The organism is Acidovorax sp. SUPP950 (assembly GCF_030158935.1).
Classification (GTDB): domain Bacteria; phylum Pseudomonadota; class Gammaproteobacteria; order Burkholderiales; family Burkholderiaceae_C; genus Paracidovorax.
The window spans coordinates 1-112,745 of sequence record NZ_BQXE01000001.1 but is presented as its reverse complement, the minus strand read 5'-3'; the positions used below and the strand labels follow the sequence as shown (position 1 = coordinate 112,745).

The window sequence follows — 112,745 nt, the reverse complement described above, 5'->3', positions numbered from 1 at the left end:
ACATCGCTGTTCATCAAGAAGCAGTTCTCGAGTTTCTGCGCCAGCCCATGGCAACACGCTTACCGGCGATGAGCCAAAAACAGTTTGCGTTTCTTGACGCGTGGGCTACCGACTCCCGCCCATCGGCTGCCCCTGGAGAGAGCGGCGCTGATGTGGACTCACGAGATCCCGCCGACCAGTCCACCCGCCATTGACCAATCGATTTAGGAGAACCACATGGCAACCGCCCGTCCCACGCCCATTCTTCCGCCCAACTTCGCCCCGGAAGGTCTCGCCGCGCTGTTGAAGCCCACTCTGGTCTTTGAGACTGAGGCGTCTTCCCCATTCGCCGATGGCTACTCGGTTCGGCTGGAAGAGGCCGCACTCGCCGAATACATCGCCGCTGGCGCATCGCCCGATGACCCGATGTTCGATCGCTACGCCGAGTTGGAAGAGCGTCGCGACCGTCTGCAGCAGATGCAGCGTGAGCGCGACGATCACCGCGGTGCCGACGTCATCGCGACACGCGCGGAGGCTCAAGGCATCGACGCCATCGGCGGGCTCGTCGATGGCGGCCTGGATCAGATGATGATCCACACGATCGAGGCCTACCGCATATTCCTGGGACGCAGCAGAGACACCGCGAACCACATCAACCCCATCATCGGCGGCAAGCGTGTTGCCTCATGTCTGCGCAATCTGTGGATGCTCACGGCCAATGACAACCCGTATGCCGAGTGGGCACTGCTCCGCCACGAGCATGGCGTCAACGACGTACACAAACACCTCCAAGACGAGATTGCAAAGGCTGAAGGGATGCTTGACCAGCAGCGCAAGCGCGGCCTGGTGTTGGCCGTCCTTGCGTCGTCTAGTCCGATGACCGTCAACCTTGGATTCCGCAGTCCCTACGGCTATGCCATCTCGATGCTGGTGGTCGACTACGACCACTACGTGCGCCTGCAGAAGACGCTCCAGCGCAAGAACCTGCTCACGGACGAGGAAGTGCGGGCGTCCCTGCGCAAAGCACAGCGCGCGATCCTGAACGTGTTCTATGGAACTGCGCGGTTCGACCGCTGGCTCAGCCGCCCAGAGATCCGCGCGCTGAACCGGGGCGACTGGATCAGCAGCGACGAGGATGCGGCAAAGCGCGTTCAGTTCGCTGTATCAGTGTTCGGACCCGTACCTGCGGCGATCTACAAGGCTGCTGTTTCGCCGTCCCATTCCCGCAGGCACTACTCGCTGACCGATGCAGAGCAGGCGGTCCTGAAGCAGGTGGGCGACCAGTTGGAAGCCGCGGAGCAAGCCGAGGTCGAAGCTGGTTCAACGCCCGTACCGGCCGAGGATGCCGCAGTGGTCTCCTGATGCATTGCGCATGAGCATGAAGCAGCGGTTATGAAAGGGGAGCGAATGAAAGGATCGGTGGAGAAAGGGCGGACGGAGCCCATCGGTTCCGAGCATGCCGTCAACCATGTGCTTTGGGCGAGACAAACCACGGGTGAGCAGGACTGTCAAAACCGAGTTGACGTAAAGGCCCTTACGGGTAGGGGCACCCTTGCCCACCTGCGCCAACAAGTTGCCACCCTCGACGCTGCCGTGCTGGAGATGCGCGAACTCGCCGAGAAATCGAAAAGCGTGATCGGCCTGCGCGCCTACTTGGTGGTCCACCAGCGCTCGCACAGCGGCTACATGTTCCTGCGCTGGCGCGAACGGTCTTCCAGTCGTCATCTCCCCTGGGACGAGGCCGAGAAGCTGGATCACGGCGCGCCGCTGCTCAATGACTGGTGCAGGGCCGCGTCCCGGCTCGCGCAGGAAATCAATGCGCGGCACCTGGCTGCACGAGAGTCGATCAAGCGCATCCGCGACGATGTGGAGCAGTCCGAACCGTTCATGTTTCCGAGGTCGCCGATCTCGGCATAGGTCATCTCGCGGGCCCGGACGTGGTGCAGCCGTCCCCGCGAATCTCAACGCACCGTGGAGCAATGCAATGCAGAACCTTTTCATCGGCAAGGGCAACCTGGCCAACTCCCCCGAACTCCGACAGGTCACTGGCAGGAACGGTGATTTCCAAGTCGCCTCGATGCGTGTGTTCTTCGGTCGCTATGGGCAGACGGACGAAGGCGATGTGGAGCAAGTCGGTGGTTTCTGGCGAGAGGTTGAGATTTACGGCCAGAAGGCGCGCGACGTCGCGCAGCACTTGCGCAAGGGCGCGCGTGTCCTGGTCATCGGCGAGGAGCGGGAATTCACCGCCCGTGGGGAAAGCGGCGAGGTCGAGGTCATCAAGGTCGTGGCGGAGGACGTAGCCCTCCAGCTCACGCGGATCGAGCAGATCGTGTTTAAGCCAGCAGCTCCAAGGCGGGAAGCAGCCGAACCGGGTTGGACCGATCAACTCCCCGCTTAAGGGGCGTTCTGCGGCAACCCACCGAGCCCCAACGCATCAGCGTTGGGCAATCTCATACCCACCGCGAGCAACGAATGGACGAGCAACATTTTCACCTCCGGACTGATGCGTGGCTGCATGAAGCGCTTTTCAGTACCGATCCTCCCCGGGCCGCTGCGGCCTCCGCGAACCTGCGGCGCGCGCTCAGGGGCGAAGCCGGGCGTGATGCGGCGCTGATCGCGATCGGCGAGTACCCCTGTCTCACGCGCACCTTTCTCCCTCGCGTCTGGAGCGCAAGGCAGTCGCTGTTGCAAGAGCGTGCCGCGGCCCGACCGGTCAAATGCTGAGGCATCTCATGAAACTTCAACGAACGCTGTTGCAGGCATTCGGCTGCGTTGCCGCCGCCACGACATGTACCTGGGCCGGGCCGATCGTGGTCACGCCAGGCTCTCTTTCCAGCTATGTCTACTACCCGCCAGCCGCGGTCTCCGGAGGATCCGCTTCCGGCGGCGCGGGGGAGGAGGTTTCGACTCTCCAGCGGTGCCTATGGACGCCTTCCCAGGGCGACCAGACCGTCACCGTCAACCCCGGCTATGACTACCAGAAGGACATCACCGTCTACTACCGGCTCGCCGGTGGCAACGGCGGCTCTGGGTACACCGGCGGCGGTGGCGGCTCATCAGCGATCCTTCAGAACGGTGCCAGAGTCGCAGTCGGCCGCGGCGGTGATGGCAATGCACGCGCCTCCGAGGTGTCGGGAGTGTTCAAAGTGAAGGCCGGCGACACGCTTCGCTTCGTGACGGGCGGCGGGGGCGGCGACGGCCTGGTCGCGAGCGGAGTCGCAGTCGGCGGAGGCGGCGGTGCTGGCTTTGCCGGAGGCGGTGGGGGCGGGTCCCTGAGCTCACGCTCCGCTACGGCCTCGGACTACCCCGGGATTGCAGGGAAGGGCGGCGGAGATAGCCCGGGCGCCGGCGGCTATGCGTCTGGCTCCATGGCCGGGACGGCGGGCATCAATATGCAAGGCGGTGTAGGCACCTATCCAGATGGCAGTTCAGCACCCTACGGCACCCAGGCCGACACCTACAACGGAAGCCTCAATTATTACAGCGACCTCTACAAGTATTTTTCAGGCCTCAAATTCCCAGCGACCGCCACGATGATGGGCGCGCCCATTGGGAGTGCGGAATCGAATTTCACGAATTTTGGTGGGGGAGGCGGAAAGCTTGCGTCTGGAGGTGCGGTGAGTATCCAGTTCAACTTCGCATACTGCCAAAATGCGACTAGTAGTTTCACTACAAGTCGAGATAATGTAAATGTCAGCGACAACGGCCAATGCTATTCAAACTTCAATAGGTATAACTACGTTCTCGCCAAATCCGAGCAATTCCCCCAGGTGACCTCGGATCTTGCGTTGACCAGAAAACCGGCTGAGGTTTCTAACGGAACATACCAGCCGATTAACGTCGCTGGCGGCTCCTTGCCAGGCCAAATCGCCACGATGTACCAAGCGCCGGTCTGCGGAATATTCAAATAGCAGGGAAATGTCCACTGATCCCACTCCCACCCGACTTCCAGCACCCGTCAGCCTGCTGCCGCCCGACCTGGTCGTTAAAGCGTCTTTCGACGGGATGCGTTTCGGCGTGCAGCTCGCCCACGTGCCCGGGCTGAGCAGGCCCCTGGAGCGGTTCGGTGCATGGTGGAGTGCGGCACGGCGCATGTGGCTGGTCCGGGCCACGACCGCTACGTCGGTTGAAGACATGCTGAGGGATGCCTACCACGGGCAGCACGTGTCGTTTGACGGCGTTGCGGCCTTGCTGCGCGCCGCTGTCGCAGTTCCAGATTCCGACTTCTACACCCAGCTGCTCGACGTTCAGATCTTCCCCCTTGCCAAGGGCGACGACGGCCGGGGGAAGTGGGCAGCGAGCTTCACATATGACCCGCTGTGCGTCACTGCAATGCGGGCCATGCGAGGCCTGTTTCACAAGCATGCGGCCGCATGGCAAGTCCATGGCGACCCCGACGAAATCCAGCGGCATCTGGAGCGGCATGCGGGAGTGAAGGCGGAGTTCGTGTTCGTCCACGAACAGGCTGTAGTGCTCGAGGAGCTCGCCACCGCCAGTGCTTCGTCTTCGCCCATCGTCGTCCCAGCGGCACCCCCTCCCCAGCGAGGTGGCGGCGGTGGAGACGACTCTGCGGGCACAGGTTTCTTCTCGACGGACGTGCAGCGATTCGGGAACCTCCCATTCGATGCGTCCGCGGTGGCGTCGCTGGTGGCCGCGGGTGTTCTTCGGGACTACCAGGCGGTCGGCGTCCAGCATATGCTTCGATCCGCCGGCGCCTGCATGGGCGACGACATGGGCCTGGGGAAGAGCCGCCAGACGGTCGTGGCCAGCCGGCTGGCCGCAGGCAAGGGGAGGGTGCTAATCGTGTGCCCGGCATCGCTGCGTCTCAACTGGGAACGTGAGATCCGCATGGTCTACCCGCAGGCCACTGTCGGCATGGTCGGCGAAGATCGCATCGCAACGCTGCAGGCGTGCGATTGGGTGATCGGCAACTACGAGCGCATGGGCGGCCTGGTGCGTGCGACCGAGCTCGCGTTCGAGGTGATGGCCGTGGATGAGGCTCACTACTTGAAGGAGTATCAGAGCGGCCGCACGCGCAATGTGTTCTTGCTGGCCGCGCGGATCCCTCGCTGCTACGTCGTCACCGGAACACCGCTGCTGAACCGGGAAGTAGAGATGCACACGCTGCTGCGCATCACCGGGCATGCCCTGGGAAAGCTGCCGCTCGGCGATTTCCGGAAAGGTTTCGCCGGAACGGCTGAGAAGCGCGCCAAGCTCGCGGAGGCGATCAAGGGTTGGATGATCCGGCGCAGCAAGGCCGTGCTCTCCGAGCTCGGGAAGAAGGAGCGCCAGCTCCGGTATCTCTCGCCCGAAGGGCTTGGCTCCTACCGCGAGATCTACCGCGACATGAGCCTTCAGGCCATGCCGAAGATCGTGCAGCTGCGCAGAACGCTGGAATCGCTGAAGGTGCCATTCCTGCTGGACACCGTGCAGTCGATGGGTGATGACGACAAGATCATCATTTTCTGCGAATACATGTCCACCGTGGACGCCCTCAAGCAGGCGCTCGCCGGGCTCGGGATCGGGTGTGTCTCGCTCGTCGGCGCTGATTCGGCGAAAAAGCGCCAAGCTGCCGTCGACGCTTTCCAGCAGGATCCGGTGAACAAGGTCTTCATCGGCACTACGAGCGCAGCAGGCGTCGGCATCACGCTCACCGCGGCAAACCTGGTCGCCTTCGCCTCGATGCCTTGGACGCCAGCGTTGATGCGCCAAGCCGAGGACCGGGCCTACCGGCTCGGGCAACTGCGCGACGTCCTTGTCATCGTGCCGATCGTTCCTGGAACCATCGATGAGGGTGTGCTGAAGCTTCAGGACACGAAACGAACCACGGAGGTGGAGGTGGTAGAAGCCGCGAAATCGGCCCTACCAGCGGCGCAGCAGCTGGAGCTTGCGGGACTGCCCGACGCGGCGCGAGAAGAGCGCGCGGTGTTGGAGTTCGCGTGATGCCTGCATACAATGGACATGTGACCGCTCTCAAGAGCACCACCACGCGACTGAGCCTTTGAAAGTCGTGGCCCCATGCGAATGAGGTAAGGCATTCTTCCATCCACCCTACGGGACCAACGCAGTCCCGGGAGGGCCGTCGTTGCCCGTTTTACACAGGAGCAACGTCATGTCCCAAACCACCAAGGCCGGTTCCAACGGCCCGTCTTTCGCGAGCGCCCGCCAGGTCGACGCCAAGCATTTGGCGGATTTGCTGGCCAGGCTGCACGACCCCGTCGTCGCAGAGCTCTTCATCGCGTTCGTGGACGACAGTCCCGAATTGCGTCAGGAGTACCTGGGAGCGTGCCTGAAGGCCGCTGAAACCGTACGTCGGCAGGAGATGCGCTTCGAGCGAGCTCGCGCCGCGGGGCGGGCGTATGCCCGGGCCCGCGGGCAAATCTCGTTCGCAGCGCATGCATTCCTGGTGGCAGGGCGGTACATCGCGGCAGCGATTCGCCGTGCCCGCGTCGAGCGCCATCACCCAGCGAGCCCGGCCCATGCCGAGACCGCCAACGTGGTAGCGTTTTCGTCTGTGCGTCGCACTGCTGCAGGAAAGTAGCAGCTGCATCCGCATCGTCCGAACCCATCTCCAGGCTGTGCCCGGAGGTGGGTTTTTTCTTTCTGAGAGAGGAGAGAACCCATGTCCACTCGCTGCGTAGCGCATTCCGGCGATGGTGACCGGTCAATCCGGCACCATAAATACCCACAGCAGGTATCCTCAGTCAGCGGCCGCAAGCGGCCAGGAGCCGACATTCCGAGCATGCGTAGTTGGGAGCCTTAAAGCGGTCATCCAGCCTCATCGCATGCATTGTGGATGCAAGCCGCTATCGTCGCGGAGCTCAATCGGCTGCGAACGGTGGCTGAAACAAAAGAATCGAACGAGAAGATCATCCGGAGCTGCAGAGAGTTGAAGAATATCTGGCCATGACCCTCAAACTTACGGAAGTCTCTTTTACCGCTGTCGTCATCCGGAAACTCGGACTCCCTCTGATCTTTCTAGGAGTTGCTTTCAATAGCGCTGCGCAGGAGCCTTCGGCGGAAGCGCTGGTGTCTCGTATTCAAGGAGCGATTGTTTCAATCCAAGTGACGTCGACACCCGAAGCCGCACAAGCGAGCAAGGTGCAGTCGTCTGAAGAGTTGGTTCCGGCTCGAATTGTGGCCACTGATGGGCGAACTGTTGGATCGGGAACTCTTGTCTCGGCTGATGGACTCATTCTTACCATTGCGTCTCTTTTTGATCCATCTGGAGAGATTTTGGTTACGACGGAAGGAGGTCGAGAGTACATAGGGAAGGTCGTCGCCCAAGACCGGCGCACAGGCTTCGCTCTAGTAAAAATCAATGCACAGGGGATGGCTTACTTGGAGGCAAGTAATGCCAGACGTCTCGCCCCGGCAGAGCGGGCGCTAGGATTGGGGAGGACCACGCTAGGTGGCTTCTCTTCCTTAGTTGTATCTGACGGATTGGTCACCCGTGCCTATGACGAACTGATGGATACACCGCCATTTATCCAGACATCCGTTCCCGTTTTGCCAGGAACAGGTGGCGGGCCCCTGATACGACAGAAAACCGGAGAGTTTGTCGGTGTCATCAGTCAACAGTACGTTCCTCGCGTTGGGACGCCCATTACTTTCGCAACGCCAACGAACGTCTACCTTTCGATTGCGGAAGAACTTCTTGAGAAAGGACGTGTCGACCGAGCGGTAATTCATACGCAAGTGAGCCTCTTGAATTCCGAGCAAGCTCGCCTAGCGGGAGTCCCTGCTGGGACGGGCGTGGTGATACATGCGACTCGTAGTGACGGACCAGCGGACCGGGCGGGACTTCTAGTGGGTGACATAGTTCTAGCGGTAGACGGCACTCCGGCGACTTCGATCAATGCGTACGTCCAAGCAATAAGCAGCAAAAAGCCAGGCGTTCCTATTGATCTGAAAGTATTTCGAAGAGGGGCGATGCTAGACATACGTGTGGTTGGCGATTTCGCGCCGTAGTGCCGGCACTGCCAGAGGTTGCAGACGACAAACAGAAGTCGGTCAAAATTGAGTGGACGACTAGTCAACAGTCGGCTATCAGCAGACATCCACCTGGGTCCTCAAATGTCGCTTCCAGAACTTAAACCCGTTCTCCAAAAGATCGACCATATTCGGGACGTCCCGGGTGCTCGCGACGTTTTCGAGTCGGTGCATGAGTGGGTTGAGGCGGCTCAGACTCCTTCTATGGCTCAAAGCGCCTGCTCACGCATCATCACCATGAGCTATCCCCGAGCCTGGGGAGACTGCGTCATCGACGAGGTCACACTTCCTCAAGGATGGATAGCCTACCTACACGAGTTGGCCGAAGTCGCGAATGCGTGTGCCCAACGCGTATTCGAAGCAAATCATCAACAGTCGAAGCCGTAGGAATCCGATGCGTTACTTGCGAACATTGGTGACAGCAGGCGCCTTGGCATCTGCTTGGAGCGCCATAGCCCAGAGTGCGTCACCCCCCGATGCTGCTGACGTCGTGCTCGCCACGCCTGCGTGGATCGAATTCAGAAACCTCGTCGATAAGCACTACGTGGAGCTGGTATCTGGGCCGTCGTTGGAGGGGCACTGCCGGCAGGCCGCTAAGCAGAACCTGGACGTAACCTCATCCCCTGCCTTGGCGACGACGGTCATCGAGGCCTGCCTGACCGCTGCGGCGGCAAGCTTGCGATACAACACTGAATACCTAAGCATCGCAAACCTACGGGAATTCGACGCCGCGGCAACGCAGAAGTTCGTGGGGATTGGGTTGGAGATTACCCAGGAAGACGGCTGGCCCAAGATCGTGAACCCCATTGCTGGCTCGCCTGCAGATCGAGACGGGCTACAGCGAGGTGACCTGATCGTCAGCTTGGAAGGGTCGGCTACCCGGTACATGCCACTTCAAAAGGTCGTACAGCGGATGCGTGGAGAGGAGGGCTCCATCCTGAACCTGGTGGTGAACCGGCCCGGCATATCAGAATCGCTGCGCTTCGCTGTGGAACGTGCGCCGATCAGGTCGCGCTCCGTCCGCTCTGCGGTGGTCGCCCCCGGCGTTGGGTACCTGAGGATCGTGCAATTTCGGGCCGAGACGCGAGCGCAGGTCATCGAAGAGGTCGCCAAAATTCGCTGGTCGAATCGTGTGGCGGCCGCAGCGGTACCCACGGATCAACTGGTACTTGACTTGCGCAACTGCAGCGGTGGCTTGCTCGATGCCTTGACCGAAGTGTCGGCGCTGTTTGTTGCGCCAGGTACGCCTGTCGTGCATGTGGAGAGTCGCGTGCCGGGGACGATGAACACAAACGGGTCCATTGATGACGCGTCCGCGAAGTCGCCACCAAATGTTCCGCTGCTTGTGGACTGGCCGCTGCGCCGCTGGCGCCTTGTTGTACTAGTCAACGAAGGAACCGCCGCCGGCGCGGAGAGCCTTGCGGTGCTCTTGCGTCAGCGGAGAAGCGCTATGCTGCTAGGGCAGAAGACCTATGGCTTCGGGGTGATTCAGTCGATTAAGCCAATGAGCGCGGGCGGAGCAGTGCGCATCGCGACTGGCATGATGACGGTGCCGGAGGCACCGCCTTGGCACTCTATCGGGGTTCAACCGGATGTAGAGGTGCCCGCAACGGCCGAAAGCTTCGAGCTTGGTGATGTCGCACGGGACACCCAGTTGCACGCCGCAATTGCGGTGCTGGCTGCGCCAGTGCGCTAGTAGTGCACTACCGTTGTCCTACACGCGGATAAGCTGGGCCTGATGGCAGCGTTTGCCATAGGCTGGAAAGCGTTGAACAGTTAATGCGCAAGGCCGTGGAGGCTGCTTCAGGCGCCGGATGGCCTGAGCTAGGATGCTGCCATCGGCCAGAAGCGGTCTTTTGCCAGGGACTGCTTAGAGAATCTGATCCACGTATCTGACTCGTGTACTTTTGGAAATGTCACCGAATGCACATCGTAAAGATCGACAGAGAGCGACCGGACTTCAGAGTCTTCATTGATTTGCTATTCGGCCCGGGATGGGAAGTCGATACGGAAGGAAATGCCCATCCAGTCAACAGCCGTACTTGGACTTCGCTCTATATGGCAGACCGAACGCGCAAAGAGCCTTCGGTGACTATTGAGGCGAGCGAAGACGATCCTGAACTTTTTGAGGTGGAGTCGGCATCGACACGGCTTGAGGAGCTGGCGGCGCTGTACCTTTTCTTGTGTAGCGGCTCTGCAATAGTTGCCCCAGATGGCGCGCTTAGCGACGCTCGACGTGTGTCGCTGCAGGCAAGTTACTCCGCCGAACTTCAGCGAGCGGCGCAGGCTCTGTGGCACCAATCTTCCGATAGCAATCCGTATCCGAACTTGACAGCTTTCCGGCCCCCGACTGGAGCGACCTAAGGTTCGCAATGGGCGCTCGACGGCCTAGGCTACGATTGCAGACATCGGCCAACTGCAGACCTTACTTGCAATGAATCCACTGCGTTGGCTGTTGAACCTTAGTGCCTTGGCCGCAGAACGTCGGGGTGGTAAAGGTGCGGACCTGTGGGGCACGGGCGGGGCGGTAGATGATCCACAAGAGTTTGTGCCAGTGGAAATCGATGGATCGACACTGCTTCTTGAGACAACGAGAGAGATTGAAGTTTGGACGCTGCTGTCGGCCGATAGATGTCGATTCGCTCGTGCAACTCGTTCGAAGGATGGGGCTGTCACCAAACTCACGGTGTTTGAGCGCCGATTGCGAAACGAAGAAAACTCCGAGTGGCAACTGTGGGAAGGTCCGTCTCTTGTGGGTTCGCTGGCTGATGCGCAAACGCTAGGAAGATCGCTCCTGGACCGGTCCGACACGTAGTTTCCATGTCCGGTTTGGGTAGGGGGTGGCTGGCCGCTTCGGGCCCGATAGCGTCCTTCGCCGTGGGGCAGAATTCGGCCACAAGCGGTCTTTACTTACGTGCTTCCAATGAATCAAAAATTTGATGAATACGGCCCAGCCTTAACGGCGTTGGTGGAGGAAGCCATCAGGTGCTCCCCGGAGTCATGGGAAAAGGGAAATCTCACAATTGACTGCGATGGCAGTCGCATCAACTATAGGTTGAAAAACCTCGACTCTAGCGAGAAAGCCCAGATTTCAGCAGAGTTAGCCCGCCTTTGTGAGCGTTACTGGACCTCGTTTGAACAGCATGGCGAGGCTTGGATTGAAGCCAACGTCGAGTTTTTCAAGAAGGACGGAAATTGGGGTTTTCGGTCAAACCAAAAATTCCCCGAAGCTGCTGTAACTGCTCCTACGAAGCCGACCTGGAAGTTCTGGCATTAGCCGTGGCGATGTCTGCTTTGAGCCCATAGCCGTCTACCGCACCTCCCAGAAGCGGCAGTTCAGATTGCGGATGCTGAGTGGTCGCTTTCCGCAACCTTGGATGACTCCAACACGCCCTAAGTATTCAGTCTGCGGAACCGGTTCGACCTAAGAGCACGCTATAGTTTGATGACTTGACTTTCCGGATTTTACGGATGATTTATGTCAGAAAATATAGAAAAACACCTGCTTGCAGCCAAATGCTGCAAGCCACTTCGAAAATAAACCAATGGCTAAAATATCCCAAATAGTCGAAATTATTCCGCAGGTTTTGCGGAATACCTCAGATTATACCGCCAGCAGAGTGTCGTTAACGATAAGACCCATGCGGAGCCTAGTTTTGATATTAGCCACGCAGGTTGTTGTATTTAGCTTGAGTGGCTGCGCAGCCAAGCAGCGCGAGGGCTTGCAGGTTGTTACGGCTGAGAATGCGCACGAGGTGGTGCTGTTCAAGACGGTGCACTTTGCGGGGGTGACTGTAGGTGCCGGCAGCACATCGTGGTATCACGGCCTCGCGCCAGGACGCTACAAGGTAGAGGCGACGGACGACGAAGGTGACTACTACGCAGGCGATGGGAGCCTGCTAATTTTTGGAGCATCGCTGACCGCAGACGGTGAGGTTTTGGAGCCACGCACATTGGGCGGCTTTTGGCTTGCTCGCAGTCCTCTTGCACAGCCAGCATTCAAGCTTTACCGCATAAATCCGAAGAATAGTGACGGTTCCGAAAGGCAGATGAGTTGGCAGCTGGGTCTTATTCCATACGCGATTGATAATCTCACAGGAAACCGCATAGGAATTGGCGTCTGGAGTTGGCAGTTCGTCCCTATGCTTCATCGAGACGACGACGTGGACCGTCTTATAGACGCCGCTCGCCCGTCGAAGTAAGGCTACGAAGCCTAGGGATGCTCCGCACGAATCGCTTTGCCCCGTGATAGTCCGTCTCCAGCGGTACCTAATTTCTCTCATGCATCAAAGCAAAGCAATAACTTACGAGCTTTGAGCAATCTGCAGGCAGTGCAGTTGATGGTTCATGGCAGCTCATTTTTGATTCGTGCAGAGGTTCCCTAGGTACTAACAGCAGTCGCAAATCACTCAAGCCCGGAGCGATGTTGAGAGTACGGCTGTCCGTTCCTCCGTTTGGCGTAGCGAACAGAATTCGGCCAGAAGCGGACGCTGTGATGAGAATTGGACCTCGCTACCTGCACAAGCAACATCCCTTCCCCTCTGGTGATGCAGAGAGGGAGGCCCTCGTTACAGCGTTGAAGAGCGCACCGGGGCTCGTCGCAGTTCTCACCATCGAGCCTCATCGAAAGGGAGGTCACCGTGCCGAGCTTGAGGTAAACGGAGCCTCGCTTGTCGCGTTCATAGGTCATATGGACGCGCATGGGTGGCTCGACGCTCTTTGAGCGATGCGATGGCTTAGGCGCTGCGATGACCGTGTTCGGCCAACACCAGACATTTACTTCCATGCCGAAACACATGCTGCTCGCCTACGTTGATGGCGCAGATCTTCACGAAATTGCTGATTCTTTGGAAGAGCGGCTTGTTGATTTGGCGAAAGAAGGCGGCTGGCGTGTTACTGCTCCCGTCGTGGTCAACCAGCGAGGCTCCGAACATGGGCTTTGTGCCGGGGACCTTCCGTCGTGGGACCTCGGCCTTAACCTTTCGCTTCCGGACGTCGGGCGCGAACCCGAGGGATGGTTCCTGGATGTCGAACGAATCGCGCGCCTCATGGGGCGCCTACACGGCCAGTACAAGCGTGACTTCATCATCAGCATTGCCGACATCGCAACCGGAATTTCAGAGGACCTATTTGCGGTTGAATCAGATGTTCCTGACCTCGCTCTCCTTCGTAAAGTCATCGGGGTTGAACCGCCAGAAGGCAAATGACGGCCAACTCCAGACATTCCAGGCGAGTACCTACTAATGACAGTTCACGGGCAGATTGCTCCGCCACAAGTCGAGAAGGACTTTCGGGCATTTCTCAAAGCACAGGGCCTGTTGCTTAAGTCATTGCGTCTAACTAGCGCATTGACTGCGATGAGTCAGTTCCGGTCCATTGCTACCGCGTACCCAGTGCTCGATACCGACGGCGACGGTCTAGCATTTGATGCGCATCTGGGGACGGAGGATCGTGGCTCCAGATTCGAGATAGCGATCAATCGCCTTTTGCGCTTACACCCTGCCGACGAACAGGCGCATCGATGGCCTGCAATCCGTCTGCGGCTCCGGCTGCAATACAAAATGGACATGGCAGTCGTTCAATACCTGTCGCGCCATAGCACGTACGGAGTAGATCAGTCCTTTGTCACATGGTCAGCGAACGACCAAGATGTGTTCATGCAGCGGGTCGAGGAGAGCGATGCATTCGTGACCTTTAGCGATGTGCCCCCCACCGAAATCCGTCTATCAGCGGACGATTGGGAATACAGTCGCCACAACCCCACTCCAGACCTAGTTGGAAAGCCGTGGTGGGGCATTTTTAGCGTTGCTTGACTGGTGACCTGCGTCTGCTTTCGAGCAAAGAGAGGGGCTGCTATGGGCCCAACTGAGTCGGCCGGGCTTGAGGCAGAATCCGGCCAAAAGCGGACTTTCGAGGGTTTGAATGCAGGCATCAGAATTTGTGTCGAATTGGTATCAGCTCAAAGGTGAACTGGTCGCTGCCTTTACAACAGCCGACGGCACAAGCGAGACCGCAAAGAAAATCACTGCGTTGAACCTGACGCCTACTCAGTTTAAACAAGTCGAATGCATCATTGACAATGTCATACGCGACACGATGTACACGTTGCTGCTGGGGCTGGATGGTGCAGCCAGCATCGGAAACGATCAACGGCACCTCACGATTGCAGACGAGAGCGGCCAACCGATTGGCAATTTGGAAGACGAGGCTTGGAGACGGTTTCACGGTAACCAATAGAGTTGCGGAGACGCTGCTTCAGCGGCGCGATACTGCAACACAGTCAGCCAGCCGTGAGGCCGGACCCGGCCACAAGCGGACGGGCGGCCCCCGTACAGAGTAAGTCGGATAGCGGAGAGGTCCGGCCGCGAAATCCAGGTTGGTGGAGAGGGAAACCAAGTGGATAGGATTGACAATGACCGTTCGTAAAGATGAGGTGACGGTAGACCTACGCGGAGTGGCCACTCCGGAAGAACTGCAGGCGCAGTTGATGAAGTTGCTTGATTTTCCGGGTTGGTATGGCATGAATTGGAATGCCTTTTGGGACGCCATCACGGGGCTTGTCGAAATGCCGCTTAGGCTGCGATTCGTCGGGTGGGCAGACTTTGAGCTACGACAACCATTTAGCGCTAACCAGCTCCGTGAGTGCCTCTCTCAAATGCAGACTGAACTGCCAACCCTTGCGGCGGCCGTTAGCTATGAGTAGGTCGCAGCCATCGGCCAGAAGCGGACATACGTACCTGAGACAGAATCGGTCCCCAAAAGCCCTTTCACCATTTTTCTGAGTTGCAAGCGCATATACCTTCGTCAACGAGAGAGCCTGTCACCCTAGTCCTCCTTCCTGGCTTGGATGGAACAGTCCTGCTTTTCGAGCCTTTCATTAGGGCGTTTGGCGAGCGGTGTAAAGTGACGGTGTTGGGCTATCCGACATCTGGCGATTCGCAGACCTATGCCGCCCTGCAAGTCTTCGCCGACACTAAATTGCCGCCTCATGGCCCGGTGGTATTGCTTGGCGAGTCTTTTTCCGGCCCAGTGGCAATCGCGATGGCCGCCGCCCATCCGTAGCGCGTCGTAGGCGTCGTTCTATGCTGCACGTTTGCTCGCAACCCGCGACCTGGCCTTCGTTGGCTGAATAGCTTGATTTCGATACCAGCGCCTTTACCGCCTTCGCTACTTATCAACGCGTTGCTATTTGGTAAGTTTGCGACACCTCGTTTGCACGCCATGCTGCGAGATGCTCTTGGCAAAGTGCCGCCAGCAGTATTTCGTGCGAGGCTCCGCGGCGTGGTCTCCGTCGATGTGCGCGCCCAGGCGCAAGCTCTTCAGATGCCGGTTCTGTACTTGCAAGCCGAAAACGACCGTCTAGTGCCACCGTCTGCATTGGTTGACGCTGAACGATGTTTTGAGAGCATTAGGGCTCGGATATTCCGTGCTCCGCACTGCTTGCTGCAAGTCGTACCTGCGGAGGCGGCCGAATTGGTGGCTGATTTTATCGAGCAGATTGGAGTGGAGTAATGCTGACTCCGGCCACAACCGGTCATTGACGCTCGACCTCTAATGAAGCAACCCAGATGGAAAAATTGCGCCACGAAGAAATGTTGGTTGCTTTGTCTGCGGTTCTTCAGCCCGCGGGAAAGGGGTTTTCTTCGAGGCAGATTGACGGCTACCTGCTTTCGTTCTGTGCGAGCTGTCCGGACCCAGCTGGTGCCATGGACCTAGTCATACACGCTCCTAGAGGCTCGACTGTAGAGCAGATAATTCGACAAGCGTTGGCTGTACCGGAGTACGCTGTTGAAAGTTGGAGCGAAGACGAGCTTGCATTTGACTGTCCGTTGCATCAGCCAATATTCAGCCGTAGAGGCTAGACAGCCTCCGGCCACAACCAGACAATCTGAAGGGACTAAATGCTGGGGGACATCTTTGTTTCGTCGCGCGGCGATGCGTTTCGCTACAAACGCCTTCTTGGGACCAAATCGATAGCGCCACCTAGATTTGAGCTTCTCGAATGGAAGGGCATCACTGACGTGGATTTTTCTGTACTTTGGGCCACGCTATTGAACGAGCCTTTTGACCCAAAGCGGCACCAACTCATTGATTTAGTTTTCCATTCACATGAAACCACGGTCTTGGGAAAACTGCGAATGAAAGCTGCAGTTCTAGGAGCAATGGCCAGGGAATTGATGGGTGGTGAAAGTGAGCCAACTTTCCTATATGCCTTTCCGCCCAAGCTGGTCGAAGCCCTGACGCATTTGTCTGCCAACGAAGTTCCACGTGTCGTAGAAACTTGGCTGCATGTGCTCGAAAAGCCCGACGACCGAGGACCAGAGTTCATTGATGGTCTGAGCCAAATTCTTAACCTAGCGACCATCGCAAACTCTCGTAGCCGAACCATTTACCTCTGGCTCGGGGTGTAAAGGTTCCATGCTCCATGTCTGCTTGGGTGAAGCCAGAGGACCGCTGTGGGCCCATAGCGGAAGTGGATGTGAGTCAACCCGGCACTACAAAGCAGACTTTGAATCCACAATCAAGCGATGACGCTTCTTGACTTACGCGCACCGATAATTGCCGGACGGTCGGCCGCTGGATTTCGCCTTGGCATGAGCGCACGAGAGCTCGATTCACTCCTAGATGGCGCCGTTAGATCCAGGGACCTCCCCGTCCCGATAAACGCTCAACTAGCCACAGGACGGACTTTTGTCGTCACTAGCGAAATGAATAAGATTCGGACCATTTTTTTCGGCGAAGACGTGCGCCTGAGCTTCAATGAGCAAGAAGAGTTGTACTGTATTGGGTTAGCTGGTCGGTACCAGGGGTTGTACCTCACCCGGTTCGGAATCGGGACATTAGTGAAAGATCTCGATGGAGTTCAGCCACTTGAATTCGACGATAGTGACGAGATGAACTATCCCAAAGGCCAACTTGCAAGCGGCGTCTCCTTCGGAGGAGCCTGTTCGCCACTTGAAGTTGATCCGAACCAGCGAATCTCCTATGTAACGGTGCACAACTGGTCACGCAAGTAGCGCGCGACTCAGACGCCCCAATCGTCATCGACGGCTGCTGGCCGGGTGCCGCATTCCGAATGGCGCTCTTTGCTGTAGCACGACAAGATGGCTCAGAAAGTCGTCAAGCTCATCGTCAGAGTGACCTTTGCCGTCTTCAGCCATAGCTGGACAAGTGGCTCAGCCTATCGGTAGTTGTTAGGGCCCCCATCGAATTGCGTCAGTGCACGCGCAAAGATGCCACGCTTGGTCGCGGCAGCACCCCCGCCAGTCCTGGCCAACAACGCTGTCGCAGCAGAAAGAAGAAAGCCCGCACAAGGCGGGCCGAAGGGGTGGAGTAACCTGAAATCAGTGTTGGCCGGGGAGTTTGGCAGTGCGAACGCCATAGTACCGACCGTTGGTGGAGGTCTGATCGATTGACTCATCTTCACGCAACTTCACACGCCCACGACCAAGCAAGGCTGTAGCTGAGCGGGCCGCTTCAGGGAATTTCGCAGCTTGCATCCGTGCTTGCACTGAGGCGCCCGAGGCGAAGATGCGCGCAGCTTTCTGCGCCATCGCATCAGAGACGTTGACGAATTCGCCAGATGATATTTGCACTCTCTTCATGGTTGCACCTCTACTGCCATGTACTGTACTTCGCCAGAGGCGGGATGTCGAATCGCGCCCAAAGCCTCTTCGTAGTAGGTGACGAGAGCTGGAAAAGGTTCATTCAAGCGAACTTCTGTGATGTCCAGAAGCAAGGCGACAGTCCGCGCAAACTGAAACGCGATCTGAAGCATCCTACCTTGCAAATCAGCGATAGGGGCAGCGCGTTCCAGGTACTCCAAAGACACGTACTTTTCCTTCACCTCGATCTTGCCGTAGCAAAACCCATTTGGTGAGGTGCCATTGATGACCGCGTACATCCACGCATCCTTGTGCCGCACCTTCTTGAAAAAAATCCTTTCCCAATTCCAATCCACATGACGGTCACCAGCAACGGCCTCGAACTGACTGGCAAGATTCCTAACACTCGCTTGGGTGACCAGTTGGATCTGGAATGCTGTCGGCCCCAAGGCCTCCGATGCCAGCCAGTTGTTGGTTTGATCAAGCGCTGCCGCGAGGACTTCATTTTTGTTGGCGATCATCGGTTGCGGATGATATTGGTTCAGCGCGGTGGCAAGCCATTTCTCTGCAATCAACGCTTCCGACCTGGAGCAATCTGGATCGTCTCCACGCCCGTTGCTCGCCGAGGCGAAAGCCAGTGCACCCACAGTTCCCGCATCCAGGCGATCGCGTACAGCACGCACACCACGAAGATGCCCCATTGGCTGGCTTGCCAGGCGGCATAGAACCAGAAGGGCTGGCCCAGCATCCCGAAGAGCAGGCCCACCGCGCTTGCGCTGGATCACGGGACTGCGAGAGCCAGGCTGCCGCAGCGCCCAGAATGGCGATGGCGATCTGGTCCACGGTGGTCAGTCCAGCCGGACCTCGAAGTAGCCGTCCTCGCCTCGCCTTGCAACTCGCCCAGGCCAGCTTGGCGGGCTATCGCTGCCGCCTTCGCCCAGCGGTTGATCGTCGCCAGGGCCCGTGCGCGGGCTTCGGGCGAGGCGTCATCGTCCTCCTGCTCCTGAATGCGCTGCACGGATGCGAGGGTTTCCACGATGCACTCCGGTCCTCCGAGCAGGCGCTCCAGGGAGCGAGCGTAGGCGGCCTCGGCCGCAATGCGCTCGCTCACGGAAAGGCTAGGGCAGTCGCGCAGGGCAACGGTGTATCGGGTCTCGATGGCATTCATGGCGCTCCCCAGGAAGCTGTATGAAACACCAGCATATCGACACCGCCTTTCGGCGGCATCCCATTTCAAGTCTCGACCAGTGCCGGCGCAACAATCTTTCGGTCGAGGGGGCTGCCATGCCGCCACTGCATGCCGATGCCTTCCACCCAGGCATCCAGCAGTTCAGGGGTAACGGGCTGGTCGGCGCGCAATTGCGCGGCCACCTCGGCGATGGCTTGCTGGTAGCCACGTCGGTAACTGCCCTCCGACTGCACGTCCGCGGGACCGATGTCGGCCCCAGGACGCATCGCACCCACAACCAAGCCCGCCAGATCCAGACGATTCAATCTCATAAGAAACTCCCTTTTTTAGTCGATGGAACCCGCACGATCACGAAGATCTGCCGACCTCATCCGCACGGGCGATGGCAAGTATCACATCCCGCGCGATGCGACGTGGTGCAGCGGGCAACTTGAGAAACGCCTCGACTACCTGCCGGTCTTCATAACCCATGGGCCGAGACGGATTGGGCGTTTTCGTCGGCCTGCCTGAAGGGACGGTTGTGCCGTGCATAAGGTCGTGGACAGGCACCCCCAGCCAATCGGATAGCACCTGCAGCTTGGGATAGCTGGGAATGGTCTCTCCCATCAACCAGCGGCGCACGCCATGCAGCGTGATGGGCTTTTCGGCCGGGTGTCGGCTGTTGAACTCGCGCTGTAGCACGGCGGGCTTGGCCGCATAGCCAGCGTTTTCCATCGCCTGTCGCAGTGTTTGAGCGAACTGCTGCTTCATGTCAGGCGATTGTTTCATGGTCTGCATTCATTCCCTTTCTTTCTTGTTTCATCGCATGCGTAGCAGAACCGGGCCGGCCAAGCAAGCGTAAACCCTCCGCCATGTCGCGAACGGTTCTCGCTAGCTCGCCCAACAGATCGTCTCTACAGTGCCTCGCCATCATGGAAGATGCACTGGACTCTGAATTCTCGCCACCCACTCCTCCGCAGCAACCGCGGCTGAGGGCGCAGCACAGCAACCCCGCACCGAACGCGGGATGGCCACATTCTGGCCGCGATGCACTGGACCACGCTCACGCGGTCTATTCGATCGTGCAGCACCTATCCACGCTGGGCCTGGCCAGCTGGACATCGAGGCTGCTGCAATGGCTGGGCCGCTACGATGGGCTGGAGCGCCACCTGGAGGACTGGCAAGCGCCCAACATCTGCGTGCGTGACGTGTTGCTCAGGCATGTCTGCCGCATCCCCGGTGAAGCTGCCGCAACCCTGGATTTTCGGGTGGCCCACGCCCGCCGGCTTGCCATCGTGCAGGATCTGCTAACCCTGGACCTGGTGCGTGTGCGCGCCTGGTGGGGCAACGAGCACCGGCCCGAGGCATCCGCTTGCTTCTGGAGTCCGCTGGAGCAGTGCTGGCTGGACTTCATCGAGATGCCGCATGGGGAGCAGGACTGGCTTTGCGTCGATGACAGCCGGCAGGCATCCAGGCCATGGCTGCAGCAACTGTCCCGCTACCTGCTGGTGCTGCCAGCATGAAGCGATCGCTCGAATGGCTTCGCAGTCGATGGGTCGATGCAGCAGGCCGAATGCTTGCGGGGCAGGGCATGCCTGCTCGTGCCTCCATTCCCGCCACGGCGCCTACCGTTGCCAGGTCGTCCACACCCACCACGCCGCGGCGCATCGCCGTGGAGGGCTCGGAGCAGGGGTGGCTGCGTCTGTTGCCCGCCGACGAGTTGCTGGCGTGCGTGAACGCGGACAAGGCGATGCAGGACATGTGGCGCCAGTCGCGCCTGGCGCAAAGCGTATGGCAGCGCGATCTGCTGCCCGCGATCCACAGCTACGCCGAGATGGTGCAGCTGATGCCGGCGTCCGAGGCCCATCACCACGCGCATGTGGGCGGGCTGCTGGCCCACACCCTGGAAATGCTCCTGGCAGCCATGACCTGGCGCAACGGGCACTTCCTGCCCGAGGGCGCGCCCATCGAGCAGATCGACGCGGAGCGCGACGAGTGGACCTACGTGGTGTTCTTCTCGGCGCTGCTGCACGACATCGCCAAGCCGATGACGGATCTGCGCGTCACGTGGCGCACGCCTGGGGCGACGGAGCGCACCCGGTGGAATCCGATCGGGGGACCGATGACGCGGATTGAGCAGGGCAGGGCGGCGGAATACCTGGTCGAGTTCGCTCCGAAATCCACAAGGGACTATGGCGCGCATTCGCGCCTGGCGGTGACGCTTCTGGGCCAGATCGCGCCGGCCACGGCGGTAACGTTTCTTGCTCGCCGGCCGCAGACGCTGGAGGCGCTGACCCGCTTCCTCTCGGGCACGAAGGATGGGCTGGTAGCGAGCATCGTCGGCCGCGCCGATCAGGCATCGACCCAGCGGGCTTTGCTGCACGGTAGCCGGGCCCGGTTCACCACCAGCAATGCGATCCCGCTCATTGACCTGCTGATGAATGCGGTGAAGGCCATGCTGCGCGCGGGCACCGCGCTGCCGCTGAACCGCTCGGGCGCGGCGGGCTGGGTTCATGACGGCTGTATGTGGTTCGTGGCCAAGCGCCTGGCCGATGGCGTACGCAACTGGATCAAGGACCATGCCCCCGAGGAGGCTGTGCCGGGCGAGGCCAAGAACGACCGACTGTTCGACACCTGGCAGGAGTATGGCTGCATCGAGGTCAATCCGCATAGCGGCCAGGCGATCTGGTACGTGACGGTGCAGTGCCAAGCACAGGATACAGCAGGCCAGCAGGAAGCTGCCGCAACGCATCAGGACACAGCTGCAACAGGCTACAGCCACTCGCTGACCATGCTGAGGTTCCCGCTGGCCAAGCTCTATGACGATCCGAGCCAGTACCCGCAAGCGATGGCTGGCCGCATCGTAGTGCGAGAAAAACGCAAGGATGAAGCAGGCGATGCTGCGCCGGAGGATGGGGCAGGGCATCTATCGGTGCATGCCTGAAGGCCGCTGAAACCGTACGTCGGCAGGAGATGCGCTTCGAGCGAGCTCGCGCCGCGGGGCGGGCGTATGCCCGGGCCCGCGGGCAAATCTCGTTCGCAGCGCATGCATTCCTGGTGGCAGGGCGGTACATCGCGGCAGCGATTCGCCGTGCCCGCGTCGAGCGCCATCACCCAGCGAGCCCGGCCCATGCCGAGACCGCCAACGTGGTAGCGCTTTCGTCTGTGCGTCGCACTGCTGCAGGAAAGTAGCAGCTGCATCCGCATCGTCCGAACCCATCTCCAGGCTGTGCCCGGAGGTGGGTTTTTTCTTTCTGAGAGAGGAAAGAACCCATGTCCACTCGCTGCGCAGCGCATTCCGGCGATGGTGACCGGTCAATCTGGCTCCATAAATACCCACAGCAGGTATCCTCAGTCAGCGGCCGCAAGCGGCCACAACCTGTCATTCATCGTCATTCTTCAAATTCGATGCAATCTGCGATTTCCGTCAACGCTGCGCTTGATGAATTGGCGACTTTGTCAGGCCAGGACATTGCCGTGGTGGGCATTCTGCGTTTCGAGTTCGAGAGGACGGCTCTCGACCATTTCCCAAAGGCTGAACGCCGCACCGAGAACGATGACGGCCCGCTCGAGCCATCAAGTGTGTGGCTGAGTGTTGGGTCAGGCGCATTGCAATTCAACAAAGAGCAGCTTCTGAGATGGCATGGCAAACGAGTCACGGTCCTCGGCACTCTGCTCAGGCCCAACGAGCAGCTTGGAGGCTGCGGCCATTTTTCCGCATGGCCTGCCGAGGTGCTGGCCCGCTCCATAGAGCGGCTCTAGTCGACCATAAGCAGACGCGTGCTCTTCCTCTCCCGTACTTTAAAAACCACTGCTGTATCCCCTCACATGCCTCGTCGCGCTGAATTGCAAGGTGTAGCCAACGACTTCGTGCATTGGTTTTTAAGTCGAAACAACGACGCTGGCGGATACTGGGCGGTCGGAAAATTGCGTCTCCTATGTGAGCAGAACGATTTCAAGAGTTTGAACCTGAAAATCTGGCCGCTCGCCATGCACCCCAGTGCGGAATCTACCTCAAATTGGGCGCAATCATATTCACAGGTTCTGTCGGCTTTTTTGGCTGGGCATAGGTTTCCAAAGACATGGCTGGTATTCGGTTCGTTGGCTCTTGAGTTTGAGCCGATGAGTGGGATGCGTGCAATTGGTAGTTCAGAGGCTGGCACGAGGTTCCAATTAACCCTGGAATTGGTCACCGACGTTGGCAAAAAATACATCGCCTCAGGTGTTGGGAATTGTCTACCTCACAATCCGAACTTAGAGCGCAGAAGCCTTTTCTCCGCATTGAGGCAGCTTCCGACCGAACAGATGGAGCAGCCTGGCTTTCGGCCAACTGCAAACATCCAACCGATGAAAATAGGCCCTCGCTACCTGCACAAAAGTAGGTCCTTCTCTGGTTCCATGGAGGAGACGGCTGCACTCTCGGAATCCTTGGCGAGCGCTCCCGGGTTGCTTTCCATTGAGGCCATCGAAAAACATCACAAAGGGGGCAATCTCGCAACCCTTGAAGTCGACGGCTCTTGCCTGGACGACTTCCTCAAATACATGGACTCTCAGGGTTGGATAGACGCATTCTGAGTGGATGGAACGTCTGCTTTAAGAAAAGTCGGAGGACAGCTGTGGGCGCAAAGCCGCCTTTCAGAAGTGCCGGCTGAAAGTCACCATTGGTTTGCTGTAGCGGCTGCTGGAAATCGTGGTGCCTGCCTACGGCAGGCTAAGGTTTGCTGACTTAACGCGTGCCAGGTTTCATGGAATTTTTATACTTGGACGTTTGCACAGGTCATCGCCTGCAAGGCAATGCTGCAAGCGGACTCCAAGAGGAATCAGTGTCCAGAATATCCCGCAGGGTCCAGTTTATCCCGCAGGTTTTTCGGTCGAAATTGCGTTAGCTCTCACAGGAACCTATGGACGCGAATCTGTACGCCGAAGCTATTGAGTACGAGCTGCTCACGCAAGCCATATATCAAGCCATCCTTGCTGAGGAGGGCAACCGCACCGTATCTGTCCAACACAACGTCTCGATCGCAGGCCGGTCCGGGGTAGAACATCAGGTGGATGTGTATTGGGAATTCAAGCAGGCTGGCGTTACTCATAAGGTCCTGATCGAGTGCAAGAACTACGCTTCGAATCTGACTTTGGAGAAGGCCCGGAACTTCTTTGCGGTCGTGCACGATATTGGCAACTGTGTCGGCATCATGGTCACAAAGACTGGGTACCAATCTGGCGCCGCAGCTTTCGCCAAGCACTATGGATTGGCGTTGAAGCTGTTGCGGAAGCCAACGGCTGCGGACTGGAAGGGCCGAATCAGGAAGGTCCAAATCAACATGGTTCCGCGCGTCCCGGTCTCAACCGAAGAACGCCCCATCACGTGTCACTTGGCCGTGCGACCTGCCTCCGATCAACAGGAGGCGAGGTTGAAGGCGGCAGCAGCGAAGAACCCTGCGCTGGTGAACGCAGACCCATCGATGCAGTTCTTGAACAAGGACGGCGAGCCGGTCACTGAGGAACTTCATTGGTGGATTCCGAGACAGCTCAATGTCATGGACCGCCCGGACGGAGGGCCGTACAAGCAACCAGTCGAACTCAAGGATCACTATGTGCAAGTTGACCTAGGGGAGGGTCAGGAACTTGTACAGGTAATCGGCGTTGTCCTTGAGTTCTACGTCGAGACTCTAGACGCGTCGCAAGTCATCGTGGATGCTGGAGAGACTGTCTGCGCCATTCTCAAAGATTTTGAGAGCGGGGAGTGGCAGCACGTGCGAAGTGAGAGCTAACGCCTGCTTTCACCTGCCACCACCGACCGCTAGTGGCCGAATTCTGCCCTAGAGGAGCGCCTGGACAGTGGGATCGGCAATCTGTCATCGGTGCCGGCATAGTGGTCAGGTCGAAATGGACTCAGTGTTCAGGTGCGTCCGGAATGCGCACTGCGCGGTCACTGGGTACGAGTCGCGACATGGCAGCGCATGTCACACGGTTCCGGCGCCTCGCCACGGGGATCTGCAACATCCAACCAGGACTGCTCGATCTCACGGGCGAGGACAGGACGACTCTGGCCAGAGCGCTGGAAGTGTTGTACCGCGCAGCGAGCGCCTGCGGTAAGGCCGCAAAGCTCAATGCGGTGGGCGAAAAGCAGCATGAGAAGCGCGTGGCCGAGGCACGGGAGATGGTGATTGGCGCCGTTTCGCGAAGTTGAAGGCCGTGGACGACATCGTGGCCTTCATAGCGACGCAGGCGTCCCACCAGGTCACACAGAGCCCTCGCGTCGACAACGTACATGCCGCACGCTACTTCGTGATGGAGCTGTTCAGGTTGTGCCTCATCACAAGCCTCGCTTCCGAGATCGCTCTCCGGCCGGCACCGCTGCAAGTCACGTTGGAGGCGCGCTGGATGGAGTTTGTGCGCGAAGCGCCGAGGCTCAAGCAGGTATATGCCATCACCATCAGCGATTTGCACCGCTACCTCGCGAGCGAGTCCACGCCATCTGTCAACCCTGTTTGACGATACCGATGGCGTAGCGCTAGTCTTGCACCCGTGAACCGCCGAAAGGCACCACGCAGCGGCTGAGCTCTTGAGAGCCGCACACATGAAGCCCTCCCGGGCACCATGCAGAGCACTTGTCTTTCGTAACCCGGATGGGGACACAGCCGCCCCATCCGAGCCTTACGGCCCGGTTGTGTGCGTCTGCGCTCCTCGTCCATTTTTTTGGAACTTTGGAGCAACACCATGCAAACTGCACAACAGCAACCCCGTGAGTTTTTCAACCTGCACACCAGCGGTATCGGTTACCTCAACCGCGTTCGCTGGGTGGAGACGCAAGGTCGTGGACGAAAGGCGGAACCGTTCCTCGCGTGCAGCATCTCTGCATTGCGTGGCTCGGCGGATGCCGTCGACTACACCTACTTCGACCTCCGCGTCAGCGGTGAGGAGGCGATCAATCTGATCGACGGTCTCCAGGATGTGGTGAACGAACGCCGCAAGGTGCTCGTGAGCTTCAAGATCAGTGACATCTATCCTCACCTCTACGACCGAGACGTGCGTGACCAGCAAACCGGACGCCCTACCGGGCATAAGGAAATGGCCACGCTCATCAAGGGAAGACTGATCCTGATCAACTCCATCAAGGTGGACGGCGAGCAGGTGTATGTCCGGCCTTCCAACGAAGATGGGAGCCATGTCGGTGAAGAGTCGCAGGGCGACGATCACCCTATGGATGGCGATGCCTCCGACTCCACGCACTTCGAGCGCTCCGCGCGCGAAGAGATGGATCAGGAAGCGCCTCATCCTCGTCAATCGGCCGCACCGCAGCAGCGGTCGTCCGTGACGCCGATGGCGCAACGTCGCGCTGTATCACCGCAATCGCGGCCTGCAGTGCCGGCGCAGCAGCCTCGGCAGCCTCTGCGCTCCATCGCGAGCGGCAGGCAACCTCGTGCTGAGCACCGCGAACCCGCGGAGGCTTAAGCAGTGAACCACCCCTCGGAACCGCTAGCGGTTCCGAGGGGAAGTTCCGCCAGACAGACAAGAATTCACGCCCTTTTGCGCTATGCTCACGGCTCCAAGTGTTTGCCGGTGTCACACAAGCCGGCGGCCAGTTTTCTGGCGCGGCACGTGAGCCTCTGAGACGCGCACGCCTTCGGGCTGAGGCACATTTGAAGACCAATCCCCTCCCTCGTTGACGCACACCTCGATAGGGACGGTCGGATTTCCGGCGGCTTGGAAAACCTCCGGCGACATCAAACTTACACCCCTTGCGCGGTCACGTGCACGGGGTGTTTTTCATTCATCACCTGCGGGGCCGCGCCCCGTGTGGCGAGTGCCCCCTTCACGAGGAGCACCCCCCCATGATCAAGTTGTCCGGCGTGACCCTGCGGATCAAGAAAATGACCGGCCGCAACGGCGACTTCTGCGTCGCAGACTTGCAATCGGACATCGGCGAATTCAAGGTCAAGGACGCGCTGCTCGATCAGTTCGATGACGGCGAATACACCGGCACCGTGTGGATCAGCGAGATCTACCTGGCCCAGTACATATCGTTCGGGAAAGGCGTGACCGAGATCCGCGCCAGGCTGCACGACCTGCAGCTTGATGGTGCGCGAGAGCGGCCGCACGACCACGAACCCCTTGAGCCGGATCCAGTGGACGAAGTCGCCACGGCGGTTGCACCTGCACCGGCGCCTATCGCAGTGACCGCACCTGCACCTGAAGAGAGCCGTCTCGGCAAGCTCCGTGAGCGCCTCGCGACGGTCGGAAAGAAGCCTGCGCCGCCAGCGCCCGAGCCTGTCGAGAAGCGTGACGATTCCGACGACCGCGAGATGGCCGTCCTGTTCGGGGAACTTTGGCTGTCCATCGAGGCGCGAGAGCCCGTGAAACTCGATCCAACCGTTGAACGTTCCGTGCTTCGTGCCCAGTCCGCCGCGATCCGCCAGCTGGGCTACTCGCTCGATCCGATCAAGCAGATCTTCATGCCGGCCACGGCCTGACGACGAGAAACAGCCCGCCAGCAGCGGGCTGTCCATTGCGCCCACTCGGGTGCACCGGACAGCGCGCAGCGCGCAGCAATGCGCACGGCGGCATGAGAACCAGGGTGGCTGCGACCTGATGCGCAGCGGCTTTGCGATGAGGCGGAAACCGGCGAGAGCGAAGCCAATCCGACCCGCGCGCCTTTCCTTGGCCATCTGAGCTCCTTGCGATGGCTGGCCTGCTCGATGCGGCCTGGAGCACTGTGAAACGGGAACTGATGGGTTCCCAGAGCGACTGCCGGCGACGGCGGTTTCTGTGGGAAACCATCTGACCATTTAGGAATGGTTTCGAGCACATTGAGCCCTGCGAATGTACATAGCGGTCCTCCGCTAGGGCGCGATCTTTTCAACCGTGTACGTCGTGCGGCGCCTTTTGCGCAGCGCGCTTTTGCAACCCTCGGGGACCTCGTCCCCTTGGGACGGTGGCCTCCGCAACCTTGGAGACCACCATGAGCTCACCGCTACCGTCGATGGACTGGGGCAACGAGCAGCGCGCCGGCGTGCATGCTGCATTCAATCGCTGGATCGCCTCGTGCACCGAGGACGACTACCAGAAGCTGATGGCTCTTCGTGAAGCCGTCGCACCGGGAGATGTCTGCTCGATCGTCAAGCTGGTCCGAGCGTGCTACGCACGTCTGGAGCTGCTTGAAGGTCTGCCGGCGAGCCTGGTTCAACTACTGCAAGAGCGGAATTTGCCGCCACCTTCCTCTGCCGCGCAAGCTGGCGAAGGATAGGCAGCGCATCCCGCGCATCGAGCTCTTCGAGGAGATGGACCATGTCCAGATCCTCGTGGGCCGTGCCTTCAATCACCCTGAATGTGTTGCGCTGATCGGTCATCCGAAAAGTGTCGCACGAATCTTCACCAACCCGGATGGGCCGTCTCCCATCCGGGGCGCGCTTGTCCGATTTTTTCACCTATGGAGAAATCTCATGCAAGCACAAGCATTGGCGACCTCGGATCTGGCACAGCAGCAATCCATCTACCTCTGGAACGATCTGATGACGAAATCTCAAGCAATGGAAAAGACCGATGACGCGCAGCAACAGTTCGGCCTGATGGCCGGGCAGTACGGTGAGCGCTTGCCACTGGAGGTGTGCCGCTCGGCAGCGGGCTTTTACCTTGGCACCTATACCGACAGGGGCCCGTTCACGCGGGAGTCTCTCGAGTATTGGCGCAAGAAGGAACAAGCCGAAAACGCTTTGGCCACCGGCGAGTGGACCCAACGCTACGACGTTTAAAACCCCCGCGGCGCTTCGGTGCCGCCCCTCTTCAACAAGCCAGTCCCGAGTTCGCTCGGGCTGGCTTTTCTCTTTCCTGGACCGAACATGGCATTGATGTTCGCGCGCCTGGCGCGCAATTTCGTGAAGAACGGCTACTTCCCGACCGACGAGACAACGATCGAGCGTGTCGCCAACCTCCTGCGCATGCCCGAGGACGCCACTGCTCGCATGCTGGATCCTTGCTGCGGTGAGGGCACCGCTTTGGCCGACCTTCGGCAACTACTGCAAGTCCAACCCGCCGCCGGCGCCGGTGCTATCGAAACGTACGGTATCGAGCTCGACGTCGAGCGAGCTCGGCATGCTCGGAGCGTCCTCGACCGCGTGGTTCAGGCCGATGTGCATGACGTAATCGTCCGCCCCCGCAGCATGGGACTGCTCTTTCTCAATCCACCCTACGGCTACGGAGTGACCGAGGCGGCCGCGCAGCGGCAGCTGCAGGCCGAGCACGAAAAGGCCGAACGCTTGGAACGGACTTTTCTGCGGAAGACCGTACCGTACCTCGCTCATGGAGGGGTGCTGGTCTACATCGTTCCGCATTACGCCCTGGACGATGAGATCCGCGGCTACTTGGCCAGGAACTTCACCAACCTGCGCGTGTTCTCCGCGCCGGAGAGACGTTTCAAACAATGTGTCGTCATCGGGACCCGGTGTCGACCGGGATACGCCAACAAGGCGGCGCTGCAGCCGCTCATCGAAGCGCAGGCCTCGGAGGAGGGCGCGCCCATGCTGCCCGACACCTGGGAGCTCGAACCCTACGCGATCCCGCCGGCGCAGCCGGAGCAGGAACAGATCTTCCACGCTGTGCGCATCGATGAAGAGCAGCTGCAGGAAGAGCTTGCGCGCTACCGGACGAGCCTGCTGTGGGAAGGACTGAACCAGCACTTCACGCAGCGCTGCGGCACATGCCGTCCACCGCTGCGCGACCTGACGCCTTGGCATCTTGCATTGGCCCTCGCGGCCGGCCAGGTCGTCGGGCGCATCGAAGCAGCGGATGGACGTGTCTTCCTGATCAAGGGCGACACGTTCAAGCGCAAGGAACGAACGACGAACGTGGAGTTCGACAGCGAGGGCAACGCATCACAAACCGTGGTGCTGCTCGACCGATTTGTCCCCGTCATAACCGCAATCGAGTTCACACCAGATTCGCGTCTCGGCCAGATCGTGAAGATCGCCTGAGACATCCTTTTTTTTCAACCCCTGTGGGCAGTACGCCCTGGGGGTGGCTGTCCCGCCAACCCTAGGAGATAGCCATGAATCTACAAAGCAACATCGACTTCCTCAACGATCTCATGCAGTTCAGCCCGAAAGGGCCGCTCGTGCAGGTATTCATCATCAATGCCGTTCACACCGCCGCCAAGCAAGTGGCGGAGGAGCCAGACCCCAGAGTGTTCGATTCTGCGGTGTTCGACGGAAAGGTCTGGCAGGACGTAGCCAAAGACATCCTGCGGCGCATGGATGACAAGTTCGGCCGGCTTCAACCCGACGTGGTGTTGCCGGACTGACCTCGCCATACCACGCGTCTTTGCTGCCAGCGAGCAGCCTACGAACCCATCCAGATGGGTTCCCCTGACCGCCTGGCGCACCAGGCCGACAAGGGAAACCATTTGAACCTAGACCAATGGTTTCAGCACGTTGAGCTCTGAAAACGTGCAACCCGGTTCACGCCGGCAAGAGCGCACTTCAACCACTACTTCATCAACCCAGCAGGGCAACTCCCGCTGGGGGGTGGCTCTGCATCCATGACAAGGAACTGCCACCATGAACACAAGGATGACCAAAGACCGCAGCGGCTGGACCGCATTCACGGAGCTCGAGCTCGGGAACGCACAGATGCTGCATCTGCGCACCTGTCGAAACAGCACCTCTGGACGGCTGAACACCTTCGCCACGGTGCACCAAATCACGGGACACCGGACGCTGGTGCATCGGATGGGCCTCGGCACCGGCGGCGGAGACTTTTCTGCCTCAGTGTTCGCATCGAAACCGGCGCGCTGCACCGAGTCGATCGTTCGGATCCAGCACGAGCAGGCGCTGCAGCAACTCGATTCGATCAAGCGCGACGTGTGCGAGCACTACGCGCGGTTGGAGGCCTCGGCCGCCAAGTCGCCTGCGCCGCAGCCAGCAGAGCAGCCGGCTTGACCGACAGGTCGAATGCACGCCATTTACTAACCCTGTGGGGACACGCCCCGCAGGGGGCATGCCCTCCGAACTGGAGCGATCTATGCATCTCATCGAAATAGCGCCGTCCGCCGGCGGCGCAACCGCGGCCCCGGCCCCAACGACCGAGCTCTTCCCCCTTGGCGAACTCACGGTGACACAGGGCGCCGCGCCGTACCTGTTCAGTGGAGTCATCAGCGCATTCGGAATCCTCGGTCGACACCAACGTGGCGACTGGGGTGATCTGTGCGAGCACGACAAGCGCTGCAACGATCACGCGGTGCGCTCGGGCGCGCGGATTCTGTCGGCATATCGCGTCGATGCCGCTACCCGTCTCTGGGTCATCACGGAAAGCGATAGGAGCGTCACCACAATCCTGTTGCCGAGCGAATACTGAAAAAGCACCTGGCGCAGCTCTGCGCCTCATCTCCATCCGGGAGGGCCGCCGCGTGCGGCCCATCCTGGCCAACCTCACGCAGAACTATGAAACCTACGCCATATGAACCGTCACCGAACGCGCCCATGGCTCCCGAGGTCGGCGATCGGTACGTCAATGTCATCCCGGAAGTGGATCTCGATCATTCCAGTCAGGAGCGGCTCACCGCGCCGGGTCATGAATGGCGCGTCACGGACATCCAGAGCGACTACGTGACCATCGTTTGCGACGCCACCGGCGCGGCGATCAATCCAACCTATGCCGAGCTCTCCGCCAGCGTCGAGTTCGTGAAGCTGCAGCCGCCTGCGGAAATCCTGGTCATTGAACCGCGGGACTTGCCGCGCTGGCAAATGGTGGATTCCTACATCGCTCAGATGTCGATCTCGCCGCAGGACGTGAGCGTGGATTTCACCTCCGCCAACTTTCAGGCTGATGGTCTGCACGTCAACGGCCTGGTCGATTTCTTCGTTCCGGCGCACGTGTATCGCTGACAGCGATTCCTCCGCGCCATGCGCGAGCTCTTCAAACCGGCGTCAGCCGGTTTTCCATAGCGACGGCTACCCCGCTATGGAAAACCGCTTGAACCCATCTCCAAGGCGGTTTTGGAGCGCACTGAAGCCAAGCAAGTGCGCAGACCCATCCAGGTCCTGGCTTTTCACCTTCACCCACCCCTGCGGGCACGTCCCGTTGGGGGCATGTCTCGCGCCCATCTTCACAAGGAGCGAACCATGACGAACGACACCATCTACTTTCCGGCCGAAGACGGCCCACGCGCGCTCACGATCGTCCAGCTGGATGATTCGATAGAGGTGCATCTCTCTACCTGCAGGCAATCCCGCGGCTGCCTGGCCACGCGTGCCCTGACGTATCGGAAGCACGGCATGACGCTCGTGCATTCCTCCAGCCATGACAGTGGCTGCGGCGACTTCCGAGAGACGATCGCGGCCGTTCCGGTCTCCGACGTCACCGAGGCGGACGTGAGGGAATTCCACGAGCGGGCGCTGATCCAGCTTCCGCTCGTGCGGATCGCCATCGATCTTCACTATGCAAAGCAGCGTTCCATCGATCTCGCTTTGGCGGGTGAGGAGCGCGGCCATGGATGACTTGGAACACTACGCCCGCGCCGTCATCGGCAACTGGGAGTTTGGCAACCTCTCCGGTGCGTTGAACGATCTGGATCAGTGCCTTCGGCACCTGGACCAGGACCGCAAGTGCGCTGCGCCGGAAATCGCCCGGGCCCACGAGCTCTACGAATCCGAAACCTGCGCGATCAGCGATGCGCCCCTGGTGAGCCGTGCTGAGGACGACACCTGGATTTCGGTATGGGTGTTCGTGTCCCCCGGGGACTGACACTCATCTCTCTCAAACCCTCTGCGGGGCGCCCCCCGGGGGGGCGGCTCCGCAGCTTCACGGAGCCATCCATGATCGACACCACCCTGTACCGCATCGAAGGCTTCGCCGACCTCTGGGTCGACGCCTGCCTGCGTGACGACGGAGGGGAACTGATGTTTCTCTCGTTCTACGGCCGCGACGCGTCTGCGATGCAGTTCGTCGCGGCTGTGGAGCTGGGAAGCAAAGCAGAGGCGGGAATCACCCAGTTCAGCCTCACGAACGCGCTCGGCCAACGCCAGAACGTTGGCATCGGTGCCACGGAGCGCCTGGCCAAGCACAGCGGAAGACTTCCGCGGCAAAACCTGTTCGGGCCACTGTCGCAGACCTGGATCTACGACAAGCGGATGCGGGAGGTCGACAAGGCCAACCGCATCGGCTGGATCGTGAGCCAGGCCGACCAGGCCGTCGATGCTTCGGCCTGGGCGCTGCTCAAGGAGCTGTCGCCGATCGCGCTGCTCGATACCTGGCAGGTGCCCCTGATGGCGTGGTGCCGGGACAAGGGCGCCATGGCGGCGCTCGGAACCGAGCTCTACCCGCCCGTTGGGCGAATCGCGGCCACGCGCGTCAGCGTGTCCGACCACTTCGTACGGCACGTCAGTGTCAGCGTGCGGTCGGGTCTGCTTTCCGCCTGACCTTCAAACCAGATGGCGCTGCATCCGCAGGGCCAAAGTTTCTTTCAACCACATGAGCGATCACCCGGTCTCGGGCGATCGCTCTTTTCATTTCTGGAGCAACACATGAACGCTACTCTCTTCGACATCCCTGAGACAAACTCTGCGCCGGCAGACGCTCCCATCACCGCGCCCGCAGCAGCTGCGCCTTCTGACATCGGGTCCGCCGGCGTGGCCACGGATCCGCGGGAAGATGGCGCGGCCGACGTCTTCGATGAAACCATCGCCCTGGGGGACTTCATTCGCAGCTTCGGCCAGGGCTTGCTGCAGCAGGTCCGGGCTCAGCATCCTCCCGTGTACGTGCCCGATCGTGACCAGGTCACCGAGGCCTGGCAGCGCCGAAAGCAGATCCTCGGATTGCTCAAACGCAAACCGTTTGAGCCGCAGGCGGATGCTGTCCAGGCCATCGTCAAGCTGCTGGTCGACCAGGACGCGCCTGCGGCCGTGTTGAACGCGGAAATGGGCACCGGCAAGACCATGATGGCGATCTGCGCGTCAGCGCTCATGCAAGAAAGCCATCCGCGCACCCTGGTGATCTCTCCGCCCCACCTGGTGTACAAGTGGCGACGGGAGATCTTGGAAACTGTACCGAACGCGCGGGTGTGGGTGCTCAATGGTCCCGACACGCTGCGCAAGCTGCTGGCGCTGCGCGCCCGTCTCGGTCTGAAGAGCTCGCAACCGGAGTACTTTGTGCTGGGCCGGGTACGCATGCGCATGGGATTTCACTGGCGCCCCTCGCTCATCGAGCGGCGCATCGTGGTGGACGGCGATCGCCTGGCGGTGGCCTGCTGCCCCGACTGCATGCGTCCGGTCGAGTCGAAGGCGGGTGATGGCGAGCACATGCCCATGTCCATGGAACTCGCGAAGGCGGTGTTCGGGGATCGACGCATGCGCTGCGAACACTGCGGCTCCACGCTCTGGACGTTGGTCCGGGCGGGCCGGCCCATCGAATCGATGCACGACGTGGTTCACGGCGCGCTCCAGCAGTTGCCCACGATCGGTCCGGCTTCGGCGACCAAACTCCTTAAGATCTTCGGCGACCAGACTCTGGCGGCGATGCTGGAAGACAACGTGTATGAGTTCGTCAACCTGATGGACGAAAACGGGGATCTCGTGTTCAGCGACCGCCAGGCCAAGCGCATGGAACGCTCGCTTGCGAACTTCGAGTTCTCGATCGGGCAGGGAGGCTACCAGCCGACCGAGTTCATCAAACGCTATTTGCCGCGGGACTACTTCGGCCTTCTGGTCGTCGATGAGGGCCACGAGTACAAGAATGAAGGGTCGGCCCAGGGCCAAGCCATGGGCGTTCTGGCCAGCCAGTGCAGCAAGGTGCTGCTGCTGACCGGCACGCTGATGGGAGGTTACGCGGATGACCTGTTTCACTTGCTGTGGCGAGTGAACCCACGAGCCCTGATTGAGGACGGTTTCCGGCCTTCCAAGGCGGGATCCATGGCATCGGCGACGATGGGCTTTATGCGGGCGCATGGCGTGCTCAAGGACGTCTACAAGGAGTCGTCGGCATCGTCGCACCGAACGGCGAAGGCGAGGAGCCTCACCGTGCGCACCAGCAAGGCGCCAGGCTTCGGCCCGGTCGGCCTGATGCGCTATGTGCTGCCGATGACCGTTTTTCTGAAGTTGCGCGACATCGGCCAGAAGGTGCTTCCGGCCTACACCGAGAGCTTCATCGACGTCGAGATGGCGCCGGCGCAGGCCGAGGCATATACCAAGTTGTCGGTGACTCTTGTCGGCATCCTCAAGATGGCCCTGGCCATCGGTGACAGCACCCTGCTGGGCGTGGTGATGAACGTGCTGTTGGCTTGGCCAGAATGCTGCTTCCGCTCTGAAACTGTCCGCCACCCTCGCACAAAGGCCGTGCTGGCGATTCAGCCGGCCGTCTTCGAGGAGACGGAGTGCATGCCCAAGGAAGCGAAGCTGCTCGATCTGTGCGCAGGGGAGAAGGCCCGCGGGCGTAAGGTCCTCGTCTACTCGATCTACTCGGGAACACGGGACACCACGGCCAGGATCAGGATGCTGCTCGAAGCCCGGGGATTCAAGGTAGGCGTCCTGCGCGCGAGCGTAGATGCGTCCAAACGCGAAGACTGGGTCGCCGACCAAGTCGATCGCGGGATCGACGTGCTCGTGACGAACCCCGAGCTCGTCAAGACCGGCCTGGATCTTCTCGACTTCCCGACGATCGTCTTTATGCAATCGGGCTTCAACGTCTATACGGTGCAGCAGGCCGCGCGCAGATCCTGGCGGATCGGGCAGCAGCACGACGTTCGCGTCGCGTTCCTCGGCTACGCCGGCACCAGCCAGATGGACTGCCTGCGCTTGATGGGCAAGAAGATTGCCGTGTCCCAGTCCACATCCGGCGAGATGCCGGAAAGCGGGCTTGACGTACTCAACGAATCGGAAGGCGAGAGCATCGAAGTGGCCCTGGCCAGGGAACTGCTCTCCGCCTGACGATCGCAGGACGTTCGTCCGCAACATCCGCCGCGCTGCCGGCGGTCTCCAACACATCCACCCTGTTTCATGACATCCCCTCCGCTTCGGCGGAGGGGAGGGTGGAGTGCGCTATTTCCCCGACTCTGTTTCAGGAAGATCACGATGAACGAAACCGAAGCATTCGAGGCCAGGTACCGATATCTGGTGCAACTGAATAGTGCGCGAAGCGTTGGCGAGCTCGCCGCAGCGCGGGCAGCGGAGCTCGCTCTCCAGGCACTTCGTCCGGAGCTTGCAGGGCTCGACCTATGCAGTTGCTCTGGGTGGATGGCCGGGGCCAAGGCATTGCTGTGCGGACTGCCGCCAGGCAGTGCGCTGGTCGATGCCGCATGCGACGGCCTGGTCGTCCTCATCGAGGGCGAAGTGGTGGGATTGCCGCAGCTCATGAATGCCGCCTCTGCTTATCACACGGAAAACGGATACCCGGTACTTGGACGCGATGCTGGCGAGCATCACTGGGATGGCGAGAAAAAATGCTGGGAGGCTCATCGCCCGGCGCATGCGCGGGACGTACTGCTGCTCCCAAGCTGGACCACAGTTCAGTTCGTAGAGGTCGTTTGACGTCTGACCCAGGGCATCGCAAGGTGACCCTGGGCAGTTTTCTCACTCAACTGGACAACGCGCTAATCTCCGGGAAAAAAAAGGTCGATTGTTGTTGTAATGCGCAATACAATACATACAACAAACAACAATGTGACGGAGACCGTTGATGTCTAGTGAAGCAACCATTACTGAAAAATTGATCCTGCAGGCTTGCGACGATCTCGCAAAAGAGGGAGTTCGTGTCACGAATGAATCGGTCCGAACGCGCCTTGCGTTGATGACCAGCACTAAGGGGGGAAGCTACGCGACGATTGGGCCCGTCGTTCGCGCGTGGAACGAACGCCGCAAGACTGCAGCAGCGGCCAGCGGCGCACGCGAACCGGCGCCGCAAATCGTGCTGGACAAACTGCACGCATGGTCCTCCGATCTGTGGGCTGCTGCGCTCAAGCTGGCAGATGATCGGCTCGCGGCCGAACGCGATGCACTTGATCGTGCCAGAGCCGAACTGGAGGGCGAAGCGGCGGAAGCCCTGGACTTGGCTGAACGACGCGAGGCCGAGCGCGATGAGGCGCGCCGGGCTGCGGCCGCCGAATCGGACCAGCTACGCGCGTCATTGCGGGCAGCACAGGCCGAAGCGGGCGATCAAGCCGCCAGGGCGGCAGCGGCCGAGGCCAGGGCCACGGAGATCGCGGTTCGCGTGGAGGATCTGCAAGCTCGTCTCCAAAGAGAGGAGTCGAGCCACAAGTCGGTGAGCGATGAGCTCACGATGACGCGATCGGTCATTGCCCGGCTTGAGCAGCAGTCCGAAGATCAGTCGCGCCAGTTGGCAGCGGCGGTTGACGACCTCAACAAGGCGCGCAGCGCGCTCGAATCCGAACGAGATCGTGCGAGGGAGGAACTTGCGGGGGAGCGCCGGCGCATGGAGTCGGCCGTGGACGAATTGAAGCGCGATTTGGCTTCGGCGCGCCAGGAAACGCTGGAATCGACGACCCAGCTTGCGCGCGCTGGCGGTCGCGTCGAAGTACTCGAAGCACAGCTGGTCAGGTTGCAATCGGCCGAGCCGAAGGCGCCCACGAAGCAAAAATAGCATGGAGGCCATATGAAAGTTGAACAAACCAAAAGAACAACGACCGCGGAGAAGGACGCGGCGGTCATTGCCGTCCTTCGCGCCGCCGAGGCGCCGCTGACTACGTCGGAGATTGCACGGCACATCGGCGCTGTTTGGTGCTATCCCGACCTGATACCAAACACTTCCGCCGTGAGCCTTTCGCTGGCCCGCATCGGCGCAGTACGGGACGAGCTTCGACGCTATCGACTGCCTGCTGAGCCAGCATCGCCGAGATCTGCTCGACCTCCGGCAATGAAGCGGTTGTTCAGCCGGAATCCCCTCATTTTTCGTGCGCCTACCAATGCGCGGTGGCTCGCCCGGGTGTTGGCGGGCGCAGGGGATGGGGGGACGGCGCTGTGAGTCCAAGCGAAGCGGTAGAGAAGGCGGAACAGGACGCGTTGACCATTGAGGCGCTCGAGCTTCTGCGCAGGGCCGCGAGCTACTTCGATCGCCTCCCTGCGGTGCCAACCACCCGCCAGTTGGCGAAGGAACTCGCCGAATTCGTCGAGTCCCCGAAGGCACGGGCAACCCAACGGGCAGTCATGGCGCGACAGGAAGCTACAACTGCGAAGTACGCGCACGTTTCTGCTGTCACTGGATTAACACTGTTTCAGGCAGTGGTCGCGGGAGATTCGCTGTACCTCAAAGCACCTCCGTACGGCGGCTACATCGATGACTTGGGTCGTATGCGACAACTGCATCGCGGTGTACGTTTCGAACTGAAGGCGCCACCAAGTGACTTCGCTCCGTGGCATCTTGATCTGGTCTAGTGTTTCGCGCGCTTTCGGCGGCGCAAGCCTAGAGTGCGCATTCTGGCCATGGTGATCGGTCAGTCAAGCACCATAAACACCCACAGCAGGTATCCTCAGTCAGCGGCCGCAAGCGGCCATGAGCAGACCTTAGCGGAGGCCGCAATTTCTGCTCCTAAGTAGTCATTCGAAAATGAAATTCAGCTACTCCTTTAATCGTGAGGGCGAGGTGTGCAATCTGGTGGCAGTCCGGCTGGCCGATCTGTCGCAGCTGCTCGCACGGCTGGGCACCGAAAGCCGGGATTTCAAATGAGGAAGAAGCGATGATGCAGGCGCATCTGTTTGGCGAAGCTCCCGTCGAGTCCTCCATTGAAGGGTTTTGGTCTTCCAGAAGCAGTTCCTGAACGAAGAGGAAGAGCAGGCACTGATCGCCACCATTCGATCGCTGCCGCTGTATGCGACGCGATACAAGCAGTATTTGGCACGGCGCCGGGTGGCTAGTTTTGGAGGCTCGTATGACTTCGATGCCAACCGGTTGTTGCTGGGTGCGGACCTTGACCCCCGGCTTCATCCAGTGCGGGACCAAGTCGCGCAGTGGGTGGTCGTCGCACCGCAGGATCTGGTGCACGCGCTGGTTGCCGATTATGCACCCGGCACGCCGCTGGGCTGGTACCGCGATGTGCCGGACTTCGAGATCATCGTCGGAGTGTCACTTGGCGGACACGCGTTGTTGCGGTTCAGGCCGTATCCCGACGATCCTGCGACGCACAAGGTCGTGCAACTGGAAGTGGCGCCGCGCTCGATCTACAAGATTGCTGCCAAGGCACGGTGGGCTTGGCAGCACAGCGTGGCACCGACGACAGAGCTCCGGTGGTCGATCACGTTTCGCACGAGGATGAATCGAAGCCGCAATGGCGTTTGAGCCATGCATTTCCTTCCCCGCGCCACTGTGTGAAAGCACGTGTAAAAACCCATGCATTCAGCCTTCGGACGTCGTCAACAAAGCCGCCGAATGCTCCAATCAGCAGTCCCATTTTTTGCAGCCTGATTGAAGTGATTTTGAAATTTTTTTGGTCGCACCGAGTGCGTGTTTCTTATGTGCTGGTCCTGTCACTTGCCGGCGCCTTCTCCGGCGTTTCATCCGCCCGCCCGCCGCAATTCGATAGCGCGGCGCTACTCACCCCGCAGCCCACCAGCTTTGCGCAGTGTCCGCAATTTTTTGCGGGCGGTAAGCCACCTGCGATCAAGTCACGACGGGAGCTGCGTGAGCTTTGCTACGAGGCGTTTGCAGTGCTGCACAGCGGCGTGACGCGGACACCCGTCTACGTGGCCCAGCGCCTCAATCGCCAGAGCATCGAGGATGCCGATGAAAAGCGTGCCAAGCGGTTTTTTGCGGATGCCCGTTTGCCCCGCGGAGAGCGCGCGGAACTGGAGGACTACAAGAACTCAGGGTACAGCCGTGGACACATGGCGCCCGCAGGAGATATGCCGACGCCCACCGCCATGGCGCAAAGCTTCAGTCTCGCCAACATGGTTCCCCAGAATTCACAGCACAACGGGGGTGCATGGAACAAGATCGAGCAGGACACTCGCCGCTATGTGCTGCGAGCCAAAGGGGATGTGTTCGTGATCACTGGGCCAGTGTTCACGGACAGCGGCCCTGCGATTGGTGCGAATCAGGTGAAAGTACCTACTTACCTGTACAAGCTCGTGTATGACGCGACCACGCAGCGGGCTTGGGCGCATTGGCAAGAGAACAGGGCAGGAGAGTCGGTCGGACACCCCATCAGCTATCAGGAGTTGGTCAAGCGAACTGGGATGGAGTTTCTGTCGAACATGGCCATACAGCAGCACTGACCGGAGGACGTAGCCTAAGAGAGTGCTTTGCAGCGATTGCTGCCATTCGCATCTCGGTTACGAATGGGTACTATCGGCCACAAAGAGTCGTTCAGTATCGCAACGCAATGCAGTCACTCGGTTTCCGCCGACAGCATGAGCTGGGCTACTAGCTACAGGACTGATGGTTCCAACCATCGGCTTCACCTCCCGACAGCAATAGCCCTGAACCGCGAGATCTCGCCGAAGGCCAAAACGCAGGGGTTCTGTGTTGCGACAGGATAGCGGCTCACTACGAAGTGCTTGATTGCCGTCAGGCCCAACGCACCCAAGAGCGTTTGCTGGCGCGCGCGCTCCTTCTCTAGAGCCCTCTGGTAGGCCAGGTCAAGGGTGCGGTTGTAGCGAACAAACGTTCGTACGTCGGCGTTGATCCGATCCAAGTCGACGAGATTGTTCTTGCACTGAACGTTGTAGATCACGCCGTCAAGCGTTGCAACAACGTCGAACTCCGCGCGGCCCACTCTCTTGGTTTCCGTAATGTTGAATCCCTGCGCACGCAGCGCTGCTTTAACCGACTTCTCGAAGATAAATCCAGAGCGGATCTGGTATCGACGAACACGGTTCAGACAGACATTCTTCCATTGGTTCGCAAATCGACTAAGCAGCGTGACCGAAGTGACCAGCTCGCCGCCGACGCGCGTGAACGGCGAGTAGGTGCTGGTGTTGTCGACGTAGTCAGCGCCTTCAACAACAAGCGCCTTTCTGAGGGTGTCGGGTAGTTTCTGCTCGGAACACAACTCGTCGAAGCGCTTGACTGTCAGCCGGACGAAATACTCGTCAACAACAAGCGGGAGCAAGCTGCGGATGAACTCGGCCAACCGACCATAAGACGTATCGTAGAGGTTAAATTCCGCGTACGCTGCACCGATGAACGCGAGATCGTTCTCCAACGCGGCCTTGGAAAAAATCAATCGGCGGTTCACTGGAACACGCTTCACACCGCTGAGATCGACATCGGCCATTTCGGTGATGGCTGTTCTCTCGGGCTCTAGAAACAACAAGTCCAGTCCGTTGAAGCTGTGGCTTGCCAATATCCCCGCCTTGTCGACGTCTAAGGCGAAGTCCGGGTATACCCGAGCTAGCATTAGGTTGTTGTGCATCGACGTTGTACCCACGCCGGCAGTCTCGATGAGGTAGAGAAATTGATTGAGGCTGTCCAGTTCCTGCAGCCGCTGAGTTCCCCGGCAGACCCCAGGAATCGTGTGAAGGAGGGCCAGCAGGTGACGTCGGCGGGACTGCAAGTAGCCGACGGCCGTACCGACGGTTGCCATTTCCCGTGCTGCAGGTAACTGATGTGTCGCAAACGACGTGGCGATTGCACACAGCTGAATAATAGTTTGAACCAGCCGCCTTACTACCAAACGGGAGAAACGGGATTCCAGCCCTGTTTTGATAGACGGCAACGCCCGAATCATGCCTTCCATGTCCAAAAGGAACAGCCTCTCAATCTCCTCTAAGAGCGGAGCGCCATGCAGTTCACCCGGTAGGTTAATCAGCTCTTCGATGCCGCGGTAGGTCGCGAACCAGACCTCGAATGTGCCTCTTGGCTCGAAGGGCGCCAGAGCCGATTCGATACTCGCACGTGAATGGGCTAGCACCCGCATGGCCTCAGTCTGCGCGGCAGCGCCCGTCAATCGTTGTCCTGCCATCCGTTGGCTACCTGGGTAAGGCGCTGAGTCGTTGCCTCGCGCGGTTTTGATTTGGGAGTTGCCGGATATGGAGCCGTATCGGGAAAGTGGCCTTAGATCCCACCGGTCTGGTGTCCGTCGATGTGGTGCTGGGTGGCGAACCTCAAAATGAATTGTGAGCGCGTTTATCCGTTAACAGCGTACATCATAGGTGTAGCGTCTCGGAAGGAAGATAAGCTGCCACTGGCGAATGCCATCGCGAGGCCTGAAACCAAGTCTTCATACCCATATGACGCATACCCAGACGCTTGATCCAGCCCAAGAGATCCGCATTGAGGCAGTTCACCGGGGGTTGCTCTATCAGCATCTCTATGCTGCCGCATGTCTTCTAGCTTCAGGGCAGACCGGCGCGATGTCCGTGGTGGTCGAACGGGACGAGGATATCGAGCTCGTCACACCAGAGGGGCGCTGCTACATACAGGTCAAGACGCGCAGCCAACCGATCATGCCGGCCGACATCAGGTCGGCGATGGATAGATTCGATGCCCTGCGGCAAGAGCACCAGTTGGGCCGTAGGTTGGGCCACGCAACGTTCGTGGTGGTAGTGAACCGAGCTTTGGGTCCGTCATTGGCGGAACAAGTTGAGACAGGAAATCTAGAGGGTGACGTTGAGATCCTGTGGCCAGGCCGCGCGTGTTCTGGTCGGCTGGGTCAACTTCCACCGGCTTGGGTGGGCATCGATCAGGCTGTCGCATGGTGCGTCGACCGAGTCACTACCGTCCCGTTTGCCATGTCGGCGCCCGACTCCTTGGTCTGGAAACTGACTGGCCGTGTCCAGGCTGCGGCCGCTGGGGAAGCCCCTCATGCGGATCACACCTTCTTAGTCGCGGATTTGCCGACACTGCTAGACCAGATACTGATTCAACTGCAGGACTTCCCGGCGCCGCCCGAACAGTACCGCCCACAGGAGAACGAACCTCAAATCGACTCCAGCGCCCGAGTCCGGATCGTTTCCGGCTTCTCGGGCGCGGGGAAGACCGCCTGGGCTTCACAGTCGGCCACCGTAAGCAGGCACAACTGCGCGTACTTCGACTGCGCCGAGACGCCGGGGGAGGCCCTCGCCACCTCGCTGGTGCGTGAGTTAGCCGCTAAGCTGGCCGGCGCCAAACCAGATGCGGTGCGCAAGATCTTGCTGCCGGGCGCCACTGGCGTCGAGTCACTTCGCCAGATGGACATTCATCTCCAGCGCGAGGGGCTCTCGCCGATCGCTGTACTGGACAACGTGCATCGTGTTTCGTCAGAGAGCCTCAAGCGCATAATTGATGTCACGTCGGCGCTGAAGTTCGTACTCCTGGCGCAGCCGCTTGGGACGTTGCCCGAGATCGAAGCCCTTCTGGGGTTGACGCGAGAGCCGCTGAAGGGCTGGGGTGTCGACGATGTCGCGGCTGCGGCTGTCGGGTGGGGATGTCGGGGGGATGCGGCCACCATGGGGCGCCTGAGGGCGCTGACGGCGGGCATGCCTCTATTCGTCAGGAGTGCCGCAACAATTGCTCGCGAAGAGTACTCAGGGCGCATCGACCAGATGTGCGACGCCGTCGACTCATTGACCAACTTGACGCACACCGCCCAAGAGGTCATCTTGGCGAAGGTCTTCGACGCGTTTCCCCTCGCCGCACAACAGACGATCGCAGTGCTGAGCCTGTCCGATGTTGGCCTGCTACCAGCCGAGATCAACAAGCTGCTGCACGCGGCACTTGAGATGAATGAGCGAGCGGTTGCGGGCGTGATCCGGGCATTGCGAGCCGCCGGGGTGGTGGAGATCTATGGAAACAAGGAGATCCGACTGCATGACGCCATCCGTGTTGTCGGGAGTCAGCGCCTTTTAGGCATGCCCGCAGAAGTCGCGTCACGGGCTTGCGTTGCCCTCAAGGAGCTGTTGGTCGAGGCATTCGAACGTGATCGCAACACGGCGCGATTCTCGCTCTACACGCGGCTGCTGCTGGCCACAGGGGACGTCAAGACGCTGGTAGAGCTCATTGGCGAAGAGATGTTCCACGAGATGGGGGTTGCCGTGGAGGTCTGGCACGGCCTGGAGGCGCTGGTCACTAAGGATGAATCAGACCCAGCGCAACGGTATTGGGCTCTCGATGGACTTGTCTTCTCGGACATGAAGCTCGGACACATGGATCGTCTGGCACCTAGGTTGGCTGCGATGGAGCAATTGATCGACAGCGGCGCGCTCGGTGAGGACGAAGTTCTATCGTTCCTGATGAAGCGTATGCTCCATTTCTCGAATCAAGGTGACGAGGAGGAAGTTCGGCGCGCGATTCGCGAGCTGGACAGCCGATTGCCGTACAAGCCCGTCCACCGACGCGTCTTCCTCTACAACGCGGCAGTAGCGCTGTTTCGCCTTGAGCACTCCGAAAGCGCGATGAGAGCGGTCGAACAGGTGATCGACGAGACGTTCGCGGTTCTCGGCATTCGGCCCGAGCAGGTTTTTGGTGCGAAGCCAGCCGTGCTCTGGGCGCTCATCAACAAACCGGGACTTGATCATGCGGACATCAAGCGACTCGCGGATGCGCTCGAACTCAAGGCCATGGTGGCCGGAAAGTTGGGAGTTCTCGCGCCTCTCGCGCGAATCCATGCCATGAAGTTCTACGCCATCGCTGGCGCCATCGACTCGCTCATACGTGTCGGGCAAGACCTCGCTGATGAGTTCGTCGCACGACATAATTTTGTGGGCGCGCGTGAGGTTCTTGAGCAGCACGTCATGCCAGTGGTCGTGGACAACCAACTGCTGAATCGGCACCTGGATGTCCGTGCGCAGTATGCCGTGGTTCTGGCCTACTGCGGCTTGTACGTGGAGGCTGAGAGAGAGATGGAACGGCTTCAGGTCTACGAGGCCGCCCTGCCGCCCCAGGCCCGGATGACCCTCGCGAACCAACGCCAGTTGATCGCGCAGATCAAAGCCAATCCGCTTCCGCAGTGGCGCCCCGGAGCACGTCCTCTGCCCCTCAGACAAGGCACGTCGACTTCCACTGGGGGAAAGATCGGTCGTAATGAGCCCTGTCCATGTGGTTCGGGCAAGAAGTTCAAGAAGTGCGGCTGCGGTCTTGCCGGATAACCCTGGCGTATCCGCTGGGACAACGAAAAGCGGATCAAGATCTGCCTTGGCTCTCTCAGCCCCATCGAGTACCGGGTGATCCTTGACTTGCGGCATAAAACCAGTCTAAGTTTCTTCCGCCCCCCGTTCTGCGGGATACATTACGTCGGACCACTTAGGGAGCGTATGTCGATGGATTGGGAGCCCGTAAATGTATGGACCAACACGCTGTACACGTTGATCCATTCTCTGCATTTGGCTAAAGAAGTTAATTTTGGAGATCTGACGACGCTGGATCAGCGAGCCAGGGAGACCAGTCTGTGGGTTACGCCTGATTGTTCCTACGCTTCAGTGCTACTTGCGCATCCGGGCGGAAAAGACAAGATTACCTTTCGCCGTGATCCAAACAAGCACTTTCCAGATGTTTCTCGCCAACTGATCAAGATGCTTGTTCAAGATTTGACTGTGATTCTGGATTCGATGATGGACGAAGCGCTCCAGCAGAGGCGAGAAAAAGCAGGAAACTTCCCTCAATCAAAGGTTGAGAAACTGCGGAAGGCACTAGATCCGCGCCATCAGTGGGCTGCCAACGGATGTCTGGAACTAATTGCGGTACGAAACGTACTGACGCACAACCAAGGACTATGGAATGTCAAGTCGATTGAAATCATCAAAGGATTCGTAGTTCCATTGCCCGCCGTCGGAGATAGTGTTGTCGTTGGATTCAGTATGCTGTTTCGCTTCCGCAAGGCCATGCGCACAATGCTCAACGAAGTGGCGTAGCCGTTCGCTCAACCCGACGCCCCTTGACAAGTCTCTGCTCACGGCACAGCGTCAACCTTACACCTCACAAACCATTGGGCACCACTTTTACCGTCTCAAACGAATAGGGAATTCGCTTGCTACTCGAAAACATAGCTCAGATAAATGCAAAGTACATGCAGTAGCTGTACGACGAAACCTTCTGCTTATTCCGGGCACATCTGAACACTGATTCCATTTCAATCTGACCACTCAGCCGGCATCGATAGCAGGTCGCCGACATGCACCCCTGCGCTCCTGTAGGGCAGAATTCGGCCGCTACCGGTCGGTTGCTTGCGGCGGCTATCGGGTAGGCTGATCGGAAAGAGGGGACAAAACAATGGCACAAGACGCACTACGGCTCGCTGCACTCATCGATGCGGACAACGCCAGTGCAGCGGTCATAAAAGAACTGCTTGAGGAGGTCGCGAAGTACGGGGTCGCGACTGTGAAGCGCGCCTACGGTGACTGGACTACGCAAAACCTGGTGGGTTGGAAGGATCACCTCCACCGTCACGCGATCCAACCGATGCAGCAGTTCGCCTACACCAAGGGCAAAAACAGCACGGATAGCGCCTGCATCATCGACGCCATGGACTTGTTGTACGGCGGCAATGTCGATGGCTTCTGTCTGGTCAGCAGCGACAGCGATTTCACTCGACTGGCCACTCGCCTGCGGGAGGCCGGCAAGGTCGTTTATGGATTCGGGGAACGCAAGACTCCAGACGCTTTCATCGCAGCTTGCGACAAGTTCGTCTTCGTTGAGGTGCTGAAACAACCTGCCACCGGCGCAGCCCCTGAGGTACCCGTACAGGTGCAAAACGTTCCCGCCCTTCACGGTCTGCTGTCGCACGCCGTGAAAGAGACGCAGCGCGACACAGGCTGGTCGTCGCTGTCAGCCGTAGGCTCCTTCATCAGCAAAAACCACGCCTCATTCGACCCGCGGAACTACGGCTTTGGCAAACTCAGTGACCTCGTGCGCAAGCAACAGCACTACCTCGAAGTCAAGGAGACCACGGATGCCGCAGGCTTCACTCACTTGCACATCAAGCTGAAGTAGCCCCAAATTCACAGGAACTACGCATGGCATTCTCAGACGACGCTGGTGGCTTTGCCTTCTCGTGCGATGACGCGAAGCTATCGATTGTTGCGAGCACCTGGAACACGAAGCTGTCCCAGCTAGCGCGCATGCCGGGCCCGCTGCTGATAATGACTCGGCTCTTGCCGAACCTGGACTACATAGGTCGTATTGTGTGCAAGCGGCCCCGCGACATCTATATCCTGGCCAGTACCGACGCTGAAGCTAATGCCCGCAAGTTGAAAGCCCAGTTCCCTGCGATCCGCATTGCGCTGCACAGTGAAATCAATGCAAAGGCGGTGTTTCTCGGGCCTGAGACGGTGTGGATCGGCAGCGCGGATTTCGGCGAGTCGAAGATGATCGAGTCCGCCATCGGCCTTCACTCAGAGACCGTGTTCAATACGGCCGTAACCTCACTCTTCAACCCGACTTGGGCAGCCTCCCGCGAGATTTAGGCCTCTATCCCCAACTAGGTCGTAGGCAAGGGATCCTAGCCGAGGTGCGACGAGCAGGGCCTACGCCCTGGTGCACAAACCGGCCACTTGTGCCGCTTCGCGCGGGGATGTAGATGACTAAGCCGCATCATGCGCCAGCGACTGCTTCCGGAAGGTCAAATCACGCAACACGCGGGCGGCATTGGGCCCGAAGCTGCCAGCGGAAAAATCCGGAAGGGGTATTTCAATTGTGTTTGGGGACACTGAGCACTTGGCCGCGCCGACACAGAAAATCTGACGCAGCGGCAGCAAGCGCGTCATCTTCAATGATGCGTGCCATAAGCTGACCGCGCTCGTTCACATAGCCAACAAGGTGTGAACCCAATGCGGCCCAACGATCCGAGGAGATACCGTCGCTCGTCAGCGACTCAACAACGTCATCGTCGGTAATCTTCATCAAGTTCTCGATGGCTGGTTCTGGCCGAATTTTGCCTTAGAAGAGCGTCTGGACAGTGAGATTGGCGATCTGTCATCGGTGCCGGCTAGTGGTCAGGTCGAAATAGACTCAGCGTTCAGGTGCGTCCAGGACACGCACTAAAGATAGCTCGGTCCTTCCTACTTCTTTGAGCTCGCTGTCACTGCCTCGTTCAGACGCTGCATGCTCGCTGCGTCGGTGAGCAGTGAAAGCGCAGCCTTTGAATCGACCTGGCCTTTACGTATGAGTGAGACGACGCTCTGGATGAACGGACTGTTCCCCATGCCGCTGGAAGAGCTGAGGAAATCCGCCTCGAACTGGCGTAGCTCGGTGCCGTCGCTCTTGGCCGAGAGCATCTTCTCCACGGTCTCGGCCAGCGCCGTGGTGCCGCTGCGCTTGGTTGTGAAATCCATTACCTCGAAGGCCAGCGCCTTACCCGTTCCGGTCTTCGCCGGCAGGAGAGCCTGAGCGATCACGCCAACCACATTGGTTGCGAACGAGAGCTTCTCGCCAGGGGAGTCAAGGTAACCAAGCGCCTTGCGGATGGCTCCAGTCGTATTCGCGGCGTGGAGGGTGCCGAACACCAGATGGCCCGACTCTGCGGCCCGCACCGCAGCCCGCATAGTCTCGGCATCTCGGATCTCGCCGATGCTGATGACGTCCGGCACGTAACGCAGCACCTGCTCGACGCCGTTGGCGTACGTGTCGACGTCGACGCCCACCTCGCGATAGGTGAACCTGGCTTTGTCCGGGCGGTGGATGAACTCGATCGGCTCTTCGATCACCACGATGTTCGACGACGTGCTCCGGTTGATCTGGTGGATGAGAGCCGCAGTCGTGGTGCTCTTTCCCGCGCCGGTGCGGCCAGTGACCAGCACGAGGCCGTGCCCGGCCTGACACAGCGCGTGCATGGTGCTCGGGAGCCCGAGCTCCTCCAGCGACTCGGGCACAGGCCGCAGGCACCGCAGCATCAATCCGTAGCCGCCCATGTCCTGGCGCTGCAGGGTGAACCGCACACGAAACGGTATATCCCCACCGGCAGAAGGCACCGTGAGGGTGATCATTGGATGCAAGCAGCCGTTGGCCTGCGCGACCAGGTCCTGCCACTTGCGTGCAGGTTCGCCGCCGCGGTGAGTGAGCTTCATGAACAGGTTGGCCATCAGCGCGTCGAAGTCCTCGGCGCTGAAGACGAGGTGCCGCTTTTCATTGTGTTCGCCCACGGTGTATTCGAGGTTGACCCAGCGATGGCTTCCCAGGCGCACACGCACCGGCTGGCCAGGCTGAATGTAGGCGTCTGTGTACAGCTTCCCTTCGCCCTCGTGGAAGGTCTGGATCACGAATCTGCCGAACGTTTCGTTGTCGATGATGCTTTTCATGGTGATGGGGCCGCTGTCTAGTTGCTGAGCCGGGCCGCGAACTGGGCGAGTTCGTCGGAGGTGAGGAAATTCCTGAGATCGACGCGCCAGCCTGCGCCGCACGCCTCGAAGCGGTTCGCACTTGCGGAAGCAACGCACGTCGAGCGGTCTTTGTCGGCGACGACACCCCCATTGCCTTCCAGGAACCCCGCGGCGGTTGCCGCACGGTCGTAGGGATAGGGCGCGGCGGTCATGGGCGAGGTTCCACCTACGGCGGCCGAGGTGATCCACGTCTCGACGCCGCCGGTGGGCTGCGGCGGGCTGGCGTTGTCGTACACCAGTCGGAAGACAGCAACCCAGCTTTCGCCGTAAGCATTCGTCGCGCCGGCCGTCGCCGGCAGCGCAGCCCGCTGCTGGAGGAAACTCGCATCGAGGGCGCACCGGTGCAGGGGTGCCGAGAAGGTGGAGACGCCAGCGCCGCTGGTTCGATCCACTCGCACCAGGCAGAGTGTGTCGGCCCCCGTGCCGTCCTTCATGGCCGCAATGAAGGCTGCGCGGTTCGCCTCGAAGTACGCCCGCGCTGCGGCTGCGAATTGGGTGTGGTCGGTGGAAACCGCCTTGGCCGCCACCGCGTCCTGCTGGCGCGTAATCCAGGGCATCGCGCCGATGTACACCAGCGACAGCACGATGAGCGCCAGCGCGATCTCGAGGAGTGACGCGCCCAGATGCTGACGCTTCATGGAGCACCCCGCTCGCACAGCGACGTGGCCGTCGCTGCTGCCGCCTGGTCGCCGAGCGCGAGCAGGGCGGTCGGGGAGGGAGCCCGCGGGCCGCCTGTGCCCGGGAACAGGCTGGTGACCTTACGGGCGGCTTCCTCGCGCAGCTGGGTGCATGCGGCCCAGGATCCGTCTACGTCGCGCACGGCGTACCAATCGTCTCGCATCGTCGCCGCACTCATTGCTGCAGGTGCCGAAGCCTTGAGCATGGTCCAGGTGTAGCGGGTTGAGGCTGCAGGCGCCGGATGGCTCCGGAAGTACATGTCCGCCGCGGCGATGAACGTCTTGTAGTGCATGAGCTCGTCGTTCGCCCGCGTGCGGATCTCGGCCGCGCCGGCGTCCCCCCGCGCGCCAATGAATGCGGTCAGCAGGCAGGTCATGAAGATGGCTGGTAAGAGGATCCACATGGTCAGTGCGCGGCGTACTTGGACGAACTGCTGAGGAACATGCGCTCGTTGGCCTGGCGCTGCGCCTCGCCTTCGAGGGTCGCGTACTTCGCCGCGGAGATGGCCTGCTGCACCGGCAACGTCGATTCCAGCAGCTTGGCCGTGAGCAACTTGCCGTCGAGCTTCTGGAACACGACGCCGCGCAGCAGCAGGGAGAACATCTCCTGTTGGCTCTCGTCCAGGCACTTCGCGAACGAACTGACGGCTGACACAGTGTCTGTGGCGAAGGACGTGCAGATGACCAGGAAGCCGTTGCCCGCAGCCTGCAGCGCGACCCGAGCGGCCTCGGCCTCGCGGATCTCGCCCACGAACAGCATCGTTGGCGTGCCGGCGGACTGGGAACGGAGCACACCGGTGAGCGCCGCGGCCCATGGACTCTCGCCCTCGATCTTGACCCAGGCCTGGGAGCAGTACCCCTTGCGATGCGGGCCTTGATGCCAGCCGTTGAGCGGCTGCTCCGGTGGCTGTTCGACCGTCGTCGCGAAGCCGCCGAGCTCCATGAGGCGCGAGATGACGGTGGCCGATGCGGTGGTGGTCTTCCCGGCGCCGGTGGGGCCCGCGACCAGGAGCAGGCCTCCTTCACTGTGTGCAGGCTTCAAAAGCCATTCACGGATCGCCGCGGGTAGCGGCGAGGGCAGGGTGTCGAGAGTGGGCGGCCGCTCGGGCATTTTGCGGAAACTGACCCACGGACCGTCCACCACGCTCCGATCCAGATGGCCGCGCCACACCAGGCCGTCGTGGTGCAGCGTGGCGTCCACGGACTGGAGTACCTGGAAATGCTCGAGCAGGCCGTCGACGTACGGCTGGATCTCCGGCTGCAGGAGCACCGGCCCGGGAAACTGAAGGCTCCTGCCTGGCTCGTTGATGCAGGCGCGCACGTCGGTGATGGCGTCGAGGATGGTTTTGACGGTGCTGTCCATGGCAGGCCCGGTGGTTGCGTCGTGCGCCGCCCGAGCGGGCGGAGCGGTGGGAGGGGTCACCGGAACTGCGCGGCGATTTTCGGAGACGGCTCGCTGCAGCCGGTCGTGAGGCCGGTCTGGGTGATGTCGCCACCGCTCTTGTAGACGTTGCCGCCGCTGATGACGCCGGCGGAAGCCGCAGCGCTGGTGCCGATGCGGATCGCCACGGCGATCGGCTCGATGCGCGACACAAGCGTCGCGCAATCGTCCTTGTTCAGCGGGAAGCTGCTGCCCCCGACGGTGAGCGCGAATGAGATGCGGGAGCCGTTGAGGTCCATCGTGTTGCCGGCGCCGTCGTAGAGCGATCCGCTGTCGTAGCGCAGCGGGCTCTTGATGAGCGAGAGCTTGTTGACCTCGGTCGGCGAAACCGTCGAGTAGTCGTTGGCCCGCGACCAATTCTTCGTGATCTCGCTGGTGAGCAGGATGATCTTCTCGCCAGCGGCGCCGGCGTTATAGCCGCCCTTCACGCCGTTGAAGTAGCCGAGGACCGTGGCCACGACCACGCCGAGGATCACACTCCAGACGGCGACCTCGATCATGCTCACGCCGCGCTGGCGATGGGGGTTGGAATGGTGGGGGTAGTAGGCTTTCATGCTTGGCTCCTTGCTGGGGGGTTACCGGATGGCTCCCTGCATCGAATACAGGGTGCTGGAGATCCACATCACCAGTGCGGCAACGCACATGATTCCGAGGACGTTGATGATTTCGGTGGTCTTTTTTGCGCTTTTGAGCAGGTGGTCGATGTAGCCTTCGGCGATGTGCTCCAGGGATGCGCCGAAGTCCGCGGTCCGGCCGTACAGGTTGATGATCCAGGCGCTTTCCGCGGGGAACAGCCCGCAGGACAGGAGCGCGACATAGTCCGGCCTTCCCAGCTTGATGTCGTGGCGAACGAGTTGGAACTTTTGGCGCATGTACCGACTGGCCGAGCTCGCCAGGCTGTCGATCGCCGTCTGGAACGGCACGCCTGTCTTGACGAAGCCGCTCAGGCCGCTCAGGACGGCAAAGCAGTGCAGACGGCGGCTCATGGTGAACGGCCAGACGTATTCGTCCAGGAAGCTGCGCGTCGCGCCGGTCAGGTTCGCGTTGAGCGCGATGAAGAGCCGCCAGACCAGGGCCAGCAGCCCGAACAGCCCGGCGCTGAAGGCGACGATGTGGTCGGCGACGTAGGCGAACGTCTGCGCGTTCCCGGGCCACTTCGCGCGCGGTATCGCGCGCTCGAGCTCGGGGATGATTTCCGCCGAATAGAAGTAGTAGATACCGACCATGACCACGGCGTAGAGCGACACGAGGAACAAGCCCGCGCGGATGATGGACTGGACCTCGGACTGGCTGGTGGCGATCACCGCGGCCTGCATCAAGCCCGCCGATACGTCGCCCCGCTCTTCGCCGGCCTTGATCATCATGGCCTCGGCGGCAGGCACTAACGTCAGGAGGGCATCGCCCAGCTTGAGCGAGCTTCTGCCGCCATGTCGGTCGGACGAATCCATGGGCCGGCGTCCCCCGTGCATCCGGCGTACCACTTCCTGTAGCAGCGGCCGCAGCAGGTGCTTCTGCTTGCGCAGTTCCGACTCCATTTCCATCAGCGCGGTGCCGAGCGGGATGCGGCCAGCCGAACCCGTGAGCGAGGCCAGCACGGAATAGAAGTCTGCGCGCACGGCCGATGTGAGCCGCAATCGGTAGAGGGCCTTGAAACGCATCATGGTCAATGGCTGCCTTCGTCGCGCAGCACCCCGAGTTCCGTCTCGACATCGCGTGGATCCACCAGCCCTTCGCGCATCTTGAGGATGGCATGGCTCATCGCGGTGACGCCCAGTCCGTAGGCAACCTTCTTTCCGAGCACGCGCAGCCAGTGCTCCCGTGCCGCGGCGAAGTCATCGTTCTTGACGTGACTAAGGAACGTGGAGTCGGGGATCAACACCTCGGCCGCCGGTGTCCGGTCGACGATTCCGGAGAATTTGCAGTGGGCACAGCCCTTGTCATTCACGAACCGGACGCGGTGCTCCTGCAGGTCGCAGACGGAGGTCAGTCGATCAAGCAACGCCCTCGACACCAGGCCGGCGTTCATCGCCGCGTCGAAGCCGTGGCCACAATGGGGACAGACCGTGGGAATCAGGCGCTGGTAAACCACTCCGGAGATGAACCCGGGCATCGTCAGCAGATCCTTCTCGACGCCCAGTTGCATGAGTCGCGCAAAGGCCGCTGGGGCGGAGTAGGCGTGCAGGGTGGCCGGGATCTTGTGCCCGGCCAGCACCAGATCCTTTACCGTGAGCGCGGCCAGGTTCTCGCGGATTTCCCCGACCATCACGATGTCCGGGTCCTGCCTCAGGGAGGCTTCCAGGTATGCCTGGAAATTGTCCTTGCTTGCCGAGATCTGGCACGCGCCGAGCAGCTCGTTCTCGACGGGAGACTCGATCGTCGTCACCTTGATGTGCCGACCGCGTGTGCGGAACAGGTGCTCGATGAAACTGTGCAGCGAGGACGACTTTCCCGAGTTCGTGGGCCCGACCATCAGCACCAGGCCCGAGCCGCCCACCAGCATTTCCTCGATCTGCGCGAGTTGGTCCGGGGTGTAGCCGATGTCGGACAGCGGCCGGGCGCCCCCCGTCCTTGCCGCAGGCCGAAGCAACCGCATGACGATCTGGAAGTTGCCCTCAGGATGGATGGGCGTCGAGTGGAAGCGCACACGCATGATGCGCTTGGTACGCTCCACCGTGTCCTCCCAAACGTCGAACGAGGTGTCCTTCACTTCCTTCGGATTCCAGGAGCCTTTGCGCGCCCCATCGGCCGACTCGAAATTGAACAGCAGGTGGGCGATCGCCTCGGCCGTCGCACGGGAAATGTCGGCCATTCGCTGGCGACGTCCGTGAATCCGGAACTGCACCTCGGCAGCATCGCCGCGAGTCTCAATGTGCAGATCCGATGACCGGAGCTCGTCGGCCTGGAGCAGGAGTGCGCGCGCCGTGTCCTGGATGGTCGTTTGGATGACGTTGCCGCTGTCGACGCCGCGGCTGGCGCGATGGTGCACGGCCTGGATCAGCTCCGTCGTGGTGAGCAGCGGCAGGATGTTGGCGTGCCCGTCCTCCTCCAGCCGCTGGGCGACGTCCATCATCGCCCGGGCTGAGAGGTAGGCCGCCGGCGGCATGAGCAGGTAGGTGGTGAACTTGCGCGAGCCGGATGCCTTGGGTTTGTCGAGGTATTGGCCTGGAGGCATCAGCTTCTGGTCGACCATCAGCTCACTGCGGACCGCGGCGAATGTGGCTCGGTGCAGTTCCGACACAGGACGCTTGAGGGAGAACAGGTTGATGTAATCGCCTTCGGGCAGCTGCTTGGCTTCCTTGAACGCGATTTCGTGATATTGGCGCTGCCGCTCCTGGCTTACGCTCAACCGGGCCGCGCCATCTGTATCGGCCCGCGCCGTGTCGCCGGCTCCGGCGCGGGTAGGCGCCGCCGGCGATGCGCCGCGCGACGGTAATCTGAAAGAGATGCCCAGTTCCATATGACCTGTCCTTACTGGCGGATGAAGAGAGTGGAAGTGCCCGCGAACTGCGCCCCGGGCGCGGTGGGCGATGACCACACCATCCTTTGAAACGTGATGGGAAACGTGCTGAGAAACCGCATGGCCTCATCGAGCATGAGCACGTCGCGGCTGGTGGTAGCCGCGACGTCAATGGCTTGTTTGAAGCCAAGCGCGACGCTCTGGACGCCGTCCAGGCCTGCGATCTCTGGGGGCGGGTTCACTGTCACCACCTCCTCCACGCCCTGACGCATGCCGCCCCTCAGGTAGGCTTGGCCCCAGTCCGCGATCGCCATCCGCGCGGGCTTGAGTTCGATGTGACGGCTCGCCGCCGCCGTGGGGTCCAGCGGCGACATCACGAAGGTGGAGACGATGCGGGCACCGATGTCGAGCGGATCCAGAATGCCTGGCAGACGGGCCCGGTCGGCGACCCGGGTCTGGAGGTTCACGGCTTGCCACTCGACAGTGGCCATGGAGGCCCCGAAGTCGCAAGTCAACTTGACCGGGCGGTACCCCCAGTCGGAGAAGGGCAGGCGGCGGCGCAGCGTCTCGCATTGTTGCCACTGCTGCAGCACGACGCTCCTCGTGAGAAACAGCGCTCGCTGGCGCGCCACCGTCTGCTCGAAGGCGTGCTTTGCGCTCGCCACACGGGCGGCCTCTGCCTCGCGCTCCTGCTGGCTCTGCAGCAGCGCGCGCAACATGTCCTGCCGCTTGCGCTCGCTCTGTAGCTTGTCCCGGTGCTCAATCGTGACCACGGCCGCTGCCCCGAGTGCCGCGGCAAGTGCGGCCAGGGTCAGCACGGTACGCAGACGGATGCCGTTCTTTCTGAGGCGCAGCGCTTCGAGCTCCTTGCGAGGGAGCGACCGAGCCTTGGCCAGCACTTCGTCCAGCGTGTGCGACGCCGGCGCGGTGTCGCCGATCATGCGCGTGTCGGCAGCGGCCATCGAGGTCGCGTTCGTGTAGAGCTGCGCCGCCTCGACGGCCGGAACGACCTGGTCGTAGCCCGCGTACGGCATGCCGTCGCGAATCAGGCAGATCCAGAAGCGACCGTCCGGCAGGGGGTGGTAGACGAAGGCATTCGGCACCACGTGTCCGACGACCGCTCCCCCCGCGAGCAGGCCGATGACATCTCGGCCGCCGGCGGCCGCGATGATTTCGCCTCCCACATCTTTGACCAGGTAGGCGTTGTTCTTCCCCGCGAACCGCCTTCCGTCCGTGGTGCTCTCAGCGCCGGTCCATGTCAGCGCGATCGCCAGCCGCAAGCCTTCGATCTCGACGATCTCCCCCGCCGGGGTGGAGCGTGCATCGGAACTTGCTCCCGGCGCTTGCGGGTCTCCTGCAGCGCGGTCACGCGAGTTGTTGAGCCACTTCATACTGTCAGGGCGATGTGGCGGGCGCGCCCGGCGCCGGCTGAGCGGACTCCGCGCGCGGCGCGGTCATCGGCTGCTCGGCGGTCGGTCGTGAGATGGGCAGCGCGGGCGGAGCCTGGATCAGTCCCGGCGGAATCGCGAGAGGCGCTGCGGGCATGCCTGGAACCTGCATCGCCCCCATCGCGCCAGTCATGCCCGGCATACCAGGCAGACCACCCGGCACACCAGCCACGCCCGGGCTGCGCGTGGCGTGAAACTGGAGGGGCAGGGACACCGGCGCCCGGCTCTTGGCGTTCGGCAGCGGCTGGATCATGACCCGCACCATGCGCAACGCCACGCTGCGCAGGTGCATGCGGTCGGCGATCTCGTCACCTTCCTCGAAAGTCTGGACCACGCCGTTGGGCATCGCCAGCCGGGCGGTACGCTTGCCCTGCAGCACGACGACCGAAACCACGGTGGGCAGCTGCCGGAGAATCGGATCGGTCGCCAGCATGTCCTGGATTTGCCGGTCCTTCTGCATCAGCTCCAGGGTGACGTCGGCCTCGGCAGAGCGGTCGGCGAGGGTCTTGGGCTGGGCGTGCGCCGAACCGGCGGCCGCCGCGGCCACGACCGCCAGCATGGCCCAGGCGGCGAGTCGTCGGTCAGCCATTCTTCTGTCCTCCGAACACCTGCATCACGATCACCGACATGGTTCGGTCGCCGCGGCCGCGCTTGCTTCCGCCCGAGAGCGATACCTGGCCGGCGGCCTCGTCGCCGCCGCTGTCGTACCCGAAGAGCACGATCGCGTCTCCGTCCTTCAGGAACGCCTGCTGCTGGAAGCTCTGGCGGGAGCGCTTGGGCGAGTACGTCAGGATGCCGTTGACGACGGCAGGGTTCATGTTGCTGACCGCGCTGATCTCCATCTGGTACTGCAGCAGGATCCGGTTGTCGCCCAGAATCAGCGGGAGCACGTTGCCCGTCAGGCCTGTGGTGAGCACGGCCTTCTGGGTGGCCAACTGCGTGCCCACGTTGGCGGTCTGCGTGGCGGACACCGAGGTGTTGTATTCCTCGTCGTCCACGACCTGGAACGGACTGGGCTGGCCGTTCACGGCCATGAACTGCCCCTTTTTGTAGAGAGCCACGTTGCCTACGGACTGCAGGGCTTCCGCGACCATGCTGGAGCCCGCCAGGCGGGAGGCGGGATCGGAGAAGCTCAGGGTGATGCGCCCGGGCTGTCCGTTGGCCGGCTGGAGCGGCGCGGCGCCGGCCACACCGACGCCGTTTCCGTTGAGGCGCCGGTAGACCAGGTCCATTGAGACGCCGGCAGTCTCCTCTTTAGTCATCGAGACGTTGTAGATCGTCACGTCGATCAAGAGGTTGCGCGCGAAGCGCTGGTTGATCGAGTGCAGCAGGGCGGCGATGCGCGCCTGGCTGTGCGGCCTGGCCGTGACCGTGACGATCCCGAGCTCGGGCGCAGCGGTCGCGAAGCCGTCCGAGCCGGTTGCGGAGAGCTTGTTCGCCGAAGTCGGCGCTGCGCCGCCTGCGGCCGCCGTCATTGCGGGCATGGCCCGGCTTGTGGCCGTTGTGTCCTGGCTGACTCCGAGGATGGCTTGCACCGACGCCATGATTGACGTCCAGGGGTCGATGACCTGGGATTGCGTCACCGAGACGTTGCCGCCGCCACCGGCGCCCCCGGATGAGCCACCCGTTCCGCTCGTGCTCCCGGCCGAGCCGCCGCCGCTGCTCAAGCTCGTGGACGACAGGCTGATCGCGGCCTGCAGCGATTTGGCGCCGGATGGTAAATGCATCGGGTAGGTGCGCGTCTCGAAGCGGTAGAACTGCACCGAGTTCGACGACTTGACGTACCTCCAGCTGGCGCCGGCGCGCTGCGCCAGGTCATCGAAGAGGCTGCGGACCTTGCCGCTGAACTCGACCTGGACGTACCCGGTGATGGGCTGCTCGGAGGCCTGGATCGCCTGCTGGGCTTGCCCGCTGCGCGACGGGGATGCGATTTCCGTGGCCGAGATCGCCAGCCCGGAGCGCGATCCGAGCTCTTCGAGCACTTCGGCCAAGCGCTGTGTCCCATGGCTCGCATAGCCGATCTCGGCGTCGAAGATGTCGGGCAGCGCCTCCTTCTTGACGAGCTTGATCTCCCGGCCAGCGATGCGGGGGCCCGCCAGCCGGGTCACGCCAGCGGGAGCGCCCTGAGCCGTGCGCTCGTCCAGGATGCGGCGCGTCTGCTCCCGCGCCTTTTTGGCGTTCGACTCCGTCTCCTGGATCGTCGAGCAGCCTTGCAGGGCCAGGGTGGAGGCCAGGAGCCCGCAGGCGATGCGCCGTAGGCGTCGATCATTCTTCATCGCTGTCGCTCCGATCGGTGATGTCCATGGACGTGACCTCCATCAGCCGGTTCGCGGATGCCACCGACAGGGCGATCTGCTTGCCCTCGCTGCGCAGGACCTTCACGACCGCCTCGACGGCCTCGGACACGTCGAGGTCGTTGCTGTATGCGGAAGCCGAAATCACTTCCCACGAGACCTGGGGGTACCAGATCAACTTCCAGCCTGCGGCCTCGGCCCACCGCTGGAGTTCGGCATGCACCGGCTCGCCGGCGCGGAGCACGTACTTCGGCGCCGGCGCGGTGGCTGGCGTACCCGCTCCCGGGCCTGGACTCGGAAGCAGGACCGACACCACTGTCCTGCTGCGCGCATCCAGCGCCTGGAGCGCTGCCGGGTCGCATCCAGCCTCTTCGCTGCGCACGGGCTGCAGTGCCTGCGGTGTGGCGCGCGCGAGTTCCACGCGGGGACCTTGGGCGGTCGGCGTGATCGTGAGCGACTGCGCCGGCTGCAGTTGCGTGTTGACCGTGCGCAGCGCGTCGGAAACGGTGGCTGCGCCGGACTGCTCCAGCATCACGACCTTGCCGGGCTCCGGCGGGCAAAGCCGCTGGTAGGGCACGCCCAGACGGGCGGCGAGCAGCTGGCCGAGCTCGTCGACGGGCGCGTTCCAGGTGATCGCGATGGTCGATGCGAGCAACGCGCTGCGGGTCTGCGAGGTCTCTGTGGGTTCGGCGGCCGTCGCGGCGCACGAGAGCGCGATCGATGCGGCCGCCAAGGCGCTGGCACGCAGATTCATAGGGAGGACTTTCCTTGAGGCATTCATCGGGACGCGGACAGTGCTTCAGCGAGGGCGAACTCGCGGTACAGCGCCAGCACCTTCGGCACGTAGTCCTGCGTTTCGCGGTACGGGGGGATGCCGCCGTGTTTGCGCACCGCGCCCGGCCCGGCGTTGTAGGCCGCGAGGGCGAGATCCCACGCGCGGAACTCGAACCACATCTGACGCAGGTAGGCGGCGCCGGCCGCGAGAGCGAGCTCCGGGCGGTACAGGTTCTGTTCGGGCTGTTGCAGGCCCACGCCGGCGGCGGTGGAGGGCAGTACTTGGGTGAGGCCGCGTGCGTCCGCAGGCGACCGCGCCGCGGCGTTGTAGCCGCTCTCGACCGCGACCAACGCCTTGAGGAGCGCGGGCTCCAGGCCGTAGTGCCGGGCGATCGCGGTGATGGCGGGCTCGTGGCGCCAGTAGTCCTGCAGCATCCGCTGGCACGCCGCGGAGCGGCTGTGGCCGCGCAGACAGATTTCCGGGCCGGCGCTGGCGGCAGAGGCGCAGGCGCCGAGCAGGAGCGCCACCGCGGCGCGCAGAAGGAATGTGGCGGTCATAGGATGGTGAGCGCCACGAGTACGAGCGTCAGCGTGAGGCCCGCGACCACGGTGTGGCGCTTGAGGTCCACCACGGAAATCTGGCCGGCGCTGAAGCGCTGGAGCAAGCCCATCACGACGTAGGCCTCCACCAGCACGGATGCAACCACGCCCAGGGAGAGGAAGATGCCTCTGACGTTCGCCATCTGCTGTCCGGAGCCGCGCTCGAATCCGCGCTGGATGGATTCAGCCACCGGCACGCACACGCCGCCCGCATCCCGTACGCACGAACCGAAGGCCGGTTGCCAGCCCGATCCGCTGCCCGAACCGTTTCCGCTGCCGGTCCCGCCACCAGGTGCGGTCGGCGTGCTGCCATTGCGGCCGTTTGCGATGCGGTCGGCCATACCGCAGATGGTGGTGCCGTTGCTGTCAGCGAAGCCGGAGCAGCGGCCCGAGCGGAGCATCGTGCGGCAGTTCCCGATACCCAGTTGCACGCAGGCGAGCACCAGGTTGCCGTCGACCGGGCGGCCATCGAAGGCGCCCTGGGCCAGGAGGTCCTGCACCACGCGCGCTTGCAGCGCGTCCGTCGTCAGGGCCGACCACGCGTCGACCTGCTGCTGCAGCGTCTGGCGGCGGTACTCCTCGGGCGTCACGCCGGCGTAGCGGGCGATGTTGCCCTGGTTCATCTGCAGGACGCCGTAGCAGCACGAGCCGTTGAAGGCGGTCGTCTCGCCGTTGCTCTCCACGTTGATCGCAAGGTTCGCCACGGCAGTGGCGTTCTGCCGCAGCCACGGACTGGCGTTCGGCGAGCGCTCGATCGAGGCGATGATCTCTGCCGCGGTGGCGATGACGGCCAGCGCGACGATCGGCGCTAACGCCAAGGTGAGGGCCATGGCCCGGGAGATGCGTGGCATGGTCACCCAGTCAGCCGAGGCGCAGAGAGCGGCTGCAGGCCGGCACGACCTTGCCGAACTGGATCGCACGCAGGCGCAAGAGACTGTCGGTCGCATCGAAAGCGTATTCGATGCGGCTCTTGTCCCGCTGGGTGCCGAAAATCATGCAGTAGCCAGGGAGGTCGGCGACTTGGCGTCCTTGCATCGGCCAGGGCGTCACACGCAGACTGCACACCGAGTAGATGTCCGTTACCTGTGCGCCGTTCTCCGGATCCTCGCAGCGATCGGTTCCCGCCTTGCTGAACATCGAGAACACGACCCGGCGCCCCCCGCGCTGCACGTCGCCCACGAGGGCGAAAGCGGGAAGAGCCTGCCCGGAGGCGGACTTGCGCGTCGAGGTCAATTCCCTGCCCCAGATGCTCTGGAGCATCTGCCGGTCCGCTTCCGTGCCCGAGGATGGGAAGTTGCTGCTGTGGAACACCACTTCGCGCATCGGCGACCAGTTCACCTCGGTGATCTCCTGTGCACGAGCTTGGCCTGCAGCGAGCACCGCGGCCATGGCCGCGATGCAACTGGCGGAAAGGGCTGTCCAGGGCGTCATCGCTGGGCTCCGCTGGTCGTGGCCCGACCGCCTTTGTCGAGCTCGGCGAGGAATTGCTCTGGCGGAGTGGCCCCGACCAGGCGCTTGCCGTTGGCAAGCACGACGGTCGGCGTGTTGTTGATCTGGAAGCGCTCTCCGGTCCGGAGGATGTCCACCAGGCCGGCGGTGTCGCACGCTTCGGGAAGGCGCGGTCGGGCGCCTTCCATCATTGACTTCCAGGTTCGGGGGCGATCGCCCGAGCACCAAGCCATGCGCGCCAGGCTCTGGCTTTGCGGGCTGATGACCGGGAAAATGAAGCGGTAGACCGTCACGTTGTCGATCTGGTCGATGAACTTCGTGAATACGCGGCAGATGGGGCAGTTCGGATCCTCGAACACCGCGAACACCTGGCTTCCATCTCCGCGCACCTCTTTGATGGCGTGCTTCAGTGGCAGTTGCTCGAAGGGGATGGTCATGCGGCGATCGAGCTTTTCCGCAGTGAGGTCCCGCCGCTCGACGGTGTCGATGAGCGAACTTCCCACGAAACTGTAGCGACCAGTCTCATCGGTGTAGAAGAGCTCGTTGTCCGAGATCACCTCGTAGACGCCCTTGATCGGCGTGGAGTTGATTTGATCCACCCGCACTGTGCCGCCGGTATTGGCGGAGATGGCTGCCCTGAGTCGGGCGGCGATCTTTTCAGAGACCTCTGCAGCAGCGTTTTGCGCGGCCAGTACCACGATCGCGGCGACCGCAGCGCGGAGGAGTGACTTGGGCATGGGCATGGGCATGCGCCGGACTGTAGAAATTCGTCGCTTCTGTCGCTACCGGAAAACGTCGGTTGCAGAGAACACGGTTTCCGCTTGACGGCGGTTTTTTTGTTTGATCTACATTTAGAGGGTCGAGGGGTGCGTCTCGCCGGCGCCGTGGCCATGCTGCGGCGCGGGCCTGCCGCAGAGGTATTTATGAATGGTGGAATGCGCGAGCCGGGCGTCGAGACCCAAGGCCGCGGTGAAGGGTGGGACCCTCGATTCGATGACCTGATCATGCAGGCCGCAGCCGAGGAGGGTCTGGCGGACGACTCGCTGCGCTCCCTGCAGACCCAGTTGCGCTGCTTCAATGCATGGATGTTGGCCAGAGAAGGGCGTTCGTGGGATCGCGCGTCGGTAGATGACCTGAAGGCGTATTTCCAAGAGGCTCGCGAGCTTCGATCCGCGGCCACGGTGCGGGTAAAGCGTTGGGTCGTCCAGAGGCTCTATTGTTGGGCTCGGAACGAGGGGGTCGCGGACGTGTCTTTCGAGGCGGCATTGGTAGCAGCGCGCTCTACCCCGCCGATGCGCCTGACCACCGTGCCTTCTGTAGATCAAATGCGCCGCATCTTGGCATTGCCGGATACGGACACGCCAGACGGGGTGCGTGATCGCGCGGCGTTGGAGTTGTTATACGGCGCTGGGCTTCGCTCCGCCGAGCTCCTTGATCTTCACGTGGGACAGGTGCCCGATGCGCCGGGTATGCGCCTGATGGGAAAAGGCGCCAAGGAACGGCTGGTGGTCCTTGGGGAACATGCTCGACATTGGATTGCGCAATACAAAGGTGTACGTCGAACTCTCCTGAGTGCAGGGGGCCATCGTTCGACGTCTACCGATCGGCTTTTTGTCAGCACCGGAATTTACCCGGCCTATCAATACTCCCAATTGCGCAGAATGGTAGGGTGTTATGCCGCCAAGATTGGACTGCATCTCACCCCGCATTCACTGCGACACGCATTCGCAACGCATTTATATCAGCACAAGGCTCCTTTAAAAACCATTCAGTTGCTGCTAGGCCACGAACACTTATCTACCACTACGGTGTATGTATCCCGGAAATTTGAGGATGATCATCTTTTGCTCGATCTCCATCATCCGCGCAGCAAGAATCATCAAAAGTTCGCAAGGCGATAAAAAAAGATGATTTATAGGTCGACTCCAGGTTTCTAGCGAGCAGGCGGCTTATTCTTGTGTATCCAATCCCGCGCAACTCTTTCTGCATTTTCGATCGCGTCAAGCTCAGTTGCCGCATTGCCTAAATCACCGCCTAGCTTGCATATCGAAGAATCATCCATAAAACCGCTGGGCTTTGACGAAAAAACGCGAGCTTCACCGAACCAGCCGAATTGGTGCTGTCGCGCTCTTGCCGCGATGTAGCGTCCTTCCACCGGACCCGTGATCCGTTCCTTGGAGGCGACTTCATCCTGGAGAAGCACTATTTTTAAGTCGCTGACTACCAAATCGGAAATATCCTCCATCTTTGAGGTCTGCAGGATGTTTTGAGCATCTAGTATTGTTGGCCCCTCGTGGATATAAACCGCCTTTATTTTATTCTCAGCTGATAAATTGAGCTTGCCCTTGGCTTTTTTAATTATCTCTACAAACTGAAGATTTGCTCCGCCTGCACCATTTGCTGCCAGCGTTACGACAAATCCACCAATGTAATCTTTTGATTTCTTCAGATCCCTCATCAATAGGGGGGAGTAAAAAAAATCCCCATTGAATTGCACGCCACCTTGGATAAATTCTCCGAGCTCGGTCTCAAAAGTAAACGCTTGCGTTTCTCCAGGCGCATAGGTGAAATTAGTCGAATTCACAACTGTCTCCCTTGATTAATATAGGCGAACGAAAAGAAGTCAAAGAAGCTGTAAAATAACACTTCCATCAAAATTTCGCAACTTGGGGATAATCTCCAAAATTTTATTTAGTCATTTGAAATCCCTGCTCCTGATGTTTAGTGTGCTCAGCAAAGAACTGTGATCCACCAGACGACGAGCGATCAGGTTGCACACATCGCCTTGGCGTTGCCAGATGCCATAAACACCCAGCAGCTTCGCGTTCATCAGCACTTCACGCTGCGTGTCGCGTATGTGCGGCCACACAATGACTTGGACAGTACCTGTCTCGTCCTCGATCGACACGAAGATCGTGCCTTTCGCCGTACCAGGCTGCTGTCGAAGCGTAACCAGGCCACAGGCTGCAAGGCGAAACCCATCGCGCACGTTCGCCAGCTGCGCAGCCGTGTGGTAGCGCCCCAGCTGCGGCCGCAGCAGTGCCACAGGATGGCTTCTAAGGGTGAGGCCCAGGGCCGAGTAGTCATGCACCACCGCCTCGCCTTCCGGCGCTTCAGGCAACTCCAGGACGGCCTCGCCGATAGGTGCCTCGCGCAGCAGCGCCGGCGCGGCGTGCTGAGCGGCCGCGTCCCAGACTTGCTGGCGCCGATGCCCGGCCAGGCTGGCCAGGGCGTCGCCGCCCGCGAGGATGCGCAGGTTGGGCTGGTCCAGGTCCGCGCGCAGCGCGAGATCTTCGACATCGTGAAACGGCCGCTCCGCCCGTGCCACCTCGATGCGCTCCGCTGCAGCTTGGCCAAGTCCTTTAACCAGGCGGAGCCCGAGGCGTACGGCCGGCGCGTGCGGTAGATCCTCCAGGGTGCAGTCCCATCCGCTGTGCAGCACATCCGGGGCCCTCACGGTGACGCCGTGCCGGCGCGCATCCTGCACCAGCTGAGAGGGCGAATAGAACCCCATGGGTTGCGAGTTGAGGAGCGCGGCGAGGAATGCGGCCGGGTGGTGCCGCTTGATCCAGCTGCTCGCATAGACCAGCAGCGCGAAGCTGGCGGCGTGGCTCTCGGGGAAGCCGTATTCGCTGAACCCATGGACTTGCAGAAACACCCTCTCGGCGTACTCACGTTCATACCCTCGCGCCAACATGCCGTCCACGAGCTTCGCGTGGTACTTCTGCAGGCCGCCTTTCTTTTTCCAAGCTGCCATGGCGCGCCGCAGGCCATCCGCCTCGCCCGCAGAAAAGCCCGCGGCGACGATCGCCAACTGCATTACCTGCTCCTGAAACACTGGCACGCCGAGCGTGCGTCCCAGCACCTCGCGCAGCGCGTCGCTCGGATATGTCACCGGCACCAGGCCTTGCCGCCGGTCCAGGTACGGGTGCACCATGCCGCCCTGGATCGGGCCCGGGCGGACGATCGCGACCTGCACGACCAGGTCGTAGAAGCACTTGGGCCGCAGTCGCGGCAGCATGCTCATCTGCGCTCGGCTCTCGACCTGGAACACGCCGATGCTGTCGGCGCGACATAGCATCTCGTAGGTCGCGGGATCCTCTGCCGGGATGTCCTGCAGGTCCAGCGCATCGTCCAGGCCTCGGATCTGGCCGATCATCGCCAATGCCTTCCGGATCGCGGTCAGCATGCCGAGCGCGAGCACGTCGACCTTGAGCAGGCCGGCGGCGTCGAGGTCGTCCTTGTCCCACTGGATGACCGTGCGGTCCTCCATCGCCGCATTTTCGATCGGCACCATGCGGCACAGCGGCCCCTGCGTAAGTACGAAGCCACCCGGGTGCTGGCTCAGGTGTCGAGGGAAGCCGAGCAGCTGCTCGGTGAGCTCCAGCAACTGCCTCACGCGCAGATCTTGGGCATCCAGCTCTAGCGCCTGCAGCTGCTCGTCGCGCACCGACTCGTCCTCCCACCACTGATGATCCTTCGCCAAGGCTGAGACAGTGGCTTCATCGAAGCCCAAGGCCTTGCCGACGTCGCGCAGCGCCGACCGCGGGCGGTAGCTCGTGACCACAGCGGTCAGGGCCGCGCGCTCGCGACCGTACCTGCCATAAAGGTACTGGATCACTTCCTCGCGCCGGGCGTTCTCGAAGTCGATGTCGATGTCGGGCGGCTCGTTCCGTTCGCGCGAGAGAAACCGCTCGAAGAGCACGCTCATGCGCGCGGGATCCACCTCCGTGACATGCAGGCAGTAGCACACCGCGGAGTTCGCGGCCGACCCGCGCCCCTGGCACAGGATGCCGCGGCTGCGGGCGAAATCGACGATGTCGGCAACGGTCAGGAAGTAGTGCTCGTAGCGGAGGTCCTCGATGAGAGCGAGTTCGTGCTCAATGATCTCCTGCACCTTGGGTGGAATGCCGGCCGGCCAGCGCCGGGCAGCGCCTTCGTAGGTCAGGCAGCGCAGGTGCGATGCCGGCGTCTCACCCGGCGGCACGACCTCGGCGGGGTAGTTGTACCGGAGCTCGTCCAAGCTGAACTCGCAGCGCGCGGCGACCCGCAACGTCTCTTCGAGCAGCGCAGCTGGATAGGTTTGTGCCAGCCGCAACCGGGTCCGCAAATGTCGCTCCGCATTCGGCTGCAGATCCAGGCCGCAGTCGGCCAGAGGGCGTCCCAGCCGTACGGCGGTCATGGTGTCCTGGAGCGGCTTGCGGGAACGCACGTGGAAGTGCACGTCGCCGGTGGCCACCAGCGGCAACGCCGAGGCCTCGCCTGTGGCGCGTAGCCGTGCCAGCCATGCTTCGTCATCGATCTGGCGCAGCATTTCCACGCCGATCCAGCATCGCCCCATGAAGTGCCTGAGCAGCCATTGCGCGAGCGCCTGCAGCTGGCGCTCCTCGCTCATGCGCTCCGGAGAGCAGATGACGACGCAGCGCGCGAGGTCCTCGCCGGCGAGATCCCGTGCCGCGAGTTGGTAGGTGCCCTTCGGTGCGGCACGGCGCAAACGAGTGATGAAGGCGCACAGATTGCCGTAGCCCTCCAGGTCGCATGCGAGCACGGTCAGCGTGCAGGCCGGCATGCTGTGATCCGGCTCGACCTTGAACTGGGCTCCCATCAGCAGCTGCAGGCCGCATTGCTTCGCGGCCACGTGCGCGCGGACGATACCAGCCAGGCTGCATTCGTCGGTAAGCGCGAGGGCGGTGTAGCCCAGCTGGGCGGCGCGCTCGACGAGCTCGTGCGGGTGGCTCGCGCCCACCAGGAAGGAAAAGCTGCTCGCGCAACGCAGTTCCGCATAGGCGGGCACGCCGGCCGATCTGGTCGGGGTCTCGTCGTCGCTCATGCGAAATGACCGTGCAAAAACCAGTGGCCTGCCTCACCGGCGAGCCGTGTCTGAAACACCCAGAGCGCTGCACCGCGCTCCGTGAGCGCGATCCAGTAGTCCCGCGTCGTTACCCCAGGCTGGCCTCCGCCCGGGGAATCGCCGGGCAAGCCGCCAGTCCACCAGCCACCCTCGATCCGGTGGGGACCGGCCAAGAGGAGCAGCGGCCCCTGGTAGAGCGGCTGGCCAGTGCGCAGGGCCAGCCGAAGCGGCTCAGGCAACAGGAAAGTGGGTTGGGGCAGGGACGTGCATCTCGGCCGGGCCCGCGGGCCCAGTTCGCTGGCCGGGGCCCACCGCGACATTCGCTCAGGCCGATGGTCTTCCACGATTCGAGCCCGCAAAACGCTGGTCGGCCCCAGGCGCGCGGCAATGCGCTCCAGCGCCAGGCCGAGGCTCTTCGCAGAGACTCTGGTATCGGGCAACAAGGCGAGGCTCTCGATCGGCAGCGACACGATGTCGGCCTCGCCGACGGCAAGCTGCAGGTCGCCCACGGGGGCGGCCAGCGTCACGCGGGCCAGATGCTCGCCGAGCAGTCGCAACAAATGCTCGACCGAGCGTGTGGGCAGCGCGGTGCTGACCGTGAGGGCGCCGCCGGCGCCGGCATCTTTGCTGCGCATGGCGTCGTGGGCCCAGCCCAATGTGATGGCCGTGGCCCCGCATTGCCGCGCAGAAAGCCAGGCCGAGAGTTGGATGAGCAACCGTCGGGCGCCGAAGAGCATGGCGGGAGCCTGCTCGACCCGCTGCGGAAGCTCCAGCCGTGCGTCGAACCGCTCCGGAATCGTCAACCAGGTGTGTGATGCCGGGCGCAGTCCGTAGGCAATGTCCAGAGCATCCAGAAGCGGCGCACCGAACCGCCGCGCCACGCCGCCGCGGGGCAGGGCCCGCAGCGCTCCGAGGGAGCGACAGCCCAGGCTTTCGAGGGTTTGGGCGTGCGGCAGCGTGGCACCCAGCGTGTTCAGCTGCAGCGGGTCGAGGATCGCTCCCAACGGACGACCGAACCCGTTGCGCAGGCCCGCCCGAGCGAGCGCGAGGGCGCCAAGGCTGGTCGGCGCCCAGGCCGCATTCTCCACGCCGAGCGCACGCGCTTCATCACGAAGGCGCCGCACCAGCTGGCGCTTGCCACCGAAGAGGCGCGCGCTGCTTTCGATTTCGAAGACCACTGCCGGCCTGGCTGAAGCCGGTTCCGCTATGGCGACCCTTGGCGTGAACTGCAGGCACCACAGCCCGAGGCCAGCGAGAGTGCTAGACGCCGGCGCGGAGGGGAGCAGTGCGATCCACAGCATGGGAGGGTGTCCGACCGTTGGCCGGCAGCTGCGCGGTTCTGCGCGAGGCGATGAGAGCGGCCGGCCGGCGACTGCGCGCAGTCAAGATCGGCTCGATGGCAGGAGGCACCGTAGGTATGGTGAGGCGACCACCGACGCTACCGCGGCACTTGATCAGCTGCAGCTGGATCTCCCAGTCGAGCGCAGGCTCCAGCAATACCCGTAGCGGAGCCGCCGAGGGCTCGCGAGCCACCTCGGCAGGCCTCACCAGGAACACGGGCCCGTCGCAGCCCTGAGCACACACTTGGAGGCGACGAATCTGATCCGCCCGGGCTCGGGGCAACCAAGCCACGATCGCACCGGCGCTGCCGGCCCGGACCAACTGCTCCACGGTCCACAGCCTGTCGAGCGGTGTGTCCGCTGCGATCCAGGTGAGCCGGCATGCGTCGATGCCCAACTGCTGAATGCCCGCAGGGTGGGGTGGCATCGGAGGCCCTACCAACACCAGGTCCTCGCCCGTCGCGGCGACCGCAGCCAAGGCAGGACTGAGAAGGCGGAGCTCTGCCACCCCAGGCTGTGGTTGCAGCACTTCGATGACCTCTCGAAGAGGCCATCCACCACCCGGCAGGGCCGCGTCCAACACCGTGTGTCCTGTGGGAAGGGTTGCACCTTGAGCATCCGGCAGTTCCGTGGCTCGCCATACGCCGCGTGGGAGAAAGTCGAGTGTCAAGGTGTGCCTCTGCATGCGCTGAATACTGATAATTTATACAGTAGACCAGATTTACCGGATCTCGTGCCTCTGAAATGTGGAATCCTCCGACATCAGCCCATACGGAAGAGTTGCGTATTCATATTAATTACTACAACATACAACAACAAACAACATAAGGTCTGGCGGTGGGATGTCACTCAGAGTCGGTATTCGTGCAGCTACCATCAGAAGAAACGGCAGGAGGGAGAGCATGGGCGGGCAGACGAACACCCACGGGGCATCGATTACCGACGGAGGCTTTGCAAAATTGCTGGCCGTCGTGGAGGTCGAGAAGGAGCAGCGGGTCCGCTGCCTGCAGCCTGGTTGCAACCACACGGTGTACAAAGCAATCCACGTAGTGGACGAGCAGGGCGCTTTGCTGGTGCTAGGCTCCACCTGCTTTGCGAAGCGGTATGGGTCTCCCACGAAACTTGGCGATCCAGCGTATGGAACTGGCGGGGGGCGGGTGCTTACGAGCGAAGAGCGACAGATGCTGCAAGACAGCACTCGCTCGTTCATCGAGCGCTTCGAGCGGGAATACCTGGAGCAGAAGGCGGCTGCGCAGGCCAAGCTGCAATCGATGCGCTCCAGGCCATCGCCGGCCTACGCCAACTTTGCCTCCTGGCCTCACCCGCTGACGCGCCAGAAGCCGTTACCGGAGCCGGCCATGGCACCCGCCAGATCAGGGCCCTGGCCATGGATGAAACCCAGGACGTCGATGGCCTATTTCAAGCTCAAGGATGGCTCAGCATGGGTGCGCGTCGAACGCCACGATGGACAGCAGATGCTGGCACCGCTCCCGGCGTTTGAAGGGTGGGATGAGGCACTGCCGGCGTTGTTCGGGCCCGCGGACCTGGCGCACTCTGCCTATGTGGTGCCGGACATCAAGCGCGCAATCGAGTACCTTCGGGAGCGCGCCGACGTCACGCTGATCACAGGCGTCTGGAGAGACATTGCAGCGGAGTCTGCCAAGACCTTTTGATGCCGCCTCCGCGGGCAATGCTTGAGTGGCAGCGCTCCACTGCTGCCACGACGATCCGTTATCAAGATCTGTAGCAACCACTGCACATTCCCATTCGTGAATATGGTCCACCAAAGCCCTGCGCTGCGCGCCAAGATTGCCAAGACCCGAGCTGGCGCAAGTTCGGATTTACCGCTCATCCGCAGTGCTGCCCGGGTCGTGCAGGCGTGGGTTGCAGATGACGGCAGCCTCGCCTCGGCATTGGCCGAGATGAAGGCGACGCATGGCTCAAATTGGTCTCTCACGACGGCGCTGCAGGTTTTGTCCGGACGACGCGGCCAGTTCGCTGCGGAGTGCGGCCTGCCAGACGAGCGAGCGGAGCTATTTCTCGCCCACCTTGTAGCGAAATCGACCTGCAGTGGAGCGGGCTTGGGTGCCGTCTCGCAGCCCACGCAGGAAGAGTTCGCGCAACTGAAAAAACTGGTGGCCAGCCGTTTCCTGTAAGCGGGCGTCGAGGTGGCGATGAGAACCAGCGCGACGCCCTTGAGTGGGCGCCAGTTCATGCGGACGCTCCCAGAGATCGAGATCTGGCCGAATTGTTAGGCAGCCCACAGTGGCAGCTCTTTTGCATAAATTGGCATGAGCTCAAGCGGGCTCCAATCTCAACCTTAGTTAACACATCGGCACACGCAACCTGAAATGGATCCTATGAAATCAAAACCACTCATCCCCCTGCTGGACTACCTGCGCATCCACAGCGTCATCAGGTCTGTGCTCGACAGTGTCGATGCACATACACCCCATGCGTGCATTTTCTTCAGCGTCGCCGGTGCCGCCATCCTTCAGGAGTTCTACAAGAAGGATGCCAGGCCAGTCGCCGGAGCTGCGTTCCTGCTTCTCGACGAACAACAGCGCAATGCCATGTCGTTCGCGACCCTGGCACATGGACAGGTTCAGAGCACGGACACATCATTCCACGCGCTGGTGCTTTGCGATGGCTATGCCATTGACTTCATGGCACCGCTCTTCCCGGAAACCTGTAAAGCCGCCGGGCACCCGTTCATTGCGCAGCGGCGTATGTTCCAGAAACGATGGGCCGATATGGCTCCGAGTCATGAGCACTTGGACCGCGCAGGTGACTTCCACTTCGTCCCCAATCCTGAGTTGACCGCTGACCTGCTGCAGTCATTCTTCAAGAAGCCCGCCAGTGGGGATCTCGTCAACGTCTGCCTGCACTGGTTCAGCAAGCCACCGAAATCAATTCTTCCTGAGTTGAATATGCAGAACGACTTGGGAGAAATCACCCGGATCCGCCTGCAGAACAGCGTGGTATCCGGCGTATGGTGATCTGGCCCCTGTGAGTAGGATCCTGCCGCCAGCACAGAGGCTGTGCGTCGCCGAGGCGGTCTGTTTGATTGGATGCAGCTTTCTGGCACAGTGCCGTACCTACGCTGCCGGTCAACGTAGGCAAAGATCGCTCATGCTCTACGCCTGTTGCCCGAACGAGACTTAGGCTATGAGATCCAGCATTTTCACGCCCGACCTGGGCAAACTCGCTAAGCTTGGAACGCTTGACGCCACAAGGCTTTTCAGGGACTTGCTTTGGTGCGAATCCGCCAGGCTCGGCCTTAGAACCATCTTCGTGTCCGAGGAGACATCTACCTCGGACGGTGGCATCGACGCTAAGGCGGAGTTGCCCATCGACGCGATGAACGGGGTCAAAAGCTCTTTTCACTTCCAAATCAAATCCGGCAAGACATTTAGGCCTTGGCAGCCGAGGGCCGTCGCCAACGAACTCTTCGGTGCATTGACCGCCAAGCCGAAAAAGGCGTCGCTGGGCGGGGCAGTGCGGCACTGCATGGACACCGGAGGCGTCTACGTGGTAGTCGTTCCAGGCCACGACCTCTTGCCGATGCAGCACACCGAGGCGATCAAGCTTTTTACCGACGCGTTCAAAGCGTGCGGCTATCGCGCGCCGAACGTCGAAGTCTGGGGAGTGAGCCAGCTCGCCCAGATGATGCAACCGCATCCGTCGCTATGCCTGGACTTCAATGGGCTCGCCGACGTACGTTTGCAAACCGTCGATTCGTGGGCGACCAACAGCGACATGGCGCCAGAGTTGGTCGTCGGAGCGGCGCAGAAGACTTTCATGTCCGATCTAGCAGGGCTGCTGCGTAATGAGGAGATACGTCACGTCCGGGTCGTGGGCGAGCCAGGCGTCGGCAAGACGCGCATGGTCTTGGAGGCCCTGCGCTCGGACCGCTCGCTTTCACCGCAGACGATCTACGTGCCTCAGTCCAGGGGGTTCTTAAATAGTCGCCTCTTGTTCGAGCTACTAAAACACGATCGCGAATACTGGGCCGTCCTAGTGATCGACGAGTGTGACCAATTAGACCGCTCTCAAATCTTCAGACTTCTCAAGTCTCGGCCTCGCGTCAAACTTTTGACCATCGATCATGGCGAGGAGCAGAGCGACGACGACGCCATGAAGACGCTGGCCTATCCACCATTGGACGACGCCGCGATCGGAACAATCCTCGCGGGATACATCGGCAAGGCTGAGGTCGGGCGCTGGGTCGAGTGGTGTGAAGGCTCCGCGCGCGTGGCGCACGCCGTCGGCGACAATTTGAAGCGCAATCCCGGTGACATCTTGGCGCCGCCCGCGTCCGTTCCCATCTGGGAGCGCTTCATTCTAGGCTACAAGGAATCGGGGACGGCTTCGTCGGATCGCCTGCTCGCGGTCGCCACGCACATCGCACTGTTCAGGCGCTTCGGGTTTCGCAAGCCCGTCGACGCAGAAGGAAAATTCATCGCGGCGCTGGCGGCGAAGGCAGATCCGAAGATCACGTCGTCGCGATTTAATCAAGACGTGTCCAAGTTCCGAGCCCGCCGCGTCCTGCAAGGCGGGCACACCTTGCGCTTCGTCCCCAAGGCGCTGCATGTGCACCTTTGGCGCGAATGGTGGCAGATCCACGGCGTCGACGCCGACTTGGCCAGGATGCTCGAATCGCTGCCGCCTACCCTTCACCGGTGGTTCGTCGACATGCTCGACTACGCCAATGGATCGCCGGACGCGCGTGAGGCGATCGAAGCCGCGCTGGTTAAACCCGACGGCCCCTTCTCCAAAAAGAGTTTCATCCGGTCTGAAACGGGCGGGCGCTTCTTGGCGACCCTTGCAGCCTCGTCTCCTGCCTCCACACTCGCGCTGTTGGAGCGCACGGTCGGGCTGTGGCGGCCCGAGGAGTTGAAAGAGTGGATCGAAGGCCGAGGTGACGTATGCAGGGCCCTTTCCACGCTGGGGTTCTGGCATGACCACTTCGATTCGGCCGCCACGCTGCTGACGAGACTGGCGAAGCATGCCCAAAAGGGTACGACCAACGACGCTCGGCGGTGCCTCGAGGAGATGTTCCACCTTGGCGGCGGCCGGACCCAAGCGCCTCCTGAGGAACGACTGGCGTTCATAGCGCAACTGCTGGGCAGCAAGTCTTCGTGGAAGCATGACCTCGGCCTCGACCTTCTCGCCGCGACGCTGAAAAGCGTTGGAGCATGGAACGGCGATCGATTGACTCGGGGCATGCTTCCAAGCGTCTCAAACTGGCGCGCCAAGTCCGACGGAGAGCTGTTCGCCGCGTGGCGCGCGGGCATGGTGCTGCTGCGTGGTAGTGAGCGCCCCAATGACGCGGCTTGGCAATCTCGGATCTCCGGCTTGCTCATCGATCTCGCTCTCGGGTGGATTCACATGGAGGCGCTGGTTGACGACTGTTTGGAGATTTTGGAAGCGATTCCCTCTATGCCCCATCACAACGCCGGGAAGCTAGCTTCGAAACTCGTCTCGCATTTGAAGTATCGGTTGAAGAAGGGGCCTGTTTCCACGGTCACAAGGCTCCACGCAGTTCTCGAATCCTTAGGCCAGGGCCCGTTCGCAAAGCGGTTCGCACGGTACGTCGAGTTCGAGACTAGCGACGAGGACTGGGAGTCGATCGGCGAGGAAATCGTCGATGTCACTCTGCCAGAAAGGCGCGTCTCGGACTTGGTGGACGAGTTTCTAGTCGACGAGAAGCTGCGCGACGCTCATCTCGAAGAAGTCTTTGCATCCAACGGCCGCCGAATCTCTATCTTCGCCAGGCTTCTCGCCTCGAAGGCAACGCCCGATCAGCGCCGGGAATTTTTCGATCGATGCGTCGAACTCGGCAAAAAGGCCGGCCCTTGCTTCCTGTCGAGCTTTCTTCTGGCGACAAAAACCATCGACACGGCCGAGTGGGAGTCGTTCGCCACGCGTTTGCTTGCGGGTGCAAGGCCTGCTGCATGGCGCGTCGACGCCGTTATGTCTTCTGGCTTCTCCGCGCCTGTGGTCGACGTACTCGAGCGCTTCGCAAGCGAGTTCGACGAAGACCTTCACGTCTTCAAGCAGCTCGGCTACGGCTTCGCTCAACAGCAGCTTTCGGCGGGCGAGATCGAGCGCATTCTTTACGCGTTGATGCGCAATCCTTCGAAGGCGGCGGCGGTCGTCGCAATGGAGATCGCGTCGTATTGGTTCGGCGGCGAGAACAAGCACGTTCTGCCCGAGCGGTTGCATTTCAAGCTGCTCTTCAACAAGCGGATGCTGCGCACGAAGGACTGGGACACCATGGAGTCTCACCACTGGGGCAAACTCGCCAAGTCGTTCCGTCGCAACTACCCTGCGAGAGATTTGGAAGTCGTTCGTGAGGCAATGGGCTTTAGGAGATCTATCGGCCGTGTAGACACTCGGACGAGCCTTTTCAAGCTGGTGGGCGAAGTGTGCGCGGCGCACCCTAAGCAGGCTTGGCCGATCGTGAGCGAGGCCCTTGACGACGAGCGTAGCTTGGACGGCGTCAGCTACTGGCTAGGTGGCGACGGCGAGCTTGGCACGTGGGCGAACAATATTGACGGCGTCTCGCCGCCCATCGCAACATTCAATCCCGCGGACGTATTTGCCTGGATTGACATGGATGTTAAGAAGCGCGCGCCCATCATCGCCGACTGCTTGCCGCGAACCTTTGATGGCCGAGCGGGCGAGCTAACTTTCGGCTTCGCCAGCCGCTACACCGCCAAGGACGAGGTGGCAGACAGGTTGACCTCTCGCTTCTTCATGGGGGCGCGATCAGGGAGGGCTACCGAGTGGCTTTCGGCGCAGCGCGAGGAAGCTCTCGCAGCAGCGTCGAAGACGGACTCGGAAGCAGTTCGCAAGTGGATACGGAAGTATGTTGCGACCATTTCAAGCGAGATCGAGCGCAACCACATTAATGAAGAGCGCCGGATGTGACGCTCGACCGACGCACCTCGTCCGTCGACGCCCCTTTAGTAGCGGCAGGTGTATTCAGGGCGTAGTAACACGCGCGGGCGATGTTGTTGGCAGATGGGCGCTTGTCCGAGTCCCGGAACACCTCTGGGAGTACGACGCGTGCTGGGTCACCAAAGCGCTGAGGCCAGGAGACTCTGGGGGGCTTTGGAACAACGAGCACGGCGCGGCAGTCGGCCTGCTGATCGGTGTCTCCAGAATCGTCTACAGGAATCCGAATACCGGGGCCGTTTCATCGAAGATCAGCTTTTTTGCGGCGCATGAGAGGGAAGTCATGGACGCACTGGGGGCTGGCCTACCGTGAAGGGCCGACTGGGATCACTGGCTGGAACGGGCCTGCGGGTACGCGTCTCACTTAGTCAGGCAACGTCTCAATAATTTGAGAATCCGACAAGAAGCACTGCGCACAGGCCGCACAACGCCCGCGAGCGCAGGAGCGGTTTCCATCGGCGGCCTGGAGCCGGCCAGGCCAGAGAGATGGGACGCAGCGGCCACTTGCTGACCGAAGCGCACGTGGTCCTCAGCTGGAAAGCGGTCGTACCAGCTCAGCTGAAAACTGGAGGTCAGCAACTCGCTGCAGACCTCTAGAAACCGGCCACCCGCCAGGGCGTAATCGGCCATCATGTCGCCCGTGCGCTTCCCGCCTGGCTGGCCAGTCGAGGAGGGCATGAGGCCCACGTCCTCCATCTTGGCGGCCCACTCCTCGTTGTGGTACCGCCCGCGGCCCGGCGTTCGAAAGTGGTGCTGCCACAAATGGCACATCTCATGGACCATCGTCTGCATGGTCTCGATGAGCGGCACGGCAGCAAAGTACGTCGGGTTCATCGCGATCTCATCGGTCGTGCCCCCGTCGAGCGGGGCGAACCGAGCGGCCGAGAAATACCCGCAGGTGCGTTTTTCCCGCTGCAGGGTGATCAGGCACCCAGGCAGCTGACCACCGAAAAGCCGCGCATTGAAGTGGTCATAGGCCTGTTGGAGCTCCGAATAGGTGACCCGGGTCGGCGCAGCGCACACCGCGGCAAAGAAGGTCGGCTTGAGGACGGCGTTCATATGCGAGGCTCAAGGACGGGAAGCAATGGACCATGGCAACAGCGTGCGAATACCTGAGTTTCCATAAGAAAGACCCGCAGGAAAAGCTTGGAAAAATCGATTTCGCAGGAGCATTTACTCTGAAATAAACCCAATGGCAAGAGAGTCAGGTACATATCCTCCTAGATCGCGTGGCACGCGATTTGTCCTGTCTACGGCATTTAAAACAGCCTCATCCCAATTTTTGTTATTGCTTGACTTAGTTAAGCGCTTATCTAAAATTTGACCGTCTGCGGCGAGGAGCAGTTCAATTACGGTGATTAGCCCGCTTGGAGACGTATTGTAGTATATGAAACGAGATTTTATTTTTGCTAGTACCCTAGCCTCATAGCTCTGCACTGTTTCATCTTCTCTAAAGCCGGAAATGGCAACGGCGTAAACTTTATTCTTTTCGATGTATACAAACGCTTTTCGTGGAATCTGACCATATGAATTCGCGGGAAGACGGATACCATTCAGAGCGCGAGCAATAGCTCTGTCCCAACTACCGTTTCCGCTAGACCGCGTCATATAATTGTCGCCAATAACGCCATCAGGAAGTATTTCAATATAAAACGCACCAAGAGTAGACAATGCTTGCTCAGCAACTCCCTTCTCTATTAGATGGGACTTTATCACTTGAGAAGAGTTAATTGCCCATTCGCTCGGCTTCTCAATCAAGCTATCCAGCGAAAAATTAACTGGCACTGTAAACCAAATGTCTTTATCCTGATCGTTAATTGCAGACGATTTAAAATTCCAACCCTTTATCGCCTCAACTGCTGAATTATCTAGTCGATCAAATCCGCTGGATTTTCCAACTCTGGCGTCTAATACATTGCCGCGGCTAGTGGCTAGCACCATCACTTCCACTCGACCTTGCTCCGCCAACTTCTTCGAAAATGAAGGATACTGCGGAGGGGTATTTCTCGCAGCAGTTACTACATCTCCTTCGCTCGATTTGATATCGCTTGTTGAAGCGAGCTCAGCCGAAGCACATGAAATTATCAAAAAGTAAAATGATAGAAGTTGGAGGTGTCGGCAGATCAAGCGCATAAATTTTTCTGCGAGGTAGAGAGATCGTTTGTGATCCAGCACGACGCACGAACTAGCGAACGGTCGCAAGCGGCAGGAACAGGGTGAGAGGCGCGTCGACCAGCGCGATGAAACCGTGATGCGCGTAGAACGCTGCAGCCTGGTCGTCCTTGGCGTCCACCACCAGGACCGCTGCGGGAATCTCGGCGCCGGCGGCACGGCGCAGTGCGTCGATCAACAACGCGCCGCCCAGGCCCTTACCCTTGAACTCGACGTCGACCGCGAGCCGGCCCATGCGAACCGCGGGAACTGAGGCATAGCGCGGCAACTTCCGCCTCACGTCGTCGGACAGCCTATCCAGCGGTATGCCCGCGGCCGCGAGCGTGTAGTAGCCAACGATGCGCCGTGCATCGTCCACCGCGACGAAGCATGCGGCGACACGCCGGCGGATGTCCTGGGACACCTGCTCGCGCAAATAGCGATCGAGAGCCGGGACGCCCGAAGAGAACTGGCTCCGGTCGTGGGCTGCGCCATCGAGCAACGCCACATGGAATGGAGCCCGGCTCATTCCGGGCGCAGCAGCTTGCCGTGGCGCGCCATAGCGCGCTTGAGCGCCGGAGCAGGCTTCGGCGGGTCGAGCAGCGCATCGGCGAAGCGCTGCTGATCCTCGAGGGACAGGCGGATGACTTCCGACTCCTCGATGGCGCGCTGTGCTGCGGCTTGGAGCGACGTGATCATGAAGTCGGTCAGGGACCGGCCCTGGAGTTCTGCCGCACGCTTGATCAGCTCTTGCAGGGCAGGGGAGACCCGGGCTTCCAGCCGGGCGGATGGAGCGATGGCCATAGTGTGTACCTCCTGCGAAAATTGTACGGCAATCTGCCGGAAGGCGGGCTGCGTGAGTGGTCTCGGGGTCGGGCCGAGCTTTACACCCAGCGGGGCACTCGCTACGATCTGTCAACCGGCATCTCGCAGACGTGATGTCCGGCTTGGACGACCAGGTGCCATGATCTACCTGGCAAACGCGGTGCCAACCGCGTGGTGCGTTTCGGTTTGGGCTGTTTTTTCGGCAGCCGCCCGATCGCGCATGTGATCGGACGATCTGTGGGAGGATCAACATGCTCGAATTTCTTTTTCGCCTGGTCGTAGAGACCATCAAGTTTGCTTTCCGGATTCTGATGATCTTGGGGGGTGCGCTTGTGCCGGCGCTTGGTAGCGCAGCACATGCATTCGCACGAACCGAAGAAGACGGCAGCGAAGGTATGGTTTTCACTGCGAACGATGCTGATCGAGCCTTTTTTAGCGGCGAAATTGACGCTTTCGAGCGCCGAGCCTACCGAGACAGACTCGGGGACTGATCACTTCCGACCCCTGGGGATTGACTTTGATGCGCTGCCCGCCGAGACAGCCATCTTTCCTGATTGCGACAGCAATTCACCGTCCATTCCGATCCGATATCCCATCCAGCCCAGGATCGCAGACCACATCAGCGGCAATCCAACAAACATCAGCATCAGCAGGGTGTTCAACAACATCCGCTTGTAGATCTGCGGCTGGCCAGAACTGAAGCTCTGCGTGATCTCCTGCATCATTGCTGAGCCGCTGAACCCGGGGTACATCGCATCGATGAGGTGGGCATCGATCCAGCGCGCGACGAACCAGAGCACCGACCAGAACTTCACCGTGAAGATTGCGAGGGTGCCGTAGAAGGCCACCTTGAGGTCGTAGCCGCTCAGGAAGATGATCATCGGCAGGAACATGTAGAGGGCCATGAGCACCAGGGCCTGGACCATGGGCAGCGCATTCAAAAGCGGGACCATGGCGAGCGAGGCGTCCAGCGCTTTGTTGGCGACGCCCCATGTGCTGATCGCTCCGGTCACGGTCCGCCATGTGTTGGTGCCCACACCATACTCGTCACCCATGATCCGCTCCGGGCTCACGAACACCGGATTGGCCTTCTCGAAGCCGAGCCGGGCCACGCTGTCCTTGGCCTCATCCGCCGACTTGAACGAGAGCGTGTTCTGGACCTTCTGCGAGAGGCCTCGCCAGGCCGAGGTGTTGGAGATGAGCTTCTCGCGCAGGCCCATCGTGCCCGATTCCCACCACTCCTTGCAGGTGGGGCGGCCCCAGTCCGGATTCTGGTATCCCGCCTCGGGCGTGCCTTCCGGCGCCGGCGTCTGGATGTAGTCCGTGTCCCGGGCGAAATCGATCGGCCAGCCCGGCACCGGGTTGTAGGAGCGGATGGTGCCGTAGAAGCCCTTCTCGGTGCGGAAGAACTGGCTCCCTACCCAATCGACGTCAGTGGGCCCGTAGCTGCTCCCCTCGGCGAGGATGGCCTTGCCGGCCGTGGAGATCGTCGCCTTGTCCATGGCCAGGTACTGGCTGCGCGCGGGGATGAAGCACTCCGAGTAGAAGCGCTGCAGATCGTGCAGCAGGCCCGGGTCCTCGATCGTCGCCATGCGGGCCATGTCTTCGATGACGCGGATGTCTCGCGAGGAACTGCTCAAGCCGGCGCGGAACGCGCTGTTGATGCCCGACGAGATCCCCATGACCGCGTACCACCAGGCCGGAACGTAGGAGAGATTGCCCGCCTTGCTGAACGCTCCCGAGACCGCATCGGCCATCGCGACGTCGTAGCTCGAGCGCGTGCCGCTCTTGAGCGACACCGGCTGCGGCTCGCTGTTGTCGAGCGATCGCGTGGGGGTGTAGCTCAGGTTGACGTTGTGCAGCGAGGTGATAGGCGTGGTGGCGAAGCAGACGGTCATCACGAAGAGCGCGGTGTACAGGCGCGTCTGCACCGACTCCAGCAGCCCGAGCACGCCATGGAAGCCTTGACCTTGCTCCTTGGCTTCACGCCAGGCGTTGAAGACGATGAGGGCGAAGGGCAGGGCGGCCAGACCCGTGCCGGTAACGATCTCGCCCATGATGTTGGCGAATGCCCACCCGTACATGGTGGTGAAGAGCTCCAGATAGCTGTCGAGCTGCATGATGGATTCCGATCAGGACTGCGGGACCGCCAGGACCATGGCCACGGCCTGAAGCAGGCGTGAAGGCCCGATGGGCACGGCAACCAGGTAGAGCGCCAGAAACAGCGCGGTGTGCCAACGCAGGGCCAGCACGCGGCGAAGCTCCCGCTTCGAAACGACCCCGCGGCGGCGGCCGATGAGCACCAGAAACCGCCACTGGATCACGATCCAGGCGCACACGGCGACCTGTACCAGCACGCCCACGTGAGCGGCGCCACGCAGCGCCCGCTGCAGGCGGATGAACACTTCCGGCGGCATGGAGAGCAGGGCCGCCATCACCAGCGCACCGAGCCCGAGGAGCACGAGGCCGTAGAGGGCCCATACCAGCCACCGCCGGGCGCGGCCGCGGGCGGGTGACCGGGCGTCGTCGGACGCCCCGCCGGACACCTCGGGGTCTGCAGGGCGCGGTAGCTGGTCGGCGCTCATTGCTTGGGCGCCTCGACGCGGCCGTCAAAGACGGGCGCCAGATCCGCCCGCGAGCCGCCCGTCACCGCGTTGGAGGAGGCGCCGGCCGCCAGCTGGTTCTGCATGATCGCGAGAGCCGTCTCACCGGTCATTTCCTTGCGGATCCGGAACTCGTACATCAGGTCATTGATGTACTGGGTCAGCCGGTCGATCTTGGTCTGGACCTCGCTGTTGACCTGGCCATTGGCGGTCGCCTGGGGCAGGCTCAGGCCGGAAATCAGTGCGTTGCGCGCTACGAGGGCCTTGTCGATCACCTTGTGCATGGCGATCTCCTGCGAGAGCCGGTTCACGGCAACAGACCGCACGTCGGGAGGCAGCTTGCGCATCGCATCCATGAGCTGCGGGCTCAAGGCCATCCCTGGGGCACTGATCTTGACCAGGTCGGCCTGGCTGAAGGTGTTCGCCGTTGAGAGCGTGCGCATCGTCGGCAGCAAGGTGTCGAGCTCCTGCTCGAACTTCGGCCCCAGGCCGGTGGCCGTCACCGTTGCCGTGGCGGTCGGGCAGCTGGCGTCCTGCGTACACAGATAGATCTTCTGATCGCCCAGGACCTCGGTGCTCCACCTCGCCAGGTCGTCCGGCGTCTTGAATGCCTGGACCAGGCGCGTGGACGCGAGGGAGGAACTGCCGTAGTTGGCGGTGGAGAGCGTGCTAGCCGTCTTGTTGATGGTCAGGTTGTAGCCGGCCACGGCCAGGTCACGCACCGGCTGGATCGGCGCGGTACCGGCGCCGCCGGCCCGGGTGCCGAACACCCAGGGCAAACCCGCGCGCTGCGCGACCTCGTTCTTGTTGATGTTGATCTTGGCGTCAACGACATTGCCACCAGTTGAGGCGGCGATCTTCCAGGCATCCCCCTTGGCCAGCGCCACATAGTCCTCGTACGGATCCTTGCCGGCCTTGATGAGCGCCTCCATGTCCTCGCATGACTTGAGCGAGGACGCGACCAGCAGATCGGCTTTCTGCGAGAAATTCTGGAACAGCTGGTACAGCCCGGGCTGGGCCCGCTGCAGGAAGTAGAGCGGCAGTGCTGCGATGCCCGCCTGGATCGCTCCGGAGATGGTGGCGCCCAGATTGGAAATGCCGTTCATGAGCGATGACCACGACGCACCGATGTCGAACCGGCCGCACGAGTAGTTGGCCCGAACTCCCGCGCTGAACTGGTTCGCCATCATGCCGCGGTTGGACGCGGCGCCGCCGGGAGATCCGCCACCCATGCGGTAGTAGAGGCTGGACGAAGAGACGGGCTGCGCGGCCGCTGGTACCGCGACGGCGAGCAGCGCGGCGGCGGTGCATGCTGCGACGAGCACCGGGCGCGGGCGAAGCCGCCGCAGGAAGAGAGGTGACATGTCGAGCTCCTTACGGTACGGAAAACAGGAAAGCGCCACGGCGCTGGCAGCACACGTAGTGCTTCCACAGGTTCCAGGAATAGCCATCGGCGGAATCGGTCTGGCCGTCGCCCCAGGAGGTAAGGGAAAGCGAGTCGTTCGCGCCGAACTGCTGGCAGCTGGTCCACGTGTTGGGATGCAGCATCTGCCACTGCGCCTTGTCCTCGTTGAAGTAGACGTAGTCCTTCGTGCCCTGCAGTTCCACCTTGGCGTAGATGTGCGGCTGCGCGGAGCGGTAGATGATCGACTTGACGCGCTCGGCCAGCACGGCCGAAGCCTTGACCGGGTGCGCCTGGATGATCTCGCCGGTGCGAGGGAAGGTCGGACCCCAGGTCTGCGTGTAGCCGCTACCGATTTCGCCGAGCCCGGGAACCCAGGAGTCGGGGTAGAGCATCTCGACGGGAATGACCCCGCGCCAGAAGGGAGCATCGAGCTCGGACTGGAAGTGCAGGCCGAACAGGGTGGCGCTGCCTGGGCACAGCAGCATGGTGCCGCCCGTGGAGCCGGTGATCATGCTGCCGATCTGCTGGAAGGTGTTGGCCGCGCCGTAGACCAGGTTCACGGTGTCCGCGATCTCCATGACCTGGCGCACGCCCTGCACGCCACGCATGATCGTCTGCAGGCTGCCGAGCAGTTGGCCGGGGGCGTCGAGCATCCTGCGGGCGTCCGATGCGACGGTGCCGGCAATCGAGGCAGGCACGTTCGCCCAACTGGAAGCGATGCTGGATAGCTGGCCGGGGAACTGCGAGAGCTCGAAGGGCCCAGGAATGACGAGCGCGGTGGGTATCGTCACCTGACCGCCGTTCGCGATGATGCCGGCCAGCATTCCGGCCGGGTTACCGATCGCATCAGCCCCTTTGAAATTCGCCATCGCGGATGCTGAGTTGAGCCCGCCGGCGGACGAGTCGAACAGTTGGCTGAACACCGTGGAGCTCGCGCCGTTCATGGTCGTGGCCACGACCCGCCCGATGTCGGTCCACGGGTGCTGCAGCGGCTCGTTGTAGGTGCTCACCACCACGTCGGGCACATAGTGGCTGATCTTGATGGATGTCTCGATCCAGCAAAACGTCAGCTTGCAACGCAGGAAGAAGCACACGCCTTCGACGCGGTAGGACAGGCACGAGGCGAGGCCGGCCGCGGTGCCAGTGATGACGCCTGGCGTGGTGATGGCCTGCGCTGGCATGGGCATGCCGAGCGTCAGCACCGAGCTCGCAGCCGCGAGTGCGATCACCTTGCGCGAGGCGGTGGCGATGCGGGTGAGTGTCATCGGGCGCCCCTCGCTTTGGACTGCTGGTACAGGCCGACCGCGTGCTGCACGTCGGCCACTCCGTAGATCACGGCCTCACGGTTGACCACCACGGCCGGCAGGCGCGTGAGCCGGTAGTGCATGGCCAGTGACATGCCGTTGGCCGCCTGCGTGATCTGGTCCTTGTAGCGGGCGCGGATCTGCGCTTCCTGCTGCTGCATGTAGGCGCGTGCCTGGGCCTCGTTCGCCGGCAGCCTGGCGCTGAACTGGCGGCCCAGCTGGGCGAGCGCGTCGACGCGATACACCTGAAGCAGGTAGTGAGGTTGGGATGGCGTGGAGAGGTTGGTGGCGCTGTTGGCGAACACCTCCACCGTGGTGACCGATGGAGCACCCTGGGCCCACGCGGCGCTGGCGGAGCACACCGCCGCGGCGATCAAGATCCTGCGCTTCATGCCCGAGCCTCCGCCAGTTTCTCGGCCACCATGTAGGCCGCCTCGAGCTCGGTACAGCCATGGGCATCCATGAGGCGCCGACGGTGGGCTTTCTCATGCCCTTCGGTCATCGCGAGAGCGATGGGAACAGCGGGCGGCACGTTCCGGAACAGCCACTGGCCCGTCGCGCTGATGAGCACGCCCTCGGTGTACTTGGGTGGCTCCTTCACGGCCGACTCCATCATGGCCCGCTGCTCGGGCGTGAGATTGCGAAAGCGCGCCACCTCCTCGATCTCCGACTTGTCCATCGTGAGCAGCATCCAGAATTCGCACATCGACAGCACGCGCTCCATGCTGTCGGGGAAGTCCTTCAAGTTCTGCGTCGCCAGCCAGAACCAGATGTTCAGCTTGCGCCACATCTTGGTGGCCTTGGCCACCTTCGGGCCCAGCAGGTCGTTGGTGGTGATCAGGTGGCCCTCGTCAGTCAGCATGATGAGCGGGCGGCCCTGGTCCTGGAACTGCTCCCCGCGTGACTGGACCGAGTCGATCAGGCTGGTGTAGGCGACCGCCAGTGCGTCGCCGTAGCCGTCCTTCACGAGCGTGCCCATTTCGACCAGGGTGACGTCGGCATCCGGCCAGTCGCCGCCGTAGCGGTTGAAGAGCTTGCCGCGAAGGCCCTGGGTGAACGTCATCATCGACTGCCCCATTTCTTCCGCCCGGGCCTGCCGGTGCGTCGAGAGGGTGGGGTCGTTGTGCATCGCCATGAGGGCGATGGCGACGTCTTGCGTCAGCGGATGCTTGTGGCCGTCCTTCGATGCCGCCAGCGCCGCCTTGATGATGGCCCGGGTCACCAGGTAGCGGTCGGCGCGGCTCATTCGCGCCACCTCGGCCGACTCACCGCCGGTAATCATCATGATCGCGGCAATCAGCATCTCGCCAAGCAGATCGCGCTTCTCGTCAACGTCGTCGTCCGCATCTGATGCTGCGGCGTCGATCACGGTGTCAACCGTCTCCATGATCTTCGAGCTCTTGGCACCGTCCGCGGCCTCGTCCACGCTGAGGCCCGCATTGCGCTTCGCTTGGTTCTCTGCGGCGTGGAAGGAGTCCATGATCTCCTTGTCCTGCAGCAGCCGCGCGCCATGCACGAACGGCGGCAGCGACTCCTCGCAATCCATGGTCAGCCGCACCCGGTGCACCGACAGCCCCTTGGCGGCCATGTCCTTCACCAGTAGGTCGAATGACATGCCTGCGTCCACGATCACCAGGCGCGGGCGGTGCACGGCCATGGAGAACATGGCCTGGTAGTTCAGCGTCGCGGACTTGCCCGCGCCCGTCGGCCCCAGCACCAGCATGTGCGCGTTCTTCTTGCGGTCGAGCTTGTTGAGCGGGTCCATGAAGAGCGGTTCGCCACCGCGATTCCAGAACCACATGCCGGGGTGCGGGGTGCCGCGGGAGCGGCCGTACACGGGCGCGATCGCGGCGATGTGGCTCGCGAAAGTGAGACGCGAACGCAGCATGTAGCGGTTATCGAATTCGGGATCGAAATTGAACGGCAGCGCCCGCACGAAGCTGTCGAGCGGCACCAGGTCCTGGCGCGGATCGACGAAGCGCATGCCGGTCGGGCCAAGTAGCGCGTTGACCTCGGAGATCGCGGCGTCCAGCGCGCTCCGATCGCGGCCCGTCAGGTACAACGTCACGAACATCGGGTAGAGCTTGTCGCCGCCCACCATGCGCTGCAGCACCCGCTCGCACTCGGCGTGCGCCTCCATGGCGACGGCGGTCTTCGCCCGGGACTTGTCGCGGGTCCTCTCCACCTTCCGCTCCACGAGGTGCTGAGGCGCCACGGTGATCGTCATCGACAGCATGGACCCGGGCGGGAGGCGGTCGAAGCGCGCATAGCTCTCCTTGCCGCTGGTGAGCTCCGCTGAGAAATGCCCGATGGAGGGCTGGCCGCGCAGGTTCTGGAGCGTGAGCGCCTTCACCGGCACCCCGTCGAACTCGAAGAGGCCGGCATCGACGTCTGCACGCGGTTGGCTGAGGGAGAGCGACTCGGCCAGGTCCCAATCGAACATGCCGTCAGGCATCTCGCCGGGGTAGGGCATCTTCTGCAGGAGTTCGCCCGGGGTGGGGGCCCACGGCACCTCGCGGTTGAAAAACGGAAGCAGCCATTCGTAGAAGTCCCGGCCGTTGCAGCGGCGCGCAGTCACACCCGCCTCGGTGAAGGTCGCGAGCAACGTCGTGGCCACGGCCTCCATCTGCTTGATGGGCTCGGCCGGCTCGTTCGCCAGGCCGGTGAACTTGCGGTAGATGCAGCAGCGCACGCGGCGCTGCTGGCCGCGCCAGACCTGGCCGGTGACGAGGGTGTCGGTGAAAAGGCCCTGCGGGCGCGATACCTGGTCCAGGTGCTTGCGCATTTCGGCGAGTACGGACTGCGTGTACGCCGAGGCGATCACCTCCTGGGCCCGGGCCGGGTTGTCCTTGTGCTGGGACAGGATGTAGTCGTGCAACTGCTGGTTCAGGATCTCGACGTTGCGGTCGTCGCTCAGGAAGAACTGCACGATCCAGGGCGAGCCGTCCGCCTCGGGGAGCGCCTGCAGCGCCTCCTGGACCTTGCGGGCGCGCTCCTGTAGGTAGGCGAGCGGCTGGGCCTCGGTGGCCACCGGGCTGAGCTCGAACATGGCCCCCAGGGTGGCGCCATCGCGCATCGCGAACACCTGCTCCGCTGGGGAGTAGCACACGTAGGGCAGCAGTTCGGTGAACGAGGGCGGCCTGGCCGCCATCCTGCGGCGGTCCGCCGCGGTCATGGGCTTGCCGGGCGCGCCGGAGGCTGCGGCCACCGGCGAAGAGCGGTCTTCGCTCGCCGGGGTGGAGCGGCCGAGCAGCGCATCGAACCATTTCTTCATCGACGGCCTCCTTCGGCGGACACGCGACCCTGGAAGGCAGCGCGGCCACGCTGCAGATCCTCCTGCACCTCGCCGGGCAGGGCGTATTCCGTCAGTTCGTACATCGGGAACACCGTGACGTATCCCGGCACCGGGTACTTGCCCTTCGCCAGGTGCGGGTACACGACCATCACCAGGTCGGGGTTGGCCAGGCGGGCGAAGCGCTGCTGCATGGGCTCGACGGCCGACCAATAGCGCTGAGTCCGCCCATCGTCGGCGGCCACGGGGCGCGCGGGTGCGTCCTGCTCCAGCTGGTCTCGGGGCGTGGACCGGGAGCGGTCAGGCGCGCCGCCGGCGGCTTTGCCGCGGTAGACATCGAGCACCGTGGGACTGCCTTCGGTGACTTCCTTGAGCGGGCTCTCCCGCGGGCCGCTGACGGAGCAGCCCACGAGCAGGGCGGCGGAGAGCGACAGGACAGCGAGGATGTGGCTATTCGAGGCCATAGCGGGCTCCGGAGAGGACGTTGGAGGATTGGGTGCGGTGCACGATCTTTCGGGCGTTGGCGGGCTTGTCGATGGCGACCTCGGTGTCCAGGTGCACCACCAGTTGCTGGCCGGCCGGCGTCACCACCGCGTCGAAGCTGCTCTTGAGGCGTTCGGTAAGCCAGCGCGTGAGCTCGTCGGCCGCGCCCGACCCCATGCGGCCGAGCGCAAAGCTGCCCGCATTGCCGGTGACGGACGAGGACGTCGAGTCGCCCCGATTGAGCGTGGTTGTCTGCGCCTGGGCCAGCGCCTCGGCGGCCACGCCCAGGCCCTTCGCGCCCACGATGTCGGTCAGGTAGGCCGGAGCGTTCGTCACGAACTTGCCCTGGATGCAGGGATTGCCGTGGAGATCGCTGATAAATCCGAGATCGCTCGTGTTGCCCGACCCCAGTCCGCCATTGGCTGACGATCCGGAGCGGCGCGCGGAGATCGTGCGGATGGTCCCATCGTTGAAGACGAAGGTCATGCTGCGCACCTTGCCCTCGGTACAGGACAGTGCCATGTCACCGATCGCCACGCCCGTCACCACCATGCCGGCGAGATCCTCCGGGAGCTCCCAGCCGTTGGCCGCCAGGTTCTCTCGGCCCACGATCGCCTTGAACTGCATCGGATCGGTCACCCGGCCGTTCACCGGCACGCGGCCGATGAGGCTGGTCATCGCGGTCACGCCCGTCAGGGTGGAGTTCTCCGGCAGCGTGAAATACGGCTCCGCCTCGGGCTTTTCAGCCGCGGCCTGGGCGGCGCGCGCCGCGCTGCCGCTGCCTGCAGGCATCGCGGCCGCGGCCGCTGCCGCGGCAGTGGCGCTGCCCGGGCTGCGGACGTAGCGTGTCGTGGTCATGCCCTGGTTGCTCTGGGTCTGCGCGACGTAGCCCATCGGGGGGACGACCTTGTAGCCCACGGCGCCGGCCGCGCCCTCCGAGGGCGTGTCCTGCGCCGTGGCGCCGTCCGCCGGCGTGGCCGGATGGCCGCCCAGCGAGCCGAGGGTGTTGGTGGCGTTGCCCCAGGCGTTCGCAATCACGTCGACGGCGCCACCACCCAGCCTGCCCGGGCGGGGCGGCGCGGGCTGGTCGGGCGCTGCCGCCGGCGAGGCTGGGTCCGTGCCGCCCACCGGCGCTGCCGTGCCGCCCGTCTTGGCCTGGCGGCGCAGTTCCTCGTTCTCCCGGAGTACGCGTTGGACGTCCTGACGCAGTTCGCGGTTCGACGCGACGACCGTAGCCAGCGTCTCGGCCGGGGTGTCCTCGTCGGCACCAGCGGTCTTGGGCAGCGGAACGGCTTTCATCGGCTCGGACGCCGGTGCCGCATTGCGGTTCATCATGAAGATCGTCCCGACGAGCGCGATCGCGGCGATCGCGAGGATGGGGATGAATCGGTTGCTCTTGACGGCCATGGATCACCTCACAGACAGGACTCGAACGCGCGCTCGCACACCAGGTAGAGCGCCGTGGTGTCGGTGTCGCTGCCAGCGGGCCCGAGGCGCCCGTGCTGGGCGGTCGCCGCGAGCCAGCGTCCGCGCAGGCTCTCCAGCGGCACTTCGAGCGGGAAGCGCGAACGGTTGGTAAGGCGCACTGCGGTAACGGACAGGCCTCCGGCGCGCCACTGCCCGACCGGCACGGCCTGGACGGCAGCGCCGCGCACCAGGCCGGCCAACTCGTCGCCGCTCACGGCGACCTGGCTCACGCCCGCGAGGGGGCTCGCGAGCCGGCGCGGTGCGTACAACTGGCGGGCTGCGTACCGGGTCAGCTGCACCATGTCCACCTCGGGCGTTGATGCCGCCCGACCGCCGGTGGCCGCACCGTCCACGGCGGTCGGTTGCGCGACGGTCCCTGGCTCCACCACGGACACCTGCAGTTCGCCGCCGGCGGTGCCGGCGTCGGACGGTTTGGTGGCCACCAGGTCCAGCGGGATCTGCTGGCCGCTGTCCACGAGCTCGGCGACGATGCGGATGGGCGTGAACGGCACCAGGGCCGTGACGTACAGCGTGCCGCCGATCGATTCCACGCGTGCAACGGCCTCGATGTCGCTCGGGACGTGCAACAGGGCGTCGGACGGCAGCGTGACCAGGCGTTCCTGCCCCACGGTCAGGTTCACCCGCACGGGCTCACGGGCGAACACCGCGCGCTCGGCCGGGGCCGAGCTACTGCCCGCGAGCGGTGCCGGACCCACGGTGCGCAGCGTGGCGCGCGCGGCGGCGGCGCGCGCGATCGAAGGCCCGCTCGTGCCTGCCAGGGGCGCAGGCAGACTCATTCCGGCGACGGTGTTCTGTGGCGGCCGCACGGCCCTGCCACCGGCGGACGGCGCCTGGCCGAGGTCCACGGCTTCCGCAGGTGCGGCGACCTGAGTGGTTGGCCTTCCCGCATTCATGAGGTCGGCTGGAGGCGCGCCGACGTTGAGCGGCTCAACCTGCTGCGCCTGCAGCTGCGCGGCGAAGCCGGCGATCAGGAACGCGAGCAGAGGGCGGTGGGTACGATGGCTGGGGTGAAGCATGGTCAATGGTCGGCCTCAGTCAACGGCCGTGTCTCGCGGCAGGCTGGACGGGGTGATCGTTCCGGGCAGGCGTGGCGCCTGAACACTGATGCGCACGTCGGCGCCGGACCTGAGGTCCGCGGGATTCAGGCGGGCAGGGCGGTTCGCGCCGAAGCAGTCCAGCGCAAGATGCCAGGGGTTGCGTTCGCGATCGACGTCGAAGCGCACCACGCGCAGCGGGTAGCGGATGAACACGTCCTTGACCGACTGCCCGCCGAACGTCTCGGTCACCTGCATGTCCAGCAGCACGGTCCAGGCGTCGGGGCCATCGGCCAGCACGCGGTTTTCCGAGTAGGGGAAGCCGGGAATCTCGGAGATCTGACGGGTGCGCCGGCGCAACTCGCCCTTGCCCTGCCGCAATTCCATGTCCGCCTGCAGCTGCGCCTGGCAGCGCGGCGTGAGGTAGTACTGCATATTGAAAATCTGCTGCCCGTAGTCCTGTGCACCATCGGTCTGCCAGCGGTTGGTCTGCTGCCAGATGTAGTACGCGAATCCGTAGACGTTGGGCGAGGGCACTGGCGAGCGTCCATCGCTCACGCGCACCGTGTCGCCCGCCCGCACGTCGGGAGCCAGGTGGACGTCCACCGACTTCGGCTGGCGCCAGGCGAACCACGTGCTCACGATGCCGAGCGCGATCACGCCCGCCATCGCCTTCGTGAGGCGGTCGTTGTGCCGCCGCTCTGACGCCAGGGCATCGAGAAATTGACCACTGCTCATGGCTGTTGGGAATTTGGTGTGGTGATGCTTCGCGCGAGATCCGCTCTCTCGCTTCCAGACGGGGAGACGACGTCGAAGTCGATGCGTCGGCCGAGCTCGAAGTAGCCGTGGTGCCGCAGGTACCGTTTCCGGCCAGGGCCATGGTCGTCGAGCCACAGGCGCGCCGCCTGCACGTACCAGCCTTCGGGCTTGTTGCGCTTCACCTGCTGAAGGTAGAGCGACGCTTGCCAAAGCACCGCGAAGGGCCCGATGACAGAGCTCGCGAAGATGAAGTGCCAGTAACCCGTGGCCAGGAATAGCAGGAACCCGACCACGAGAAAAATCGCGAACGAAACTGCGGCCACATAGCCGCCCTCTGTCGCGGACATCCCATTGATGATGGGCGGCTCGGTGTTCACCCGATCGGTCAGTGGGGCCGGTCCACCGCTGCCTGGGGAACGAACGTCGTCTGCAGCCATGATTAGTCACGCCATCGTCTGCATCGCGTAGTTGGCGAGCATGATGATGAAGACCAGCAACACGATCCCGACGATCAGGAATTCTTTGAAATCGGCCAGGTGGGCGCGACCATCGCTGTACTCCTTCCACTTCTTGAGCGCTCCTCCGATGACGGCGAAGAAGGCGAGGGAGCCGAGCACCAAGCCGAGGATGGTGAACCCCGCCTTGAAGTACGCACCTATCATCGCAAGCCAGTCACCATCTTGAACAGCGGCACCACCGATACCGCCGCCGGAGGGCTTGGGGATGTTGGGCAGAGCGGCCATCGCAGCGGACTGGACGCAGGTAGCGATCACCAGGCAGGCTCGGCTGGCAACGTGGCGGATGGACTTCATGGGATCCCCTTCAAGAACAAAAGACGTCCTGACTCAAAGCCAGGCAAGAAACGAAAAAATGACCAGCAGCAGGACGCAGATCGTGATGAGCGCCTGGTACAGGTCGGACTTGTCCAGCAGGCCGTCGCCGTAGGCTTCGGCGAGCTGCTGAGCAATGAATCCGGCGACGAGGAAAATCGCCGCGAACACGATCGCCAGCAGCACGGCCTTCATCCGCGCCGGATCGACGCCTGCGCCCTGCAGGAAGGCCGCTTTCATGTCGCCGTACATGCACCAGGTCCAGCAGCCGCATCACTGGCGGTAGTCGCCGCGCAGCGGCGAGACGGGCCGCGGCTGGCGCGGCGTGTCGACGTGGGTGACGATGCCCTGGCGCAGCATCTCCAGGTCGCGCAAGAGCCAGTCGTAGCGGAACTTCACGCGCTGGCCGGTGGGCGCGGAGCGCTCGGCCTCGCTCACCATGGCCTGGACCTGCTCGATCTCCGACGCGATGCGCGAGAGACGGTCGCGCTCGAGCTCGTCGTCGCTCACGCCGGCCCAGGCCGTGGCCGTCGTGACCAAGACGCCGGCCGCGATCAGGGCAAAGAGCTTGCGGGCGGGTTTCATGGGTTTCTCCTTCTCATGCGTACTTTTTGAATGCGCCCACGGTGGTCGAAAGCGTCACGGCCACCAGGACCGTGAATACAAGCACCATGTGCGCGGGGTTGAAGCCGCCGAACGGCCAAGAGAGGTAGAGGCCGAATCCCCCGGTGAGGGCCCAGCCGGTGTAGCGTTTGGCGTGGTGGTAGACGAAGGACGACTCGCGGCCGCCCGTCCAGCGTCGGCGGTCACGGCGCACCAGGCCATCGACCACGCCGATGAGGCAGGCCAGCACGAAGGCCGGCATGGCGAAGGCGCCGATCGCCATGCGCAGCAGTACGTCCTGGGCCACGAACATGCTGATGACCATCCATTCGGAAAGCGTGCGTGCGGCGTCCGCCGTGGCCACGCCGATCCCGCGCAACTGCGGCGCGACCGCGTTACCGGAGAACGGCAACGCGGTGGGCTCTGCGGCGGGCGGTGCATGCATGCGCTGGTACCAGCGCAGCACGCCGAGCTTTTCGTAGGGCATGCGGACCCAGCCGGCGATCTGCAGCGAGAAGGCCACGGTGTCGCGCACCAAGAGGCTGCGCGGCGCGGCCGCGATGTACTCTAGGTCCTGCTGAACCAGCGACTGCGCGTGCCGAATCCCCTGGCCCTTCCACAGGAAGTACCCGCCCCCGATCTCGATGAGCATGCCGGCGATCCAGGCGCCGACCGCCACGCTGACGAGCCCGAAGGAGACGCTGAATGCAAGCCCGATCGGGCCCACGGCCTGCGGCTTGGGAGGCGGTGCCGGCGTCATTGCTGGTGCCCCATGAGGTTACCCATCACGGCGCTGTGTGCCAGGGCCGATCCGTGCGTGCCATGGACCGCCGCGGTGCCCGCGTCGTCATCGCCGTCGTCATCCGCCAAGTGCGTGTCGATGAGCCCGGCCGCGCCGGCGCCCAGCGGCTGCGTGCCCAGCCAGTCCGTTTCCGCGGCCCAGCGCTCGCTCGTCCGGTACCGCCGCTTCATGTCCTCGGCCACGACCCGGAGCGACTGGGGGATAAAGGGGTCGTCGGTCGTGTCAGCGAGCGGGATCCGGATCTTGAAGCGCCGATTGCCTTCGAGCAGGGCGAAGGCCTGGCCCTGCGGCAACTCCAAGATGTCCGACGCCTCAAAGAGCGGCGATTTCACCGACGTCACTATGTCGTCGTTGCGCGAGAGGAAGTCCACGCCGTCGCCCTTGGCGGCCGTGTCGCTCACACCGCTCATCGGGGTGAGGTGGACCACGTTCACCTGCGGCAGCTGCTCGGCCATGAGGTTGGCCGTGGCCACGGACCGCACGCGCAGCATGACCAGATGGTTGAAGTTGTCCATGATCTGGCCGGCCTTGGCCTTGTCGCCCACCTTGGCTTCGATGTCGAACATGGACTGCGTGTAGGCCGTGATCCGGAAGCCCGAGCCGCCCAGCTTGTTGACCATGGGCACGAACTCGGGGCCGGCGATCTCGTTCACCTCATCGAAATGGCAGCACACCGTCGGGAGCTGGAGCTTGCCGTCGTGGCTGTGCGGATTCAGCCCGGTCTTGTAGAGCTTGCCGCCCGTGGAGACCAGGTCGGAGAGCATCGAGTTGCCCACGGCCGACGAGACCACGGAGTCCGACAGGGCGTCCAGGCCCGCGTACACGATGCCGCCCTGGCGGAACACCGTCATCCAATCGAAGATAGGCCGCTTGTCTTCGGGGTCGAAGTAGTCCGGAGAGATGAGCTTGCCCACGGCGCCGGACGTGAGCTTTTCGAGGAACGGGCCGAGGGACGCGACGATCTTCTCGTAGAACGAGCGCTCGTACGAGAACGCAGCCGCCAGGCCAAGCAGGACCTTGTCGTCAAGGCGCGAGTCCTTGATCCACAGGTACATGGCCACGAGCTCGGGGGCCCGGTCCGCCAGGCTGCGCGGCACAGGCGCCTTCTTCGCCTGGATGGCCCTCTGCAGTTCCTGCAGGCGGTCTTCGTAGTCCGTGAACCGCCCCTCGGCCGCGAGCTTGCGGAACACCATGTTGGCGTAGTCCATGAACAGCGGGTCGATGCCGGTCACGTCCTTGAGCAGCGTTTCGTAGGTCGGGATGCGGCCCAGCGCCACCTGGGCCTGGGCGACGATGTTGGTGAACCGCCAGGAGAACTCCTTGAACGCCGCCGAATTGCCCGCGGAGGGCAGGGCGTTCGTGGCCCGGCCCGCCACCTCTGTGATGCGCGCGAAATTGCCGATGCCGTTGTAGCGGGCACTGATCTCCGGATAACCGAGGTGACACAGGTAGAAGCTGTCTTCGCGTCCGGCGCGCCGCGCTTCGGCCTGAATGCGGAGCATAAGTTCGGCATCGCCCTTCGGGTCGATGACGATGACCACATAGCCCGCATGAATGTCCTGGGTCGCGAGCAGTTCCAGCAGGCGGGTCTTGCCGACCCGCGTGGTGCCCATCACGAGCATGTGGCCCGACCGGGAGGACTGCCGCAGCTTGACCGGACGCTCTTCGAGCACGCCAACGCCGTGCAGGATCGGGTTCCCGCCCAGGTCCACGCCCGTGGCGAACGGATTGGCGGTGCCGCCCAGTTCGACCCCTGCGCGCACCGCCTTGCGGACAGGATCCTTGGACTTGGAATCCGCCCACTTGCGGATGCGCTCGCCAGCCTCCGCCAATTGGCGCTCCACACCGCTCGGCTTGACGTATTCCTGCACCTTCTTGGCCTGGGTGTCGAGTTTGCGCTGGGTGTGCTTCTGGGTCCACTCGAAGCCTTCGCCCAGGTACAGGTGCTCGCGCGTGACCGGGAGCTTGTGCGGCGCGACCCGCGTGATCTTGGTGAACTTCAGGCCGCGCTGGTACCGATAGACATGCAGCGCCTCGCGGGCCCGGACGGTACCGAACGCTGCAGCGATGGCTCCCGTCACCAGGCCGAGTGGCTGGGGCATCATCAGCGCCCATGGGGCGGCCGCAGCGACGCCCGCGATGCCGAAGGCCGTGGCGGCGCTCCAGCCCTCTACCGGAGGCCGCAGCAGGCCTTCCATGACCGCCTCGCTCATCGACGCCCTCCCACCTGCCGGGGTAGCTTCTGGACGTGGGCAGGCATCGGCTGCTCCAGCGATGACCGGTCCGAAGCAGCGGGCCCGGCGTCCTGCGTCAGGATCTGGTACGCACCACCATCCGTCTGCACCAGGACCGGGTAGACGCCGGCGCCGGCGGCTGCCAGCCGCTCGGACATCCAATCGCCCGAATCCGGAGCCAGGCGCATTGGGCGGGCCAACCGCTGCATCACCTGGTAGGCGGCAGCGGTCCCGGCCTGGACCACAACCCCGACTGCCTGCATCTGCACCAGGCGGGCATGGTTGAACGCGAGCCACCGGAACGACACGTCGTCGGCAGCCACCACGAACACGGCCTCGGTCAGCCATTCGGGCTGGAACACCGGCGTGCCCTCCATCTGCAGCACGCCGCCGCGCAGGCGGCGGGTCACGAATGGGAAGGGGACGCCGGAAAGGGCGCCCGGGTCATCGGCATCGCCCGCCAGTTGGGCGAGGTAAGGGGCCATCGGAACGCCGCGGCCGCTGTCGTGGATGATCTGCAGGGCGACGTCTGCGCCATCGCGGCCCAGCGCTGCAGCAGCGGCCAGGCCGGGCAGGTGCCCGGCCAACAACGCAGCAGCGCGAAGAATGCGTCTTCGTTGCATAGTCATCGGCGGGCGGGCACCCGCGGCGAAAGCGACGGCTGCTCCAGGATCTGGCTACGCGGCACATTGGCGACGTCCGCGGCGCCCACGGAACTCTGCACCCGCGGCAGACCTTCGTAGCTGACCATGGGCTCGTTGGGGTACAGCCGCGCCATGGCAGCGGCCATTTCGCGCTCCCAGGCAATGGACCGCGCAACGTCCTCGTGGAAGATCCGCGCCAGGCGCTCAGCGTATTGACGCCGCTCCGCATCCGTGCGGGCATGGATCCCGAGGATCTCCAGCGGACTGAGCTTGTCCACGGAAAAGCTGCCGCGTGGCCCGAGTGCCAGCACCTTGGCGCGGCGCATCTCTTCTGCCGTCAGGCCCCAGATCTGCTGCACCTGCAGGTCCGTGGAGTCGGCCTGCGTGCGCGACGTGGACGATGTCGAGGCAGTCGAGCTCGCTTCTGCGGTCCGGCCGGTGCGCACCTGCGCCAACGCGGGTGAAGAGCCGATGAGCGTGGCGGCGGCGATCGTCATCGCAATGCTGCGCATCGTCATCCCCCCTGGCTCACGTAGAGGGTGAGGCCAGCGCTGCCAGGCGCGGCAAACGTCGCGGATTTCGACACGGGATCCGCGGACTTGAGCGCGAGCCCGTTGACGACATCACCAGGCCGCAGTACGCGGAGCCGTCGATCGCCGGCCACGCCCGAAGCAACCACCACCGAGGGCTCACCATTCCACATGTCCACAGCGACCAGCTGCCCGCCGAGCGGTACAGCTGGCTTGGCCTGGGCCGTCGCCGGAGACTGCGGAGCTTCGGCGACGGCCTGCCGTGCGGCAGCAGCGCGCGTGCTGGCACGCGCAGCACGTTGCGTGGCGGGTCGAGGCTGCGTCACAGTACGCGTCGGGGATGCTGTTGCGACCACGGGCGCGGGCGCAGCGGCCTCCACAGCAGGGCGTGCAGGAGCGCGTACATCTTGTGCCTTCTGCAGGTCAGCCAGTTGCTTGGTCAGGGCCGCCACCAGCGCCTGCGTGGTGCGCAACTGCTCCTGAAGTTCGGCGGTCGTCGTGGCCTCGGATGACGGCGATCTCGCCGGCGGCGCGGATACGGCGGGAGGCGCTGCAACAGATGGGCTTTGCACTGGCTCTTCCGTGGGTGCCGCGCGTTGCAGGCTCTCAGGCCCGGACGCTGCCGGCCTGGGGCCCGTGGTGGGTGCCTCTGCGGGCTGCGCGCCCCCCGCATGACCGAGGTCGATCGCAGCTGGGAGGGTGCGGGGGACGCGCGCGTCAGGGCCGCCCAGGCGTGGATCGAATACTGGATCGACTTCTGCCGAGGTGGGCTCGGGCAGCCCGCCCGACGGTAGCGACGAGCCCAACAGATCGACGGTCACAGCGGGCTTCGGGGCCATCTGCAAGTAGATGAGGAGGCCGATGCCGCATACGCTCGCAACCAGCATAGTGCGCAGGCCGAGGGTCCGTTTCGCCGTTGCGGCGACCGCATTCACGGGACGCTCGCTGGCCTTCGTGGACGGCGCTGCTGGGGCAGGTTCTTCCGGGATGGCCTCGTCGCCAAGTTCCGGATCCGCACGCAGCGGACGGAGTGCATCACCGTGCGCACCGCTGCCTTCGGCATCATGCAGCCACAGATGATCCGGCGGTGCCACGGGCAGCGCCTCTTCTTGGCGGCGCCGCTCGTCATCCAGTTGGCGCTGCTCCTGCGTCCGGTCGAAGTCGTCGGTTGCGATCATCGCTGCCTCCCTACGGCTTTGCGACGGGCGCGGGCGACACGATCGGCTGGAGCTGCCGCGGCGTCGGTCCGTTCACCAACGTGAACCAGACGCGGCGTGTCACCGGATCGGTCTGCCACCGCCAGGCTTTGCCGACGAGGACGTTCAGGATGTCCTGCACGCTGAACGGTCCGAGCGTGCGCTGAGCCTCGGGCAACGGCAGAGCGAGAAATTGCCGCGCATCGGCCGGAAGGCTCTTCCTGTCCGGCAGTGCATAGCCGGTCCGCAGCAACGTGTACTCGATCGCGTCACCGACCGTTGTCACCTGCTCGCGAGGAAAGGTAATCTGCGCCACGAGCTCCAGCGGCTCACTCAGGCTCTGCTGAGGTACTGCCTCGGCGGTGGAGTAGCGGCCCAGCATCACGCGCGTGTTGCCGTCCACGAGAGCGGGAGACGAGTGCGTTACGGCGGACTGCAGCAGCAGCATCACGCCGGACGCGAGGCAACGGGTCAGGTGCCGTGTCATGGGTCAGGGCAATTCCTTGGGAAAAAAAGAAGCCCGGGCCGCCAATACATGGGGAGGAGAGGGAGGGAGAAGCGGCGGCCCGGGGGATTCGCAGTGCGTTTCCAGGGCTGAATCCTCCGCATGCGGACCAGTCCCCTCAATCGAGAACCCTTCTTTGCATGGCGCACGATTTACGCTTGACAACCACCTACAAAAATGGCTGGGCGGATCGGAAAGAAATGGTGGCAAGCAGAGGGCTGCTTGCTACGGGGAAAGGCCTTCTACAGGTTAGGGGCCCAACCCAAAGGGCGCGCATGCTCCTCATAATTGAGGAGCATGCGCAAAGGGTTTATCGGTACAGGGAAATGGTAGTACGGTTATAGCCGAGAGCATGCACGGGGCCGTGCTTGCCCTCGGCAAAGGGAAGTGTCGAAAAGGCGGGCCCGAACTTTTAGCGATATGGCTGCATCGCGATATTACGGTCAAAGTCTCGCTCGGAATCTTTAACAGCGAGAATACACAAGGGAGGTGATCTTGGAACAGAACTATCAGCCGGAATACTATTACCGCGTCGATTCTTATATTGGAATTCGGGAAATTTGTAAAGACGAATTATTTCGCGCCGCACGATGGCAGAATGGTGGACGCTGCTGGCGTCACGCCTCACTAATCGCGGCGTCTAATACGCTTCAGCCGCATGAGGCAATCTATAGAATTTCTTTTTGGAAAAACGAAGATGATGCAAGAAAGGATCTCTCGGCTCGCAATTGCAACGAACCACATGTGATGCTGCGAATTAAACGTGACGCGGTAATTGAAGCTTTGCATGGGTGGGAGTTCGAGGAGGATGATTTTCTTCCTGGAAGGGCAGCCCTCATTTGGTGTCGCACAATAAAGGCGGGAGAAAGATTCTGCGATGATGGGATCCCGTTTAGTGCCTTTGAGGTATGGGAAGCAGGCACTTGGCGTCCGTGGTTCAGTGCCGACGCAGTGCAACCTGATCGGGTGCGTTTAGCTCGTTCCGGGTGGTTGCCAATCTATCTCCACGAAGACCGCGGGGTAGTACTAGTACATTGGTATGCGGTTGCTAGCAGCGGAGCAACTGGAAAGATCTGGATTCTCCTCACAACCGATGAACGCTCACCTACAAACCTGGGGAACAATGAATATGCCATCTACCAAGTGGCTAATTTTCTTCTTTCGGGCCCGCTTAAATTGGTCACTGGATATGTAGTCGGAGTGTTGCCAATCCACGTTAGCAGCGACAACATCTGGACGGAACAATACTCGGTCGCAGTCGCTGAACAGCCGGCACGCTCATTGACAGACCGTATATTTCGCCGGGCGGGTGCTCCCAGCCGATGGGAAGTCAAGAAAGAGTGGGTCATGCGCAACCGCGAGGAGCATGATCTCATTGTGCGTTCAGGCCTTCGCGGCGCTAGACCAGAGGCCAAAGATTCTGCTTGGCTTCCCAAATCATTCTGACCAGAGTAGGCAACAAGAGTCCACGCATGGACGAGCCCGCACGACAGCCCACCGTTTTCCCCTTAGGCACGGCTGTGCGGCCTTTACTCACCACCTCTATTTTCGCCATCCCTCCACCGCCTGACCGACTGAATTTTAAGATTGCTCGAGTCGAGAAATTCCATATCCTCTTCCTTGTCGAGAATGCGGAATTCCCCGGTCGCCCTCGCCGGCGATCCTACATACTTTACGGCGATTAATCTGTCACCATATCGCTTAATGACCGCAAAATCTCGGTGCGCCTTGAGAACAATGAAGCCCTCCTGCAACTTCGCGTGCATGGATCCTCCCATCCAAGCCATCCACACCGCAGCCCCAGTAAAAATCACCACTCTAACCGGGATAATGCCAAACCTTCTTATAATTCTATCCCAGGGTGTTTTATTTATGTAAGTACTTTTTTCGCCTTCAGACAAACGCTGCGAAAACGATCCCGGCTTCGAAAACAGAGCTACGATATAATCACCAAGGAAAACAAAAGACCACCCAAGAATATTGATAATAGATAGCCAGCTGATTGGTCGATCGAGAACAAAAGGTGAGATGCATATTATTGAAACCAACACAATCCGCAATTTGAGCATCGGATGAGGAAGGGCCGACATTAATTCTTGAGGCAAGAAACTTGCATCGATTAGGAACACACTTACAACCAAAATAAGGAAAGCTGCAAATAGAATAGTTCCTGTAGTGGGCTCAATGATGTATCCAGGTATTCCGAAATACGCGCAATATCCATATTCATATGCAAACGTGATCAGATATGCAGCGGCCGTGGCTGCAGCGACGATCAAGCCATCGGTAAAAAAAGAACGTGGCTGGGGAACGGGGGTGGCACTCTTGTTTTTTAGGCGGTATGATTTTGGCATCTCAAGCTACGCACGATTATATTCAATTCGGATTGAATATTAAATTCCGGCTCGTAGTGAGCAGGACGCGTGGACCATTCCTGTCATCGCCGGCAACCTCTCTTCCTAGATGATATTCCAGACCACAATAAAAACGCCAGCTATTTCCACGAATCCTGTTCCCATATGAGAGAGGCCTTGGTGCCACGGCAGCGGTAACACACTCCCGCAGTGTTTTCAAGCAAGAACCTTGTGGCTCATAAAGCAGGTTGTGAGAGGACACATGTTCACGAAAAGCCTATCGTGACCTGATGGACGAGCCTGGACGCCACCCCTCTCTTTTCTCTCAACACTTGCCCGTACGGCCTTCCGACGAACCGCCGTATCTGGGACGCGATGTTATGGATCGCGGCTGCGCTGTGTACGCCATTGTTGATGGGCTGGCCCAGCTGGGCCTTGCCGACAAGGTTGCGGCACTGCTGCACTGGCTCGGACGCTTCGAGGGCTTGGAGAAGCACCTGGAGGAGGAACTCGATCCCACCCTGTGCGTTCGCCAGATCGTCCTCCAGCAGGCTGCAGAGACGCCGCTTGCTGCTAGGCAAGCGGCATCGTCACGCGACTCGTCGTGGCGCAATATCGTGGCCGCGATCCTGGAGCAACCCTTCGTCCACACCTGCAGCGACTGGAGCGGGCCGGATCTCCGGCCGCGGGTCGTGTGGGATCCATTGGCTCAGCCGTTCCTTGAATTCCTGGCCGAAGGCCGGGCGGGGGAGGACATGGCGACCTGGATGCCGGAAGATGGCAATCCTGAACGCGCGCGGCAATCTTCATTGCAACTGCTGGCCCAGGGTGAAGGTACGTTGTGAAATCCGTTGCGGCACGGCTCTTGAGCATCCTGCCGTGGGGCAGGGCGTCTGCTGACCGCGTGCAGCCGAAACCCTTGTCGGGCGCTGCGCCTGGCGTGGCCGCCGCTGAGCACGGCCAGGCGGACGACGGTGAATCGCCGTTCCCGCCACTCGCTGGCACCCAGCCAGGCTGGCTACGCGTGCTGGGCGCCGAGCAGCTGCTGGCCACAGTGCAGGCCTCCAAGGCCATCCAGGAGATCTGGCGCAAGTCCTGTCAATCCCGCGAAACGTGGGAGCGAGACCTTCTGCCCGCAATCCACCGCTATGCCGAGTTCGTCCAATTGATGCCCGCCTCCGAGGCACATCACCATGCCCACGCCGGCGGGCTGCTGTCGCACACCATTGAGATGCTGTTGGCCGCCATGACCTGGCGCAATGCCCATCTGCTGCCGGGTGGCAGCGAGATCGAGGAGATCGACGCACAGCGTGATCAGTGGACCTACGTGGTCTTCTTTGCGGCGCTGCTGCACGACATCGCCAAGCCGATGACGGATCTGCGCATCCAGTGGCGGTGCGACGGCATGGCCGATTCGATCCGATGGGCACCGACTGGCGGGAGCCTGGTGCAGATCGCGGGCCGCCGCCCTGCGGCCGAATACCTGGTCGACTTCGCTCCGAAGAGCCAGCGCGAGTACGGCGCGCACGCGAGGTTGGCGCAGCTGCTGCTGCCCCGCATCGCGCCCGAGTCTGCGCTGCAGTTCCTCGCGTACACGCCCACGGCGTTGGACGCACTGGAAAAGTACCTGAGCGCGCAGGACAAGGAGAGCCTGGTCGCGCAGATCGTTCGGCGGGCCGACAAGCTCTCTACGCAGCGCGCATTGCTCAGTGGACACAAGGCGCGGTTCTCCACGGCGAAGGCGGTTCCGCTGATCGACTTGCTCATGCAAGCCATCACGTCGATGCTGCGATCAGGATCCACGCTGCCGCTCAACCGAAGTGGCGCCGCCGGCTGGGTCTACGATGGTGCCGTTTGGTTCGTGGCCAAGCGCCTGGCCGACACCGTGCGCGAGTGGATCAAGACACACGAACCGGACGAGGCGGTGCCGGGCGATGCAAAGAACGATCGGCTGTTCGACACCTGGCAGGAATACGGCGCCATCGAGCTCAACCCCGCTACCGGCCAGGCGATTTGGTATGTGACCGTGAATGGCAACGCGGAAGAGGGCGGCGAGGCCTCGGAGCAGGGCGCCTACGTGCACGAGCTGGCGATGCTGCGATTCCCGCTTGCGAAGCTCTTTCCCGATGCGAGCAAGTACCCGGCGCTGATGCGTGGCCACCTGCAGCTGCGCGAGCGCCGCAAGGGTGATGCTGCCGAGACGGCAACGTCTGCCAGAGTGACGGGCGCGCCGGCGGAGAACGAGCCGTCTGCGCTCCCGATGGTGCGTCCTGCAGCTGAGGCAGGCCCAGCAACTGCGCCGCTGAAGCAAGCTTCCGACGCCGCTGCCGCAAAGCCAGACAGCAAGCCCGCGAAACTTGCTGCAGTGCTGCGAGAGCCTGCGTTCAACAAGCCCAAAACGCCCAAGCCTGCTACAGGTTCTGGCAAGCCTCGTGAAGCTGCGCCAGCATCTGGATCGGAGCCTGTGGCAACCAGCACTGAGCCAAAGCGCACATCCGCGATGGGCATCCCCAACTGCACCAGCGCGCCCAATCCGCCTCAAACTGCAGCAACCGGCACCCCACGTGAGGATGCGCCAATTCTGGAGCCTGCGAAGCCCGTGCCGATCGCGTCGGAAGAGGCGGCGTATCTGATCGACGATTCGGACTTCCTCGATCCGATGGAGTCTGCGGCAGCGCTCAAGCGGCAGAAGGCCACTCGGCCCGTGGCGCCACCCGCTACTCGCGCTGCTGGCGCGGTGCCGGCCCAGGTACACGAGACTGGCCCAAGCGTTCAGCCGCCTTCCAGTCGGCACCCAACTCCGCGCCCCGCACCGAGGGCGGCCAAGCCGGCGGTCGCTTCTCCTGCATCGATGCAGAGAAAGGCGCCACTGCCACGGCGCGAGGGCGGCGTGAGCGCCGAGTTTCGCCGCATGGCGGAAGAACTGGATGACCTCCCGGAGATCATGCCGCGCACTGCGCAGCAGGCCTCAGCGGCTCCGCCGGCAGCGCCAGAGCCCGTGCTGTTGGTGCAGCAGCTCCCGCGTCTCGCAAGCGGGAACGACAAGCCGGCCCACGAGCCCAGCGAGCTCGCCATCGCGTTCCTTCGATGGATCCAGGAGAGGCTGGTAAGCCGAGACCTCACGTACAACGAGCCGGGGGCAGCGGTGCATTTCGTGGAGCAGGGCATGGCGCTCGTGTCGCCGCTGATCTTCAAGATGTACGCACGTGAGGTGGGAGACGAAACCGATGCGCAGGAACTCGGGACACGTGTGCAGCGCGAGGTCATCAAGTGCGGCTGGCACATGCCCGGGCCCAACCGCACGAACATCGTGCGATTCGCGATCCACAGCCGCGGCAGCGTGGCCGGGCACCTGTCTTGTGTTGTTCTGGTCGAGCCGTCACGGTGGGTGCAGCCGGTACCGCCGAGCAATCCGGTTCTAAAAGTTGTTTAACAAGAAAGTCGAGGCATTGATGGAGCAGGATTTTGACAGCGTGGCATGGCAGGCGAAGTGCGAAAAGATCGTGGACGGTGCACACCGCGGCTGCGGATTGGTATACGAGATTTTCGAGCTGCGGCTCTGCGCGTCGTTCGAGCAGGCACTGCGCGCCCTGCCGGAAGCGCATCGCGAGGAGGCTATCAAGCTAGCCCGGACACACGGCTATGTCACCCCTGAAGAGGCTGCAGCCTCCTCCGTGGGTTCTTCGGTCGACAACGGCTATTGCCACCACGGTTTTCCGCCGAACTGCTGCCCGATTGGATGCGATGACGTCGACTGAAAAATTGGGTATCAGGAAGGCCCGGCATGACCCATTGGCGGTTGTTCACGAAGCGAGATGATGTCGAATGAAAACTTCGAACAGTGTTATCCAGAAAGCGTTTGACGAGATTGAATGGGCGCACCAATGCGCGGATCTGGCCGCTCGGGCCCGGGGCCGCAGTGGAACCGTATGGGAGCTCTATGTGCGCCACTTGAGCGCTGACGTCGATGAGGCGCTGCAGCATGTTCCTGCGCCCGCCACCAAACGAGCCATCGAGATTGCGCGTGACTTTGGCTACGCGGGCAACGAGAACGAAGCCGCGTATTTCGTTTGGGAGGCATCCGATATGGAGGCGGTCGGCCTGAGCGATGAAGAGCTGACTGCGATCGAGGGTATCAACGCCAGGATCGACGCGCATCGGCAAAAGTCCGGCAAAGGCCAGCTGAAGTGCATCGTGCTTGAGCGTAGCCAGGTCTAGCGGACGGCCGATTGCTGGGCGGTGGGCGACTCGCACGCTGCTTGAACTTTTGTAGCGCGCTCCTGAGCCTGCGCGCGCACCGTGGGTAGATTGCCACGGGTCTGAAGTTGACACTATCCGCAAACTTACCTAGAGTCCGCAGCGTGCGTCAACGGAGTTCTGGGGATCGAGCACACACCGTGTAAGCAAAAGTTTCGAAGGCCGGCAACGGCCTTTTTCAAAACCCATGCGACTAGACACGATGTATATTATGTAAAATCACTAATGCACGGATGCTTGCGTGATCTGCTTTGATTCTCACCATGCCACGCCCGCCTTGCATTAAGCTGAGCAAGCCCCTGCATCTGCACTACCCGCAGTTTGCTTGACTACAACGATATGGAGACAAGCCATGCGCATTTCACATCCGGCGGTACTCAGCCGCCGTCGCCTCGTTCTCTCAGGCTCTGCAGCCGCCGTTTCGGTTCTGCCATGGCGCATCGGGAGTGCCCAATCCACCTGGCCCACGAAACCACTGCGACTGGTGGTCCCATTTGCGCCCGGCGGCAGCTCCGAAATCGTGGCCCGCGCGGTCGCTGCAGAAATGTCCAAGACCATCGGTCAGAACGTGTTCGTGGACAACAAGCCGGGCGCGGCAGGAAACATCGCCATGCAGGAAGTCGCCAACAGCACCGACGAGCACACATTGATCCTGGGCCATATCGGTACGCTGGCCGTCAACCCCTACATCTTTCCGAAGCTGCCATACGACGCCAACCGTGACTTTGCGCCCATCACGCTGGTGTCCAAAGTGCCAAGCTTGTACGTGGTGCATCCGGATCTGCCGATCAAGAGTCTTTCGGAATTCATTGCCTATGCAAAAGCCCGTCCGGGCCAGCTCAATTACGGTTCTGCGGGAAATGGCAGCGCTGGCCATTTGGCATTCGAGTATTTGAAGATGGTGACCGACACGTTCATGTTGCACGTGCCTTATCGGGGAACGGGCCCCATGCTCACCGACCTGATGGCCGGCCGTCTGCAGGCCGCAGCCGTGGGCGCACCGGCCCTGCTGCCTTTCATCAAGGCCGGGAAATTGCGCTGCATTGCCACGGGAACCGCACAGCGGCTTCCCCAATTGCCGGATGTGCCCACGGTGGCTGAACAGGGGTTCAAAGGTTTCGAAATGACCCAGTGGTACGGGTTGATGGCCCCCAGCAAATGGCCCAAAGCCAATCTGGCCAAACTGGAAACCGAGGCCGTCAAGGCAGCGCGAAGCTCTCTGGTCAAGGAAAAGCTGTCTCAGGAAACGGCTTTGGCGGTTGGAAACACCAGTGCGGAGTTCGACGCATTCATCAAATCAGAACAGGCGCGCTGGAAACCCGTCATTGCGCGCGCCCAGATCAAACCCGAAGGAATGGGCTGAAGATCAGCTAAGCGCGGCGAAAAAAAGGCCACTGACTCGTGTCGATCGAGAAATCACTGGACTCTTCATCGCCACGAAACTCAAGGCGATTGAGGAAGGGGTCCAAAACGACCGCGGTAAAGCCTCCTGGATCGAGTTGCAGCAATTCGATGGACACGCCTTGGCGCACCCAGCGCTCGCACAGCGAGAGAAAGTCGCCATTCACAAAGATGCTGCACAGCGATGACGGCTGGAGCGCGTTGATTTGTTCAACGTGCTCCACAAACTTGAGTTGCAAACGCACCAAGCCATCTTCTGCCACCCAAAACTCGCTGTAGCTTCTTTTGAACCCGAGGTCTTTCTCGTAGAAATTTCGCGCTCGTTCTTCGCCATGGCGCGGTATGGGCACATGGATCCACGTGGCGATGTACTCGTTGGAAAAGGAAGAATCCATTCAGCATCCCAATTTGGATTTTGGCCGGCCGCTCACAGGCGCCGCGGCTCGCGCGGCAGCAATGGCCGCTGCGTTTCCTCGCGCCGGTTTGACGCCAAGGTCCGTCAAGGCCTGTTTCTCCGCAAGGTAAAAAGAGCTTCGATTTTCTGCGCCATCGGCCCCGATATCGATGAATTTATAACCTTCTGCATGGCGATCATTGATCCAGTCGATATTGCCTTGCACGGCCTTGCGCTCCCATTCGTAGGAACTCATGGTTTCGGTGGAGGCGCCACTGGAACGGATGACTCCAGGCCAGTCCTTCTTGATCGTTCTGAACTCGTGTCCCGACAGACGGGGGTTCTCTCTCATCGCCTTGGCATAGGCCTCCACCGCGCCCTGCCCCTCTCCGATGATGACGTACTTTTCCAGGCCCCAAGGGTCGGTCCACCGCAATGGATTGTCCGCATAGAGATGCAGATGGCTGCCACCCGCCAGCCCGATGGGGTCGGCGCTGATGAAGCGCCCGATGTCCGGGTCGTAGAAGCGGAACGTGTTGTAGTGCAGCCCTGTGTCACGGTCCAGGTACTGCCCCTGCAGCCGCAGGTTCTGCTCGATCGCCTCGCCCCGGCCGTGCGCCTGCGCCTCGGGGATGGCGCTGCCGTCGATGCGCACCGCCTCCCACTGCTCCCTGAGCGCCCCGCCCCAGGTGCGGTAGCTGGCGCGCCAGCGCACCTGGCCCTCGGGGTCGGTCAGTTCCTCCGGCAGGCCCGAGGGGTCGGCATGGAAGTAGTAGATCTGCGCGCCGTCCGGCGCCTCTTCGCGTGGCGCGGCCTGTTCCCTGGCCCGCCCCGTGGCTGGCACCGTCGCCTGCACAGCTTCGACCGCCCAGCCCCCTTGCGCATCGATGCGCGCCAGCGGCACATAGCCGCCCGGCTCGTACACATAGCTGGTCACCCGCGTCCCGCGGCGTTCCTCGATCAGCCGCATTCCCTCCCACACGAACTCCGTCACTCCGAACGCGTCCTCGCTCGCCACCCGCCGCCCCAGCGCGTCGTAACGGTAGCGCGTGACCTGGCGCGTTGCCTCGGCCGTGCCCGGGCGGCGCACCGTGGTCACGGCCACCAATTGGTCCTCCGCATCCCACTCGAAGTGCTGCAGCGTGTGCCGCCCGCTCTTTTTCTGGACCAGGCGGCCCAGGCCGTCGTAGGCGTAGCGCTTGTCTTCGTACACGCGCACGAGGTTGTCGCGCAGGTAGCCGCGCGAACCGGCGCCCGCCGGTCCCGCTCCCACCCCGTGACTTGCCTGCGAGTCCATCAGGTTGCCGGCGGGGTCGTAGTCGAAACGCTCCTGCGTGCGCTCGGGGCCCGAGGCGCCCGATGCATTCGGCGCGCCCTGCCCGGCCCCCGGCCCCAGGCGCAAGGCCTGCAGCACCCGCCCGGTGCCGTCGTACTGGAAGCTGCTGCGCCCCTTGTGGCTGTGCACGCTGTCGCGCAGCTCGCCCGCCGCGTCGTAGCGGTATTGCTTGAGCAGGCCGGTGGCATGGCTGGGGCCGTGCTCGGCCAACTCCACCTGCTGCTGATGCCACTCGCGCTCCCAGCCCGCCGCCTGCAGGCCCGCATCCGAGCGCGTCCAGCTGCCAACGCGCCGCCCCAGCGGATCGAGCAGATAGCGCGTTCCCAGGCTGCCCTGGCTGCGGTGCACTTCGCGGTGCAGCGCATCGCGCTCGAAGTCGGCGATCAGCCGGTGCGCCTCGCTCGCCGGCACGGCAGTCAGGTCATCGCCTTCTTCTCTTGCCGCTTCGCCTCCTTCAACCGCTTCGGCCGCCAGCGATTCCCGCAGGCCCAGGCCGATGCGGTGCAGGTGCCCAGAGCCGTAGCGCAGGTAGTTCAGGCTGCGCTGCAGCACCCGGCCGCCTGGCCGGGCGACGGCAGGCAGTTCAGTGCGCGTGCGGTGCCCAAGCGCGTCGTGCGCGTGGCGCAGGCGGTGGGTGTGCCCGGTGACCGCGTCCGTGGCGTGCTCGGCCACCAGATGGCCCACGGCGTCGTATTCGAAGCGCACGGTGTGCAGCAGCTCTTCCCGGGCGGGATCCTGGTGGTCAGGTTCGCCATCTCCTTCTTCTACCACCCGCAGGCGCGCGGCCTCCACCACCCGCCCCGCGGCATCGTGCCGGTAGCGCAGGATCTGGCCCTGGCAGCGCTTTTCCATGAGGCGCCCGAGCGCGTCGCGCACGATTTCGGTGCGCCGCGCGGGCATGGCGCTCTGCACCTTAAGTCCTTGCGCCAGGGTGCCTTCGGCGGCCTGGGTTTCGATGTCCCCGAACACGTCATCGCCCCCGCCCGCGTGGTGGGTGATGGCGGTGACCTGGCCGTCGGGGTCGTATTCGAGCGCGATGCGCGTGCCGTCCAGGCGCACTTCTTCGATGAGCCGGTCGCCAGCGTCGTAGCCGAAGCGGTAGCTGGCGCCGTTTTCTGTCGTGAACTCGGCCATGCGGTGCGCCACGTCGTAGCGCACGCCACTTTGCCGCCCTTCGGCGTCCACGCGCCACAGGCGCTGGCCCCGCGCGTTGTAGCCATAGCGCGTGGCGCGCGAGAGTGCATCGGTGTGCTGCACGAGGCGCCCGGCGCTGTCGTGCGCGAAGGTCTGGCTGCTGCCGTCGGGCAGGGCCACGGACACGAGGCGCCCGCGCGCATCGAAGGTGCTGCGGGTGACCTGCCCGAGCGCGTCGGTGACACTTTGCAACTGCCCATGCCCGTCGTAGGCGTAGTGGGTGCTTTGCCCGGAGCAGTCGGTGTGGCGCATGAGCAGCGCGCGCTTGTTCCACACGAGGGTGCTGCGCCCGCCCCGCGCGTCGGTGATCTGCACGGGCAGGCCGCTGGCGTCCCAGGCAGTCTCGGTGGTGCGGCCGTCCGGCGTGGTTTCGGTGGTGGGCAGGCCCCGATCGTCGTATTCCCAGCGCCAGGTGGCGCCGTCGGGCCCGGTCACGCGCAAGGGCACGAACCAGCGGCTGTCCCACAGGGTACGTGTGAGCCGGCCCAGCGGGTCGATGATGCCGGTCTGCAGGGCGTTCTCGTCGTACTGAAACGTGATGGTGGCGCCGCTGGGCCGTGTGCAGGCGAGCAGTTCGCGCCGCTCGCTCCAGCGCAGCTGCCAAGTGTGGCCCAGGGGGTTCTGGTATCGGGTGAGGTTGTGATGGCGGTCCCAGCGCCAGCTCTGGCAGCGGCCCAGCTGGTCGGTGGCGGTCGTTTCGCCGCCGCTGGATTGCGCCCCCCCGTTCGCAATGCCGTCCTCGCCGGTCAGGGTGTAGGCGATGTCGTAGGTTTCGCCGTCCTCGGTCCAGTGGCGCACGACGCGGCGGTCGCGCAGGCGCTGGCCCTGGGGGCCACGCGCGCCGTCCTGGCGCTCGGGACCGCTGGCCTGCGCGGCGCTCTCCCAGGCGTAGTGGCACGCAAAGCCGCCGGCATCAACCTGCAGGACCATAAGGCGTTCGGTATAGGCAAAGCGCCGGGTGCGGCTGCGCGTGCGGTCGAGCACTTCGGTGAGCTGGCCGGGCACGGGGTCTTCGGGCGAATGATCGGGGCCCTGGCGATCCTGATGCGAACTCTCGGCCGCATAGCGGTAGCTGGCGAGCAGGCCCAGTTGCTCGCCGGGGGCGGCCTGTACCAGGTGGATGGACTGCACCTGGCGGGCCTGCCCCGCATAGTCCAGCCGCAGCACCCGCCCCAGGTGGTCGGTGAGGCCCACCAGACGCCGCGCCCTGTCGTAACGCAGCGCGATCCAGTGCCCGAAACGGTCGCGCAGGCGCAGGAGCTTGAGGACATGGGTGCCGGGCTCTTCGGGCGCCGGGCCGAATTGCTCGTGGATGTGGTCGAGGCCGCTGACTTCGAAGTGACCCCCGGCGGTGCACCCGACGATGAAGCCCTCTCCAGTGTTGAAGAGGGCGTTGCCTGGTTCGACCCAGGGCAACTCGATGTGCCGCCCCTGCGGATTGACGTAAACGAGGCGCCCGGCCTGTCCACTGCCGGGCGCTGGGCGAACCACGTGCAGTTCGATGTCGTACGGCACGCTCCAGCCCTCGCCGTGCACGGTGCCCTGACGGTGATCGTGGTTGCTGTAAAAGCGCCGCCATTCGATGGGCAAAGGCCCGGGGAGCACGAAGTCGGTGTCGCGGCTGCCGTCCAGGACCTTGCCGCCCGTCGCGGGGTGCACGGGATAGCCGATCAGGGACCGGAACCCGCGCCCGAGCCACTCGCCGGCCATGCCGACGACGGCGCCCATGGCCAGGCACCCCACCCGCCCCAGGAAGTTGCCGCGCCCCATGGCCAGGCCGACACCGATCTCCAGCGCGGTCTCCCACCACAGCTTGTCGTCGGCGACGTTGAGGTAGGCGGTCTTGTTGCCGCCGAAGAAGACGGTGTCCGCGCCGGTGGCGATCTGCGCGGCGCACATGAGCTTGTCGCCCTTGCGCGCAGCGGGAAAGGTCTCGATGAAGACGCTGTCGGTGCCCTCGGCGATGAAATTGGGGTTGGGTGAGGAGTGCTTGGTGCAGGCGGTGAAATCGGCGACGGCCCGCATGGCCAGGCGTTTTTCGATGAGAACGGTGCCCGCCCCCTGCGCGCCCAGCTTGCCCGTGATCTCCAGCTCACCGATGTCCTCGGTCATCTCCTGGATCTTCTTTTCCTTGTAGCTGCTCCAGCCGGTCGCCCCTCCGATGAAGCCAGCCAGCAGGCCGCACGCCAGGATCGCCCCGCAGCCCATGGTGGCCACCGATACCCCAGCCAACAGCGCCACCGCACCTGCCACCAGCAAGGTCTCCACCATCCCCGACGCCAGCCGCAATCCCACCCGCGCCAGCCTCGACCACACCGACACGTGCCCGATGTCGTCGCCCAGCCTCGCCGCCGCCAGTCCACCCATGTTTTGTCTCCATCTTTTTTCAAGCCGTGCCTTCAGGCACGTGCGTTCGGGTCGTCGCCCCGTCGTCACTCACGCAAGACGAAACTCCCCAAGACATCGCTCACCATCTTGTGGTGCTCATCGGTGAAAGGGACCGGCAGTGAGAACGTCAGGCTCAGCACCTGGCGCGTGTCCGGCAGCAGGAACAGCGATTGCACGTGGTAAACCGTTTTGCCCTGCTGCTTGTAGCTCACCGAAAACTTCGAGCCGCCGATCTTTTGGCCGGCCCCCAAAAATGCGGGCTCGATCTCGCTGCGGGTGAATTTGCTCACTTGCCGGGAAAGATCGTTCAACTGGCGCTTCAAGAACTCCGGAGGCGTTTCGTCCGCCTCCAGCGGGTCCTTCGAGATCGCGATGGTCATGCCGCCGGAGCCGGGCTCGGGCGCCAGCAGGTGCATGGTGCGGTCCGCCACATGGGGCGGTGCCGTGATGTGGCCTTCTTGGAAGTGATAAAGCATGGTTTTTCTTCTGGAGGCCTCGGGCGGAGGGCCTCAGCAATTGAGGTTGATCTTTTTCCCGAACTGGTCAAGGTCGTCCTGGAAGTTGAAGACGCCTTTCACGCCATTGAGCACGATCGTGCCATCGGCCTTCAAGGTGATGGACGCCGCGCCGCAAACCAGGGTCACGCTCTCTCCCGCCACCTGCGTGATGTTCTTGCCCGCGTTCACGAACACCGTGTCGCTCTGCGCATTCACCACCACGTTTTCCTTGGCCAGCACGTTGGCGTTCAGGCTGGTGGAGGACAGCGATATGTTCTGCTCTGCCACCAGATTCATGTTGCCGGTTTGGGCCACGGAGGCCACGTCCCCGCCCGAGACCATGTTGCTTTGCCCGCCCGAAGTCACATGCGTGAGCATGCCGGCCTTGGCCAACTGCGTGAGTTGCGCGCCACTGGAGATGGTCACGTGCTGCTGTGCATGCACCGACGTGCTCTGGCCCGAACTGACGACGATGGGCTTGGGACTGATCATGCTTTGCCCTTCCGGGCTCACGATGGACACGATCGGCTTGGTGATGTCCTTGGACAAATCCATCAGGCCACGCGCGTCCGGCATGGCAGGGTCGGTGTTGGTGGGCATGGCCGTTTCCGCGCCCCCTCCTCCATCACCACCCGAGCGGGAACTTGCCATCTTGGCCAGCGAGGCCAAGCCGCCCGCCGCGCCCCCGGTCATGGCCGCAATGCCTGCCCCCATGCTGGCGATCTGCGAAGACTTGGCATCCGCCAATGCGCCGATGGTGGCGTTCACCGACGACACGGCCTGCCCGGCCTCCTGCATGAGTGAAGAGGTGTTGGCAAGGGTCGCACCCAGCTGATCGAACCCATCCGGGTTGTTGCTCGCCACCTTGGAGGTGAAGTCCTGCGGGTACGTGGTGATCAGCAGCCCCTTGTCCGCCCGGATCGACCCCCACAGGTCCGTGCGCAGCTCGAACCCGTACCCGCGCTGCGAGCCGC

The 112,745-nt window shown here is 62.4% G+C and carries 116 protein-coding genes and 1 pseudogene (1 of these 117 running past the window's edge); 61 read left to right on the top strand and 56 right to left on the bottom strand.

The annotated features are described in order from the left end of the window. The 19 genes from AVME950_RS00585 to AVME950_RS00495 form a co-directional block, all read left to right on the top strand. On the top strand, positions 1 to 194 hold the 3' portion of the coding sequence (locus tag AVME950_RS00585) for a hypothetical protein (RefSeq protein WP_284428351.1). The gene continues 241 nt to the left of window position 1, outside the view; only the last 194 of its 435 coding nucleotides appear in the window; its start codon lies beyond the left edge, outside the window; the stop codon is at positions 192 to 194. Positions 195 to 216: 22 nt separating this feature from the next. Further along, positions 217 to 1,341, top strand: a complete 1,125-nt coding sequence (locus tag AVME950_RS00580; protein WP_284428350.1) for a PFL_4669 family integrating conjugative element protein — start codon at positions 217 to 219, stop codon at positions 1,339 to 1,341. Between the two features lie 45 nt (positions 1,342 to 1,386). Beyond that, positions 1,387 to 1,896, top strand: coding sequence for a hypothetical protein (locus AVME950_RS00575; RefSeq protein WP_284428349.1), 510 nt, complete (start codon positions 1,387 to 1,389; stop codon positions 1,894 to 1,896). A 67-nt stretch (positions 1,897 to 1,963) separates the two neighbouring features. Further along, a complete protein-coding gene (locus AVME950_RS00570) occupies positions 1,964 to 2,377 on the top strand; it encodes a single-stranded DNA-binding protein (RefSeq protein WP_284428348.1) in 414 nt (137 codons plus the stop codon). A 74-nt stretch (positions 2,378 to 2,451) separates the two neighbouring features. Then, complete coding sequence (locus tag AVME950_RS00565) at positions 2,452 to 2,703, top strand: hypothetical protein (RefSeq protein ID WP_284428347.1); 252 nt, start codon at positions 2,452 to 2,454, stop codon at positions 2,701 to 2,703. A gap of 8 nt (positions 2,704 to 2,711) precedes the next feature. Next, on the top strand, positions 2,712 to 3,890 hold the full coding sequence (locus AVME950_RS00560; protein WP_284428346.1) for a hypothetical protein: 1,179 nt from the start codon (positions 2,712 to 2,714) through the stop codon (positions 3,888 to 3,890). A 7-nt stretch (positions 3,891 to 3,897) separates the two neighbouring features. Continuing rightward, complete coding sequence (locus tag AVME950_RS00555; RefSeq protein WP_284428345.1) at positions 3,898 to 5,922, top strand: DEAD/DEAH box helicase; 2,025 nt, start codon at positions 3,898 to 3,900, stop codon at positions 5,920 to 5,922. 169 nt (positions 5,923 to 6,091) lie between these two features. Further along, positions 6,092 to 6,520 carry a hypothetical protein gene (locus AVME950_RS00550; RefSeq protein ID WP_284428344.1) on the top strand — a complete coding sequence of 143 codons (429 nt, stop codon included), beginning with the start codon at positions 6,092 to 6,094 and terminating at the stop codon, positions 6,518 to 6,520. Between the two features lie 365 nt (positions 6,521 to 6,885). Continuing rightward, positions 6,886 to 7,950 carry a S1C family serine protease gene (locus AVME950_RS00545; RefSeq protein WP_284428343.1) on the top strand — a complete coding sequence of 355 codons (1,065 nt, stop codon included), beginning with the start codon at positions 6,886 to 6,888 and terminating at the stop codon, positions 7,948 to 7,950. A gap of 355 nt (positions 7,951 to 8,305) precedes the next feature. Next, on the top strand, positions 8,306 to 9,667 hold the full coding sequence (locus tag AVME950_RS00540) for a S41 family peptidase (RefSeq protein WP_284428342.1): 1,362 nt from the start codon (positions 8,306 to 8,308) through the stop codon (positions 9,665 to 9,667). Between the two features lie 227 nt (positions 9,668 to 9,894). Then, positions 9,895 to 10,335 carry a hypothetical protein gene (locus AVME950_RS00535; protein ID WP_284428341.1) on the top strand — a complete coding sequence of 147 codons (441 nt, stop codon included), beginning with the start codon at positions 9,895 to 9,897 and terminating at the stop codon, positions 10,333 to 10,335. Positions 10,336 to 10,894: 559 nt separating this feature from the next. Further along, complete coding sequence (locus tag AVME950_RS00530) at positions 10,895 to 11,248, top strand: hypothetical protein (RefSeq protein ID WP_284428340.1); 354 nt, start codon at positions 10,895 to 10,897, stop codon at positions 11,246 to 11,248. A 268-nt stretch (positions 11,249 to 11,516) separates the two neighbouring features. Next, positions 11,517 to 12,173: a hypothetical protein gene (locus AVME950_RS00525; protein ID WP_284428339.1), complete on the top strand. Its 657-nt coding sequence runs from the start codon at positions 11,517 to 11,519 to the stop codon at positions 12,171 to 12,173. Between the two features lie 546 nt (positions 12,174 to 12,719). Then, positions 12,720 to 13,178, top strand: a complete 459-nt coding sequence (locus AVME950_RS00520; RefSeq protein ID WP_284428338.1) for a hypothetical protein — start codon at positions 12,720 to 12,722, stop codon at positions 13,176 to 13,178. 36 nt (positions 13,179 to 13,214) lie between these two features. Then, positions 13,215 to 13,784, top strand: coding sequence for a hypothetical protein (locus AVME950_RS00515; protein ID WP_284428337.1), 570 nt, complete (start codon positions 13,215 to 13,217; stop codon positions 13,782 to 13,784). Positions 13,785 to 13,893: 109 nt separating this feature from the next. Next, positions 13,894 to 14,208 (top strand): hypothetical protein, encoded by a 315-nt coding sequence (locus AVME950_RS00510; RefSeq protein ID WP_284428336.1) that lies wholly within the window; start codon positions 13,894 to 13,896, stop codon positions 14,206 to 14,208. A gap of 175 nt (positions 14,209 to 14,383) precedes the next feature. Then, positions 14,384 to 14,674 carry a barstar family protein gene (locus AVME950_RS00505; RefSeq protein ID WP_284428335.1) on the top strand — a complete coding sequence of 97 codons (291 nt, stop codon included), beginning with the start codon at positions 14,384 to 14,386 and terminating at the stop codon, positions 14,672 to 14,674. A 1,198-nt stretch (positions 14,675 to 15,872) separates the two neighbouring features. Further along, positions 15,873 to 16,382, top strand: a complete 510-nt coding sequence (locus AVME950_RS00500) for a hypothetical protein (protein WP_284428334.1) — start codon at positions 15,873 to 15,875, stop codon at positions 16,380 to 16,382. 117 nt (positions 16,383 to 16,499) lie between these two features. After that, positions 16,500 to 16,988 (top strand): hypothetical protein, encoded by a 489-nt coding sequence (locus AVME950_RS00495; RefSeq protein WP_284428333.1) that lies wholly within the window; start codon positions 16,500 to 16,502, stop codon positions 16,986 to 16,988. 327 nt (positions 16,989 to 17,315) lie between these two features. Here AVME950_RS00495 and AVME950_RS00490 read toward each other — a convergent pair whose 3' ends face one another. The 6 genes and pseudogenes from AVME950_RS00490 to AVME950_RS00465 all read right to left on the bottom strand — a co-directional run bounded on the left by AVME950_RS00490 (position 17,316) and on the right by AVME950_RS00465 (position 19,515). Next, the gene (locus AVME950_RS00490; protein ID WP_284428332.1) at positions 17,316 to 17,576 is read right to left on the bottom strand and encodes a hypothetical protein; all 261 of its coding nucleotides are present in this window, start codon (positions 17,574 to 17,576) and stop codon (positions 17,316 to 17,318) included. Further along, entirely contained in the window at positions 17,573 to 18,151 is a 579-nt protein-coding gene (locus AVME950_RS00485) for a hypothetical protein (RefSeq protein ID WP_284428331.1), read from the bottom strand. Before AVME950_RS00485 ends, AVME950_RS00490 begins: the two co-directional genes overlap by 4 nt. Next, a pseudogene (locus AVME950_RS00480) lies at positions 18,148 to 18,428 on the bottom strand (hypothetical protein). Before AVME950_RS00480 ends, AVME950_RS00485 begins: the two are co-directional and overlap by 4 nt. After that, positions 18,358 to 18,744 carry a hypothetical protein gene (locus tag AVME950_RS00475; protein ID WP_284429601.1) on the bottom strand — a complete coding sequence of 129 codons (387 nt, stop codon included), beginning with the start codon at positions 18,742 to 18,744 and terminating at the stop codon, positions 18,358 to 18,360. Before AVME950_RS00475 ends, AVME950_RS00480 begins: the two are co-directional and overlap by 71 nt. A 65-nt stretch (positions 18,745 to 18,809) precedes the next feature. After that, positions 18,810 to 19,076: a hypothetical protein gene (locus AVME950_RS00470; RefSeq protein ID WP_284428330.1), complete on the bottom strand. Its 267-nt coding sequence runs from the start codon at positions 19,074 to 19,076 to the stop codon at positions 18,810 to 18,812. Between the two features lie 37 nt (positions 19,077 to 19,113). Further along, positions 19,114 to 19,515, bottom strand: a complete 402-nt coding sequence (locus AVME950_RS00465) for an XRE family transcriptional regulator (protein WP_284428329.1) — start codon at positions 19,513 to 19,515, stop codon at positions 19,114 to 19,116. Positions 19,516 to 19,826: 311 nt separating this feature from the next. Between AVME950_RS00465 and AVME950_RS00460 the strand changes: the two genes are divergently transcribed. From AVME950_RS00460 to AVME950_RS00335, 26 genes are all read left to right on the top strand, one after another. Further along, the gene (locus AVME950_RS00460) at positions 19,827 to 20,267 is read left to right on the top strand and encodes a hypothetical protein (RefSeq protein ID WP_284428328.1); all 441 of its coding nucleotides are present in this window, start codon (positions 19,827 to 19,829) and stop codon (positions 20,265 to 20,267) included. Continuing rightward, a complete protein-coding gene (gene mobH, locus AVME950_RS00455) occupies positions 20,264 to 21,688 on the top strand; it encodes a MobH family relaxase (RefSeq protein WP_284428327.1) in 1,425 nt (474 codons plus the stop codon). The genes AVME950_RS00460 and mobH (AVME950_RS00455) overlap by 4 nt, the downstream gene beginning before the upstream one ends. 329 nt (positions 21,689 to 22,017) lie before the next feature. After that, positions 22,018 to 22,506, top strand: coding sequence for a hypothetical protein (locus AVME950_RS00450; protein WP_284428326.1), 489 nt, complete (start codon positions 22,018 to 22,020; stop codon positions 22,504 to 22,506). A gap of 18 nt (positions 22,507 to 22,524) precedes the next feature. Then, positions 22,525 to 23,319, top strand: coding sequence for a hypothetical protein (locus AVME950_RS00445; RefSeq protein WP_284428325.1), 795 nt, complete (start codon positions 22,525 to 22,527; stop codon positions 23,317 to 23,319). Between the two features lie 326 nt (positions 23,320 to 23,645). Next, positions 23,646 to 24,515 (top strand): restriction endonuclease, encoded by an 870-nt coding sequence (locus tag AVME950_RS00440; protein WP_284428324.1) that lies wholly within the window; start codon positions 23,646 to 23,648, stop codon positions 24,513 to 24,515. 179 nt (positions 24,516 to 24,694) lie between these two features. Next, entirely contained in the window at positions 24,695 to 24,934 is a 240-nt protein-coding gene (locus AVME950_RS00435; RefSeq protein WP_284428323.1) for a hypothetical protein, read from the top strand. Positions 24,935 to 24,939: 5 nt separating this feature from the next. Continuing rightward, complete coding sequence (locus tag AVME950_RS00430) at positions 24,940 to 25,239, top strand: hypothetical protein (RefSeq protein WP_284428322.1); 300 nt, start codon at positions 24,940 to 24,942, stop codon at positions 25,237 to 25,239. A gap of 225 nt (positions 25,240 to 25,464) precedes the next feature. Beyond that, positions 25,465 to 26,199 (top strand): DUF3577 domain-containing protein, encoded by a 735-nt coding sequence (locus AVME950_RS00425; RefSeq protein ID WP_284428321.1) that lies wholly within the window; start codon positions 25,465 to 25,467, stop codon positions 26,197 to 26,199. 380 nt (positions 26,200 to 26,579) lie between these two features. Further along, the gene (locus AVME950_RS00420) at positions 26,580 to 27,218 is read left to right on the top strand and encodes a DUF3275 family protein (RefSeq protein ID WP_284428320.1); all 639 of its coding nucleotides are present in this window, start codon (positions 26,580 to 26,582) and stop codon (positions 27,216 to 27,218) included. A gap of 488 nt (positions 27,219 to 27,706) precedes the next feature. Further along, on the top strand, positions 27,707 to 27,991 hold the full coding sequence (locus tag AVME950_RS00415) for a hypothetical protein (protein WP_284428319.1): 285 nt from the start codon (positions 27,707 to 27,709) through the stop codon (positions 27,989 to 27,991). 196 nt (positions 27,992 to 28,187) lie between these two features. Beyond that, complete coding sequence (locus AVME950_RS00410) at positions 28,188 to 28,496, top strand: hypothetical protein (protein WP_284428318.1); 309 nt, start codon at positions 28,188 to 28,190, stop codon at positions 28,494 to 28,496. An 87-nt stretch (positions 28,497 to 28,583) separates the two neighbouring features. Then, positions 28,584 to 29,714: a DUF6094 domain-containing protein gene (locus AVME950_RS00405; protein WP_284428317.1), complete on the top strand. Its 1,131-nt coding sequence runs from the start codon at positions 28,584 to 28,586 to the stop codon at positions 29,712 to 29,714. Positions 29,715 to 29,788: 74 nt separating this feature from the next. Then, a complete protein-coding gene (locus AVME950_RS00400; protein WP_284428316.1) occupies positions 29,789 to 30,040 on the top strand; it encodes a hypothetical protein in 252 nt (83 codons plus the stop codon). 256 nt (positions 30,041 to 30,296) lie between these two features. Next, positions 30,297 to 30,677 (top strand): hypothetical protein, encoded by a 381-nt coding sequence (locus AVME950_RS00395; RefSeq protein WP_284428315.1) that lies wholly within the window; start codon positions 30,297 to 30,299, stop codon positions 30,675 to 30,677. Positions 30,678 to 30,759: 82 nt separating this feature from the next. Next, positions 30,760 to 31,092, top strand: coding sequence for a hypothetical protein (locus AVME950_RS00390; protein ID WP_284428314.1), 333 nt, complete (start codon positions 30,760 to 30,762; stop codon positions 31,090 to 31,092). Positions 31,093 to 31,217: 125 nt separating this feature from the next. Further along, the gene (locus tag AVME950_RS00385; protein ID WP_284428313.1) at positions 31,218 to 31,622 is read left to right on the top strand and encodes a hypothetical protein; all 405 of its coding nucleotides are present in this window, start codon (positions 31,218 to 31,220) and stop codon (positions 31,620 to 31,622) included. Between the two features lie 237 nt (positions 31,623 to 31,859). Continuing rightward, positions 31,860 to 32,234 carry a hypothetical protein gene (locus AVME950_RS00380; protein WP_284428312.1) on the top strand — a complete coding sequence of 125 codons (375 nt, stop codon included), beginning with the start codon at positions 31,860 to 31,862 and terminating at the stop codon, positions 32,232 to 32,234. Beyond that, the gene (locus tag AVME950_RS00375) at positions 32,227 to 32,481 is read left to right on the top strand and encodes a hypothetical protein (RefSeq protein WP_284428311.1); all 255 of its coding nucleotides are present in this window, start codon (positions 32,227 to 32,229) and stop codon (positions 32,479 to 32,481) included. The genes AVME950_RS00380 and AVME950_RS00375 overlap by 8 nt, the downstream gene beginning before the upstream one ends. 71 nt (positions 32,482 to 32,552) lie before the next feature. Then, positions 32,553 to 33,155: a hypothetical protein gene (locus AVME950_RS00370; protein WP_284428310.1), complete on the top strand. Its 603-nt coding sequence runs from the start codon at positions 32,553 to 32,555 to the stop codon at positions 33,153 to 33,155. A gap of 105 nt (positions 33,156 to 33,260) precedes the next feature. Then, complete coding sequence (locus tag AVME950_RS00365) at positions 33,261 to 35,657, top strand: DEAD/DEAH box helicase family protein (RefSeq protein WP_284428309.1); 2,397 nt, start codon at positions 33,261 to 33,263, stop codon at positions 35,655 to 35,657. A gap of 144 nt (positions 35,658 to 35,801) precedes the next feature. Continuing rightward, the gene (locus AVME950_RS00360) at positions 35,802 to 36,257 is read left to right on the top strand and encodes a hypothetical protein (protein WP_284428308.1); all 456 of its coding nucleotides are present in this window, start codon (positions 35,802 to 35,804) and stop codon (positions 36,255 to 36,257) included. Positions 36,258 to 36,405: 148 nt separating this feature from the next. Then, positions 36,406 to 37,326 carry a DNA-binding protein gene (locus AVME950_RS00355; RefSeq protein ID WP_284428307.1) on the top strand — a complete coding sequence of 307 codons (921 nt, stop codon included), beginning with the start codon at positions 36,406 to 36,408 and terminating at the stop codon, positions 37,324 to 37,326. Positions 37,327 to 37,338: 12 nt separating this feature from the next. Continuing rightward, entirely contained in the window at positions 37,339 to 37,707 is a 369-nt protein-coding gene (locus AVME950_RS00350; protein WP_284428306.1) for a hypothetical protein, read from the top strand. Then, a complete protein-coding gene (locus tag AVME950_RS00345; RefSeq protein WP_284428305.1) occupies positions 37,704 to 38,117 on the top strand; it encodes a hypothetical protein in 414 nt (137 codons plus the stop codon). Before AVME950_RS00350 ends, AVME950_RS00345 begins: the two co-directional genes overlap by 4 nt. Before the next feature lie 358 nt (positions 38,118 to 38,475). After that, entirely contained in the window at positions 38,476 to 39,018 is a 543-nt protein-coding gene (locus AVME950_RS00340) for an alpha-ketoglutarate-dependent dioxygenase AlkB family protein (RefSeq protein ID WP_284428304.1), read from the top strand. Positions 39,019 to 39,149: 131 nt separating this feature from the next. Then, positions 39,150 to 39,953 (top strand): DNA/RNA non-specific endonuclease, encoded by an 804-nt coding sequence (locus AVME950_RS00335; protein WP_502869373.1) that lies wholly within the window; start codon positions 39,150 to 39,152, stop codon positions 39,951 to 39,953. A 182-nt stretch (positions 39,954 to 40,135) separates the two neighbouring features. Here AVME950_RS00335 and AVME950_RS00330 read toward each other — a convergent pair whose 3' ends face one another. After that, positions 40,136 to 41,641, bottom strand: coding sequence for a PDDEXK family nuclease (locus AVME950_RS00330; RefSeq protein ID WP_284428303.1), 1,506 nt, complete (start codon positions 41,639 to 41,641; stop codon positions 40,136 to 40,138). 268 nt (positions 41,642 to 41,909) lie between these two features. On the opposite strand from AVME950_RS00330, the gene AVME950_RS00325 reads away from it, so the two are divergent. From AVME950_RS00325 to AVME950_RS00310, 4 genes are all read left to right on the top strand, one after another. Next, positions 41,910 to 44,744 (top strand): SEC-C metal-binding domain-containing protein, encoded by a 2,835-nt coding sequence (locus tag AVME950_RS00325; RefSeq protein WP_284428302.1) that lies wholly within the window; start codon positions 41,910 to 41,912, stop codon positions 44,742 to 44,744. Between the two features lie 216 nt (positions 44,745 to 44,960). After that, positions 44,961 to 45,506: a hypothetical protein gene (locus AVME950_RS00320; RefSeq protein WP_284428301.1), complete on the top strand. Its 546-nt coding sequence runs from the start codon at positions 44,961 to 44,963 to the stop codon at positions 45,504 to 45,506. A 358-nt stretch (positions 45,507 to 45,864) separates the two neighbouring features. Beyond that, positions 45,865 to 46,584 carry an NYN domain-containing protein gene (locus tag AVME950_RS00315; protein WP_284428300.1) on the top strand — a complete coding sequence of 240 codons (720 nt, stop codon included), beginning with the start codon at positions 45,865 to 45,867 and terminating at the stop codon, positions 46,582 to 46,584. Between the two features lie 23 nt (positions 46,585 to 46,607). After that, entirely contained in the window at positions 46,608 to 47,057 is a 450-nt protein-coding gene (locus AVME950_RS00310) for a hypothetical protein (RefSeq protein WP_284428299.1), read from the top strand. A 223-nt stretch (positions 47,058 to 47,280) separates the two neighbouring features. On the opposite strand, the gene AVME950_RS00305 is transcribed toward AVME950_RS00310, so the two are convergent. The 16 genes from AVME950_RS00305 to AVME950_RS00230 form a co-directional block, all read right to left on the bottom strand. Next, positions 47,281 to 47,493, bottom strand: a complete 213-nt coding sequence (locus AVME950_RS00305; RefSeq protein ID WP_284428298.1) for a hypothetical protein — start codon at positions 47,491 to 47,493, stop codon at positions 47,281 to 47,283. 158 nt (positions 47,494 to 47,651) lie between these two features. Next, positions 47,652 to 48,887: a type IV pilus twitching motility protein PilT gene (locus AVME950_RS00300; protein WP_284428297.1), complete on the bottom strand. Its 1,236-nt coding sequence runs from the start codon at positions 48,885 to 48,887 to the stop codon at positions 47,652 to 47,654. A gap of 17 nt (positions 48,888 to 48,904) precedes the next feature. Then, the gene (locus AVME950_RS00295) at positions 48,905 to 49,606 is read right to left on the bottom strand and encodes a hypothetical protein (protein ID WP_284428296.1); all 702 of its coding nucleotides are present in this window, start codon (positions 49,604 to 49,606) and stop codon (positions 48,905 to 48,907) included. Further along, the gene (locus tag AVME950_RS00290) at positions 49,603 to 50,049 is read right to left on the bottom strand and encodes a hypothetical protein (RefSeq protein ID WP_284428295.1); all 447 of its coding nucleotides are present in this window, start codon (positions 50,047 to 50,049) and stop codon (positions 49,603 to 49,605) included. Before AVME950_RS00290 ends, AVME950_RS00295 begins: the two co-directional genes overlap by 4 nt. A 2-nt stretch (positions 50,050 to 50,051) precedes the next feature. Further along, positions 50,052 to 51,008: an ATPase, T2SS/T4P/T4SS family gene (locus tag AVME950_RS00285; RefSeq protein ID WP_284428294.1), complete on the bottom strand. Its 957-nt coding sequence runs from the start codon at positions 51,006 to 51,008 to the stop codon at positions 50,052 to 50,054. A gap of 56 nt (positions 51,009 to 51,064) precedes the next feature. Continuing rightward, positions 51,065 to 51,640, bottom strand: coding sequence for a type IV pilus modification PilV family protein (locus tag AVME950_RS00280; RefSeq protein WP_284428293.1), 576 nt, complete (start codon positions 51,638 to 51,640; stop codon positions 51,065 to 51,067). A 21-nt stretch (positions 51,641 to 51,661) separates the two neighbouring features. Next, entirely contained in the window at positions 51,662 to 52,747 is a 1,086-nt protein-coding gene (locus tag AVME950_RS00275; RefSeq protein ID WP_284428292.1) for a type II secretion system F family protein, read from the bottom strand. Between the two features lie 2 nt (positions 52,748 to 52,749). Beyond that, entirely contained in the window at positions 52,750 to 54,543 is a 1,794-nt protein-coding gene (locus AVME950_RS00270) for a GspE/PulE family protein (protein ID WP_284428291.1), read from the bottom strand. A gap of 11 nt (positions 54,544 to 54,554) precedes the next feature. Then, positions 54,555 to 55,934, bottom strand: coding sequence for a hypothetical protein (locus AVME950_RS00265; protein WP_284428290.1), 1,380 nt, complete (start codon positions 55,932 to 55,934; stop codon positions 54,555 to 54,557). 4 nt (positions 55,935 to 55,938) lie between these two features. Beyond that, entirely contained in the window at positions 55,939 to 56,580 is a 642-nt protein-coding gene (locus AVME950_RS00260; protein WP_284428289.1) for a hypothetical protein, read from the bottom strand. Next, a complete protein-coding gene (locus tag AVME950_RS00255) occupies positions 56,573 to 58,267 on the bottom strand; it encodes a secretin GspD/PilQ domain-containing protein (protein ID WP_284428288.1) in 1,695 nt (564 codons plus the stop codon). Before AVME950_RS00255 ends, AVME950_RS00260 begins: the two co-directional genes overlap by 8 nt. Beyond that, positions 58,257 to 59,039, bottom strand: coding sequence for a toxin co-regulated pilus biosynthesis Q family protein (locus AVME950_RS00250; protein ID WP_284428287.1), 783 nt, complete (start codon positions 59,037 to 59,039; stop codon positions 58,257 to 58,259). Before AVME950_RS00250 ends, AVME950_RS00255 begins: the two co-directional genes overlap by 11 nt. A gap of 23 nt (positions 59,040 to 59,062) precedes the next feature. Continuing rightward, positions 59,063 to 59,617, bottom strand: a complete 555-nt coding sequence (locus AVME950_RS00245; protein ID WP_284428286.1) for a lytic transglycosylase domain-containing protein — start codon at positions 59,615 to 59,617, stop codon at positions 59,063 to 59,065. Continuing rightward, positions 59,614 to 60,510 (bottom strand): hypothetical protein, encoded by an 897-nt coding sequence (locus tag AVME950_RS00240; RefSeq protein WP_284428285.1) that lies wholly within the window; start codon positions 60,508 to 60,510, stop codon positions 59,614 to 59,616. Before AVME950_RS00240 ends, AVME950_RS00245 begins: the two co-directional genes overlap by 4 nt. A gap of 10 nt (positions 60,511 to 60,520) precedes the next feature. Next, entirely contained in the window at positions 60,521 to 61,090 is a 570-nt protein-coding gene (locus AVME950_RS00235; RefSeq protein ID WP_284428284.1) for a hypothetical protein, read from the bottom strand. Continuing rightward, positions 61,087 to 61,851, bottom strand: coding sequence for a DsbC family protein (locus AVME950_RS00230; protein WP_502869340.1), 765 nt, complete (start codon positions 61,849 to 61,851; stop codon positions 61,087 to 61,089). Before AVME950_RS00230 ends, AVME950_RS00235 begins: the two co-directional genes overlap by 4 nt. A 78-nt stretch (positions 61,852 to 61,929) precedes the next feature. Here AVME950_RS00230 and AVME950_RS00225 point away from each other — a divergent pair, with 78 nt between their 5' ends. Continuing rightward, the gene (locus AVME950_RS00225) at positions 61,930 to 63,009 is read left to right on the top strand and encodes a tyrosine-type recombinase/integrase (RefSeq protein ID WP_284428282.1); all 1,080 of its coding nucleotides are present in this window, start codon (positions 61,930 to 61,932) and stop codon (positions 63,007 to 63,009) included. Positions 63,010 to 63,041: 32 nt separating this feature from the next. On the opposite strand, the gene AVME950_RS00220 is transcribed toward AVME950_RS00225, so the two are convergent. The 4 genes from AVME950_RS00220 to imuA form a co-directional block, all read right to left on the bottom strand. After that, the gene (locus tag AVME950_RS00220; protein ID WP_284428281.1) at positions 63,042 to 63,692 is read right to left on the bottom strand and encodes a hypothetical protein; all 651 of its coding nucleotides are present in this window, start codon (positions 63,690 to 63,692) and stop codon (positions 63,042 to 63,044) included. 111 nt (positions 63,693 to 63,803) lie between these two features. After that, on the bottom strand, positions 63,804 to 66,938 hold the full coding sequence (locus AVME950_RS00215) for an error-prone DNA polymerase (protein WP_284428280.1): 3,135 nt from the start codon (positions 66,936 to 66,938) through the stop codon (positions 63,804 to 63,806). Beyond that, positions 66,935 to 68,260, bottom strand: a complete 1,326-nt coding sequence (locus tag AVME950_RS00210; protein WP_284428279.1) for a Y-family DNA polymerase — start codon at positions 68,258 to 68,260, stop codon at positions 66,935 to 66,937. Before AVME950_RS00210 ends, AVME950_RS00215 begins: the two co-directional genes overlap by 4 nt. Further along, positions 68,220 to 68,984 (bottom strand): translesion DNA synthesis-associated protein ImuA, encoded by a 765-nt coding sequence (gene imuA, locus AVME950_RS00205; protein WP_284428278.1) that lies wholly within the window; start codon positions 68,982 to 68,984, stop codon positions 68,220 to 68,222. The genes AVME950_RS00210 and imuA overlap by 41 nt, the downstream gene beginning before the upstream one ends. Before the next feature lie 217 nt (positions 68,985 to 69,201). On the opposite strand from imuA, the gene AVME950_RS00200 reads away from it, so the two are divergent. The 4 genes from AVME950_RS00200 to AVME950_RS00185 all read left to right on the top strand — a co-directional run bounded on the left by AVME950_RS00200 (position 69,202) and on the right by AVME950_RS00185 (position 75,235). Continuing rightward, the gene (locus AVME950_RS00200; protein WP_284428277.1) at positions 69,202 to 69,972 is read left to right on the top strand and encodes a hypothetical protein; all 771 of its coding nucleotides are present in this window, start codon (positions 69,202 to 69,204) and stop codon (positions 69,970 to 69,972) included. A gap of 96 nt (positions 69,973 to 70,068) precedes the next feature. Next, entirely contained in the window at positions 70,069 to 70,455 is a 387-nt protein-coding gene (locus AVME950_RS00195; protein ID WP_284428276.1) for a hypothetical protein, read from the top strand. Between the two features lie 204 nt (positions 70,456 to 70,659). Then, positions 70,660 to 71,298, top strand: coding sequence for a DUF2026 family protein (locus tag AVME950_RS00190; RefSeq protein WP_284428275.1), 639 nt, complete (start codon positions 70,660 to 70,662; stop codon positions 71,296 to 71,298). A gap of 169 nt (positions 71,299 to 71,467) precedes the next feature. Continuing rightward, positions 71,468 to 75,235 carry a Cdc6/Cdc18 family protein gene (locus tag AVME950_RS00185; RefSeq protein WP_284428274.1) on the top strand — a complete coding sequence of 1,256 codons (3,768 nt, stop codon included), beginning with the start codon at positions 71,468 to 71,470 and terminating at the stop codon, positions 75,233 to 75,235. Positions 75,236 to 75,622: 387 nt separating this feature from the next. Here AVME950_RS00185 and AVME950_RS00180 read toward each other — a convergent pair whose 3' ends face one another. From AVME950_RS00180 to AVME950_RS00165, 4 genes are all read right to left on the bottom strand, one after another. After that, complete coding sequence (locus AVME950_RS00180) at positions 75,623 to 76,321, bottom strand: SprT-like domain-containing protein (RefSeq protein ID WP_284428273.1); 699 nt, start codon at positions 76,319 to 76,321, stop codon at positions 75,623 to 75,625. Between the two features lie 114 nt (positions 76,322 to 76,435). After that, positions 76,436 to 77,437: a TonB family protein gene (locus tag AVME950_RS00175; RefSeq protein ID WP_284428272.1), complete on the bottom strand. Its 1,002-nt coding sequence runs from the start codon at positions 77,435 to 77,437 to the stop codon at positions 76,436 to 76,438. Between the two features lie 10 nt (positions 77,438 to 77,447). Further along, entirely contained in the window at positions 77,448 to 77,942 is a 495-nt protein-coding gene (locus AVME950_RS00170; protein WP_284428271.1) for a GNAT family N-acetyltransferase, read from the bottom strand. Then, positions 77,939 to 78,217, bottom strand: coding sequence for a type II toxin-antitoxin system TacA family antitoxin (locus AVME950_RS00165; RefSeq protein ID WP_284428270.1), 279 nt, complete (start codon positions 78,215 to 78,217; stop codon positions 77,939 to 77,941). The genes AVME950_RS00170 and AVME950_RS00165 overlap by 4 nt, the downstream gene beginning before the upstream one ends. A gap of 272 nt (positions 78,218 to 78,489) precedes the next feature. On the opposite strand from AVME950_RS00165, the gene AVME950_RS00160 reads away from it, so the two are divergent. Continuing rightward, positions 78,490 to 78,729 (top strand): hypothetical protein, encoded by a 240-nt coding sequence (locus AVME950_RS00160; protein ID WP_284428269.1) that lies wholly within the window; start codon positions 78,490 to 78,492, stop codon positions 78,727 to 78,729. On the opposite strand, the gene AVME950_RS00155 is transcribed toward AVME950_RS00160, so the two are convergent. From AVME950_RS00155 to pilL2, 20 genes are all read right to left on the bottom strand, one after another. Beyond that, positions 78,730 to 80,358: a conjugal transfer protein TraG N-terminal domain-containing protein gene (locus AVME950_RS00155; RefSeq protein WP_284428268.1), complete on the bottom strand. Its 1,629-nt coding sequence runs from the start codon at positions 80,356 to 80,358 to the stop codon at positions 78,730 to 78,732. A gap of 12 nt (positions 80,359 to 80,370) precedes the next feature. Continuing rightward, positions 80,371 to 80,823 (bottom strand): hypothetical protein, encoded by a 453-nt coding sequence (locus tag AVME950_RS00150; protein ID WP_284428267.1) that lies wholly within the window; start codon positions 80,821 to 80,823, stop codon positions 80,371 to 80,373. Further along, on the bottom strand, positions 80,820 to 82,205 hold the full coding sequence (locus tag AVME950_RS00145; protein ID WP_284428266.1) for an integrating conjugative element protein: 1,386 nt from the start codon (positions 82,203 to 82,205) through the stop codon (positions 80,820 to 80,822). The genes AVME950_RS00150 and AVME950_RS00145 overlap by 4 nt, the downstream gene beginning before the upstream one ends. A 10-nt stretch (positions 82,206 to 82,215) precedes the next feature. Next, positions 82,216 to 83,511, bottom strand: coding sequence for a TraU family protein (locus tag AVME950_RS00140; protein WP_284428265.1), 1,296 nt, complete (start codon positions 83,509 to 83,511; stop codon positions 82,216 to 82,218). Continuing rightward, positions 83,508 to 83,942: a TIGR03757 family integrating conjugative element protein gene (locus AVME950_RS00135; RefSeq protein ID WP_284428264.1), complete on the bottom strand. Its 435-nt coding sequence runs from the start codon at positions 83,940 to 83,942 to the stop codon at positions 83,508 to 83,510. The genes AVME950_RS00140 and AVME950_RS00135 overlap by 4 nt, the downstream gene beginning before the upstream one ends. Beyond that, complete coding sequence (locus AVME950_RS00130) at positions 83,939 to 86,824, bottom strand: conjugative transfer ATPase (RefSeq protein ID WP_284428263.1); 2,886 nt, start codon at positions 86,822 to 86,824, stop codon at positions 83,939 to 83,941. Before AVME950_RS00130 ends, AVME950_RS00135 begins: the two co-directional genes overlap by 4 nt. Beyond that, the gene (locus AVME950_RS00125; protein WP_284428262.1) at positions 86,821 to 87,306 is read right to left on the bottom strand and encodes a TIGR03751 family conjugal transfer lipoprotein; all 486 of its coding nucleotides are present in this window, start codon (positions 87,304 to 87,306) and stop codon (positions 86,821 to 86,823) included. The genes AVME950_RS00130 and AVME950_RS00125 overlap by 4 nt, the downstream gene beginning before the upstream one ends. Beyond that, on the bottom strand, positions 87,293 to 88,732 hold the full coding sequence (locus tag AVME950_RS00120) for a TIGR03752 family integrating conjugative element protein (protein ID WP_284428261.1): 1,440 nt from the start codon (positions 88,730 to 88,732) through the stop codon (positions 87,293 to 87,295). Before AVME950_RS00120 ends, AVME950_RS00125 begins: the two co-directional genes overlap by 14 nt. Positions 88,733 to 88,740: 8 nt before the next feature. After that, entirely contained in the window at positions 88,741 to 89,589 is an 849-nt protein-coding gene (locus tag AVME950_RS00115) for a TIGR03749 family integrating conjugative element protein (RefSeq protein ID WP_284428260.1), read from the bottom strand. 255 nt (positions 89,590 to 89,844) lie between these two features. After that, complete coding sequence (locus tag AVME950_RS00110; protein WP_284428259.1) at positions 89,845 to 90,585, bottom strand: PFL_4703 family integrating conjugative element protein; 741 nt, start codon at positions 90,583 to 90,585, stop codon at positions 89,845 to 89,847. Continuing rightward, positions 90,582 to 91,043, bottom strand: coding sequence for a TIGR03750 family conjugal transfer protein (locus AVME950_RS00105; protein WP_284428258.1), 462 nt, complete (start codon positions 91,041 to 91,043; stop codon positions 90,582 to 90,584). Before AVME950_RS00105 ends, AVME950_RS00110 begins: the two co-directional genes overlap by 4 nt. A gap of 6 nt (positions 91,044 to 91,049) precedes the next feature. Then, positions 91,050 to 91,418, bottom strand: coding sequence for a TIGR03745 family integrating conjugative element membrane protein (locus tag AVME950_RS00100; RefSeq protein ID WP_284428257.1), 369 nt, complete (start codon positions 91,416 to 91,418; stop codon positions 91,050 to 91,052). A 33-nt stretch (positions 91,419 to 91,451) separates the two neighbouring features. Further along, positions 91,452 to 91,688, bottom strand: coding sequence for a DUF3262 family protein (locus tag AVME950_RS00095; RefSeq protein WP_284428256.1), 237 nt, complete (start codon positions 91,686 to 91,688; stop codon positions 91,452 to 91,454). Positions 91,689 to 91,709: 21 nt separating this feature from the next. After that, the gene (locus AVME950_RS00090; protein ID WP_284428255.1) at positions 91,710 to 92,021 is read right to left on the bottom strand and encodes an integrative conjugative element protein, RAQPRD family; all 312 of its coding nucleotides are present in this window, start codon (positions 92,019 to 92,021) and stop codon (positions 91,710 to 91,712) included. A gap of 13 nt (positions 92,022 to 92,034) precedes the next feature. Continuing rightward, the gene (locus AVME950_RS00085; protein ID WP_284428254.1) at positions 92,035 to 92,799 is read right to left on the bottom strand and encodes a TIGR03747 family integrating conjugative element membrane protein; all 765 of its coding nucleotides are present in this window, start codon (positions 92,797 to 92,799) and stop codon (positions 92,035 to 92,037) included. Further along, positions 92,796 to 95,054 carry a type IV conjugative transfer system coupling protein TraD gene (gene traD / locus AVME950_RS00080; protein ID WP_284428253.1) on the bottom strand — a complete coding sequence of 753 codons (2,259 nt, stop codon included), beginning with the start codon at positions 95,052 to 95,054 and terminating at the stop codon, positions 92,796 to 92,798. Before traD ends, AVME950_RS00085 begins: the two co-directional genes overlap by 4 nt. Further along, on the bottom strand, positions 95,051 to 95,698 hold the full coding sequence (locus tag AVME950_RS00075; RefSeq protein ID WP_284428252.1) for a PFL_4695 family integrating conjugative element protein: 648 nt from the start codon (positions 95,696 to 95,698) through the stop codon (positions 95,051 to 95,053). Before AVME950_RS00075 ends, traD begins: the two co-directional genes overlap by 4 nt. A gap of 2 nt (positions 95,699 to 95,700) precedes the next feature. Further along, positions 95,701 to 96,237: an integrating conjugative element protein gene (locus tag AVME950_RS00070; RefSeq protein ID WP_284428251.1), complete on the bottom strand. Its 537-nt coding sequence runs from the start codon at positions 96,235 to 96,237 to the stop codon at positions 95,701 to 95,703. After that, positions 96,234 to 97,427 (bottom strand): hypothetical protein, encoded by a 1,194-nt coding sequence (locus AVME950_RS00065; RefSeq protein ID WP_284428250.1) that lies wholly within the window; start codon positions 97,425 to 97,427, stop codon positions 96,234 to 96,236. Before AVME950_RS00065 ends, AVME950_RS00070 begins: the two co-directional genes overlap by 4 nt. A gap of 10 nt (positions 97,428 to 97,437) precedes the next feature. Continuing rightward, on the bottom strand, positions 97,438 to 97,932 hold the full coding sequence (pilL2, locus tag AVME950_RS00060) for a PFGI-1 class ICE element type IV pilus protein PilL2 (RefSeq protein ID WP_284428249.1): 495 nt from the start codon (positions 97,930 to 97,932) through the stop codon (positions 97,438 to 97,440). 513 nt (positions 97,933 to 98,445) lie between these two features. Between pilL2 and AVME950_RS00055 the strand changes: the two genes are divergently transcribed. Beyond that, a complete protein-coding gene (locus tag AVME950_RS00055; protein ID WP_284428248.1) occupies positions 98,446 to 99,396 on the top strand; it encodes a hypothetical protein in 951 nt (316 codons plus the stop codon). Between the two features lie 83 nt (positions 99,397 to 99,479). Here AVME950_RS00055 and AVME950_RS00050 read toward each other — a convergent pair whose 3' ends face one another. Further along, a complete protein-coding gene (locus AVME950_RS00050) occupies positions 99,480 to 100,304 on the bottom strand; it encodes a hypothetical protein (RefSeq protein ID WP_284428247.1) in 825 nt (274 codons plus the stop codon). A gap of 290 nt (positions 100,305 to 100,594) precedes the next feature. Here AVME950_RS00050 and AVME950_RS00045 point away from each other — a divergent pair, with 290 nt between their 5' ends. From AVME950_RS00045 to AVME950_RS00025, 5 genes are all read left to right on the top strand, one after another. Next, positions 100,595 to 101,149 (top strand): hypothetical protein, encoded by a 555-nt coding sequence (locus AVME950_RS00045; RefSeq protein ID WP_284428246.1) that lies wholly within the window; start codon positions 100,595 to 100,597, stop codon positions 101,147 to 101,149. A gap of 20 nt (positions 101,150 to 101,169) precedes the next feature. Further along, positions 101,170 to 103,737 carry a MobH family relaxase gene (gene mobH / locus AVME950_RS00040; protein ID WP_284428245.1) on the top strand — a complete coding sequence of 856 codons (2,568 nt, stop codon included), beginning with the start codon at positions 101,170 to 101,172 and terminating at the stop codon, positions 103,735 to 103,737. Continuing rightward, positions 103,730 to 104,062, top strand: coding sequence for a hypothetical protein (locus AVME950_RS00035; RefSeq protein ID WP_284428244.1), 333 nt, complete (start codon positions 103,730 to 103,732; stop codon positions 104,060 to 104,062). Before mobH (AVME950_RS00040) ends, AVME950_RS00035 begins: the two co-directional genes overlap by 8 nt. 67 nt (positions 104,063 to 104,129) lie before the next feature. Continuing rightward, positions 104,130 to 104,522 (top strand): hypothetical protein, encoded by a 393-nt coding sequence (locus tag AVME950_RS00030; protein ID WP_284428243.1) that lies wholly within the window; start codon positions 104,130 to 104,132, stop codon positions 104,520 to 104,522. Between the two features lie 391 nt (positions 104,523 to 104,913). Beyond that, positions 104,914 to 105,924, top strand: a complete 1,011-nt coding sequence (locus tag AVME950_RS00025; protein ID WP_284428242.1) for a Bug family tripartite tricarboxylate transporter substrate binding protein — start codon at positions 104,914 to 104,916, stop codon at positions 105,922 to 105,924. A gap of 7 nt (positions 105,925 to 105,931) precedes the next feature. On the opposite strand, the gene AVME950_RS00020 is transcribed toward AVME950_RS00025, so the two are convergent. The 4 genes from AVME950_RS00020 to AVME950_RS00005 form a co-directional block, all read right to left on the bottom strand. Further along, a complete protein-coding gene (locus AVME950_RS00020) occupies positions 105,932 to 106,357 on the bottom strand; it encodes a hypothetical protein (protein ID WP_284428241.1) in 426 nt (141 codons plus the stop codon). Then, positions 106,358 to 111,253 (bottom strand): RHS repeat-associated core domain-containing protein, encoded by a 4,896-nt coding sequence (locus tag AVME950_RS00015; protein WP_284428240.1) that lies wholly within the window; start codon positions 111,251 to 111,253, stop codon positions 106,358 to 106,360. A gap of 65 nt (positions 111,254 to 111,318) precedes the next feature. Further along, positions 111,319 to 111,750, bottom strand: a complete 432-nt coding sequence (locus tag AVME950_RS00010; protein ID WP_284428239.1) for a DcrB-related protein — start codon at positions 111,748 to 111,750, stop codon at positions 111,319 to 111,321. Between the two features lie 33 nt (positions 111,751 to 111,783). Beyond that, on the bottom strand, positions 111,784 to 112,745 hold a 962-nt coding region (locus tag AVME950_RS00005; protein ID WP_284428238.1), incomplete at its 5' end, for a DUF2345 domain-containing protein.

Bases quoted from the DNA above. Each gene is read 5' to 3' on its own strand.
- AVME950_RS00450 (WP_284428326.1), top strand. From the start codon at position 22,018: ATGTCCACTCGCTGCGCAGCGCATTCCGGCGATGGTGACCGGTCAATC.
- AVME950_RS00330 (WP_284428303.1), bottom strand. From the start codon at position 41,641: ATGGCAGGACAACGATTGACGGGCGCTGCCGCGCAGACTGAGGCCATG.
- AVME950_RS00440 (WP_284428324.1), top strand. From the start codon at position 23,646: ATGGACGCGAATCTGTACGCCGAAGCTATTGAGTACGAGCTGCTCACG.
- AVME950_RS00010 (WP_284428239.1), bottom strand. From the start codon at position 111,750: ATGCTTTATCACTTCCAAGAAGGCCACATCACGGCACCGCCCCATGTG.
- AVME950_RS00465 (WP_284428329.1), bottom strand. From the start codon at position 19,515: ATGAAGCAGCAGTTCGCTCAAACACTGCGACAGGCGATGGAAAACGCT.
- AVME950_RS00260 (WP_284428289.1), bottom strand. From the start codon at position 56,580: ATGGCTGACCGACGACTCGCCGCCTGGGCCATGCTGGCGGTCGTGGCC.
- AVME950_RS00050 (WP_284428247.1), bottom strand. From the start codon at position 100,304: ATGCCAAAATCATACCGCCTAAAAAACAAGAGTGCCACCCCCGTTCCC.
- AVME950_RS00300 (WP_284428297.1), bottom strand. From the start codon at position 48,887: ATGAAAAGCATCATCGACAACGAAACGTTCGGCAGATTCGTGATCCAG.
- mobH (WP_284428327.1), top strand. From the start codon at position 20,264: ATGAAGCGATCGCTCGAATGGCTTCGCAGTCGATGGGTCGATGCAGCA.
- AVME950_RS00375 (WP_284428311.1), top strand. From the start codon at position 32,227: ATGGATGACTTGGAACACTACGCCCGCGCCGTCATCGGCAACTGGGAG.
- AVME950_RS00145 (WP_284428266.1), bottom strand. From the start codon at position 82,205: ATGTCACCTCTCTTCCTGCGGCGGCTTCGCCCGCGCCCGGTGCTCGTC.
- AVME950_RS00510 (WP_284428336.1), top strand. From the start codon at position 13,894: ATGCAGGCATCAGAATTTGTGTCGAATTGGTATCAGCTCAAAGGTGAA.
- AVME950_RS00140 (WP_284428265.1), bottom strand. From the start codon at position 83,511: ATGACACTCACCCGCATCGCCACCGCCTCGCGCAAGGTGATCGCACTC.
- AVME950_RS00090 (WP_284428255.1), bottom strand. From the start codon at position 92,021: ATGAAACCCGCCCGCAAGCTCTTTGCCCTGATCGCGGCCGGCGTCTTG.
- AVME950_RS00505 (WP_284428335.1), top strand. From the start codon at position 14,384: ATGACCGTTCGTAAAGATGAGGTGACGGTAGACCTACGCGGAGTGGCC.
- AVME950_RS00245 (WP_284428286.1), bottom strand. From the start codon at position 59,617: ATGACCGCCACATTCCTTCTGCGCGCCGCGGTGGCGCTCCTGCTCGGC.
- AVME950_RS00575 (WP_284428349.1), top strand. From the start codon at position 1,387: ATGAAAGGATCGGTGGAGAAAGGGCGGACGGAGCCCATCGGTTCCGAG.
- AVME950_RS00570 (WP_284428348.1), top strand. From the start codon at position 1,964: ATGCAGAACCTTTTCATCGGCAAGGGCAACCTGGCCAACTCCCCCGAA.
- AVME950_RS00125 (WP_284428262.1), bottom strand. From the start codon at position 87,306: ATGGCCTCGAATAGCCACATCCTCGCTGTCCTGTCGCTCTCCGCCGCC.
- AVME950_RS00235 (WP_284428284.1), bottom strand. From the start codon at position 61,090: ATGACGCCCTGGACAGCCCTTTCCGCCAGTTGCATCGCGGCCATGGCC.
- AVME950_RS00240 (WP_284428285.1), bottom strand. From the start codon at position 60,510: ATGCCACGCATCTCCCGGGCCATGGCCCTCACCTTGGCGTTAGCGCCG.
- AVME950_RS00065 (WP_284428250.1), bottom strand. From the start codon at position 97,427: ATGATCGCAACCGACGACTTCGACCGGACGCAGGAGCAGCGCCAACTG.
- AVME950_RS00530 (WP_284428340.1), top strand. From the start codon at position 10,895: ATGAATCAAAAATTTGATGAATACGGCCCAGCCTTAACGGCGTTGGTG.
- AVME950_RS00120 (WP_284428261.1), bottom strand. From the start codon at position 88,732: ATGGCCGTCAAGAGCAACCGATTCATCCCCATCCTCGCGATCGCCGCG.
- AVME950_RS00405 (WP_284428317.1), top strand. From the start codon at position 28,584: ATGGCATTGATGTTCGCGCGCCTGGCGCGCAATTTCGTGAAGAACGGC.
- AVME950_RS00385 (WP_284428313.1), top strand. From the start codon at position 31,218: ATGGCTCCCGAGGTCGGCGATCGGTACGTCAATGTCATCCCGGAAGTG.
- AVME950_RS00415 (WP_284428319.1), top strand. From the start codon at position 27,707: ATGAGCTCACCGCTACCGTCGATGGACTGGGGCAACGAGCAGCGCGCC.
- AVME950_RS00170 (WP_284428271.1), bottom strand. From the start codon at position 77,942: ATGAGCCGGGCTCCATTCCATGTGGCGTTGCTCGATGGCGCAGCCCAC.
- AVME950_RS00230 (WP_502869340.1), bottom strand. From the start codon at position 61,851: ATGCCCATGCCCAAGTCACTCCTCCGCGCTGCGGTCGCCGCGATCGTG.
- AVME950_RS00045 (WP_284428246.1), top strand. From the start codon at position 100,595: ATGGACGAGCCTGGACGCCACCCCTCTCTTTTCTCTCAACACTTGCCC.
- AVME950_RS00380 (WP_284428312.1), top strand. From the start codon at position 31,860: ATGACGAACGACACCATCTACTTTCCGGCCGAAGACGGCCCACGCGCG.
- AVME950_RS00265 (WP_284428290.1), bottom strand. From the start codon at position 55,934: ATGAAGTGGCTCAACAACTCGCGTGACCGCGCTGCAGGAGACCCGCAA.
- AVME950_RS00285 (WP_284428294.1), bottom strand. From the start codon at position 51,008: ATGGACAGCACCGTCAAAACCATCCTCGACGCCATCACCGACGTGCGC.
- traD (WP_284428253.1), bottom strand. From the start codon at position 95,054: ATGAGCGAGGCGGTCATGGAAGGCCTGCTGCGGCCTCCGGTAGAGGGC.
- AVME950_RS00115 (WP_284428260.1), bottom strand. From the start codon at position 89,589: ATGAGTCTGCCTGCGCCCCTGGCAGGCACGAGCGGGCCTTCGATCGCG.
- AVME950_RS00290 (WP_284428295.1), bottom strand. From the start codon at position 50,049: ATGTGGATCCTCTTACCAGCCATCTTCATGACCTGCCTGCTGACCGCA.
- AVME950_RS00390 (WP_284428314.1), top strand. From the start codon at position 30,760: ATGCATCTCATCGAAATAGCGCCGTCCGCCGGCGGCGCAACCGCGGCC.
- AVME950_RS00105 (WP_284428258.1), bottom strand. From the start codon at position 91,043: ATGGCTGCAGACGACGTTCGTTCCCCAGGCAGCGGTGGACCGGCCCCA.
- AVME950_RS00275 (WP_284428292.1), bottom strand. From the start codon at position 52,747: ATGATGCGTTTCAAGGCCCTCTACCGATTGCGGCTCACATCGGCCGTG.
- AVME950_RS00215 (WP_284428280.1), bottom strand. From the start codon at position 66,938: ATGAGCGACGACGAGACCCCGACCAGATCGGCCGGCGTGCCCGCCTAT.
- AVME950_RS00100 (WP_284428257.1), bottom strand. From the start codon at position 91,418: ATGAAGTCCATCCGCCACGTTGCCAGCCGAGCCTGCCTGGTGATCGCT.
- AVME950_RS00325 (WP_284428302.1), top strand. From the start codon at position 41,910: ATGACGCATACCCAGACGCTTGATCCAGCCCAAGAGATCCGCATTGAG.
- AVME950_RS00250 (WP_284428287.1), bottom strand. From the start codon at position 59,039: ATGAATCTGCGTGCCAGCGCCTTGGCGGCCGCATCGATCGCGCTCTCG.
- AVME950_RS00370 (WP_284428310.1), top strand. From the start codon at position 32,553: ATGATCGACACCACCCTGTACCGCATCGAAGGCTTCGCCGACCTCTGG.
- AVME950_RS00490 (WP_284428332.1), bottom strand. From the start codon at position 17,576: ATGAAGAGAGTGCAAATATCATCTGGCGAATTCGTCAACGTCTCTGAT.
- AVME950_RS00280 (WP_284428293.1), bottom strand. From the start codon at position 51,640: ATGAAAGCCTACTACCCCCACCATTCCAACCCCCATCGCCAGCGCGGC.
- AVME950_RS00270 (WP_284428291.1), bottom strand. From the start codon at position 54,543: ATGGAACTGGGCATCTCTTTCAGATTACCGTCGCGCGGCGCATCGCCG.
- AVME950_RS00555 (WP_284428345.1), top strand. From the start codon at position 3,898: ATGTCCACTGATCCCACTCCCACCCGACTTCCAGCACCCGTCAGCCTG.
- AVME950_RS00210 (WP_284428279.1), bottom strand. From the start codon at position 68,260: ATGCTGTGGATCGCACTGCTCCCCTCCGCGCCGGCGTCTAGCACTCTC.
- AVME950_RS00015 (WP_284428240.1), bottom strand. From the start codon at position 111,253: ATGGGTGGACTGGCGGCGGCGAGGCTGGGCGACGACATCGGGCACGTG.
- AVME950_RS00500 (WP_284428334.1), top strand. From the start codon at position 15,873: ATGCTGGGGGACATCTTTGTTTCGTCGCGCGGCGATGCGTTTCGCTAC.
- AVME950_RS00515 (WP_284428337.1), top strand. From the start codon at position 13,215: ATGACAGTTCACGGGCAGATTGCTCCGCCACAAGTCGAGAAGGACTTT.
- AVME950_RS00365 (WP_284428309.1), top strand. From the start codon at position 33,261: ATGAACGCTACTCTCTTCGACATCCCTGAGACAAACTCTGCGCCGGCA.
- AVME950_RS00495 (WP_284428333.1), top strand. From the start codon at position 16,500: ATGACGCTTCTTGACTTACGCGCACCGATAATTGCCGGACGGTCGGCC.
- AVME950_RS00560 (WP_284428346.1), top strand. From the start codon at position 2,712: ATGAAACTTCAACGAACGCTGTTGCAGGCATTCGGCTGCGTTGCCGCC.
- AVME950_RS00305 (WP_284428298.1), bottom strand. From the start codon at position 47,493: ATGAAGATTACCGACGATGACGTTGTTGAGTCGCTGACGAGCGACGGT.
- AVME950_RS00070 (WP_284428251.1), bottom strand. From the start codon at position 96,237: ATGACGATGCGCAGCATTGCGATGACGATCGCCGCCGCCACGCTCATC.
- AVME950_RS00565 (WP_284428347.1), top strand. From the start codon at position 2,452: ATGGACGAGCAACATTTTCACCTCCGGACTGATGCGTGGCTGCATGAA.
- AVME950_RS00025 (WP_284428242.1), top strand. From the start codon at position 104,914: ATGCGCATTTCACATCCGGCGGTACTCAGCCGCCGTCGCCTCGTTCTC.
- AVME950_RS00435 (WP_284428323.1), top strand. From the start codon at position 24,695: ATGGCAGCGCATGTCACACGGTTCCGGCGCCTCGCCACGGGGATCTGC.
- AVME950_RS00185 (WP_284428274.1), top strand. From the start codon at position 71,468: ATGAGATCCAGCATTTTCACGCCCGACCTGGGCAAACTCGCTAAGCTT.
- AVME950_RS00255 (WP_284428288.1), bottom strand. From the start codon at position 58,267: ATGAAGAATGATCGACGCCTACGGCGCATCGCCTGCGGGCTCCTGGCC.
- AVME950_RS00535 (WP_284428341.1), top strand. From the start codon at position 9,895: ATGCACATCGTAAAGATCGACAGAGAGCGACCGGACTTCAGAGTCTTC.
- AVME950_RS00095 (WP_284428256.1), bottom strand. From the start codon at position 91,688: ATGTACGGCGACATGAAAGCGGCCTTCCTGCAGGGCGCAGGCGTCGAT.
- AVME950_RS00350 (WP_284428306.1), top strand. From the start codon at position 37,339: ATGAAAGTTGAACAAACCAAAAGAACAACGACCGCGGAGAAGGACGCG.
- AVME950_RS00360 (WP_284428308.1), top strand. From the start codon at position 35,802: ATGAACGAAACCGAAGCATTCGAGGCCAGGTACCGATATCTGGTGCAA.
- AVME950_RS00110 (WP_284428259.1), bottom strand. From the start codon at position 90,585: ATGAGCAGTGGTCAATTTCTCGATGCCCTGGCGTCAGAGCGGCGGCAC.
- AVME950_RS00160 (WP_284428269.1), top strand. From the start codon at position 78,490: ATGCTCGAATTTCTTTTTCGCCTGGTCGTAGAGACCATCAAGTTTGCT.
- AVME950_RS00030 (WP_284428243.1), top strand. From the start codon at position 104,130: ATGAAAACTTCGAACAGTGTTATCCAGAAAGCGTTTGACGAGATTGAA.
- AVME950_RS00150 (WP_284428267.1), bottom strand. From the start codon at position 80,823: ATGAGCGCCGACCAGCTACCGCGCCCTGCAGACCCCGAGGTGTCCGGC.
- AVME950_RS00540 (WP_284428342.1), top strand. From the start codon at position 8,306: ATGCGTGTGCCCAACGCGTATTCGAAGCAAATCATCAACAGTCGAAGC.
- AVME950_RS00395 (WP_284428315.1), top strand. From the start codon at position 30,297: ATGAACACAAGGATGACCAAAGACCGCAGCGGCTGGACCGCATTCACG.
- AVME950_RS00550 (WP_284428344.1), top strand. From the start codon at position 6,092: ATGTCCCAAACCACCAAGGCCGGTTCCAACGGCCCGTCTTTCGCGAGC.
- AVME950_RS00520 (WP_284428338.1), top strand. From the start codon at position 12,720: ATGACCGTGTTCGGCCAACACCAGACATTTACTTCCATGCCGAAACAC.
- AVME950_RS00400 (WP_284428316.1), top strand. From the start codon at position 29,789: ATGAATCTACAAAGCAACATCGACTTCCTCAACGATCTCATGCAGTTC.
- AVME950_RS00355 (WP_284428307.1), top strand. From the start codon at position 36,406: ATGTCTAGTGAAGCAACCATTACTGAAAAATTGATCCTGCAGGCTTGC.
- AVME950_RS00200 (WP_284428277.1), top strand. From the start codon at position 69,202: ATGGGCGGGCAGACGAACACCCACGGGGCATCGATTACCGACGGAGGC.
- AVME950_RS00190 (WP_284428275.1), top strand. From the start codon at position 70,660: ATGAAATCAAAACCACTCATCCCCCTGCTGGACTACCTGCGCATCCAC.
- imuA (WP_284428278.1), bottom strand. From the start codon at position 68,984: ATGCAGAGGCACACCTTGACACTCGACTTTCTCCCACGCGGCGTATGG.
- AVME950_RS00315 (WP_284428300.1), top strand. From the start codon at position 45,865: ATGGCACAAGACGCACTACGGCTCGCTGCACTCATCGATGCGGACAAC.
- AVME950_RS00525 (WP_284428339.1), top strand. From the start codon at position 11,517: ATGGCTAAAATATCCCAAATAGTCGAAATTATTCCGCAGGTTTTGCGG.
- AVME950_RS00180 (WP_284428273.1), bottom strand. From the start codon at position 76,321: ATGAACGCCGTCCTCAAGCCGACCTTCTTTGCCGCGGTGTGCGCTGCG.
- AVME950_RS00075 (WP_284428252.1), bottom strand. From the start codon at position 95,698: ATGCAACGAAGACGCATTCTTCGCGCTGCTGCGTTGTTGGCCGGGCAC.
- AVME950_RS00545 (WP_284428343.1), top strand. From the start codon at position 6,886: ATGACCCTCAAACTTACGGAAGTCTCTTTTACCGCTGTCGTCATCCGG.
- AVME950_RS00155 (WP_284428268.1), bottom strand. From the start codon at position 80,358: ATGCAGCTCGACAGCTATCTGGAGCTCTTCACCACCATGTACGGGTGG.
- AVME950_RS00420 (WP_284428320.1), top strand. From the start codon at position 26,580: ATGATCAAGTTGTCCGGCGTGACCCTGCGGATCAAGAAAATGACCGGC.
- AVME950_RS00410 (WP_284428318.1), top strand. From the start codon at position 28,188: ATGCAAGCACAAGCATTGGCGACCTCGGATCTGGCACAGCAGCAATCC.
- AVME950_RS00085 (WP_284428254.1), bottom strand. From the start codon at position 92,799: ATGACGCCGGCACCGCCTCCCAAGCCGCAGGCCGTGGGCCCGATCGGG.
- AVME950_RS00310 (WP_284428299.1), top strand. From the start codon at position 46,608: ATGGCATTCTCAGACGACGCTGGTGGCTTTGCCTTCTCGTGCGATGAC.
- AVME950_RS00165 (WP_284428270.1), bottom strand. From the start codon at position 78,217: ATGGCCATCGCTCCATCCGCCCGGCTGGAAGCCCGGGTCTCCCCTGCC.
- AVME950_RS00580 (WP_284428350.1), top strand. From the start codon at position 217: ATGGCAACCGCCCGTCCCACGCCCATTCTTCCGCCCAACTTCGCCCCG.
- AVME950_RS00475 (WP_284429601.1), bottom strand. From the start codon at position 18,744: ATGAATGCCATCGAGACCCGATACACCGTTGCCCTGCGCGACTGCCCT.
- AVME950_RS00135 (WP_284428264.1), bottom strand. From the start codon at position 83,942: ATGAAGCGCAGGATCTTGATCGCCGCGGCGGTGTGCTCCGCCAGCGCC.
- AVME950_RS00470 (WP_284428330.1), bottom strand. From the start codon at position 19,076: ATGAGATTGAATCGTCTGGATCTGGCGGGCTTGGTTGTGGGTGCGATG.
- pilL2 (WP_284428249.1), bottom strand. From the start codon at position 97,932: ATGACACGGCACCTGACCCGTTGCCTCGCGTCCGGCGTGATGCTGCTG.
- AVME950_RS00425 (WP_284428321.1), top strand. From the start codon at position 25,465: ATGCAAACTGCACAACAGCAACCCCGTGAGTTTTTCAACCTGCACACC.
- AVME950_RS00295 (WP_284428296.1), bottom strand. From the start codon at position 49,606: ATGAAGCGTCAGCATCTGGGCGCGTCACTCCTCGAGATCGCGCTGGCG.
- AVME950_RS00130 (WP_284428263.1), bottom strand. From the start codon at position 86,824: ATGAAGAAATGGTTCGATGCGCTGCTCGGCCGCTCCACCCCGGCGAGC.
- AVME950_RS00020 (WP_284428241.1), bottom strand. From the start codon at position 106,357: ATGGATTCTTCCTTTTCCAACGAGTACATCGCCACGTGGATCCATGTG.